The organism is Vibrio sp. Vb1026 (genome assembly GCF_033338745.1).
In the GTDB taxonomy this organism is placed as follows: domain Bacteria; phylum Pseudomonadota; class Gammaproteobacteria; order Enterobacterales; family Vibrionaceae; genus Vibrio; species Vibrio alginolyticus.
Map to the genome: position 1 here is coordinate 1 of NZ_JAWOTH010000006.1, position 115343 is coordinate 115343.

The window sequence follows — 115343 nt, forward strand, 5'->3', positions numbered from 1 at the left end:
TGGTGATTTCTCCAATTGATTTTCCGGTGTAGCGGTTTCCGACGTCTCGGAAAACCAAGTAGTTCTCTCAAAGTTACTTTTATTAACGGCGCATGCCCTGTTTTCTTTAGAGAAAATTTTGGATTTTTTTGAAAATAATTCGTTTGGAGGGGTAATCGTGACAAAGCGGATAAAAAAGCAAAAAAACTTTCATTTTTCGCTAAAGCTTCTTTTCGAATTGTCGATACAGGCAGGTTTTACGTTAAATTCGGGCAAGGCCGTTCATCAGCCAAGTAAAGTTAATGCTAGGTTGGGCGCTTGTTTTGCTTGTGCAAGAATAGAAGTACTGACCTGCTGCAAAATCTGCTGCTTCACCATTTGCGTGGTTTCTTTCGCGTAGTCAGTGTCTTGGATACGACTGTTGGAAGCAGCTAAGTTTTCGTGGATGTTATCGAGATTATTGATCGCGTGATTAAAGCGGTTTTGATACGCGCCTAACTCCGCACGACTGCCATCTACCGTTTTCAAAGCATCATCTAAAATGCCGACCGCCATCTGAGCGCCACCGACCGTGCTAATATCAATACTATCTACCGTTCTATTTACGGTGACATACTTGCCAAGTTCTAACTCATCAGCCAGGCCACCACTGAAGGTTGGTCCAGGGTATTTTATGGCGTCCTTGTGGGACATGAGTAACTGCAGTTGCCCCTCTTCATTAACAGACGCTTTCACTTTATCGGTCTGCCCGTTAATGTAAGTCGCGAGTTCTTCTATATCGTCGCCAGCTTTAGCTTCAATACGGATCTCCTGCTCTTCAAAATTGTTATCACGGTAGCTGATAACAATTTCATTATTTCCGTTTTGAACCGTCCAATCTGAACTGACTCTTTGATATGAGCTCATTGAAAAGCTACCTAAAGATTCCGGCTGCATGGTCCGCAGGCCAATTTGTACCGCTTCACCAGCCGTTGCACCGATTTGAAAAGACGATGTACCGAATGTGCCGTTCAGCAATTTACGTCCACCAAAAGATGTGGTTTCTGCAATACGACTTAACTCATCATTTAAAGCAGAGACTTCTTCTTGCAGTGCAGTGCGCTCCGCTTTGCTGTTTGAACCATTGGCTGACTGTAGCGACAAATCACGCATACGTTGCATGATATTGGTCACCTCATTCATCGCGCCTTCCGCAGTTTGCATGATGGAAATGCCGTCATTCGCGTTGCGAACCGCAACATCTAAACCACGCATTTGTGATTGCAAGCGGTTGGAAATTTGCAGACCCGCAGCGTCATCCTTTGCGCTATTAATACGCTTCCCTGAAGACAAACGCTCCATGGATTGATTCAGCATATCCGTTGCACTGGTCAAGTGACGCTGTGCGACAAGTGCTGCAACATTGGTATTAACGGTGATCGCCACGAATAAAGAGTCCTAAAATTAAGGCTTTGAGTACTTATCGACCAAGTAACAGAAAAGTTTAGTGTTTTTTGAAAAGAGATTGGAATAGAAATCGAAAACAAAAGCCCTCCATTGGAGGGCTTAAGAAATAAAGTCTGACAACTTACTTGATGGCTAGCTCTGCGAGCATTTCTTGCGAAGGCGCGAAGAAGTACGCACCAGTTACCGCTGTTGTGAAACGAAGCATTTGGTCTGTTTTACCATCTGTCACGCCGTACATACTTTCTAGCATCACTTTAATGTTATGAAGTGTATTGCAGTAAGAAATAAACAGCAGGCCATGAGGCCCTGTCACCGTCCCGTATGGTAAGCTGTGGCGAACAATCTTCAAACCTTTACCTTCTTCTTTGATATCAACTCGACCAACGTGTGATGCAGCAGGAACGTCTTCTAGCTCGATAGAGTCTAGCTTGGTACGACCAATCACTTTTTCTTGCGCTTTGACATTCAATCGATTCCAAGCGGCAAGGTTATGTTCAAAGCGCTGAGCCATAACATAACTGCCTCCAGCAAATGGGCCCTCTTTTACTAGAGCCACATCAGCGCGAGCCTCCCCTTTCGGGTTTTCTGTGCCATCAATGAAGTCTGTCATATCACGAGCATCAAGGTAACGGTACCCATATGTTTCGTCCACAATGGTGACATCTTGTGCCGTCTCTTCTAGGAACTTACGCAACACGTAAAAATGCAAGTCGTGACGAGTCGAGTGACAGTGAATCAGTACATCTACGTCTGTTGCTGGAGCAACGATGTCACCTTCGCCAAGTTGAGTAAAATCAATAAGCTCTTCTGGCGCGTCTACATTAAGGTGTTCCCAAAACGATTTTGTGAATGCGATAGAAAGCGTCAGCGCTGCACCCGGCTGGGTAATGTTTAACTCTTCCACCAACTTTGGTAGTGCTTTCAGTTTTTCTAATACGTTTTCACGGTTTTGGTTCACTTTGAGTTGAGTGTACAGTGCAAATGGCCCGGCTTCTGGCACGATCGCCGTTTGAGCTTGTGACATTGAGGTTTCCTCTATTACTTTGCCCCAGAGTGGGAAGTTATTGTTTTTAATTCTTTGAATGCTGCTGTTCATCGTGCGCCAATTGTGGCACTTGAAAACAGTCTTTTACCCATCTTCCATTTAGAAGATAGATCATAAACCAAGCTAATAAGGTAATGGTAAGGGCGTTTGCCCAATTAAACACTCCATGTTCTAGGTACACATGATACATGGTCTGAGCAAGTTGAATACCGCACAAGATCAAAGTGATCTCGCGACCATAGCGAGTAATTCTGTTTACCCATCCTCTGTCGGGATGACGAAGCCCCATTAACCACATAAGAAGCAAACTTGGAATGCCCATCGCCAAACCTAAATACAACGTACTTGAATATGGGTAAACAATAGCGAGTAGCTTACTGCCACTATCACGACTTACACCAGCCATGGCAAACACCACCCATGAACGCACAAGAAACATCCATCCCACCCATAAAATGATCGGCGCCTTTAAAAATCCATGGGCGTCATATTGGTCAAACGAATAGCGCACAACATCTTCTTCTTTATGTGATAAAAACGTCACTTTAACCTATCGTTTCAGAGTTGCAAGCCAACAAAGATGAGAACTGAAGTTCATTTCAGCACCTTACACAGGTAAACTAAACAAAGATTTACAGCGACGTTGATGAGAAACATGAAAAAAAGAACTCCTGCCACCCCTGTGCCTTCTCAAGAAACTCAAGCCGAAGCGATGAGAATTGCCAAATCCACGCAGAAACCGGGGCAAACCAAAGAGCAAACCAAACTCATCGCTCAAGGTATCGAAAAAGGCATCGCGCAATATAAGAAACAACAAAAAGAGCGCAACCGCCAAGCCGATAAAGCGAAGAAAAAACAGCAACGTGAAAAACAACGTCAGCATGAAGAGATTATCGAACAAGACAATATCACCGACGATGCGCCAAACCATTCATCAAGCAAACTGCCTTGGACACTACTTGTTCTGAGCTGGATTGGCTTTGCTGCTTACATAGTATTGGGGAAATAGCTAATGAAACGCCTGTTACTTGGACTTTTTGTCGTGCTTCTAACGGGTTGCACGATGCCTTCTCACCTTACTCATGCTCAAAGTCAAGATGTTCATATTCGCATTGACGCGCAATTCGACCCTGAGCGATGCGAATACAAAGGCGAAGTCACCGGAAGTGAAGGCCATTGGTATAACTACATTTTCATGACTAATGACGCGATGATGCAAGGCGCGATGAACGATTTAAAAAACAATGCAGCGGCTATCGATGCGGACACCGTTTTTATGGTTTCCCCACAAGATTTTATCACTTCATTTAGCGTACTGGGTTCCGCCTACCGCTGCAATGGATGAGGCCTGAATATGAAAAAAGCCAGCAATTGCTGGCTTATGCACGAAATCCAAGACTGCTAGCGATATCGCTCTCCCGCTCTAGAACCCATTGGCTATCAAAAGGCCCCCAATCTGAAAGTTGATAATAGCCGTCATTATGACGTCGGCCATCTTGAACGAATATGAGTTCAATGCCGATCCCAGGTAACGCCTTGAGTACATCTTGAATAGTACGACGAGGCCACCCCGTTTTTTCGATCAACTTTGGCACATTCGGCCTTTCTAGGTTTTCCACCAACAAGGCCAAATATAGCCGCCTTGCAAAAACAGGACTCAATTCCATTGACACCTCCTAAAATTGTGCTGATTCATTATTTCGTTTTTGCTCAGCGAGGTGTTGCGTTTGATCAATAACTCGACTTTTCCATTTGATTTAGACGAATTTTTATTCGATTTATAGCGCATTCATCGTAAATAAGTTATGTGACATTAGTTATCTCAATCTATCTGAAAATATTTTCCACCGCATTTTGTCAGTTTGATTGCTTCTTGATAGGATGCTTTAACAGCCCAAATCACTTAAGTGCGTCTTAACCGCGCCAGTGAAAAATAGAACAAAGAAAAAGGAAACACTATGTCGATTACCATGTTTGGTATTCCCAACTGCGATACGATCAAAAAAGCCAAGAAATGGTTAGAAGCCGAGGATATTGCTTACGACTTCCATGACTACCGTAAGCAAGGCATTGATGCAGAAATGGTAAGTGAATTTTGTCGCGCTTTAGGTTGGGAACAGGTGCTCAATAAACGTGGCACAACCTACCGCCAATTAGCGCAAGAGCAGAAAGACACACTTAACGAGGAAAACGCCATCGCTCTTTTGGTAGAAAACCCTGCGATGATTAAACGCCCAATTTTAAAAGTGAATGATCAACTTCATATCGGTTTTAAAGCTGATCAATACGCTAGCATTTTCAACTCTTAAATAAAGGAATACTCAAGGATGACAGACAGTCCAGTATTGGCACTTGCTAAAGATCTGATCAGTAGACAGTCCGTAACGCCGGAAGACGCAGGTTGTCAGGATTTGATGATCGAGCGCTTAAAAGCACTCGGGTTTGAAATTGAAGTGATGGTATTTGAAGACACCACGAACTTCTGGGCTCGACGTGGTTCAGAAGCGCCGCTATTTGCGTTTGCTGGCCACACCGATGTGGTACCAGCTGGCAAATTGGAACACTGGAATACACATCCGTTTGAACCGACCATTATTGATGGTTACTTGCATGGCCGCGGCGCAGCTGACATGAAAGGGTCGCTAGCTGCTATGGTCGTTGCTGTCGAACGCTTCATTGAAGAAAACCCAGACCACAAAGGCTCAATTGGCTTTTTGATTACGTCAGATGAAGAAGGGCCATTTATCAATGGTACCGTTCGCGTTGTAGAAACGTTGATGGAACGTGGTGAGAACATCGATATGTGTATTGTTGGTGAACCATCCAGCACCGACGTGGTTGGCGATGTAGTGAAAAATGGACGCCGTGGATCCATCACTGGTGATTTAACGGTAAAAGGAACACAAGGTCACGTGGCCTACCCTCACCTAGCCAGCAATCCAGTGCACGAGTCTCTACTCGCGATTCATGAACTCGCGACGACAGAATGGGACAAAGGGAATGATTACTTCCCACCGACTAGTTTCCAGATCCCGAATGTATCGGCTGGCACTGGTGCGTCTAACGTTATTCCTGGCGAGTTCCATGTTCAGTTCAACCTACGTTTTAGTACTGAGCTTAACAATGACGCAATTGTTCAGCGTGTTACCGAAACATTGGACAAGCATGAGCTGGACTACGACCTAAAATGGACATTCAACGGAGACCCATTCCTGACCGATACGGGCGCACTGCTAGACGCGGTTGTAGCTGCTGTGGCCGAAGTCAATGATACGAAGCCAGCGCTACTTACAACTGGCGGTACGTCTGATGGTCGTTTTATTGCTCGAATGGGAGGTCAAGTCGTAGAGTTAGGCCCTGTTAACGCTACGATTCATAAAGTGAACGAGTGTGTGAAAGTCGACGATCTTGAAAAGTTGACGGACATGTACGAAAACACGTTGAAACACCTATTGGCGAAGTAATCAGCGAGAACACAATGACACCAGAGCAACTCACCGGAATCACTGATTCCCATCTTCAATCCACACTAGTGGGGCAAAAGGCATTTATGCTTCACCCTAAAGTAGTCAATGACTTATTGAAGATGATTAATGCCGCAACCGAAGCAGGTTTCAAAATGGAAATCGCCAGTGGTTTTCGTGACTTTAATCGCCAAAAAGCCATCTGGAACGGGAAGTTTTCTGGTGAGTTGCCAATTCTCGACATAAACTCCCGCCCTTTGAATAAAGCAGAGTTAAATGACGAAGAGAAATTGATGGCCATTTTGCGCTGGTCGGCATTGCCCGGAGGAAGTCGTCATCATTGGGGTTGTGATTTTGATGTCTATGCGCGCAATTTATTGCCTGCTGACACCAAACTCAAGTTGGAACCTTGGGAGTATCTTGAAGGCCACCAGCAAGCGTTCTACCAATGGTTAAAAGCCAACCTTGGTCGGTTCGGTTTCTTCTTCCCTTATCAGCATGATTTAGGTGGCGTTTCGATTGAGCCTTGGCACATTAGTCACCGCGCTGTCGGGCAGCAATGCCTCGAGCAGTTGACGCTTGATGTACTCAGAAGCCAGTTGATTAAACAAAATCAGACCGACAACATTGCAGGGATTGACGTCATACTGAATAATTTGGATAACGTCGTTGCCAAATTTATTCACAATATCACGCCGCCGGAGGCTCTATGATAGAAATACTAACCAATCCTTGGGTCATTATTATTGTAGTGTTGAGCGTGGTCATTGGTAATATTGCCGCACTCAAATATACCGCAAAAATGAAGTTTGGTCAGATGGATAAAAGCCGTAAGAACGATTTAGATAAGCTGAACACATTGGATAAACAGCGCTACGCTGAAGAAGATAAAAACAAAAACGAGCCTCGTTAGTTACTCACCAGCTTCATCTCGACACATTTAATCTAAACATCAAAAAAGGGACCACTAGGTCCCTTTTCTATCATTAAGTAAACACGCCGCGTTAAGCTCGCTTTGTTTACTGCTTCACTGTTGCAGCCAATACAGGCGCTAGTGATTTCAAAAACTCTTCTTCTACTGGCTTGCCAGAGGAGTCGGTGATATTGATAGACGTACGGTTGCCTAAATCACCAAGTAAGAATGTGTACTTACCAGCGGCTAACTCCACTGGTTTAACGCCGATATCGTTCCAGAATTCATCATCCGGAGATGCATATTTCGCAGTGATTGTGCCCTGAGACTGGCTACGCTCTTCAATCTTAAAGCCCATCTTAGGTAGAATATTAGGCAGACGTTGCCAAAGCATGTTGTATTGCGCACGCGCGATAATCACAGGAAGTCCGCTGCGGTCTTTACCCATTGTGATTGGGATCTGTTTAACCAACTCTTGCGCTTTACGCTGTGCTTCTTCACGCACTTCTTGATCGTAGCGAGCGGTGACCAAGTTCGTCATGAACACATTGTAGCGCTCACGGTTGGTCGCCGTTACTTCTTTCACTTGATTGCCTTCACGCCAGTCAATAAGGCTCACCTTAAAGCCGTGTCGACCATTTGCTTCAGCGCGTACGATTTCATATCGGCTGCCAATTTCTAGCTCTTCATCTGGCGAATCCCAAGTCACCCATCCTGTCTCGATGCGAGAGTCTGTTTGGCTTTCAACTGGAATCTCGTTAGCCGCGACCATGTTTTGCACCGTTTGCCAAACTTTATCTAGTTCATCTTTACGAAGTAGCCAAAGTGTCACTTCACCATCACTACTGCGGTCCAAACGTGCACCGGGAATAAGCTCTAGGACTTGTTGAGGTGGACGAATGTCGACATCTTTACCTACACCACCAGCGTAGTTACCCTGAGGGATCTCGTAGTTAGGGTAAAACTGAGGCTGTGCACCCTGTGGGACATTCCACTCACCCAAATTTGGGGAGTTCAAATACTCGAAGTCATCTTTTGCTTGACGACGTTGATTGGCACCACCTGAACAGGCAGTCAATACGAATACAGCTAATGAACTTAACACTAACTGGCTTGAAAGCTTCATCTATACTCCTAAAACACCGAGGGCGCTTTGGCCCCCAGTATGAACTTCAATCCTAGTAACTCAATCTTAATAGCTCAATCTTAATAAATATGGGCGTCTGTTAGCGCCTGCTCGACGATCGGCTGCGATTTTTCAGAAAGCGTAGTTAAAGGAAGACGCAAACCACCTTCTTCAATCAAACCAAGCTTTTGCGCTGCCCATTTTACTGGGATAGGGCTTGCTTCGATGAAAAGGTTTTTATGTAGAGTCATCAAGCGTTGGTTAATCGCTTCTGCTTCTTCGTACTTACCTTCACTTGCCAAATGGAACATGTCTGCCATGTCTTTAGCTGCAATATTGTTCGTTACCGAGATAACACCATTGCCGCCAAGTTTCACAAAATCCAGCCCTGTCGCATCATCGCCACTTAGTAAGATAAAATCTTCGCCACAAAGTTCACGATGAATTGCAATTCGTTCCAAATCGCCCGTTGCATCTTTTAGAGCTACGATATTATCAAGCTTTGACAAGCGTGCCACTGTTTCTGGCTGCATATCAACAGCAGTACGGCCTGGTACGTTGTACAAAATTAGAGGCACATCACTCGCTTCGGCAATTGCCTTGTAATGTAAAAACAAACCCTCTTGAGTTGGTTTGTTGTAATACGGTGTCACACTCAGGAAGCCAGCAATACCAGAATCAGCCAGTAATTTGCTAAATGTTACTGCCTCATGGGTTGCATTTGCACCCGTGCCAGCAATCACAGGGATGCGACCGTCGGCAAACTCAACAGTTTTATTAACGACCTTTACATGCTCTTCAATGGTCAGTGTCGCTGACTCACCTGTTGTGCCTACTGCCACAATACCGTCTGTACCCGCTTCAACGTGGTACTCTACTAGCTTTTGCAGACCATCAAAGTCTACTTCGCCATCTGCTTTGAATGGCGTAATCAGCGCTACGATACTTCCTGAAAACATGTTTATCTCCCTCATTTAACTCTTTCTGCATGGTACTGTAATGCGATTGAAAAACACAAGAGCGTAAACTCGCTTACAAAGTACAAATGAATGAATAATTACCAGTTGTTAGAGGTCTAGCAACTTAATTGCTCTATTTGGTTTGATTAACGGCAATATTGATAATCGTGTTGGGCTTTCGAGTGACTTTAGAATCTATCAGTGATTTGGAAAATACTGAAGAGCACAAGCAAGGAAAATATACTCTTTGGTCTTGTTAGCCAAGTCAGATCTAAGTGAATAAAACGGCCAGACAATAGGCAAGCACATCATGCAAACGTTTTGTTTATCCTGTAGCCTGCATTTACTGTTTATTTCCCACCGCTCCCCTCAACATCCTCCTGCTTTTTATAGACTAAAAAAGAACTGGCTCGATATTTCTTCGCAATATCTGTGCTAACATCTCTCTATTGAAGAAAGGACAAGAAGCTCATTTATGAAGCAACATCTGGTACTTACAGCAGTTGGAACGGACCGTCCAGGCATTTGTAACCAAGTCGTACAGCTCGTTACTCAAGCTGGTTGTAACATAGTCGATAGCCGTATCGCGATCTTTGGCAGCGAATTTACGCTGATCATGCTCCTGACTGGGAACGCCAGCAGCGTGACTCGAGTTGAAACGCAATTGCCCCTGCTTGGCCAAGAACATGACCTTATTACGATCATGAAACGCACAGCGGCGCACGAACTGCTCGATAACAGCTACACCATGGAAGTGTTTATTGAGTCTGAAGACCGCCCTGGGTTAACTGAAAAATTTACTAAGTTCTTCGCTGATCAGCAGATTGGTTTAGACTCTCTTAGCGCGCAAACCATCAGCAAGTCGAAAATTCAACTCGATTCTGACCAGTTTCACATTGCGATTACTGCATCTGTAAGCGCGGATTTTAATTTGATGCAGTTACAAGAAGACTTCGATGAACTTTGTAAGTCGCTCAACGTACAAGGTTCTCTGAATTTCATTAAAAACACACTATAAAGTAAAGGAAATCAAAATGAATACGCTGACAGCAGGCTCGCCAGCGCCAGCCTTCTCTTTGCTCGACCAAGACGGAAATACCGTTTCTCTTGAAGACTTTAAAGGCAAGAAAGTACTTTTCTACTTTTACCCTAAGGCGATGACGCCGGGTTGTACTACACAAGCAAAAGGCCTTCGTGACATCAAAGCTGAACTCGATGCACATAACGTGGTGGTACTCGGCGTAAGCATCGACCCTGTAAAGCGCCTAGGCAAGTTCATCGAGCGCGATGATTTAAACTTCACTCTGCTTTCTGATGAAGACCATGCCGTTGCTGACCAGTTCGGCGTTTGGGGCGAAAAGAAATTCATGGGCAAAGTATACGACGGTCTTCACCGCATTAGCTTTCTGATCAATGAAGAAGGCGTGATCGAACATGTGTTCAACAAGTTCAAAACCAAAGATCACCACGAAGTCGTATTAAACTACTTAAACGAAAACGCTTAAACGCTATTGTTTTTCTACAAACAAAAAGCCCAGCAAACTGCTGGGCTTTCTTTTAACCATCGTACCTTTGGTAACAACTACTCTTGTTCGACAGGTTCGTTTTCTTCCGTGCTTGGTAATGCATGCCATACGGCTTTGACTAATGTCGCTAAAGGAATGGCGAAGAACACCCCCCAAAAACCCCACAGCCCACCAAAGACTAATACAGCCACAATGATAGCAACTGGGTGTAAGTTTACTGCCTCGGAAAACAGAACAGGAACCAACACATTACCATCCAGCGCCTGGATAATACCGTAAGCAAGCAACAACCAATAAAACGGAGGCGTTAAACCCCATTGGAACAAACCAACGATAGCAACAGGTACAGTAACAGCCGCCGCACCGATATAAGGAATCAAAACCGACAGACCAACAGCTACGGCAAGCAACGCCGAGTAACGAAGATCTAAAAGGGCAAAAGTCACGTAGCTCACACCGCCCACGATTAAAATCTCTAACACTTTACCGCGAATGTAATTTGATATCTGCTCGTTCATTTCATGCCAAACTTTATTCGCCAATTTACGGTTTTTCGGCAGAATACCGCTTGCGATTCGCAGCATTTCTTCTTTGTCTTTAAGCAAAAAGAAGATAAGGAGTGGCACTAAGATCAAATATACCGCTAGCGTTGCAATGCTAACTAATGAAGCAAGCGACCCTTTGACGACACTTTCACCCAGCCCCAGTGCTTGGTTTTTGGCGTTCGTCACCACGGTTTCTACTATTTCTAAATTGGCTAGTTCAGGATGGCGCTCTGGCAATGTGACAATAAACTTTTGTAGCCCGTTGTACATGTTCGGAATATCGTTAATTAGATTACCGACCTGAGTCCAAATCGTCGGAACCAAGCCAAACAACGCAATTAACATTAACCCGACAAAGACCAAGATCACGATAATAACCGACAAAGTGCGCGGCACGCCCATACGACACATTTTGACAACTGGCCATTCAAGTAGATAAGCCAAAACGATCGCGACAAGTAATGGCGCAATCAAGTGTCCAAAGAAGTAAATGGTGATAAAGCCAAACAGCAAGATCGCGACGAGACTTACTGCGTGAGGGTCAGAGAAACGTCGTTTATACCAACGACTAACCATTTCAAACATCTTATGCGGATTCCTTATTGAAGACAGTCAATGTGTAGTGCTCTGATGTAGATTGGCAATCAACCGAGTACCCTTGGGCACTAAGATAGTTCACAATGTCTCGTTTAGAGCTGTTGTCCACCACTTGAATGACAAGTTGATGATACTGCTTTGCTTCTCCTTGAAAGACCTCAGCAGCATGACGCTTTGCAAGTAACAGTGCCATAGGACAACGTTGCTCACGCAAATCAAGTAACATGGATTCCATTGTATTGCTCTGCACTTATGATAGGGTTGTATTGTAACGGCTTTTTGAGCTGGTGCTAGCACTTCTGACATGATTTAACCACATGCTGAAATAGCTCGGATATAAAATAATTTACGAAACCAATTCATTTATTTCCGGTCTTACTGTTAGCTTATATCCTCACGGATAACCAAAACGTATGTGGCGCTGTTAATAGGCTCTCGACCTGTAACCACATGCTTATGTATTTTGGAGAACCTTGTAAACGTATGTTAAAACGCACTCGCTCGCTAGTTTGCTTATGTCTTGCTGCTGCCATCAGTTCGCCGACAACTTATGCCAATAGCATTGACTTGCCAGACATTGGCACAGCTGCTGGTGGCACGCTTTCAATAGACCAAGAGTTGATTTATGGCGACGCCTATATGCGTATGCTCAGAGCCAGTAAACCTATCGTTAATGACCCTGTCATCAATGAATATATTGACTCTCTTGGGCACAAATTAGTGGCCAATGCGAATGATGTAAAAACGCCGTTCCACTTCTTTATGATTCGCGACCGTAATATCAACGCATTCGCGTTTTTTGGTGGCTATGTAGCGCTGCATTCTGGGTTGTTTCTTCATGCTCGTTCAGAAAGTGAGCTGGCCTCTGTTGTCGCTCACGAGATAGCGCACGTCACACAACGTCACCTTGCTCGGAGTATGGAAGAACAAGCGCGTCGCTCTCCGGCCACATTAGCCGCACTTGCGGGGGCACTACTACTTTCAATTGCCTCACCCGAAGCGGGGATGGCTGCAATTACAGCAGCAACCGCGGGCAACATGCAAAGTCAAATCAACTACACTCGTGCAAACGAAAAAGAAGCGGATCGCTTTGGTATTTCGACACTAGCAAAAGCCGGCTTTGATGTTCAAGCAATGCCAAGGTTTTTTGGCCGTCTTGCTGATGAGTATCGTTATGCGAGTAAACCGCCACCAATGCTCCTGACTCACCCTTTGCCTGAAGATCGAATTACCGATAGCCGTGCGCGAGCAAGAACCTATCCTCCAATGCGTGTTGTGCCTTCAATAGACTATCATCTAGCTCGCGCGCGCATTGTGGCTCGTTACGCTGGCATTGATGGACAAGCCGCCCTGAGCTGGTTTGAGAGAACCCAAAAGAAAGCCTCTGCGGACATTACACCTGCTTTTGATTATGGTCGAGCTCTCGTGCATTTAGACAATAAACGCTTATCTCAAGCGGAACCAATTTTGAAAAAGTTACTGGAACAAGACCCAAGTAACCCGTTTTACTTGGACGCTATGACGGATTTATACATCGAGAAGAAGCAGCCAGAAAAAGCAACCGAGATGCTCCGCAAAGCGTTATCTCGTAACCCTCAAAATAAAGTATTGACCATTAACTACGCCAATGCGCTACTTGAGGACAATAAAAACGATCAAGCCACGCGAGTTCTTCAAAGATACACTCATGACTATCCTGAAGATACAAATGGCTGGCACCTAATATCGAAGAGCTACCACGCGCTGGGGCGTAGCGATGAAGAGTTGGCTGCTCGAGCAGAAATTTTGGCATTGCGAGCAAATTGGAATAAAGCGATTCAATATTATAGTGAAGCAAGTAAAATGGCCAAGTTGGGCAGCTTAGAGCAAGCACGATACGATGCCCGTATCGACCAACTCATGATCCAAAGAGATCGATTCATGGCATTACAATAACGAAATGGAGAAAACCATGTCAGTCGTGATTTATCACAACCCTCGTTGCTCAAAGAGCCGTCAAACACTTGAACTGCTTGAGCAAAATGGTGTTACACCGGAAGTCGTCAAATACCTAGACACACCACTTAACGTGGATGAACTAAAAGCGCTGTACGCCCAGCTTGGCTTTTCATCTGTACGTGAAATGATGCGCACTAAAGAAAGTGAATATAAAGAGCTTGGCTTAGGCGAAGACTCCGTCAGCGATGAGCAATTATTCGAAGCTATGGCGAAAAATCCAAAGTTGTTTGAGCGTCCGGTTGTCGTTGCTAACGGCAAAGCAAAAATTGGTCGCCCACCAGAGCAAGTGTTGGATATTTTATAAATGGATTGCCAGATCCTTATTTTGTATTTCAGCCGTCATGGCTCGACAAAACAACTGGCAAGACAAATAGCAAGAGGAGTCGAATCGACTCCTCAATGCCAAGCAATTTTGCGTACAGTTGAAGAATTGTCACCTCACTCACACTCCCCTTCTGATCCAATTGTTACTCTAGAGGAACTAAAAACGTGCGACGGTCTAGCGTTTGGCAGTCCCGTCTGGTTTGGCAACATGGCTGCGCCTTTAAAGCACTTCTGGGATCAGACTACATCTTTATGGGTCAGTGGTGACTTAATCGATAAGCCTGCTTGTGTCTTTACCTCTTCGTCCTCGATGCATGGTGGTCAAGAAACAACGTTACAAAGCATGATGACCCCTTTATTGCATCACGGGATGATGGTTTTGGGCATTCCTTATTCCGAGCCAGAGTTACACACTACGCAGTCCGGAGGCACTCCGTATGGCGCCAGCAGTGTAGGCCATGAGGCAACCCTAAGCAGTGAAGAGATTCGCCTGGCACAACAATTAGGCAAAAGGCTGGCAACTGCAGCGTTAAAACTAAAAGTCTGTTAGTAAAATCAAGGATAGTTAATCGATGTCTGACTCTTTAGACCAAACACCACTCGGTACACAGGCTAAAACCTATCGTTACCTGGCTTTATTTGGCAACTTAGCCTTATTAGTCTGGGTCGCTATTTGGCAGCTTGCGTTATCCCCTCATCCCCACCTCAGCAGCACAACACTTGCTATTGCTTGGTGTATTCCGCTACTACTTCCGTTGCCTGGTATTTTAGCTGGTAAGCCTTACACTCATGCTTGGGCTAACTTTGTTCTTATGCTGTATTTCTTGCATGCGCTGACCATCCTTTATGTGGATGGGGGTGAACGCTGGCTTGCGGCAGTGGAACTGATACTGACTTCACTCGGTTTCGCTGGCAATATTTTGTTTGCTAGAGCGAGAGGCAAAGAGCTAGGTCTTAAGTTGAAACGCCTCTCTCAAGTAGAAAAAGAAGAAAAAGCGAAATTCAATAAATAACGCCAATTGCAGTCAATCACTGATCATTGGTTCGAATACGAATTTAGAAAACAAAAAGAGTCGCTATTGCGACTCTTTTTTATGCTTACCACATTGGTGTTTGATCCTTGCGTTTCACGCCTGGAACGCTACCAAGGCGATTACGATGCCGAGCGCCACTCGTAGATCAAGTCATACTGTTCTCGGACAGGCTCCACAATCATCGGCTGAGTTGGTTGTGTTTCGTCACTTGCTTCTGCCACAATATCTACTGGTACTTCAGGCTGCGCTTCTTTTGGCGTCGCGGCGTCTTTTGCTTCATTACTCTGAACCAATGGCTCTTCTTCTTGAGTTGAAGCTGGGGCATCAACTTCACCTAAAGGATCTTCAAAAACCATTAATTGAGAAATAGAAGAAGCTTCTTTCTCAAAAGCTTGTTGTGATGCCAAAAGGTGGATGTTGAGCGTTAACTCGTCCCCTTGAACACGCTTAATCTCTGTACCCGCAACCGAATTAAGTTGTTTTAACGCATTCTCTAAACGGAAGAAGTCCGTGGCAGAGGTTACATTAAGGACTTTCACTGCTAGCGCTTTTGAAGACTTTCCTGAAACCACAACTGCACTCTTACTTGCATAGTAGTCTGCGATGCCATCCACCATTTCTGCAATAGCATTAGCACCTGATGCAGACCCGCTACGCGGAGAACGTTGCGCTTCTACAATTCTCGTTGGCGACTGGTCGTAGAGTGTCCAACGAATTTGTTCACCTTGAGCTCGTACAACCAAAACGGCGTCAGCTGGGTAGCGCTGGCTAGCTTGACCAATTGGCTCAATAAAGCCGCCCCAAAGATCAGAGACATTAACACCGGTTACATCATCAAAATCCCCAACCGGGATAGTGATTGGTAGGCCCCTTAGTTTCGCTGCGCTACGAAGTGCTGCAACATTTGAAGATTCAGAATGCTCCCACGCAATGTTACGATCGTAACCCTGTTCTTCAACCATCCAAACTAAAATATTGGCACGATTTGGCGACCAAGATGGCAATTGTGCTTGTGTTAAAAGAGAGCTGATTTGGTCGTTGTTAAACAACATTTTTAAGCTCGCTTTTCCATCAACCTGCCCATAGCTCAGTTGAGAAATGTAACGCGCACTTGAGCTAAGTGCCTTTTCAATCACTGGATTGCTTAAAGAGGATTGAGAACCGGTCGCTCGAACAATCACATCCTGCATACCTTGTTGACGAGCCAAAGACTCACCGTCGTTCTGCTCACTGTCGATAACCACTTCGGCACGATAGATATCCACCTGAGTTAATGCATATACTGGTAGGGACAACCAACCTATCAGTAAGAGAGCTAAATAGCGCATAGTTTTTATAATCCTCTGAACAAGAACCCGAATAATAAGCAACTATCAAATCTTGAGCAAGGTAAGTACTGAGTAAATTGTCTGTATTATGACCAGCTTTGTTAACTCGGGCCTCAACCAGCGCTTCAGTGCTATTTTTTATAATAAACTCATTGCTTATTAAGCTATCTCAACAAGTTAGGCTGTCCATTTTTCATCTTCACGTAAGACACGTAAAAGAGGACAATTTGCAAGCAAGCAACTCTCAAAAGTGCTATTTATGGGAAAAATTCAATCGAAAGTTTGATCTATGCAACATTGCAAACGATTGCAGGATGATAGTATTCGCCGGATTTGTCTGCGTATCTTGAAAATAGGGAATTATTATGAAAAACGCGTTACAAGGCGCTCAAATGCTCTTTGTCGCTTTTGGTGCTTTGGTGCTTGTGCCGCTCCTAACTGGCCTTGATCCAAACGTAGCCCTCTTTGGTGCCGGTGTCGGTACTCTCCTCTTCCAGTTAATGACTAAACGTTCTGTTCCCATCTTCCTTGCCTCTTCTTTTGCGTTTATTGCTCCTATTATGTTCGGTATCCAAACTTGGGGTATCGGTGCAACGATGGGCGGCTTGATGGCAGCGGGCTTAGTTTATGTGGCTCTAGGGGCGATGATCAAAGTGCGTGGTGTTGGATTTATCCATAAAATTCTCCCGCCCGTTGTCGTTGGCCCTGTGATCATGGTTATCGGCCTTGGCCTTGCCCCAACGGCAGTGAACATGGCGGTAGGTAAAACTGGTGATGGAGCTGCACAGCTAGTTAATGGTGATGCTGCGATCATTATCTCGGCGGTCTCACTGCTCACAACCATTGTACTCAGCGTTTTTGCAAAAGGCTTTTTGAAGCTCGTTCCTATTGTTGGTGGTATTCTTGCTGGTTACTCTGTTTCTCTATTCTACGGTGTGGTTGATTTCACTCCCGTAGAACAAGCGGCTTGGCTAGCCATGCCAAACTTCACCGCGCCAGAGTTCAATATCAACGCAATTTTGTTCATGATTCCTGTCGCTATCGCACCTGCGGTTGAGCACGTAGGTGACATGCTTGCTATCTCAAACGTTACAGGTAAAAACTACCTGAAAAAACCAGGCCTTCACCGCACAATCGCAGGTGACGGGGTGGCAACTATCGCAGCTTCGATGGTGGGTGCTCCACCAAACACCACTTACAGTGAAGTAACAGGAGCGGTAATGCTAACCAAAGCATTTAACCCTGTGATCATGACTTGGGCAGCAATCACCGCAATCGTACTTGCATTGGTAGGTAAGCTAGGTGCGGTTCTTCAAACGATTCCAGTTCCTGTTATGGGCGGCATCATGATTCTGCTGTTCGGCTCCATCGCAACGGTAGGCCTCAACACACTGATCAAGAATAACGTTGATTTACATAAGTCTCGTAACCTAGTGATTGTTGCCGTAACACTTGTGTTTGGCATTGGTGGTATGGCTTTCGGTATTGGTGAGTTCAGTCTACAAGGTGTGAGCCTATGCGGTATCGTGGCAATTATTCTTAACCTTGTGCTACCAAACGATTTAGGTGAAAACCACGTTGTGGATAACGCACAAATGGAAGAAGAAAGCGCGAAATAGTTCGTTTGCGCCGCTTTATTAGTTGGCGTGTCTTACTCTTCTCCTCTTGTAGATACAAAAAAGGCTTGGTTTTCACCAAGCCTTTTTCTGTTCAGTCATAGTAATACATCAAAGAATTACTTAGTACCGAAGATCTTATCACCTGCATCGCCTAGACCCGGAACGATGTAGCCTTTGTCATTAAGCTTCTCATCGATTGCCGCAGTGTATAGCTCAACATCTGGGTGTGCTTTTTCTAGCGCTTCAATACCTTCTGGTGCAGCAACAAGTACCAGCACTTTGATTTGGTTACAACCTTTCTCTTTTAGGAGATCGATCGTAGCAATCATAGAACCACCTGTTGCAAGCATTGGGTCAACAACAAGCGCAATACGCTCCTCGATGTTTGAAGCAAGCTTGTTGAAGTAAGGAACTGGCTCAAGCGTTTCTTCATCACGGTAAATACCCACAACACTGATACGTGCGCTTGGCATGTGCTCAAGAACTCCATCCATCATGCCTAGACCTGCACGTAGGATTGGCACTACGGTTACTTTTTTACCTTTAATCTGGTCTACTTCTACCGGACCGTTCCAACCATCAATGGTCACTTTTTCTGTTTCAAAGTCTGACGTTGCTTCGTAAGTAAGTAGGCTACCGACCTCAGTCGCTAACTCACGAAAACGTTTTGTGCTGATGTCACCTTCTCTCATTAGACCAATTTTATGTTTTACTAGAGGGTGCTTTACTTCAACAACTTTCATGTCCATCTCCGGCTATAGTTGGCAATATTTAAACAAACCTTCAGATTATACATGATTTTCACAGGGATATCAGGATAAATCACTAAAGAAAAAAACAGACGCAAACGTTTGCTATCTATGTTTAAGCACTGTTAGAATAGCGCCGTTTTCATATCCAACTTAATACCGAGGACTTCCCTGTGAGTGGTAACAACTCTTCTCTTAGCTATAAAGACGCTGGTGTAGATATTGATGCAGGCAACGCGCTTGTGGATCGTATTAAGGGTGCGGTAAAACGTACTCGTCGCCCTGAAGTTATGGGTGGTATCGGTGGTTTTGGCGCGCTATGCGAATTGCCAACTAAATACAAACAACCTGTACTGGTTTCTGGTACTGATGGCGTTGGCACAAAACTTCGCCTAGCACTGGATATGAACAAGCACGACACGATTGGCATCGACCTAGTGGCAATGTGTGTAAATGATCTTATCGTGCAAGGCGCAGAGCCACTGTTTTTCCTAGATTACTACGCAACAGGCAAACTAGACGTTGATACCGCAGCGGATGTTGTTTCAGGTATCGCAGAAGGGTGTGTTCAAGCAGGTTGTGCCCTAATTGGTGGCGAAACTGCGGAGATGCCGGGCATGTATGAAGGCGAAGACTACGACGTAGCTGGTTTCTGTGTTGGCGTAGTAGAAAAAGAAGACGTGATTGACGGCACGAAAGTCGCTGCTGGTGATGCACTTATCGCTGTTGGCTCAAGCGGCCCACACTCAAACGGTTACTCCCTTATCCGTAAGATCCTAGAAGTATCTGGTGCAGATAAGAGCGAAGAGCTAGCAGGCCGCACTATTGGTGAGCACCTACTAGAACCAACAAAAATTTACATCAAGTCAGCACTTAAGATGATTGAGAAACACGACATCCATGCGATTTCTCATATCACTGGTGGTGGTTTCTGGGAAAACATCCCACGCGTACTGCCTGAAGGCACGAAAGCAGTTATCGATGGTAACAGTTGGGAATGGCCAGTTATCTTCAAGTGGCTACAAGAGAAAGGCAACGTCGACACACACGAAATGTACCGCACATTCAACTGTGGTGTAGGTCTAATCGTCGCACTACCGAAAGACCAGGCAGACGCAGCAGTTGCTCTTCTTAAAGAAGAAGGCGAAAACGCGTGGGTGATTGGTCAAATCGCACAAGCAGACGCGAACGAAGAGCAAGTTGAAATCCAATAATTTGCAAATCGAGCTCAAAAGATAAGAAGAATGAGGACACTAGATGACTAGGTCCTCATTTTGCTATCTAGAACACTAAAAACCATTCTATTAGTAGGTAGTTTAGAAGCTACATAACTCCAACCTACAATACCAAGGCGCTCTCGACATCATGAAAAACCATACCCTAAAAAACTTTGTGGTCCTCATCTCGGGTAACGGAAGTAACCTGCAAGCTATCTTGGAAGCTTGCGAAGACAGCATGCCAAACGCACGAGTGGCAGCCGTGTTCTCTAACAAAGCAGATGCTTTTGGTTTAGAACGTGCAAAAAAGTTTGATGTAGACGGTCACTTTGTCGACCCTAAAGCATTCAGCTCGCGTGAAAGCTTTGATGCAGAGCTAATGAGTCAAATAGATGAATACCAACCAGACGTGATTATTCTTGCTGGTTACATGCGCATTCTGAGCAGCGCATTTGTTTCTCATTACATGGGTAAGATGATCAATATCCACCCTTCTCTTCTACCAAAATATCCTGGGCTACACACACACCAGAGAGCAATTGATGCTGGCGATAAAGAACATGGTACGAGTGTGCACTTTGTAACGGAAGAGCTTGATGGTGGCCCTGTCATACTGCAAGCAAAAGTTCCTGTGTTCGAAGACGATGATGCTAGTGTACTTGCGGCACGTGTTCAGGCGCAGGAGCACCGAATCTACCCTATGGTGGCTAAGTGGCTGGTAGACGAGCGGTTGATCATGAAGGATGGTAAAGCCTATTTAGATGGCGCAGAGCTTGGCGTACATGGGTACGCCTCAGATGAGTAGCCCTGAATAATAAACTCCAGGCACAAAAGAGCAGCCTGAGGGCTGCTCTTGGTTGTTTTAATACTTATAAACTTGATTCAAGAAAACCATGGTGAGACTAGAAACCTAAAACCCAACATTCTAAAAAATCCCATAACCACTTGAGTAACATAACACTCGGAAAGTAGATTCTGAATCTGGTTCGTTCTTCACCGTTCAGACTGACGAGGTGTTTTATGAGAAATTTCTATCAGTTACGTCTTTACAGCAAGCCTTAGCGAGACTAGGACTCTACTACCAGCACTCTAGAAAGTAAGAATGCTCATCCGTATCCGCCCTCGGTTTAAAACGCATAAAAATAAAGCTCGCGATTAAGCGAGCTTTATTTTTATATTCAGAGTAAGAGACCATCACTCTAACGGTTCGGTTGGCGCTTGATTGCCCGGCTTAGCCGCCGAAAACGGCACATTTACCAGTTCAGAGGCATTATTTTTGACTAGTTCACCTAGGTGAAACAAGCCGTATTCGCCAGGTTTCATACGCTGCCAAGCTTCGTTGCCCGTCAAAGGTTGAGTTGCGATCACAGAAACGATGTCATGTGGCGTGGTTTCTTCTTGGAAGTTAATTTCCACATCTTCATCAAGCAAAGCAGCCTTTCCAAACGGTGCGCGTCTTGTGATCCAATACAAATGATTGGTGCAATACGTCATTACATACTCACCATCACTCAGAAGCATGTTAAATACACCCTTCTCTCTTAGCTCATCACAACATTTAGCAACATATAAAAATACCGACTCCATATCCTTTGGTGGCTCAGGATATCGATCTTCCATTTGCTTCAATAACCAGCAAAATGCCAGTTCACTATCTGTTTCACCGACAGGTCGATGTCGACCTGTATGCAAGTCTTGATAGCCAGAGAGCTGACCGTTATGCGCAAACGTCCAATACCTACCCCACAGCTCACGTGTAAAGGGATGAGTATTTTCTAAATTAACACCACCACGATTCGCCTGTCGGATATGACTAACGACCGCACGACTTTTGATGGGATAATTTTGTACCAACTCTGCTATTTTAGACTCACAACTTGGCTTGGGATCTTTGAAGGTTCGAAAGCCCTTCCCTTCGTAGAAGGTGATCCCCCATCCGTCACGGTGTGGGCCGGTTCGACCTCCACGCTGCATGAGCCCAGTAAAACTGAAACAAATATCCGTTGGAACATTAGCGCTCATACCGAGCAATTCACACATGGTTTAAAAAAACTCCCTAACAACACAGCTCGAAACGGTGGCCGTAAACGATTATTCCATCTCTTTTTCGATCAACTGAATGATGATATGAATAATCTTAATATGAATTTCCTGAATGCGGTCTGCATAACCAAAGTGTGGCACGCGGATTTCAATATCTGCAAGGCCTGCCATTTTGCCGCCATCTTTACCTGTTAGCGCAATCGTCTTCATGCCTTTCGCTTGTGCTGCTTCAATCGCTTTCAGGATGTTACCTGAGTTACCTGAAGTCGACAGACCAAACAGTACGTCACCTTTTCGACCAACCGCTTCTACATAACGTGAAAACACGAAGTCATAACCAAAGTCATTACTCACACAAGAAAGGTGGCTTGGATCTGAAATAGCAATACCAGCATAGCCAGGACGATTTTCTCGGTAACGGCCTGTTAGCTCTTCGGCAAAGTGCATTGAATCACAGTGAGAACCACCGTTACCACATGACAATACTTTACCATCTTGCTTGAATGAGTCAGCAATCATTTTCGCCGCTGCTTCGATTTGCGCAATGTTATGGTCATCGCTTAAAAATTTGTTGAGCACTTCAGCAGCTTCGTTTAATTCACTTCTAATCAGATCATGGTACATAAGACGTTCTCTTTATTATTTCGGCTTCAGTCAGCTCTAGACTCACTGAGCAAATTGTTCTGATACCAATTTGGTATCGGACATTTCATAAACCTGAACTCGGGTTTGATTACTCTGAGTTTACCCACAAACGAGAATTAGTGTCGATAGTGAACCAACAGATTTAGATTAGTGATGGTAATAAACTTGTCAACTTGCTCATGAAACCATCACTCAAATCTCAACTTTAGAATTTTAACTCTACTTAGATCACTTTTTATCCAATCTTATGTTTTACATTTCCTTAATATTTTGATTACACTTAAACCAACTGGTTAGACCTCTTACCTAACATACAGACGTACAAAACTTATAAAGTCTGAAAAGGAAAATACATATGGACATCTTGCTCTCAATCATCACGATGGCGATCGTGCTAGGCATTACGCTCTACCACCGCATGTCTCTCGTGAAATCTATTAGCTTACTCACCGCAGCCATGCTGGCTCTTACAGTAGCTGGTACTGTCGGCGTTATTGGTTGGGCTATTTACGTTCTCGCCGCAGCTGTGCTCGCGGTTCCTGGCGTACGTCAGTCTTTAATTAGCCGCAAAGCGTTAGTGCTTTTCAAGAAAGTGCTGCCAGCTATGTCTCAAACCGAAAAAGAAGCGTTAGACGCAGGTACCGTCTGGTGGGAAGCCGAACTATTTAAAGGCAAACCAGAGTGGCAAAAGCTACACGCGATTCAAGCACCTAAGTTAAGTGCGGAAGAACAAGCCTTTTTAGACGGCCCTGTGAATGAAGTGTGCGCCATGGTGAGTGATTTCCAAGTGACCCATGAACTCGCGGACTTACCGCCAGAAGTTTGGCAATACCTGAAAGATCATAAGTTCTTCGCCATGATCATTAAGAAAAAGTACGGTGGTCTAGAATTCTCAGCATACGCGCAATCTTTGGTACTACAAAAATTAACGGGTGTTTCTGGCGTTCTATCGTCTACCGTTGGTGTTCCTAACTCTTTAGGCCCTGGTGAGTTACTGCAACACTACGGTACTGAAGATCAGAAAAATCATTACTTACCGCGCCTAGCTGAAGGTAAGGAAATCCCTTGTTTCGCCCTAACAAGTCCAGAAGCGGGTTCTGACGCTGGATCTATTCCAGATTACGGTGTGGTCTGTAAAGGCGAATGGGAAGGAAAAGAAGTACTGGGTATGCGCCTAACTTGGAACAAGCGCTACATCACCCTAGCGCCAGTCGCAACGGTACTAGGCTTAGCATTTAAACTTCGCGACCCTGAAGGTTTGCTAGGCGACAAAGAAGATCTTGGCATCACTTGTGCGCTTATCCCAACTGATGTCAAAGGTGTTGAGATTGGTAACCGACACTTCCCACTCAATGTGCCATTCCAAAATGGTCCAACGCGCGGTAAAGACATCTTTGTTCCTATCGATTTCATTATCGGTGGCGAAAAAATGGCGGGCCAAGGTTGGCGTATGCTGGTTGAGTGTCTGTCGGTTGGACGTGGTATCACGCTACCTTCAAACTCAACAGGTGGCATCAAAACTGCGGCAATGGCAACCGGTGCTTACTCACGTATTCGCCGTCAGTTCAAACAGCCGATCGGCCATATGGAAGGAGTTGAAGAACCATTAGCACGCTTGGGTGGTAATGCTTACGTGATGGATGCAGCAAGCAACTTAACCGTTGCGGGTATCGACTTAGGTGAAAAGCCATCAGTAATCTCAGCTATCGTGAAGTATCACTGTACGCACCGCGGCCAGCAAAGCATCATCGATGCAATGGACATCGTAGGCGGTAAAGGTATCTGTATGGGACCTTCTAACTTCCTAGCTCGTGGTTACCAAGGTGCGCCAATCGCGGTAACGGTTGAGGGTGCTAACATTCTAACACGCTCAATGATCATCTTTGGCCAAGGCGCAATCCGTTGCCATCCGTACGTTCTTGAAGAAATGAACGCGGCGTATTCTGAAGCAAGTAATGCTGTCGAGAAATTTGATAAAGCGCTTGCTGGTCACGTGAGCTTTACAATGAGTAACCTAGTGCGCAGTATCTGGTTTGGTTTGAGCGACGGTCTGGGCTCTTCATCACCAACCAAAGATGCAACCAAGCGTTACTACCAACAATTGAACCGTTACAGTGCAAACCTTGCTCTGCTATCGGATATCTCAATGGCAGTGCTAGGTGGCTCTTTGAAGCGTAAAGAGCGTCTATCAGCACGTCTTGGTGACATTCTAAGCCAGCTATATTTGAGCTCTGCGACGTTGAAACGTTTTGAGCAAGATGGCCGTCCAGTCGAAGATTTACCATTAGTACACTGGGGTCTACAAGACAGTTTGAAACAAGCGGAAGTGGCAGTAGATGAATTCTTAGCAAACTTCCCGAACAAAGTAATTGGCCGTGCGCTACGCGTATTAATCATGCCATTTGGTCGCGTACGCAAAGCACCAAGCGATAAACTAGACAGTAAAGTGGCGCGCATTCTACAAACGCCAAGTGCAACGCGCTCACGCATTGGTCGCGGTCAATACCTTGAACCAACCGAGCACAACGCAGCAGGTAAGATTGAACTTGCACTATCAGTCATTCTTCAAGCTGAGCCTGTGTTTGACAAAGTATGTAAAGCGCAGGGTAAGCGTCGCCCATTCTTACGTTTGGATATGATTGCTCAGGAAGGGCTAGAGCAAGGCTTTATCACGCAAGAAGAAGCCGATCTACTCAGAGAAGCGGAACAGCATCGTCTAGATACAATCAACGTTGACGATTTTGAGCCGGAACTGCTTGCCGCAAAGCCGCTATACCCTCAGATGGATAGTGTCGCGTAACTCTAGTATCTGAGACCACAAACGGGAGTATCAGCTCCCGTTTTTATTGCTTCCAGAATCGCATTCATAACACCTCACACCACGAAGCCCCTGCGCAATCGCAATAAAAGCCACGCACTCCAATCTTTCCCCCGATTTCCAGTGATAACTAACTCACAGACGTTCCAACTAAGCGGTGTATACTTTAAGTAACTCACTCACATATATGGTAAATCCGTTGGCTAAAATATTACTCGCACAGTGGTTCCCAGGGCTTGTTCAGCTTAAGCATTATCAAAAAGAATGGTTTGTTAACGACTTTAGAGCCGCCTTTTCTGTTGTCGCGGTTGCACTGCCAGTTGCCATAGCTTATGCACAGTTAACTGGTGTATCCGCAATTGTCGGTCTGTATTCGTGTGTACTGCCAATGTTGGTTTACGCCATGATGGGCACATCTCGACAACTCATTGTCGGACCCGATGCAGCAACCTGTGCAGTGATCGCTGCTGTTGTGACACCACTTGCCGCAGGTGACCCCACAAAACATTGGCAGTTGGTTATGACCATGACAGCGATGACGGGGATTTGGTGTGTACTGGCAAGTCGTTTCAAGCTAGGAGTGTTTGCAGATTTCCTTTCTCGTCCGATTCTTTTGGGTCTACTCAACGGTGTTGCTCTCACAATTATCGTTGGTCAGTTTGCGAAAGTAGTCGGTTTGAAATACGAGCAACGTTATTTACTGGAACGTTTATGGGAAGCTCCACAACGATTAACCGATCTTCATTGGCCTACTGTAACTCTGAGTATCGTGACGGTTGTCGTTTATTTGCTCACCAAACGCTACCGACCAACTTGGCCTGCTGCCATGCTGGCGATCCTCGTAACTACTGCGTCAGTTTGGTTTTTCCATTTACAAGAGATGGGCGTATCGGTTGTCGGACTCACTCAAGGTGGCTTCCCTCAGTTTCAAACACCAGAATTTGAGCTAGGTGAAGTTCGTGAACTAGTAGTCCCAGCGCTCAACCTTGCGATTGTCAGTTTTGTTAGCATGATGCTCACCGCCCGCAGTTTCGCGGCTAAAAACGGTTATGATATTGATGCAAATAAAGAGTTTCAGGCGTTGGGTTTTGCCAACATTGCCTCAGCGTTTTCACAAGGTTTCGCGATAAGCGGCGCTGACTCACGCACAGCCGTCAATGATGCAAATGGCGGTAAATCTCAATTAGTTTCGATTGTCGCCGCAATCACCATCGCCATTATTGCGGTATTTATTTACGAGCCTTTGCAGTTCATCCCTATCGCTTCACTTGGTGTTGTATTGATCATTGCGTCCCTATCGCTGCTCGATCTTAAAGCAATTTGGAAATTAAAATCTCGTGACAAAGATGCATTTTATCTGGCCATCATTACTTTTATTTCTGTGTTGATCGTGGGTGTAATACCGGGGATCACTTTGGCGGTATTGCTAGGGCTGTTTCAATTTTTACGGATCGTCATGCGACCGAGTGATCAGCTACTTGGCTTGGATGAAAAAGGTACCATTCGGACCATCGACGACTCAGGAAAAGCTTCGCCTATTCCTGGAATGGTGATTTACCGCTTTAACTCACCGCTAACTTACTTCAATGCTCCTTACTTTAAACGTAGAGTGTTAGAGCAGGCAGAGCATCACAAAGACGCAAGTTGCGTTGTCATCGACGCCGTATCGAGCTTTACTCACTTGGATCTCAGTGTGATGGCAACACTGGCAGATATTCACAATACTTTGAAAAAGAGAGGTGTACGCTTAATCCTCGCAGGAAGGAAACGACGTCTTCGTCAATGGTGTGAGCTTACTGGTATCAGCACCAGTGAAGGAGGCATTTTACTGCGAGCTGATATGTACCTTGCCATTAAACTTAGTGGCTGTTACATCAGTGCTGTGGGTGAGGGACAAATTCCTACTGTTCAAAAAGAGCCTGATTTAGAGCAGCCACCCAAACCAATTCCAGAAGTGGCTTAAATACAAATTTAATGTAGAAAACAGGAAATTAAACTCCTGTTTTCTAGTGCTTATCTTCACAGCTGAATACGTGTTACGCCTTTGGCTTAAACTTTTTTGTCATCCCTTGGCTTTTAGGAGCCACCAGCCTATAACCAAGCTTTTCGTAAAAGACCGGTTCATCAGCAATCATAGAAACGTAAGAGCCTTCAAGTGCAACAGATGAAAGATAACCGTCGATGTATTCCATGACTTTTCTACCTAAACCATTGCCTTGATAATCAGTATCAACGGCAACGTCGACAATTTCGAAGTTACACGCCCCGTCACCAACAACCCGACCCATTGCAATGAGCTTTCCTTCATCCCGAACAGATACGCCATATAACGAATTGGGTAGACCAATTTCAGCAGCTTTCAACGATTTGGGTGATAGCCCGGCTTTGACACGCATATCACAGTATTCTTTCGGGCTTGGCACATGCTCTTCATATCTTATTGTCATTATGTACTACTCCTTTGTATCACCTTGGAGCTTACATAACTAAACTGTATAAATAAACAGTTAGACGTTGGAAAGATGTTCCCATTAAGCACACAAAGTATCAGGTCTAGAAAAGAAGCCACCGACAACTCTGACGCCATAATAGATATAAGTTGCTCTGAAGCTAGACATTCCTTTTTCTAAACATGTTTCTCTCAACAACGTATCCGCATGCTTTCGAGCACTTTGTGGCAACACCTCTTCCCTCATGAGTTGGTAAAGAGCATCATGCACTAAAGAAGCTTTCATAATGTTTTTTGTGTCTAACGCTGGCCCACTCGCTCCATCCCATGCATAGCCCTTTTTAATCGTTAACACGCCTTGTTTGGACAAACTAAGAAAAGGGCTGTCATACGCGTTACTCACTGAAATGTGAGTCTCAATCTTTTCTTCAGAATGGAGAGTGTATTTATACTTCTGACGCTTTTTGTATTTCATAACCTAACCGCCTAGCTAACTTCAGTGGGAGGAACGGAGATGACTCTCAAATTAGAGTTTCTCAGAGAGTTTTTTCAAATAGGACTTAGCAAGCTCATGGTTATCTCTGCTCAACCACTTAATACAATCAAAGAGTTCCCAGATCAGTCCTTGATCACCACTGGTATAAACTGGGAAATCTTCATGCTTTGGCGCAGGTTCATCAGTAACCATGCCCCCAATCACATCAGCTTTATCAAATAAAGTCTTAAATGGCTTAGAAAGTTTGAAGGGCTCACAGAGATCTAAACAATGAATCTCTGCACTGGTTAGGTCATTAAAAATGTATTTTTTGAAACACGCATTTTCGTTGTGCTCTCCCTCAAGGCGATAAAAAATGTCTTTATTAGCTTCAAACTGGGTAAAGCAAGGCTCTGAGGCTTTATGGAAGTTGTTTTGAGTAAATACAACAACATCAGCGTCCGAAATACGGTCACCTTGTCCTGATGACAATGAACCAAGCAATACCGCGGCAACAACGTCTTTTTCAGAACAAAAGGCATCATAAGCTGACTCAACCAAGGCCTTTTGTCGTGGTAAATGTTCTAGTCCTAACTCTCCAATTGTCATAATTCACTCCGTCGATACGCACTAAAATCAAGTCGAAACGTAAACAGTATCATGCGAGCTTTATTATGATTAATCAACGTTAAATCATGGTGTTACTTTAAAATAAAATGATTAATGACCATGAGAAACATCAAATTCTGTCTCAAACTTAAACTGAAAAAACGGAGCCGATTGGCTCCGTTTCTCGCTTTATGTGTTACTACTATTTCTTTGGCACTTCTAACTGCATCTCTGGCATGGCATCGCGCTTCGCTTTAATTTTGCGCCAGACTATCCATGCAATGATCACAATCAGCAGCATTATCACGTTACCCACCGCGATAATAATCATGCTGCGCTTACGCTCAGCCTCCCGCTCAGCGATAATTTGCTTTTCCATTTCAATACGGCGCTGCTCGGCTAATTCAGCTTCTTTTGCAATTCGAGCAGCTTCTAGATCAACTTCATCAACAACACTGAAGGTTTGCTCTGGAATAGGAAACACCAACGGACGCTGGGTTGCAAAATCAGTGGTAAAGATCTCGCCGCGCCATGCGTACTTACCAAGCTCAGCATCGTTATTGAGGTTCAACGTAACTCTCATTCCATCTTTAGAGACCTGTCCTTGGCTGTAACTAATGAAACCATCGGGAGCGTCCTTTTTCACTGTGACTGCAATAGAGCCTGGTGCAATCATACCTTGCTCACCACTCACCACTAATTGATGTGGCTTATCGGGATTACGAGCCTGAATAAAAGTACGAGAGATTGGGTTCGGATAAACCAAGATGACTTGTTCTTGCGCTCGTAAGAATACGCCATTGCCAGACGTGATGCGCGCGCGGTACTTACCAGGCTCAACGTCTATTGGGAGCTGAACCGTGAACACTCCATCCCCTGCTTTTTCATCCAAGCCGCGGCCGTCATCAGCAAACTCACCCACAACCATCGGCACTGGACGAGCTTCTTTGATCAGCTCATCTTCATTTTCGACAAACTTGGTAAATGTCACGCGCAGATTCACGCGATCAAGGAAGTCGCGCAATACAAGAGGTTTGCCGTCGGAGGTCAGGCGAGCTGTAAACTTAAGCGCTTCCCCATTATATAATCGGTTTGGGAACAGGTCCGTACTGAGCTTTAGGTGAGAAATTAAGCGGATGTTATTTTTAGGCGTAACTTTCCCCACAGCCTGCCATGGACCTGGCATCGGGTTATCAACGGAAATAATATCGAGTGAGGCTTCTTGATACCAACGTACATTGTCGTAAGAGCCCCAAGCATAGTATTTTTTACCGTCAGGACGGACTAAAACAACTGGCTGAGAACTTTGCTCACGATAAACCAAAAACGTGATCTGCTCGATGGTTGGATCAACTCGAAAGCGATTGTCTAACAAAGACATTGTAGATTCACTCGCAGCACTCGAGAGACTACTCCATATCGCTAAAAACGCGACCAACAAAGCCCTCAACATAGCTTCTCCTATTGATGCCAAATACAGTCGTTCACCAACTCTAATCTTTTTTGGTGAGCTTCTAGTTCATCGGCACTTGCGCGCAAAACCTTTAGCGCTTTTCTTCCTTCAATACGACGAATGGTTTCTACCCCACCCTCTTGTTTATTCGCGTTAAATTCTAGACTCGTTTGACCACCCGTCATAAAGAGGTAAACGTCGGCTAGAATCTCCGCATCGAGCAAAGCTCCGTGGAGTGTACGGTGCGAGTTATCAATACCGTAACGTTCACATAAGATATCAAGGTTGTTTCGCTTACCAGGGAAGATTTTCTTCGCCATAGCAAGGGTATCGGTCACCTTGCAGTAGTCGTCCGTTTTGCCGATGTTAGGATCGAGCATGCCAAACTCGTAATCCATAAAGCCGGTATCGAAGGGCGCGTTGTGGGCAACAAGTTCTGCGCCTTTAATAAACTCAAGAAACTCTTGGTGCACGCTCGCGTATTCCGGTTTATCAACCAAGAATTCATCCGTAATACCGTGAACTTCAACCGCTTCTGGTTGGATTTCACGATCGGGTTTTAAATAAACGTGGAAGTGACGACCAGTCAGCTTACGGTTGATGATCTCCACGGCACCGATTTCAATAATGCGGTGTCCCATGTAGTGAGGACCACCCTCGCGGTTCATACCTGTGGTTTCGGTATCGAGAACGACAATGCGGTTATATTCAGAATTGCTGCTGGTATTCATAAGGTTATGTATGTCAGACTATGCTTTATTAAATGTTTCGGCTAATAGTACCAAAAAATATGACCAAACACGTTGAGATTTTCACTGACGGTTCTTGTTTAGGTAACCCAGGACCAGGTGGTTACGGCATAGTATTGCGTTACAAAGACGTAGAAAAGACACTTTCCAAAGGCTATACGTTAACTACCAACAACCGCATGGAAATGTTGGCGGCTGTCGTCGCGCTACAGACGTTAAAACAACCTTGTAAAGTCACTTTAACGACTGACAGCCAATATGTGCGCCAAGGTATTACTCAGTGGATCCATAACTGGAAGAAGCGTGGTTGGAAAACAGCGGATAAAAAACCCGTGAAGAATGCCGATTTATGGCAAGCTCTAGACAAAGAAACCGCACGCCATCAAGTTGAATGGCATTGGGTAAAAGGCCACGCGGGCCATCGTGAGAACGAAATGTGTGATGAGCTAGCCCGGACTGCTGCAGAAAACCCAACTGAGGAAGATACAGGTTACCAACCCTCTTAGCGAGATTCTTTCCTCATAGTGTTACCCTCTCGATTCATCACCCCAAGTGGTGTGAGCTTTTTCTTCAAGCGCCAATGCGGTTTGATAGGCTTGAGAGGGTATGTCCGTTTCCGCGCGACTATGTAATACAAACTCCCAGCGGGTGATGCCCAATCACCAAGACTATTTTCCAACCATGTCCACATCGTACGGTAACGTTTCATCGGAAACAGCGCATAACGATCACAATGAATCACTTGATAATTAAGTAACCCTAACCAATCTTTGATGCGGTTCGACGTAAACATTCGTCCACTCCAAGGCAAATTATGTTTACGCCATGGAAGCAAACTCGCTAATCCAGTCAAGCTTAATGGGTTGAATCCAGTAATAATTACATAGCCATCATCCATCATCACTCTATCGACTTCACGCAACAAACGGTGTGGATCGCTTGCATAGTCGAGCTGATGAGCGAGTATCACAACATCAAAGCTTTTTTCCAAAAAGGGTAATTCGTAACCATCTGCAATCACATTATGCAACGGGTTCTGGATATCTACGTTGACTTGGTGTTGAATGTTACAATTACAGCTGGTTAGCTCACAGCTCAACCCGCCCAGTTTGAGCATATGGTAGCCGAAGAGTTTCGGGCACCATTCATCAAGTCGGGTCTGGATTGACTCAAGCACCCACGGACCGTTGTTCATTGCTGACCAAGTCGACGGGTGTGGTATAGTTTTGTTGCTGAGTGCTGGTTTCATTAACCACCTGACTAAAATGGGTGACGGAGAACGAATCGTGTTAGAGATCAAAAGCATACCCGCATTTAATGATAATTACATCTGGCTGATACAAAATAGCGATAAGCGCTGCGCAGTCGTTGATCCGGGCGATGCGAAGCCAGTATTAGAATTTCTGCAGGCTAACGAATTAACTTTAGAAGCGATTTTAATTACGCACCACCACAACGATCACATTGGTGGCGTTCCAGACTTAGTGCGTGCATTTCCTGACGTCGCCGTTGTGGGCCCAAAATCAGAGCCAATTCCAACCCTAACGACACCAATGGAAGAAGGCGACAAGCTGGAGTTGTTTGGTGAGATTTTCTTAGTACTTGGGTTACCCGGCCATACTTTGGGCCATATCGGTTACGTTGGGGACGGAAAACTGTTTTGCGGTGATGTGCTCTTTTCTGCTGGCTGCGGTCGTATTTTTGAAGGTACGCCTGAGCAAATGTTTGAATCACTGAGCAAACTAACGTCTCTACCAGAAGAAACTCAAGTCTTCTGCGCGCATGAATACACCGCGAGTAACGTGGCGTTTGCTCTAGCGGTTGAACCTGACAATGAGCAACTTCGCCAATATCGCGACGATGTAAACCGACTGCGAGCACTCAACATTCCGACACTTCCAACAACAATACGCAAAGAAAAGTGGATTAATCCGTTCTTGCGAACCTCTAACCCTGACGTGGTTCAATCTGTTGCTAGTCGCATTAAAAATAGCGATCCATGCTCGGTTTTTACTGCTTTACGCGAGTGGAAGAACGAATTTTAACCATTTTCTGCTTGTAAGTTTGCAAGACCCCAGTATTATCAGGGACTGATTTTTCGAGAAGCGCCACTGGCGCTTCTCTTACGTTTGGGGTTGATATAAATCTATTTGAATTTCTCCCCATTGCATAATTAGAAGCTCTTTGCCTCTATAAATTAGTTAGTGTTTAAAAGATGTCTATTATCTTGCGACTGCCACGCACATTACGTTGCGCGACAGGCAGGTGAAGATAAACAGGCCCTAAATAGGCTGAATCCATGCGTTTGAAGTATACTTGGGCGTTGGCGTTGTTATTATCTGGCTGTCAATTGACTCAGTCAGATTCAACGTCTTCTACACCAGAAACCAATAAATCTGAGCAGACTGCAAAGCAAAATGCAGTAAAAGCTCAACCGGGCAATAAATCGTCACTAGCAAAAAAATCCGCTAACGACACGCCTAAAGTTCTCTCCCCCCAAGAACAAGAAGATGTGTGGCAACGTATCGCCATGCAGCTGGACATGGATATCCCAAACCACAAGAAAGTGGACTACTACCGTACGTGGTATTTAAAGCACCCAAATCACCTTTACACGGTATCTAAGCGTGCGACTCCTTTTCTATACATGATCACAAAACGTATCGAAGAGCGCGGACTCCCAATGGAGCTTGCATTACTTCCTGTAGTGGAAAGTTCATTCGATGCCTTTGCCTACTCACATGGTAGCGCGGCTGGGTTGTGGCAATTTGTCCCAGGCACCGGAAAAATGATGGGATTAGAGCAAAACTACTGGTATGACGGTCGCAGAGATGTGGCAGCAGCAACGGATGCAGCGCTGGACTACCTAGTACAACTAAACGAGCGTTTTGATGGTAACTGGGAACATGCAATCGCCGCTTATAACAGCGGTGGAGGCCGAGTTTCTAGCGCAATTCGTAAGAATAAAAAGCTCGGTAAACCTATCGATTTCTTCTCATTAGACTTACCAAAAGAGACCAGCAGTTACGTTCCTAAGCTATTGGCCTTGGCTGACGTTATCGCAAACCAAGACAAGTACGGACTTAATATTCCTGCAATTCCAAACAAGCCTGTTCTAACGCTTGTTGATCCAGAAGAGCAGTTAGATCTGGCTATTGCCGCAGATTATGCCGGCATTAGCGTAAAAGAGTTGCAGAGTTACAACCCAGCATACAACCAGTGGTCGACAGCGCCTGAGGGGCCGCACCAACTTTTGATTCCCGTAGAGAAAAAAGAGACTTTTCTCACCAAGGTGGAGAAAAATCGCGGTAAAGGGATGAAGGTCGCTCGCTACAAGGTGAAATCTGGCGACTCTTTAAGCGTGCTAGCTAATAAATACGGCACAACCACGAAAGTCATTCGACGTGCCAACGGCCTATCGAATAACAATATTCGTATTGGTCAATACCTGTTGATTCCGACATCAACAAAAGACGATGCAAAATACGCATTAACGGCACAAAACCGATTAAACAAGACTCAATCTCGTGCTCGTGGTCAACTCAAGCTCACCCATGTCGTTCAGTCTGGAGAAAGTTTGTGGTCAATCGCACGTAACAATAAAGTGTCGTATAAATCGTTAGCTAAATGGAATGGTATGAGCCCTAAAGATCCATTGCGTGTGGGTCAAAAGCTAGTGATATGGAAGGACTCAGACAAAGGTTCTGTGATCCGTACCGTTTTCTACAACGTTCGCTCTGGCGACACCATTAGCGGCATTGCAAGCAAGTTCAAAGTAAAAACAAACGACATCGTGAAATGGAACTCGCTACACAAGAAAAAATACTTACAACCAGGTCAAAAGCTTAAGTTGTACGTTGACGTAACGAAGGTAAGTGTATGAACCCATCAAGCAATCCACTTGTGATGCTGTTGGACATTTTTCGTTCTCCAACATCTTGTTTTCTCGCGCTTTATCAACGCGGTGGATGGGGATGGCAACCGTTCATCTTCCTGATGCTTAGTCCGTTTTTATTCTGGGGTGCTTACTTTTCGAATGTCGATTTCACGTGGCTCAGTGACCAACTTGCTGCGCAATTTCAGCAAATCGACCCGAAGCAGATTGAGCTATTAGAACCAAACACGCTAATGGCAAGCGCGATCATCAATGATGTATTCAACCGCTTTGCCACCTTAATATTGCTCGCGCTTTGGTTCTTTCTTGCAACAAAGGCAAGCAAACAACAATACGGTTACTGGAAATGGTTTGCCGCATCGTGTGCTATCTTATTCCCAGCAGTATTGGGCGATGTAGCAAGCTACGCGAGCTTGCTACTCAAGCATGGTCAGGTAATGACTTACGCTGCCGATTTAAATAGCCTCAATGGTCTATTAAAGCTGCCTCTTACTAACGAATGGTCTCATTTCGCTAGCTCGTTACCTTTGCTTCTGCCTTGGTACATTGTGCTCGGCTACGGCGTTGTACTGACGTGGACGGAGTTTGAACGTGGCCAAGCTTTGGTGATTGCAAGCCTGCCATGGGTATTCTTCTACGTTATTTGGGCACTTTATATTGTGGTAACCTAAGCTAGTCATTTAACGTAAATGACAATAACAATGGGTTATGATCGGAAGCGTCGCTCTGCGGCGCTTTTGCGTACTTAAGCGTCAGACCTCGGTAAAACACATGGTCCAGTGGTAACCCTGTTATAAATTGGACTCGATGATCCGGCAAGAACGTCACCTCTTGTAAGTCCGCAGCCTTTAAGGCCTGCCTCATCGCATTAACGCGAGATTCACTCCAGCTATTGAAGTCTCCAGCAAATAGAATTGGCCCCACATGATGCTTTAAAAGCATTTCAAGCGCCGTTAACTGAGATACATACTCTTTTGTACCCACGGTGAAGTTAATCGCATGTACATTCACCACTGCGAGTTTCTCGCCATTACTCAAGTGATACTGGCTATATAATGCAGACTTAGGTAAGCGCAGCCACGGCTCTTTAGAGGTGTAAGCGCAGGCTTTTTCTGGTTGCCCTTGAGCAATACTAATCACACCGGCACCGCTGCCCAATGCCTTAAAGGCACTCACTTGATTGCTGACCCAGTTGCCATCCACCAACCATTGCTTAAAAGATGGTGTCATGCTGGCTTCTTGCAATAACAGCAGCTGCTTATCAGCAGAGAATTCATTGAGTGCACTTTGCCAATTCGTTCGGTTCTGTTTGTAGATATTCCAGACAAGTACATTGATTTCACCGCCCTGATCCAGAGCTTTTGAGCCGCTAAATTCGATACACCTAATATCCTGCGTCAACTCTGAGCCTGTTTGAGTAATGATTTGCGGCTGATCTGGTACGGTGAAAATAACCTGGAAGCCGACCAATACCGCCATAATAAGAAAAGCTAACGCCAGAAAAAAACGCTTAAACATACGACAAACCTGAATGTAGGCACCCGAAATCTAGAACAACCAATCTCGGGTTAAATGATTTCACTAATAAGCAAACAACAAAAAAGGAGCCACTTGGCTCCCTTTTAGCATAATAAATACGAAACAGGTGACAAGAAACCTTAGATCGCGTCTTCGTCTTCTTCACCAGTACGAATACGAACCACACGCTCAATATCAGTGACGAATATTTTACCATCACCAATCTTACCAGTTTGCGCGGTTTCAATGATTGTCTCTACGCATTTATCAGCCACATCTTCCGTTACAACGATTTCGAGCTTCACTTTAGGTAGAAAGTCCACCATATACTCTGCACCACGGTAAAGCTCTGTGTGACCTTTTTGGCGACCAAAACCTTTCACTTCAGAGACGGTCATCCCTGTAATGCCAACTTCAGCTAGCGCTTCTCGAACATCATCCAGTTTAAATGGCTTGATAATCGCTTCAATTTTTTTCATGTTCATCCCTTAAGCTTCAATCGATTGCGCTTATTATCGTTTAGCGTTTCGCAACATTCAATGTTTGTCTCTGCTCCACCAGCGAAAATCCAGGCTGAGCAAATTAACATAGCGAATATCGTGAGTTGATAAAACCCAATGAGGACTGCTCAATGCCCAATCGTCCAAGCTTTACTTCAGGCTCACGTTTACTTCAAACTTGCGTAGTAAGCCGCTAGGTTAGCGATGTCTTCATCAGACAACAATGAAGCTTGAGCTTGCATCACAGCAGCAAGTCCACCTGTTCGCTCTTTATTTTTATAAGCTTTAATTGAACTGATAATATATTGCTCATTTTGCCCTTTCAGATTTGGGTAACCCGGAATGACAGCAATACCATCAGCGCCATGACACGCCGCGCATACTCCCGACTTTGCTTGACCTGCTGCAGTATCTCCCGCAGCTAGAGCTTGCCCACTGAACATGGTTAGCGCCACCATTGCGCCCATGATTGTTTTCTTCATTGCTTCACCTAATCAATTATTATTTAAGGATTTTTATATTTTATAATCGACATTGTGGCATGAATTTTCATTACCTGCGCCAAATAAGTTCACAATCTTGACCATTAAACGCCTGATCAACGAACAGATCTGCCACAGCAACGACTCGGTCTTGATACATCAAAATCGGAATTTGACGACGCAGCCAGCTGGGCACATTGTATTCTTGGAACAACTTCTTCAGTTTTCGACTGTGATTACGCGTGGTTGGATGCGCTGATAAGCCTTCCGGATTAAAGGTCACGCGAAGCAATTCTGGCTGACTCGGAAGCGCAATCGTTGCGTTGCTAGAACTCGTCGTTAAGGTCAGCTCCCCTAGCCGCTCTGGAAGCGATAAAACGGTATCGACTTGAATCGTACTTTGCCACTCAGTGATGTCAGCGATTTCCGTTACCCAATAGAGACGATTTCGAAAACGGCGCACTTCACCTTGTTTAAGTTGTAGTTTGGGGTTGGCATCTTGCTGAGCTAATGCGACTTCATTCCAGATAAGATTGAGTTGTACCTGAGTCGGCATACTAGTATTAAGCTTAGCCAGCCACATACGAATCAAGCGCGCACGCGCTAATCCACTGTGCTTAGCCAGTTCTTCAATACTCAAACTTAGATCCGTTTGTAAAGCGCGTTCAAACACCGCGCTCAATAGTTCATCCAATAGCGCTTCTTGTTGAGCACATAAACTTGCACTGCGCTGAACCGCTTGATGGATACTCGGCCAGCGACCAGACAATTCAGGAATAACACAATGACGAAGAAAGTTACGATCATAACGGGTATCTTGATTGCTTTCGTCTTCCACCCACTCCAAGCCTAATTTAGTAGCGGCTTCTTCGATGGTCTTCCGCTTGATAGTAAGCAATGGTCGAACTAGAGATCCGCAAGAAAACGGCATACTCTCCGCCATCGAAGATAACCCTTTAGGCCCGCTGCCGCGCTTAAGCGCAAGGAGAAAAGTCTCTATTTGATCGTCGGCATGTTGACCAGTCAACAGTATATCGCCTTCTTGAATGTACTTAGTTAAGGCTTGGTAGCGAGCTTCACGAGCAAGAAGTTCAATACTTTCACCATTGCTGATGTCTAAGCTCACTCGCTCGATCGAGCACGATATCCCCACTTGTTGTGCCCAAAGTAAGCATTTATCGGCCCAATTATCGGCATTCGAGCTTAAACCATGGTGCACATACACAGCGTGACACTCTACAGAGTGCGCCTGTTGGTAGCGACTGAGTAATTCGAGTAAAAGACGTGAATCCACTCCTCCGCTAAACGCCAAGACAACCTTAGTGCCTAATTGATAGTAGCGGCCGAGAACTTGAGCAAAATGCGGGTAAAGCGATTCCATAAGCGATCCGATAGGTACAAAAAAAGGGCTGGACTCTCATCCAACCCTTTCTATTTTAACTGTTATCACTTGAGATATCAGCTAACGCTTAATAGCAATCACCGAAATTAACAGTAACCGTAGCTCATTAGACGCTGGTAACGACGCTCACGTAGCGTCTCTTCATCCAATTGTTCTAGATCTTCTAGCTGACGAAGTAGTGTCGCTTTCATATTCGCTGCCATTTGAACATGATCGCGATGAGCGCCGCCTAGTGGCTCTTCAATGATTTCGTCGATCAGTTCAAGCTCTTTAAGACGCGGAGCAGTTAGACCCATTGCCTCTGCCGCTTGTGGCGCTTTGTCTGAATCACGCCATAAGATTGAAGCACAACCCTCAGGAGAAATTACTGAGTACGTAGAGTACTGAAGCATGTTCACGTAGTCGCCTACACCGATTGCTAGTGCACCACCAGAACCGCCTTCACCGACAACGTTACAGATTACTGGTACTTTAAGACCAGACATCACTTTTAGGTTTTTCGCGATAGCTTCAGATTGACCACGTTCTTCTGCGCCCACACCTGGGTATGCACCAGCCGTGTCAATAAATGTGATGATCGGCATGCTGAAACGCTCTGCCATTTCCATCAAACGTAGCGCTTTACGGTAACCTTCTGGTTTCGGCATACCAAAGTTACGTTTCACCTTTTCTTTGGTCTCACGACCTTTTTGATGACCGATGATCATCACTGGACGGCCTTCAAGTCGAGCCATGCCACCCACAATCGCTTTGTCGTCTGCAAACGCGCGGTCACCCGCTAATTCATCAAACTCCTCAAAAGCGTGTTGGATGTAATCCAGCGTGTAAGGACGTAGTGGGTGACGAGCCAGTTGAGCTGTTTCCCATGCGCCTAGGTCGCTGAAGGTTTTTTTCTTCAGCTCTAAGCTTTTCTTCTCAAGCTGTTCGATTTCTTTATCCAGGTCAATCGCAGAATCACCACCGTGACGAGAGACATCACGTAGTGCTTCAATTTTCGCTTCTAGTTCTGCAATTGGCTTTTCAAATTCAAGAAAGTTTAGGCTCATCTATGAATCCTTGTTTACTCAGCGTCTAACATATTGCGCTGAATTTTTAGTTAAATTCGAGTTCTACCTGGCTTTTGCCAAGTAACTGTTTTAAATCGTCGAGTAATGTATCACTTGGCGTTACTCGCCACTCGGTGCCCAATGTTAACCGCGCTCTGGCGTCGGCACGCTGGTAGTATACATTGACGGGTACGGTTCCGGCTTTGTGCGGTTCTAAAATACGGCTGAACTGCTCAAAAAACTGATCGTTGATCTGAGTTGCATCTATCGATACCGACAAACCACGAGCGTATTTCTCGCGCGCACTGCCGAGATCCATAACTTCACGCGCCGACATTTTAAGGCCACCGTTGAAGTCATCAAAGCTGACCTGTCCAGAAACGACCAAAATTCTGTCTTTTTCGAGAAGTTCAGCGTATCGATCCAGTGCATCTGAGAACAACATCACTTCCATGCGACCACTTCGGTCATCCAGTGTCATAATACCAATTCGTGTACCACGTTTGGTCGTCATTACACGAGCGGCAATAACCAGGCCGGCTACCGTGACAGATTGATCGCGGCGAGTGGGCGTTGCGTCTTTTAGTCGACAACTGGTGTATTTGTTTAGTTCCTTTACGTAGGCGTTAATTGGGTGCCCTGTCAAATATAGACCTAGGGTATCACGCTCGCCCTCTAACCACACTTTTTCTGGCCAAGGCGGAACCTGCGTATACTTATGCTCTACTTCTTCAGGTGCATCCGTTAGCACACCAAACATATCCGTTTGACCAAACGCCTCAGCTTGGTGATGTTGACTTGCTGCTTTTACCGCATCATTGAGTGACGCCATCATCGCCGCGCGGTGTGGGCCTAGTCGATCCAACGCACCCGCGTAAATCAGCTTCTCTATCACTCGTTTATTGACGCGTTTTAGATCAACTCGAGCACAGAAATCAAATAGGTCTTTAAAGTGACCACCTTTATTTCTCGCCTCAAGAATCGCATCGATAGGGCCCTCACCAACCCCTTTTATCGCACCAATACCGTAAACAATTGCGCCATTTTCATCAACATTAAAGCGATATAGGCCAGAGTTGATGTCTGGTGGCAGCACGGTAAGCTTCATACGGAAACACTCATCGACCAAGCCAACGACTTTTTCCGTGTTATCCATATCGGCTGTCATTACCGCAGCCATAAATTCAGCAGGATAATGTGTTTTCAGCCAAAGAGTTTGATAAGAAACCAATGCATAAGCAGCAGAGTGCGATTTGTTAAAACCATAACCGGCGAACTTCTCTACCAAGTCGAAGATTTTCATCGCCAACTCGCCATCGATACCGTTCTTTATCGCACCTTCTTCAAAGATAGCACGTTGTTTTGCCATCTCTTCTGGCTTTTTCTTACCCATTGCACGACGGAGCATGTCCGCACCACCTAGCGTGTAACCCGCTAAGATCTGCGCAATCTGCATTACCTGCTCTTGGTACAGGATGATGCCGTAGGTTGGATCAAGCGTCTCTTTTAGAGACTCGTGTTGCCACTTTTCATCTGGATAAGAGATCGCTTCTCGACCATGTTTACGGTCGATAAAGTTATCTACCATGCCCGATTGCAAAGGACCCGGACGGAAGAGTGCTACCAATGCGATGATGTCTTCGAAACAGTCTGGCTGAAGTCGTTTGATCAGCTCTTTCATGCCTCGAGATTCAAGCTGGAATACTGCTGTCGTTTCAGAGTTTTGCAACAAACGGAAAGAGGCAGGGTCTTCTAACGGTATGGATTCAATTTGAACCGGTTCTTTACCTTCTCGCTCTAGACGTGGGTTAATCAGCCCTAACGCCCAGTCAATAATGGTTAAGGTACGTAAACCCAAGAAGTCAAACTTAACTAGGCCAGCGGTCTCAACATCGTTTTTATCAAATTGAGTAACCGGGAAGTGACCTTCAGCGTCTGCATAAATTGGCGCAAAATCGGTAATTGTTGTAGGTGAAATTACAACACCACCAGCGTGTTTACCGGCGTTTCGCGTACAGCCTTCCAAAATATGACACATGTCGATGAGTTCTTTAACTTCCTCATCGGCCTCATACAATTCAGGTAGTGCAGGTTCAGCTTTAAACGCTTTATCTAGTGTCATGCCTGGATCGGGCGGGATCAGCTTTGAAATACGATCAACAAAACCAAATGGGTGGCCCAATACGCGGCCAACGTCACGGATTACCGCTTTTGCCGCCATGGTACCAAACGTGATGATCTGAGACACCGCGTCACGACCGTACATTTCCGCAACGTGGTCAATAACCTGGTCACGTTTATCCATACAGAAATCGACGTCGAAATCGGGCATCGAAACACGTTCTGGGTTCAAGAAACGTTCGAACAGCAAGTCGTATTCTAGTGGATCCAGATCGGTGATTTTTAGTGCGTAAGCCACCAAAGAACCAGCACCGGAACCACGTCCAGGACCGACAGGAATTCCATTATCTTTTGACCACTGGATGAACTCCATTACGATCAAGAAGTAACCAGGAAATCCCATTTGGTTGATAACATCTAGCTCTATCTGAAGACGTTCATCATATTCAGGGCGGCGACGTTTTCTCTCTTCCTCATCTGGAAATAGGAACTCTAAACGCTCTTCCAACCCCTCTCGGGATTTCATGACTAGGAACTCAGTCTCTTTCATCCCTTCGGTTGGGAAAGCTGGTAGGAAGTACTCCCCTAAGCGCACAGTCACGTTACAACGCTTCGCTATCTCGACACTGTTTTCTAACGCTTCAGGAATATCAGCAAACAGCTCGCACATTTCTTCTTCTGTACGAAGATATTGCTGCGGACTGTAGTTTTTTGGCCTACGCGGATCTTCTAATGTGTAACCATCGTGAATCGCTACGCGTATTTCATGAGCATCAAATAGGTCTGGACTCAGGAATACAACTTCATTGGTCGCCACTACTGGCAAGTCTTGCTGCTCTGCCAATTCAACCGCAAAGTGAAGATAAGTTTCTTCATCTGGACGACCGGTACGAAGTAGCTCAAGATAAAAGCGATCTGGAAAATGCTGTTTATAGAAATCAACACACCCTTGCACTATTTGACGGTTGCCTTTCAAAAGGCCGCGACCAATTTCTCCGCTTTTACCGCCGGATAATACAATCAGGCCTTCAGACATTTCAGCCAACCAGGCTTTGTCAATCACTGGGTGGTGTTGAACATGTCCACGTAAGTACGCTTTTGATATCAATAACGTCAGGTTCTTATAACCTACATTATCCGCCGCAAGCAAAGTCACTTGTGTCAGCTCTTCACCAAACTCGTCCGACTGCATTTTAAAGTCAGCACCAATGATCGGTTTAACACCACTGCCATGCGCCGTACCGTAAAACTTCACCAAACCACATAGGTTGGTAAAGTCGGTCAACGCCATTGCGGGCATACCGAGCTCAGCAACTTTCTTTACGATTGGCGGAACTTTGTTGAGGCCATCCACCATCGAGAAGTCACTATGAACACGCAGGTGGATGAATTTGGGATCTGACATTAACAGGTACCGTGTAACTCTATTTTGTTGGGGATTCTAACCTAAAGAGGTTGGGTTTATAACACCAATTAGATCGTTTGATTATTCTATGCTTAACGCTTTTTTTACTGGCTTGAAACTCTTGCGGTGTTCACTGATCACTCCGTGTTGCTCAATCGCTTCAAAGTGCGCTTTAGTTGGGTAACCTTTGTGCTTCGCGAAGCCAAATTGTGGATGAAGTTTATCCAACTCTTCCATCTCTTGGTCACGCACGACTTTGGCAATAATGGAAGCCGCACTGATTTCGGCAACATGTAGATCGCCTTTTACTACAGCTTGAGCATCCATTGGCAGCTCCGGACAACGGTTACCATCAATCAACACCAAATCAGGTTGAACCTGTAACCCCGCCACTGCACGCTGCATCGCAACCATAGTCGCCTGTAAAATATTCAGTTGATCAATTTCTTCAGGAGAACAACGCCCGACCGCCCACGCCAATGCTTTTTCTTTGATTTCAGGAAGCAACGCCATGCGTTTCTTTTCGGTCAATTTTTTCGAATCGTTCAACCCTTCAATAGGATTGTGAGGATCAAGGATAACCGCAGCGGTGACGACGTCTCCCACCAAAGGGCCACGTCCTACCTCGTCGACTCCGGCCACAAGCTGGTAACCTTGCGGATATTCAAACGGAGGGAGTTCAACTTTGGTTTTGGTCGCTTTTGGTTTAACAGCCATGATAAATCTCTATTTTTCAATCAGTTTTAGAACCGCGTTTGCGGCTTGTTGATCCGCATCTTTACGGATCCAATGATGCATTTCCGTAAACTTATCTAACATCGGTTTATTGTCGCTTTCCAATAAGCGAGAAACCTCAGTAAACAAATTGTCTGGTGTGCACTCATCTTGTAGATATTCTTTGACGAGCTCATCATCCGCCAAGATATTCGGCAATGACACATACTTCGTTTTCAATAGACGTTTAGCTAAGAAAGCAGTAAATGCATTCACACGATAACCCACCACCATTGGACGCTTGAGAAGCATACACTCCAACGCTACGGTACCGGAGGCCAACATCACGGAATCGGATGCGGTGATGACGTTGCGTGCGGTGTCATCAACTAACTTGAAGTCCAACTCTGGCGCTAGCTCTTTCCATGCTTGTTCAAACTGCTCACGGCGTTTTTGATTAACAAGCGCGACAACAAACCCCAGTTCTGGAAATTTTTTATGGAGTAACTTGCAGGTTTCAATAAATGGCTCTGAGAGCATTTTTAACTCGCTACCACGACTGCCTGGCAGGACAGCAAGCCACTTTTTATCTTGTTCTAAACCAAGCAACTCACGTGCAGGCGCTTGTTCTGATTCTAGTGGGATGGCATCAGCCAAGGTATGACCAATGAACTCGCAAGGTACATTAAATTTGTCGTAGAACGCTTTCTCAAACGGAAGAAATGCTAGCACCAAGTTCGTTGCCGCTTCTATTTTAAAGATGCGCTTCTGACGCCAAGCCCAAACAGACGGACTCACGTAATGAACGGTTTTAATGCCCGCTTGCTTGAGGTCAAGCTCCAGGCGTAAGTTGAAGTCAGGAGCATCGATCCCGATGAAAACATCAGGCGGATTCTGAGTAAAATACTGAACGAGCTCAGCTTTCACTTTAAGAAGTCTCGGTAAGCGGCCTAAAACCTCGACTAATCCCATCACCGCAAGCTCTTCCATATCAAACAGAGACTCGCAACCTTGGGCTATCATTTTCGGACCACCAATGCCTACGAACTCTGCGTCTGGATATTGTTGCTTTACTGCTTTGATAAAGCCTTCACCTAGCGTATCGCCAGACAATTCTCCGGCAATGATGCCAATACGTAATGGTCTTTCCATATCTACTTCGCTATTTTTCCTGTGCGCTATGGATAACGGTTTGCCTTATCCATAAAACACAAAAAGATCGTAACCTCAAATTTGGTCACGATCTTTTTATTTATTGGTTCATTCGCCAATTAACGAATAATGCCACGTTCCGTCGTTTCCAGAATATCTGAGAAACGCTTCACAGCCGGCCACTCTTGAGCCATTTCAGCCAGAATAGGCTTCACTTCTTCTAGCGTCTTACCTGAACGGTAGATTTCTTTATACGCTTTTTGTAGCGCACGAATCTCTGGTTTCTCAAAGCCATTACGCTTCAAGCCAACAAGGTTCAAGCCGAATGGAGTAGCGTGGTTACCTTGCGCGAGTACATAAGCTGGGACATCTTGCACCACAGCTGAACAGCCGCCAATGTATGCGTAAGCGCCCACTGTACAAAACGGATGAATCGCAGACAGTGCCATCACACCGGCATAGTCATCAACAGTAACGTGACCACCAAGAATCGAGTTATTACCGATATGAGTGTGGTTACCAATAACAACATCATGCGCAACGTGTGCATTCACACACAATAAGTTGTCATCACCAATGATCGTGGTTGCTTTGTCTTGCACTGTGCCGCGGTGAACTTGGACCGCTTCACGAATGACGTTACGGTCACCGATAACCACAGTTGTGTCTTCACCACCGTATTTTTTGTCTTGGTTTTCTTCACCAATGACAGCATGTGGGAAAATACGGTTATCTTTGCCAATAGTTGTGTGACCTTTGATCACAACGTGAGACATCACTTCTGTGCCTTCACCAATTTCAACCGTAGAGGTGATGTACGTAAAAGGACCTACTGTTACGTTAGCACCAATTTTGGCGCCCTCTTCTACCACCGCTGCCGGGTGGATTTTAGCGGTTTCATGAATCATATTAAAACTCTCGACGAGCACACTTCAGTTCTGCAGAACATACCACTTCGCCGTCAACTTTTGCTACACCGCTAAATGCAGCAATGCCGCGACGTTCTTTCAGAAATTCTACCTCAATAACCAATTGGTCGCCCGGAACCACTGGTTTACGGAATTTCGCGCCGTCTACGCTTGCAAAGTAGTACAGTTCATTTTCTGTTGGTGCACCAAATGATTTAAATGCAAGTAAGCCTGTTGCCTGAGCCATTGCTTCTAAAATCAAAACACCTGGGAATACTGGTAGTTGAGGAAAGTGACCTGTGAACTGAGGTTCGTTAACCGACACGTTTTTAATCGCGTGAAGGTACTTCTCTTCTTGGAAGTCTATCACTCGGTCGATCAATAAGAATGGGTAGCGATGAGGTAGTAGCTCTTGAATTTCAGAGATGTTCATCGTTTTCTTTTCAGTAGTCAAAGTCGTCTTCCTATATCAATTTTTTGCCGCCAAGATGGCAAACGTGGCAACAGGTCGTAAAGCCGAATCGCTTTGCAATATACTAGCAAAATACGCACCATCTTGGAGTTAAATCTACTTAGAGCGCGTCATTATAGAAGAAAAAGACCCGCATTTCGCGAGTCTTCGTACAGAATATGGAACTAGAGCCTGTTAGCTTTCACGTTAAATACAGAGCGAAAGATAACTTGTTCTAAATTTCTTCTTTCTGTTCCAGCTGTTTTTCAACCGCTTTCAGGCGCTTATTCATCTCATCAATACGGTGAACTCGAGTTGCAGTTTTACGCCACTCTCTGTTCGTTTGTAGTGGAATACCTGATGAGTAAAGGCCTTTTTCTTCGATACTGCGCATTACCATGCCCATACCTGTAATCGCCACACCATCTGCGATAGTGATATGGCCATTCAGAACAGACGCGCCGCCAATCTGGCAGTACTTACCAATTTTTGTACTGCCCGCGACAATAGTACCACCAGGCATCACGGTACCATATCCGATCTGCACGTTGTGCGCGATTTGAAGTTGGTTATCCAGAATGACATTGTCTTCAATGATAGTATCTTCGAGTGCACCGCGGTCAATCGTAGTACAAGCACCAATCTCAACGCGGTTACCGATACGCACTGAACCAAGCTGAGGGATTTTGATCCACTCGCCTTTGTCATTCGCATAACCGAAGCCATCAGAGCCAATGACGGTACCCGATTGAACAAGACAGTCATCACCTAATGACACTTCATGGTAGATAGTGACATTAGCCCAAAGCTTGGTGTTATTCCCTAGCTTGGCGTTCTTACCGATAAAACAACCAGCGCCAACGCTTACGTTATCGCCGAGTTCTACGCCCGTTTCAATCACAGCGTTAGCGCCGATTGTAACGTTCTCACCCATCTTAACGTCAGCGGCAATCACAGCACTTGGTGCAATATCGTCTGCCGGTTTTGGTGTGGTATCCATCGCTTGAACCACACGAGCAAATGCGACATAAGGGTCTGAAACCACTAGCGCATTTCCAACGCATTGATCTTTATGCTCAGCCTTTACCATAACAACGGTAGCTTGGCACTCAGAAAGGTGTTTTGCGTATTTTGGGTTAGACAAGAAGGTTACGTCACCTTCTTGTGCTTTATCCATTGGGGCAACACGGCTTACAACGAGAGACTCGTCACCAAACAGCTCACCCCCGGTAATTGTCGCCAATTCGGCTAATGTCAATGTCTTCATAACTTCTTATTTTAGAGCTTTAATTACGTCTTCAGAGATATTGTATTCTGGCTTGCCGTACTGCAAAGCAGAGATATCAATCACAAGATCGTAACCATTTTTGTCTGCGACTTTCTTAACTGCATCTTGAATCGTTTTGAAAAGCTTCGCTTTTTCTTCAGCTTCACGACGCGCACTTGCTTTTTCAAGTGCTTGTGCTTTCACTTTGTACTCGCTGTCTAGCTTCGCGATATCGATACGTAGCTTTTCAACTTCGTCTTGACCCAAAAGCTCGCCGTCACGTTGTAGCTTCTCAATCTTTGTTTTAGCTTGTGCTTGGATTGACTTCAGTTCATCAGCTTTGCTTTTGAAGTCTTTCTGCATTTTTTGTAGTACAACTTCACGTTGAGGAAGAGCTTGAAAGACTTGAGCTGTATTTACGTAAGCAATTTTCTGTGCAGCTTCTGCCGCATTTGCAAACATTGAAGAGCTCAGTACAAGAAGGCCAATCCCAGCCGCTTTGATCATTTTATTCAAAATATTTTCCTCTTTAGAAAGTTCTACCGATAGTGAATGTGAAGAACTCTTCATCATCGCCATCAAATTTCTTAATTGGTTTCGCTAGTGAGAAGACTAGTGGCCCCATTGGAGACATCCACTGCAACGCCGCACCGTAAGAAGAGCGGTAGTTGGTTGGATCTGAGTAATCGTAGTAGTAACGGTCACCATATTCCGCACCTGAATCGCGGTAGTCAAACTCCGTATCCCAAACACTTGCCATATCAAAGAAGATACTGGTACGAATTTGGTTTTGTACTTCTTCTGATGCAAATGGTGTTGGGACAATCAACTCAACACTTGCTAGCGCTACGGCGTTACCACCAACAGAGTCATCTGTTGCTGTATCTGCGCCATTGTTTGAACCAGATGTATCACGGTAAACCGCTTTAGGACCAACAGAGTTTGAGCCAAAGCCACGAAGCGATGTAAAGCCACCTGCGTAGTAGTTTTCGTAGAATGGGAACAAGTTATCGTTGCCATCCGTTTGACCGTAACCATTACCGTAACCTAAGCGGCCACGGAACAAGAGGGTAAACTCGTGCTTTTTAGTCAATGGCACATACTGACGAACATCGTACTGCATTTTGAAGTATTGAACGTCAGAGCCAGGTACGGTCATTTTATAGAATGCACGCTGATGGTTACCTGCCGTAGGGAAGTAGCCACGGTTTAAGTTATTACGTGTCCAAGAGATATTGAAGTCGAAATCGTTTGTGTTCAACGCTCCACTAGAATCAATGTTGTCTGCTTGTGCTCGTAAGAACTGCTCTACCTGTAAGTAAGGCGATAAGTTACCGATCTTGTTGTGCGTATAACCGACACCGAATTCAAAACGGTTCAACTCATCGAATGGGAAACCCCACGTTAAGCTCGCGCCATAGCTTTCGTTGGTATAGTCAACGATATTGGCTTCTTTCGCTTCAAATTCGTTATAGAAAACCTTACCACCTAAGCTTACACCGTCTAAGTTCCAGTACGGATCACGGTAATCTAGACTGATGTTTTTCTGGTAGTCATTCATCATCGCGTTGATACCAACACGGTTACCACTACCAATGAAGTTATCTTGTTGCAGGCCAACCTGGAAGCTCACACCCGATTCTGTGCCGTAGCCAACACCGAAGTTAACGCTACCAGAGTTCGCTTCTTTGACAGAGTAAACTAGGTCAACTTGATCATCACTACCAGGAACTCGAACCGTCTGTACTTCAACATTTTCAAAGTAGCCCAAACGATTTAGACGAGTTTTACCCGTTTCAATCGATTTCGAGTTCAACCAACTGCCTTCCATCTGACGCATTTCACGACGAAGGACTTCATCTTTGGTTGAGTTATTACCCGTGAAGCGAATGTCACGAACATAAATTCGGTTACCCGGATCTACGTTAACGACCAAAGAAACTTCTTGATTCTCGTCGTCAAACTCAGGAATGGTATTCACTTGAGGATAAGCATAACCGGACTCACCAAGCACACGCTTAATCCCTTCTTCCATTGAAGTAACCAACGAGCCGTTGTATGTCTCATTGTCTTCAAATGGCACAAGTCTTTCGAACGTCGCTTCCTCGCCAATCAAATCACCACGGAACTTCACGTCCTTAACGGTGTAAACCTCGCCCTCTTCTAGACCAAGAGTAATGTATACCCCTTTCTTGTCAGGAGAGATTGCAACTTGTGTCGAATCAACGTTAAATTTTAAGTAACCACGATCCAGGTAGAATGATTTGAGTGCTTCAATATCACCTGCAAGAACTTGCTTTTGATACTTTTCATCAGAAAGGAAATTCCACCACGGCACATCAACATTTAAGTTAAAGCGCGAAAGCAGTTCTTCATCACTGAACACTTCATTACCGATAAAGTTGATTTGCTGAATTTTTGCCGACACACCTTCAGTAAAGACAAACTTAAGATCAGAACGATTACGTGGTAGTGGAGTCACCACCGCTTTTACTGTTGCGTTGTATTTACCTACGCTGTAGTAAAAGTCTTCTAAGCCTTTTTCAATGTTGCTTAGCGTGGTGCGGTCAAGCGCTTCACCTTCACGAACGCCAGACGCGTTCAGGTTTTCTTGTAGCTGCTCGTCCTTGATTGCTTTGTTACCTGAAAAAGAGATGCTTGCAATGGTAGGACGTTCTTTGACTTGAACCATCAGAACACCACCGTCACGCAACACTTTCACATCTTCAAAGTTACCAGATGCATACAGGGCGCGGATAATTTCTGCAACATCGCCTTGGCCAATGGTATCACCGACACGTACAGGCATTTTCAACAATGCAGCACCCAGTGCTACACGCTGCAATCCATCGATTTCAATATCTTGAACTACGAAGTTCTCTGCTCCATTTGCAGATACACTGGTCGCCAGTAAACTTGCAAATAGAATTCGCTTAATCGCCATACTTGTTCTAATTATTCCTTGCTACTGCTTTTGTCTCTGAACTATCACAGACGAGTAAAATCATTAAATAGCGCTAACGCCATGAGCGAGAAGATGATCGCACCACCAATTCTAAAGCCCATTTCCTGCACTTTCTCAGGAACAGGACGTCGAATGACTGCTTCAATTGCAAAAAACAACAAATGACCGCCATCCAACATTGGTAAAGGAACGAGATTAATAATACCTAGGTTAACACTAATTAGAGCGAGAAAACCTAAAAAGTAGACCAAACCATAATCTGCTGTCGCGCCTGCGCCTTTGGCTATTGATATTGGTCCACTCAGATTATTCAGACCAACGTCTCCAACAATCAGCTTCTTAAGCATGCTGATTGTCAAACCAATGACTTGGCCAGTTTTGTCTACTGCTTTACCTATTGACTCGAATACACCAAACTGAAGATCGAAGCGATAACTTTCTGGCCATTCTGCGACTTTAGGTGCAATACCTGCAAAACCAACGACTTCTTTGTTAGCTAGCTCACGGCTACCGGGCGTCAGCGTCAATGTTTGCTCATAACCCTGACGTAACACCGTCAATTCAAGCGGTGTATCAGGATTAGAACGAACCGCTTCAACCACTTGCTTCCATTCGGTTACGCGTTGTTGACCAATTGCGACAACCTCATCACCTGGAAGCACACCAGCTTTTTCCGCCGCTCCACCTTGCGAGACCTGCTCGATAACTCGATACACCTCCGGTGTATACGGAGTAAAACCTAACGACTGCATCGCTGACTGAGTTTCTGGGTCGAACTTCCACTCACGTAAATCGAGCGTTTTCGTTACTTCTGAACCAACTTCATTCGCTGACGTTAGTGTTACCGTCATCAAATCATCGCCAATATGAGAAATCAATCCCATATTTACTGATTCCCAATCCGGAGTTTTGATACCAGATATCGATTTAAGTTCCATTCCAGATTCAATTCCAGCTTCCGCAACAATCGAATTGGGCGTAACTTCACCAATTACAGGCTTAACAGCCGGGATACCAATTAGAAATACCAGCCAATAGGCAAAAATTGCGAAAAGAAAATTAAAGATGGGGCCAGCCGCAACAATAGAGGTTCGCTTCCATAACGGCTTCTTATCAAACGCTAGGTGCTTCTCATGTTCTGGCACCTCATCGACACGGCTATCAACCATTTTCACATAGCCGCCGAGAGGGATCATTGAGATGCTGTACTCCGTTCCGTCTTTGCCTACTTTACTCCAAATAGACTTGCCGAAACCGATTGAAAACTTTTCAACTTTAACGCCGCAACGGCGAGCAACCCAAAAATGCCCAAATTCGTGCACGGCAACAAGAATGCCCAGTGCGACGATAAAAGAAATGAGATTCCACAATATACCAGTCATCAGCTACGCTCGCGTATGGTTTCTAGGGCAATAGTTCGTGCCATTCTATCTAGCTCGAGCAAGCTTTCCAAGCTATTCGCATTCTCAGCTTTGCAGCTTGCGTTGATTTTATTCAACACAGACTCATTGATGCGAGCAATATCGGTAAAACCTAGTCTGTTATTTAAAAATGCATCAACAGCGACTTCATTAGCTGCGTTCAATGCTGTTGTTGCGTGTTGACCTTCATAACAGGCATCAATTGCGAGTTTTAAACATGGGTAACGAGCAAAATCAGGCTGCAAAAACGTCAGCTCACCAACTTTCGTGAAGTCTAGCGGCTTAACCCCAGCTTCCACTCTTGACGGGTATGACATGGTGAGCGCAATTGGCGTCGCCATATCCGCTTCTCCCATTTGTGCCAAGACCGAACCATCACGATACTGAACCATAGAATGAATTACCGATTGAGGGTGAATAACCACCTTCAGTTGTTCGCGAGCAGCATTAAATAGCCACTTAGCTTCGATATACTCAAGGCCTTTATTCATCATCGTGGCAGAGTCAACAGAAATTTTTGGCCCCATCGACCAGTTTGGATGAGCAATCGCCTGAGCGGGTGTCACCTGCTCCAGTTCTGCGATGTCAGTGTAACGGAAAGGACCACCAGATCCAGTCAACAAAATATGAGAAATGCCATGTTCTTGTAAATTGCAACGACCTAGATTGGTTTGTACCTGCTGTGGTAAACATTGGAAAATGGCGTTGTGTTCACTGTCGACGGGAAGTAGCTCTGCGCCAAATTCTTCTACAGCATCAATAAATAGCTGGCCTGACATTACAAGTGCTTCTTTATTTGCCAACAAGACTCGCTTACCTGCTTTCACGGCAGCCATGGTTGGCAATAAGCCAGCGGCTCCTACAATAGCAGCCATTACACTGTCGACCTCGTCCAGCGAAGCTATATGACATAGCGCATCAGTACCACCTAGCACTTCGGTACCTGGCGAAACCAAGTGTAGCTCAGCTTGAAGTTGAGACGCCGCAGCCTTATCTGCCATGACCGCATATTTAGGTTGCCACTGACAACATAGACCGATCATCTTTTCAACGTTAGTGCTTGCCGCTAAGGCAACGACAGAAAACAGATCTGGGTTTTGTTCGACCACTTTAAGCGTGCTTGCACCAATTGATCCAGTAGCACCAAGAATCGTTAACTTTTGCATGTTGTAAGACCGTTAGAAAGCTCAGGAGCGACGACGCCGCTCCTGATAAATTAGAATACGTAGTAAAGAAGAGCAAAAACTGGGAATGCTGCGGTTAGGCTGTCGATACGATCTAGCACACCACCGTGCCCTGGGATAATGTTACTGCTGTCTTTAATGCCTGAGACACGTTTGAACATACTTTCAACCAGATCACCAAGCACTGAAATAACGACAGTAACCAGCGTAATCAGCACCATATGAACAGGGCTAGTGAACTGGATGTCGAACCAATCAGCAAATGCCCACGCTACGATTAATGCCGTGATAATGCCACCAATTAGCCCTTCAATAGTTTTATTGGGGCTTACATGAGGAGCCATCTTACGTTTGCCTAAGCTTTTGCCTGCAAAGTAGGCGCCGCTATCTGCAGCCCATACCAAGAAACAAACGTACAACACAAGCTTTGCGCCGTGGTATGGATCTACAGTGATGTCATACGCTCTGAGAATAATCACACTCCAAAGGAATGGGATTAATGTCAGAAAACCAAATACATGACGTAAAACAAAATTACTTTGCCAAGATTTCGTCGTTTTGGGGTAAGTAATCGCCATTAAGCTAGCAATAATCCACCAAACAAAACCAATACCCAAGACGACATAATGAGGTGTCGTTAAGTGATTGAGGCTATATGCATCAGGCGAGATGTATAGAAAACTAAGTCCGGTAATAATGATTGCCGGCACAAGGGCAGCAATGCGAGAGTTGCTTCCTGTAAACTGAGTCCACTCCCAAAAACCTAATAGCGTTATTGCAGTTAAAGCGGCAATAAAGCCCATTAGCGGTAATTTAAAAATGCCTAAAATAACCAGGGGAGCTAAAATTAGTGCTGTTATTATTCTCTGTTTCAAACTAACTAGTCCTTATTGAGCTGCCATCAATGCCTTTATTTGTTCACCTGTACAGCCAAAACGACGTTCTCGGTTGATAAACCAAGTCACAGCTTCTACCAAACTGTCTTCATCGAATTCTGGCCAGTACTCTGGTGTAAAGTACATTTCTGCATAAGCCATTTGCCACAACATAAAGTTGCTGATGCGGCACTCTCCACTGGTGCGAATTAAAAGATCCACTTCCGGTAGGTCTGCCATGGTCAAATGCTCAGTGATTAGCTGCTCATTGATATCCTCTACACGAATTTCACCGTTACGTGCTTTTAGCGCTAACGTTTTAGCAGCTTCTGTGATGTCCCATTTACCGCCATAGTTGGCTGCAATGTTGATCACCATACCCGTGTTATCTGCCGTTAGGTTTTCTGCTTCTACAATTTTCTTTTGTAGACGCTCACTAAATCGACTGGTATCACCGATCACGCGCAACCGTAAGTTATTTTTGTGTAGTTTTTTTACTTCACTAGACAGGACCGTGATAAACAGTTCCATCAAAAGACCCACTTCTTCCTCCGGACGACGCCAGTTTTCACTACTAAAAGCAAACAGCGTCATGGCTCTAATGCCTAGTTTTGAAGCAGCAGCCACGGTCTTACGAACGGCACTAACGCCTTTTTTATGACCAAATACGCGAGGTTTTCCTTTGGACTTAGCCCAACGGCCATTACCGTCCATAATGATGGCAATATGCTTAGGAAGGGAATCAGAGAAGGCTTGAGAATTTTGCATAGGGAGTTAATTGAGTTCCATCAGTTGGATAGACTAACATAAAAAAACGCTGAGCTGTGAGCACAGCGTTTTCCAACAGTGATGTGTGTGGGAGTATTAAACTTCCATCAACTCTTTTTCTTTTGCAGCAAGAACTTCATCGATCTTCTTAACTGCAACGTCAGTTAGCTTTTGAATTTCGTCTTGTGCTTTACGATCTTCATCTTCAGAGATTTCTTTATCTTTTAGAAGCGCTTTAAGATCGTTGTTTGCGTCACGACGGATGTTACGAACAGCAACACGACCACCTTCAGCTTCACCACGAACGATCTTAACTAGGTCTTTACGACGTTCTTCCGTTAACGGTGGAAGTGGAACGCGGATGATAGTGCCAGCTGACATAGGGTTTAGACCAAGGTCAGACGTCATGATCGCTTTTTCTACTTTCGGCGTCAGCTCTTTATCAAAAACCGTGATTGCAAGTGTACGTGCATCTTCAGCAATAACGTTTGCTACTTGGTTTAGAGGTGTTGCTGCACCGTAGTATTCTACAGAAATACCAGATAGTAGGCTTGGGTGTGCACGACCTGTACGAATTTTAGAAAGGTTGTTCTTAAGCGCTTCAACGCTTTTATCCATGCGCTCTTGCGCGTCTTTTTTGATTTCGTTAATCACAGTTTCACCTTAAAAATGTCATCTTTCCTGAAGAAAGCCTAAAACGGTTGAGCAAAGCAAGCACCACCCTAACGCTTTGGAGTGGCACCTTAAGCCAAGCTTATTCGTTGATGAGCGTGCCTTCTGCTTCGCCCATTACCACGCGACGTAGTGCGCCTGGCTTGTTCATATTAAATACGCGGATTGGCATTTTGTGGTCACGAGCTAGCGTAAACGCCGCCAAGTCCATAACTTTCAGCTCTTTATCCAGAACTTCTGCATAAGATAGCTTATCATACAGCTCTGCGTCTGGGTTTGCTACAGGGTCAGCAGTAAATACACCATCAACTTTCGTCGCTTTTAGTACAACATCCGCTTCAATTTCGATACCACGTAAACAAGCAGCAGAATCCGTTGTAAAGAACGGGTTACCAGTACCAGCAGAGAAGATGACAACTCGGCCTTGGCGAAGCTCACGGATCGCATCAGCCCAATTATAGTCGTCACATACGCCTTTTAGAGGGATTGCAGACATAACGCGCGCATTTACGTATGCACGGTGAAGAGCATCACGCATCGCTAGGCCATTCATTACTGTAGCAAGCATACCCATGTGGTCACCAACTACGCGGTTCATACCAGCTTCAGCTAGGCCTGCACCACGGAACAAGTTACCGCCACCGATAACTACACCAACCTGAACACCCAGTTCAACCAGTTCTTTAACTTCTTGTGCCATACGATCAAGGACCGCAGGATCAATACCAAAACCGTCTTCACCTTGAAGAGCTTCACCACTCAGTTTTAATAGAATACGTTGATACGCTGGTTTAGGGTTCGTAGTCATGGAGTTTACCTTCCAAAGAGAGTTGTTGATTAACAGTCATGAATAGACACAACTTCAGTTATGGCTATTCATCACGGCTAATCGTTCACTGCTCATAAAAAGACCGCAGCCTTGGCTACGGTCTAATCTTTATACAGTCTCTAAGGATTAACCTTTTTGAGCTGCTGCAACTTCTTCAGCGAAGCTCATTTCTTCTTTCTTCTCGATACCTTCACCTACTTCTAGGCGAACGAACGTAGAAACTGAAGCGCCTTTTTCTTTCAGCATTTCGCCTACAGTTTTCTTAGGCTCCATGATGAAAGCTTGACCTGTTAGAGAGATCTCGCCAGTGAATTTCTTCATGCGGCCAACAACCATCTTCTCAGCGATTTCAGCAGGCTTGCCTTCGTTCATTGCGATTTCAACTTGAACAGCTTTCTCTTTTTCTACTACGTCAGCTGGTACGTCTTCTGGGTTAACGAACTCAGGCTTAGAAGCAGCAACGTGCATTGCAACGTGCTTAAGAGTTTCTGCGTCGCCTTCACCAGCAACAACAACACCGATTTTCTCACCGTGACGGTAAGAAGCGATTGCAGTGCCTTGAACGTATTCTACGCGACGGATAGTGATGTTTTCACCGATTTTAGCTACTAGAGCTACACGTGCGTCTTCGAATTGTGCTTGTAGTTCTTCAACAGAAGCTTTTGAAGCTAGAGCTGCAGCTGCAACTTCTTCTGCGAATGCAGTGAAGTTACCGTCTTTAGCAACGAAGTCAGTTTGGCAGTTAACTTCAAGAAGAACAGCAACGCCGTTTTCTTCTTTGATGATGATTGCGCCTTCAGCTGCAACGTTACCAGCTTTCTTAGCTGCTTTCGCTGCGCCAGATTTACGCATGTTTTCAATTGCTAGTTCGATGTCAGCGTTTGCTTCTACAAGCGCTTTCTTACATTCCATCATGCCAGCGCCAGTACGCTCGCGAAGTTCTTTAACTAGAGCAGCAGTTACAGTTGCCATTCTGTCTTCCTCGTTTGATTCGAAATAAGGTAAAAAACAGGGGCCTAACATTGTCGGCCCCCATTGCTAACTATAACTTAGTTTATGCTACACAAAGGTTTCACATAGACCAAGTGTGACACAGAGCCGCTATTATTCAGCTTCTACGAAACCGTCTTTTTCAGCAACTGCAGCTACGTCTTTGTTACGACCTTCAGATACTGCTGAAGCAGCAGCGTTCAGGTATAGCTGTACAGCGCGGATCGCGTCGTCGTTACCTGGGATTACGTAGTCAACGCCGTCTGGGTTAGAGTTAGTATCTACCACAGCGTATACTGGAATACCTAGGTTGTTAGCTTCTTTAATTGCAATGTGTTCGTGATCAGCGTCGATTACGAATAGAGCGTCTGGTAGGCCGCCCATGTCTTTGATACCACCAAGAGATTTCTCTAGCTTCTCCATTTCGCGAGTACGCATTAGAGCTTCTTTCTTAGTTAGTTTGTCAAAAGTACCGTCTTGAGATTGAGTCTCTAGTTCTTTTAGACGCTTGATAGACTGACGAACTGTTTTGTAGTTTGTAAGCATACCGCCTAACCAGCGGTTGTTTACGTAAAACTGGTTGCTTGCGATTGCAGCTTCTTTAACAGCTTCAGATGCAGCGCGCTTAGTACCTACGAATAGAACCTTACCTTTCTTCTCGCCAACTTTAGCTAGTTCAGCTAGAGCGTCGTTGAACATTGGTACAGTTTTTTCTAGGTTGATGATATGAACTTTGTTACGAGCGCCAAAGATGAATGGCTTCATTTTTGGGTTCCAGTAACGAGTCTGGTGACCGAAGTGAACACCAGCTTTTAGCATATCGCGCATTGATACAGTTGCCATTTTAAAATCCTCTATGGGGTTAGGCCTCCACATTCCCCATAACTCCGACCAAGCTTCTGCTCAGCACCCCGGAATATGTGACGGAATGTGTGTGATTTAAAGATAAAAGGTTATTCGGATGAAGCTTGCTTCGCCGCTTAACTTTGCTAAACGAAGAGAACAGTCCTCTATTCCGGCGCGCTTTATACCATATTTTAGCTCACTGTGGCTAGTAAAAATTATTTCTTCACCGAGCCACTTTCTCCTATTTATAAGCAAAACTTTAAACATATGATCGAATTAAGAATGATGCATATTCCTATCTAACTTGGGTTAACGCCCCGATGTCTGATAGAATGCGGCCATTCGCACGTTTACGTGCTTAGGAATAAGTAGAGAAAGCCAATGTCAATCAAGATTAAAACTGCTGAAGAAATAGAACGCATGCGCATTGCGGGCAAGCTAGCCGCAGAGATTCTAGAAATGATCGAACCACACATCAAAGTTGGTGTGACGACAGAAGAGTTAAACAAAATCTGTCATGAGTACGCTCTAGAAAAAGGTGCATACTCTGCTCCGCTTGATTACCATGGTTTCCCTAAGTCGATCTGTACTTCAATCAACCATATCGTATGCCACGGTATTCCAGCGGAAAAAGACGAAATCGGTAGCAACGGCCAAATGAAGCCGGCGGTACTAAAAGATGGTGACATCTTAAACGTTGATATTACCGTAATCGTTCCAAATGATGAGAATGCCGATCTGAGCGTGCGTCCTCAGGGTTACCATGGTGACACTTCTAAGATGTTCCTAGTCGGTGATGTTTCGCCTGCAAACAAACGTCTGTGCATGGTAGCTCAAGAAGCACTGTACGTTGGTATGCGTACCGTTAAGCCAGGTTCAACGGTTGGTGACATCGGTACAGCTATCGAGAAGTACATCAAAGAGAATAACAAGAACAATCCTCGCAACAAGTTTTCTATTGTGAAAGACTTCTGTGGCCACGGTATCGGCGATGAGTTCCATGAAGAACCACAAGTGGTTCATTACAAGAACAAAGACCGCCGCGTATTAAAAGAAGGCATGTGCTTTACTATTGAGCCGATGATTAACGCAGGTAAATTTGGTTGCTCTGTTGATGCACAAGATGACTGGACTGTTTACACGGGCGACGGCAAGAACTCTGCGCAATGGGAACATACCATTGTTGTAACAAAAGAAGGTTGTGAAGTACTGACGCTTCGTAGCGACGATACGATTCCTCGCCTAATGAAAAACGTGTAAAGCTGACGACCACTCGTTGTTTACTATATCCCTGCTTCGGCGGGGATATTTTTTATCTGCCGCAAATTTGTTAGATTGTTATTAGATTAGCTTGCACGGATGGCAAATATGACACTTCAGTCCCCTCTTACCTTTTCCGATGAACAAATCAATATCGGTGAACTCAAACAAGAATTAGAGAAGTTTAGCTCTAATCAAAACCAAGAGTTTCTCAATCATCATCCGGTAACAAGCTTGGTTTTAGCCAGAGCTGAATATATGGATCTGCTTCTCAATCGTTTGTGGCAACATTTTGGTTTCAAGGATATTTACAACATTTCCCTAGTTGCCGTTGGTGGCTACGGACGAGGCGAGCTGCATCCGCTCTCCGATATCGATATTTTGATTCTGTCGAACAATAAACTGCCAACCGCGTTAGAAGCAAAAATCAGCGAATTCATTACGCTGTTGTGGGATTTAAAACTCGAGGTCGGACACGCTGTTCGCACCGTTACTGAATGTGCTGAAATTGGTAAAGCCGATCTAACGGTCGCGACAAACCTGCAAGAAGCGCGACTGCTGTGTGGAAGCGAGGACACCTTTCAGGCACTGAAGAAAGTCGTGTTATCAGACTCCTTCTGGCCAAGTGAGACGTTTTACCGCGCTAAAATTCAAGAGCAGCGCGAACGCCATGCACGTTACCACGACACGACCTACAACTTAGAACCGGACATTAAATCAACCCCTGGCGGGCTGCGCGATATTCATACATTAAGCTGGGTCGCTCGACGTCACTTTGGTGCGACTTCATTGTTAGAAATGAGCCGATACGGATTTTTAACTGACGCAGAATACCGAGAATTGGTTGAATGTCAGGACTTCCTTTGGCGAGTACGTTTCGCTCTGCACATGGAGCTTCGCCGCTATGACAACCGCTTGACCTTTGCCCATCAAGCTCAAGTTGCGGAAAATCTAGGCTACGTCGGAGAAGGCAATCGAGGCGTAGAAATGATGATGAAAGAGTTCTACCGCACGCTTCGTCGTGTGGCAGAGCTCAATAAAATGCTACTCAAACTCTTTGACCAAGCGATCATTAATGGTGGGGCAACAGAAAGTGCCGAGATTCTCGATACGGACTTTCAACGTCGCGGTTCTTTAATTGAAGCGCGGAAACCCGCATTGTTCCAAGCTCGCCCAGAAACTATTCTGGATATGTTCTTACATATTGCTAACGACTCAACTATTGAAGGGGTGAGCCCACCAACGCTGCGTCAACTGCGCACCGCTCGCCGTCGGCTCAACAAGTTTTTGCACACCATTCCTGCTGCACGTGAAAAGTTCATGGCGTTATGTCGTCACCCTAATGCTCTGCACAAAGCATTCAGCCTCATGCACCGATTAGGGGTTATGGCGGCCTATTTACCGCAATGGAGTCAGATTGTTGGTCAAATGCAGTTTGACTTATTCCACGCCTACACGGTTGATGAGCACAGTATTCGCTTACTTAAACACATCAACACTTTTAGTGACCCAGAAAATCATGCGAAGCACCCTATTTGCTGTGACGTCTACCCTCGGATGCAAAAGAAAGAACTGCTGATTATTGCCGCTATTTTCCATGACATCGGGAAAGGTCGTGGCGGCGATCACTCGATTATCGGTGAAGGAGAAGCGTACGACTTCTGCATTGAGCATGGCTTATCGAAGCCCGAGGCCAAACTTGTCGCTTGGTTGGTAAGACATCATCTATTAATGTCTGTCACCGCACAGCGCCGAGACATTTATGATCCCGATGTCATTACCGAATTCGCCAAAAAAGTCAGAGACGAAGAATCTCTCGATTATCTTGTATGCCTGACAGTTGCAGATATTTGTGCAACGAACCCAGAACTTTGGAATGCTTGGAAACGAACTTTACTTGCGGAGCTGTATTACTCCACACAACGTGCTTTACGTAGAGGCCTAGAGAACCCTGTCGATGTGCGTGAGCGAATTCGCCACAATCAACAAATGGCCTCCGCAATGCTGCGCAAAGAGGGGTTTGCCGCGCGCGAAATTGAAGTATTGTGGCAACGCTTCAAAGCTGACTACTTCCTTCGTCATACCCATACGCAAATCGCGTGGCACTGCGAACACTTACTTCGCATGGAAGATCCGACTAAGCCTTTGGTGTTGATCAGTAAAAAAGCCACTCGTGGCGGCACTGAGGTGTTTGTATATACGAAAGACCAGCCTGCTTTATTTGCGACAGTCGTGGCGGAGTTAGATAGGCGTAATTTTAATGTACACGACGCGCAAATCATGACCAGCAAAGATGGGCACGTGATTGATACCTTTATGGTACTCGATCAACATGGCGAAGCGATCGATGAGTCTCGTCACGCCGCGGTGATTAAACACCTCACTCATGTACTGGAGGCAGGCCGACCAACCAAGATTAAAACGCGCCGTACTCCGAACAAACTTCAGCACTTTAACGTGAAAACCAAAGTCGACTTCTTACCAACCAAAGGTAAAAAACACACTTTAATGGAGTTTGTCGCGCTAGACACACCAGGGCTGTTGGCCAAAGTAGGCCGTACGTTTGCTGATTTAAATATCAACCTTCATGGTGCAAAAATCACCACCATTGGTGAGCGAGCAGAAGACTTGTTTATTTTAACCAGTGATGCAGGGGGAAGATTAAGTGAAGAACAACAGGATGAGCTAAGAGAGAGATTGATCGAAAAGTTATCTGATGAGGTCGCAGCTTAGATCAAACCTGCCAATCTTTTCGGTTCAGGGCGAGAGCGATCTTGCCCACAAGTTAAGCATTTTGGCTAAATATCAGCTATCTAGCTCATACATAGGCTGCTACAGTTATATCAATATCAATTCGATGTAATAGAGGTAGCCTATGTATCCCCACCTCACTGGTTTGGGTATTCACGACCCTAAGCAGATTGAACGTTATTCCCTACGCCAAGAAGCACACAAAGACGTACTCAAGATCTATTTCCACAAGCAAAAAGGCGAACTGTTCGCTAAAAGCGTTAAATTCAAATACCCGCGCCAAATCAAAAATGTTCTTGTGGACAGTGGCAGTCACAAATATAAAGAAGTAACGGAAATCAACCGTAACCTCACATTAGTCATTGATGAACTGAATAAAATCACTAAGCCAACGAAACAACCTGAGGTTGATGTAAAAGAGAAAATTCTTTCAGACCTTCGTCATTTAGAAAAAGTCGTTTCGAGCAAGATCGCAGAGATCGAAGCGGATCTTGAAAAACTAAAGTAAAACGTTAAGTCTTAAATATTAAAAAGGGTTAGCATTGATGCTAACCCTTTTTATTTGTACTCAATCATTATCTAGATCTAACTGCGCCGATTATCGGTTCATCCCACTCAAATCGAGTAAACAATTGCTGCCAAGTTTCATCAAGATTGGCCGTCATGACAATCTCTTGATCGGTAAATGGATGGACAAACCGTAACTCTGAAGCATGCAGTAGCAAACGATGAGAATCAAACTCTGTGCGATACAGCTTGTTGTGCTTTCCATCCCCGTGCGTTGTATCACCCACGATCGGATGGCGTAGATGTGCCATATGACGACGAAGTTGGTGCTTACGCCCCGTTTTAGGTTTCATCTCAACTAAGCAATAACGCGTTGTAGGAAATTTACCCGTCGAATAGGGAACCTCCACTTTAGCCAACGGCTTATATTCCGTCACCGCTTCTTGCGCTTCTTTTTCTTGTGAAGCGAACTTATCCGCAATCTTGTCTAACTCCACTTTGAGTGCGTAATCCAAGATGCCCTCTTCCTCAATCCAACCGCGTACTACTGCGTGGTATGTCTTTTCCATTTTATGTTCAGCAAACATCGGCATGACTTGTGATGCGACTTCACTCGACAACGCAAACACGAGCACACCAGATGTTGGACGATCCAGACGATGCAATGGGAACACATGCTGACCAATTTGGTCGCGCAAAGTTTGCATGACAAACTGAGTTTCGTGTTTATCTAACCAACTGCGATGCACTAACATGCCTGCAGGCTTGTTGACCGCTACAAAATATTCATCCTGATAAACGATCTCCAGCTCAACTGGTTCTGAAGATCGCGCTATTTCTTGTTCTAGCATTCGTTTACTTACACAGTTCGTCAATGGTTCGGATTGTAACAAGCAGCTCTGCGAACTGCGGTTCCTGCTTCCACGCTTCTGAAAAATAGGGCTCGAGAGAAAACCCTCTTGGCAATGGTTGGTTGTTTTCCACTAGCACGTGCATTCTGTCTATAAAGATCCACTGCAACCACTCATGAGGATGCAATGTATCAATCGCAAATGGCTCCACGCTTTGTAAGGCTTGCTCTGAAGGCCTAGTGTGTTGCCACAACTTATGTTCTTTAAGCTGCGTTTCAAGTTGGTGAAGTAAGTCGACCAATTGAGTATTTGTTACCATTAATTCTATCTCGAACCTTGAATTAGCCGAGAATGATACCATTTCTTGTGAAAAGAACGTTAGGACGTCGTATTTAATGGAAAACATTCAAACCCTCACTCAACTGTTGAACAACAGCCGCTGTGATTATCAAATCTTCGATCTTGGTCGTCGTATCAAAACCATCGCTAAGAAAGAGTTTGCCGATGTAGAAAAAGGTCAAGCACCGTACCCATTCCCAATGCAGCGTAAAGCACACCTTGCCATCGCTTATTGGAATGAACAAAAGCAACCTTGGATTTGGTTTCTAAAGTTTGAATTGGACGAGCGCGGTTTGTTAAAGCAATCAGATATCGGCAATTTCATTAAATACGTAGTGGAAGCCATGGGAACACGCCTCAATGGTGATATCTCTGAAGAGCAACAGCAAAAGCTGTCTAATAACCCATATACGTTCAAACCTTCCGAAGACAAAATGGCCGTGTTTCATAGCCAGGTCCGCGCGAACCTCGATCTTCCTACCAGCCAATATTATGAGCACACTCAGCATTACTTTTCAGGTGGTTTAGGCTGGGATAATTGGCAAACCGTAGGTCTGCAAGGGATCACCGACATGGCCGCTCGTTTGGACAAAGAGCAAAACGGGGTAATGATACGCAAAGCGTTGAACCACCTACCAAATGAGCCACTTTATGCCCTATTAGGTGCGCTTGAGCATGTAGAGCTTCAAGAGCGTTTAGCAGAACGTATCGCGGAAAAGGCACAGCAAGAAATCGCAAGTAGCGAACCTGATCTCTTCCTACTTTCAGCACTTATCCGAGCCCTTGCTGGTGCGCCAACAGAAGTCGCCTCTCCAGTATTAGATGCGATATTGCATAGCCCTCGTTTAAGCCATCAGGAGGTATTGATTGGTGTGGCGGGTCGCGCTTGGCACTTACTCGCCAATGAAAAGGTAGCAGAACAGTTTTTGCTGCGTTTAGCTCAAACCGGTAATCAAGCCCTATTTAATCAGTTATTTGCCGATTTAGTGATGCTGCCAGAGTTAAGAATGGTGTTATTGCCTTTGCTGCATTCAAACCCATCAGAGGAACTAGCAAATGCGCTAGTAAGCTTACAACAAGCAACAAAAAGCTAAGAAAGGTTCAGGAATGATTGGTGATCTTTTAGCAATTTTAGGGCTCTGCTTTTTCTGTTACCTGTTTTGGCAACAGCGTCGCCAAGCCGAACTCGCAAAAGCGGCCATCACGCGTAAATGTGAGCAATTGGATCTCCAATTAATCAGCATCGCCTTTGGTGCCCATAAACTAAAAACGCCAGACGGAGTCTGGCGTTGGCATACGGTGTATCAATTTGAGTTTTCATCTCTTGGTGACGATTGCTACCAAGGAGAGTTAACCATGGTCGGTTTCAGGCCGCAGAACTTTCACCTACCACCGCATCGCTTGTAAATTCCATTTCAAAGTAAGGACCATATACATCCTTACTTTCTTTTGTTTTAACAAATCCCAGCTTTTTCAGTACCGCCATAGAAGCCTGATGATTGCTATTCACGTTAGCTTTCACCTTATTCAAGCCCAACTCACGGCACGCTTTGGGGAAAAATGCTTTTAGTGCTTCTGTTGCTAACCCTTTACCCCAATATGATTTATCAAAAATAAACCCTAATTCAGGTTCGGAATCGAGATTAGCAATAAACACGTGCCCCATATAGTCACGACTGGTGCTCTCTAGCACTGCCATACTATAAATGTTCTCATCATCCAGTATTTTCTCAAACATCTGTTTGGCAGACGCAACTGTATACGGACCATTCAATTCAGCACGGTTTTTCGCACAGCAATTCAGCATGACGAATTCTAGTTGCAACGACTCATTGTAGGGTAGAAGAAGCATTCTTCTGGTTACTATGGCCACATCTGTTCCTTGATTACAACAAACTTAATCTATCCGCAGATCACAAACTCGATGAGCTGAACATGCTCAATGATTGCGGGCATAACACCTTGTAGAGAAGCCGAAAGTTAAACCAACTGGTTGGAAAGGATATTGATCTGAGTTGTTTTTTATTAAGTGTTATTAGGAATTTATATATTTTGTGATATTGATATCCCCAAGTAACATCGAGATGCTTAATTCAATGAGAACGCTGGATATCGTTTTTATATAAGAAAGACCCCGACACATAAGTATCGGGGTCATGGTCTTACTCGCAGCAGTCCGGCTACTAAAAGTGCTCCATGCATCATCCATAATAGTGGCTGATTCCGTCAGCTTATTCCTTACGTCGCCGTCCTAGCGGTGTCCTTATCATCCTGACTGCTAACATTCCTCGTTAGCACACGTCACTTGTTCCTTGAGCGGTGTCCCTTGCATCTTCCTGATGCTGTCCATAACCTCAATCCTAGAGGGGTCCATTGTCTATCCTTAGTCATCAACATCCTATTGATGATCGTATCCTTACAATGTCCTACGCTCCATGCTTGATTAATCATCCTGACCAACCAAATCGTCTTCCTGACGATAACCAAATCCTTGGTGCTTTCCTGTTCCATGTCTGCTTCCTGCTGACAACTCTCAATTTACGCCTTTTCCAAAAATAGACAATCTATCCAAGATAAATATTTGGTCCTCACATTGGTTAACAAGTTGTTAAATCATTATTTATCATAAACTTAAGCTCTTTATCTTCTCTTTTTCCGCTTACGAAATCGTTTTCTCTCACAACCTATGTAAGAGATCTCTCACACTACACTCTCCAAAATGCCATTCGCCAAATCAGCGCACTCAACGTATGATGATAGATATATCGTTGTTAAGGATTAAAAATGTTAACTCAAGACGTTACTAAAGAATTAGAAGCGGCAATGGAACAGTTGCAACAACAAGGAAAAGAGCCAACCGTAGCGTTAGTGAAAGCACGATTGAAAACGCCAGTTCCAATGCCAGCGTTAATCACCGCAATAAAAAGTTGGAAGAGTGCTCAACGCGTACCCAAGGTTGAAATCGCAGCACAGCACCACACCGATAATGATCGTCTTGAAGCCCTAGAACGCACCGTAAAAATGCTAGCCATTCGTATTGAAGAGTTAGAAGCGAAACTCAGTGAGAAATCATCATGAAGTTATGGGTAGATGCAGACGCGTGTCCGAAAGTTATTCGCGAAACCATTGTGCGTGCCGCCGAGCGTACGGGGATTGAATGTACGTTTGTCGCTAACCACGTTGTCCCTGTGCCGAAAAGAGACAACATCCACTCGCTGCAAGTCCCTGCGGGATTTGACATCGCAGACAACGAAATCGTCAAGCGTGTAGAAGCCAACGATTTGGTGATCACGTCAGATATTCCGCTTGCAGATGAGGTCATCTCTAAAGGCGCTCAAGCCCTCAGTTCTCGTGGCGAGCTCTATACAAAAGACACCATCAAAGCTCGCCTAAATATCCGCGACTTTATGGAAACCATGCGTTCAAGCGGAATTCAGACAGGTGGGCCCGCCGCGCTTTCTCAAACCGATCGACGCGAATTTGCAAACCATTTGGATCGTATTTTGGCGAAATTCAAGAAGTAACCCTCACTCTATTCATATTGAGCCAGCAAATCAAAGCCTGGCTCATTCCTGAAAATTCATTCTCAGCATTGCACCCAAAGCGTGCTCTTACTCCCATTTGTTTTGTTCTGTTTATTTTTCATCTCGCTCGCCATAGCTTCAATATGCAACGTGGTTTATTTTGAACGACGTTTTTAATAAGTGTATAGAGAATAATGGGCTTTAACATCGTTTCCAGTGGAAGCTACCTGCCAACGAATCAATGGTCTGATCGAGAGATGGATCGCTTCCTAAAATTAGCGCCAGGGACCTGCCGAAATAAATTCGACGTTGAATATCGTCATGTAGCCAATACAAAAGAGACCGCTATTTACATGGCGGTGCAGGCAATAGAGCAGTGTTTAGGAAACACACATACCTTAAGCTCCGTTGATCTTCTTATCTACGCTAGCGGCACACACCACCAGTCTCTACCCTACGACGCCTCAGCGGTTCTCGCCGCGTTAGACGCTCCAACATGGCTAGAAAGCTTTGATTTGAACAGCACCTGTTTATCCTTTCTCTCTGCGCTTGATCTTGCCCAAAGTCTATTATTAGCAAAACGATACCGTCGGATTCTTATTGTCACCAGCGAACTCGCCACTGGCATCACACTGAATCGAAATTTTACGCTCAAACCAGAAGTTGCAACGCTATTCGCAGACGGTGCCGCCGCATTTTTGCTCGAAGAACGCAACGATGATGGATTGCTCACCAGTCACTTTGAAACGCATCATACGGGGTATTCATTTTGTCAAATTAAGGGCGGAGGTAGTCATATCAATCCGCATACCTCCGAGCATCAAGCCTATTTAAAAAGTTGCCAGTTTGAGATGGAGGGCAAAGCACTCTTTAAACATGTGCGTAACGCCTTACCAGCGTTTCTAAAAAAAGGGTTTGACGCCTCTCCGGTAACACTCGGCGATATTGATTATTTTCTTCCTCATCAAGCCAGCGCGCATGGATTAAAAAAACTGCCTTCACTCACCGGGCTACCAACAGAGAAAACCGTTAATCACTTTTCGACTTTGGGAAACCAAGTCGCCGCCTCACTCCCAATTAACTTACACTGGCTGCGTAATCAGCCAGAAACCGCAGGAAAACATGTGTTATTAGCTGGCACCGCCGCAGGGTTGTCACTAGGGATGGGAGTGCTAAAACTATGAAGATATTGGTCACTGGTGGCAGCGGGATGTTGGGTAGCGCAATTCTGAGAATGTTTCACCAGCAGCATGAACTGCATTTTACAGCACGAAATACAGTCATCGCTAAACAACTCGCCGAGCAATTCGATGTTATCCCACATACAGTCGATTTAAGAGACCACTCAGCAGTTCATGCGGTATGCCAAGGTATGGATGCAATCATCCATTGTGCCGCTCTCTCAAGCCCATGGGGAAAATGGCAGGCGTTTTATCAAGCCAATGTAGATGCCACCAAAAACCTCGTCAATGCGGCTAATACCCATCAAATCTCGCGTTTTATCCATATTTCCTCCACCAGCGTCTACTTTGACCATCAAGACCGTTGGAATATTCGAGAAACCGACGCCATAGCTTCATACTGGTGTAATGATTATGCACACACAAAATACCTATCGGAAATTGAAGCCGTAAAAGGCCAAAGCAAAGCGATCATTTTAAGACCGCGTGGCATTTTTGGACCCAATGATCGCGCGATTGTCCCAAGAGTGCTTAAGGCGATAAAAAACAACACTCTGCTTCTGCCATCGGGTAGAAATCCTGTGGTTGATCTGACTTATGTCGATAACGTTGCCCATGCAGCGATGCTCGCTTGCACTCAGGCAGACCGACTTCAGCATGGTGATGTGTTCAACATTTCCAACAACGAACCAATGCCAATTGAGACTGTTCTGCAAGCTTTATGTGAGGGGTTAAACCTAAAAGTAACGTTACAATCATTACCATATGGCGTTGTATCACCATTATTAAAGCTCAGTGAGCAAATACGAAGGCACCTACCACATCAGCCAGAACCAAGGCTCACCTCATACAGCGCAGGATTATTTAACTATCATCAAACTCTGGATATCAGCAAGGCTAAACAAACACTGAATTATCAACCGCTTTTTTCAATTCAAGAAGGAATACAGCAGTATGCAAACTGGTCTAAAAATAAAAATCTTTGAGGCTGGACACTGCGTACACCCAGGCTTTGTTGTCAAACCAGGTTCTGGTATCAAGCCTAGAGCATTTCCGGCAGCCGTTGCGTTAATTCAGCACCCAACACAAGGCAACATCCTGTTTGACACGGGATATCACGAGCATTTTTTTAGCGCGACTCGTCCCTTCCCTGAACGTTTTTATGCTTGGACAACACCTTGTCGCTATAAAAAAGAACACGGAATTGTTGCGCAGTTAGCAAAAGAAAGTCTCAAACCTCATGATATTGAACACTTAGTGCTCTCCCACTTCCATGCTGATCACATTGCGGCCGTGTCTGAGTTTTCTCACTCTCAATTGCATTGCCAACAAAAAGGGGTAGATGCGATTACTAAAAGTGGTCGAATTGGAGGCGTAAGAAAAGGGTACCTAAAAGCTCTGCTTCCTCCACAAATAGAATCTAACTTCATCATTCATGGTGATTTTTCTGTGCCAATCAGCCAAATTCTTCCTCAGTGCCAAGGGGTTAACTTGCTCTGTAAAGACATGTTCGACGATGGACTTATTTATATGGTTAGCTTGCCAGGCCATGCCGCTGGCCAAGTGGGCTTGCTGGTTAAAAGAGACCAAAGCTGGCTGTTCTTACTCGCCGATGCATGCTGGTTAATCGAGAGCTTGAGTGAAAATATCGATCAGCATTGGCTGGCGAACATGCTTTGCGATGATACAAAAGCCTATAAAAACACCCTCTCCGAGTTGAGAAGTTGCTACCAACAAACCCACCACGTTGTTCGCTTCGTACCTTCACATTGTCAGGAAACTATCCAGCAGCTAATCAAAGAAGGATGGATGAAGTGAGAACGCTTATCTCAGAATTCTGGCGAACCCGCTACCGCCCCTTCGGCTCAAGGGAACAAGTCGAAGCGTGGCAGCAACAACATTTAACACAACACCTGGAATGGGTATGCTGTCATTCACCGTATTACCGCTCACTTCAAGGTGCAGCACTCGGTGATTTCCCTATCACGAATAAGCAAACCATGATGGAGAACCTCTCGGAGTTGAATACGAAAGGCTTAGATGCTGAACAGCTAATGCAACAAGCACTCGAAGCAGAACAGTCACGCAACTTCGCCGCTTCGAAAGTTGGCGATGTTACTGTTGGGCTTTCTTCGGGCACATCAGGCATGCGCGGGTTGTTTCTTGCTGACAAGCAGGAAACACAACTGTGGGCCGGCAATATATTGGCTCGCCTTTTGCCCAACCTATGGCAAAAGCACCGAATTGCACTAGCCTTGCGGGCCAACAGCCCACTGTATAAATCCGTCGCGAAAGGGCCTGTTACATTCTTTTATGCCGATTTAACCAAACCTTACCAAGAATGGATAAAAGAGCTAGATGAGTTCCAACCCACGCTTTTGGTTGGTAGTGCGCAAGCTCTTCAGCTCTGCGCCCAGTTCAGCGGTCAATTTGGTCAACCCGAAATTCAACCACAGCGGATCATTTCTGGTGCAGAAGTCCTAACTGAGAGTGACCGTCACTTTATTTCTCAACGGTTCGACAGCGAACTCCACGAAGTCTATCAATGTACCGAAGGTTTTCTTGCATGTACTGATCAGCATGGACAAATGCGCTGGAATCAAGATGTTATTTACATCGAAAAACATTGGCTGAATACCGAACGTACTCATTACAGCCCAATCATTACGGATTTTCGTCGTAAAACTCAGCCCATTATTCGTTATCAGCTCGACGATATTATTGAGAATAAACAGGATAATGGCGTATTTGAACCTCTTGGCGCAATTGCCGGACGATGTGGTGATCGCCTCACGCTAAACGCAAACCACGTCCCAGTGACGGTGTTACCAGATCTCATCTACCGCGCTATAACACTATCCGCCCAAAGTCGCGTGGATTACCGAATCACCCAAACAGGGTCACAAGCCATTCAAATTGAAGCGGATGTTCACCACCATCGGGTTATACATCAAGCCTTGATAAAGTTGTTTGACCAATTGCGGCTTGATCCTGTCAGATTTAGTTACCGCCCTGCGCCTATTTGGACGCCAATGAATAAACAACGACGTGTGGTGAACATATGCGGGTCTTAATCACCGGAGCCCGATCACCAGTTGCACTAGAGTGGGCAACCATGTGTATGCATCATGGACATGACGTAACTCTCACCGATTCGCTAAAAAAACCTCTAGGATCGTTTTTGCGAGGCATTGAGTCTTATATCCCCACCGCTTCGCCTCGATTTGCGTTTTCCACCTATCAACAGCAGATCCTAAAAATCATTACTCAGATGCGTATTGATATAGTGATACCCACTTGTGAAGAAGTGTATTACTTGGCTCATGTTGCCAAACAATGCCCAGAAGTAGATTTTTTTCTGCCCAATGTGGGACTACTCAATGCCCTGCACAACAAGTTGACCGTCTTTGAACAGCTTCAAAGTTTGCCAGAAATCACACTTCCAAAAACTCGTTTGGTCGCTGATAAAAGTGAGATTGAAATTAATAAGAGAACCGTTCTAAAGCCCGTTTACTCTCGGTTTGGCGGGCAAGTCATAAGAGATGTGACAACTCAGTCTATTTCTGCCGCCACGATATCGCCCCTTTACCCTTGGGTTCAGCAACAAAAAATCCATGGGACTCCGGTGTGTAACTATGCCATTTTTGAACATGGTGAACTTAAAGCACACCAAGCTTATGTACCGAAATACTGTGTAAACAGCTCGGCCGCCAGTGCTTTTCAGCCGATCTCGTGCGAACGACTAGATACATTTATCGCAGCTTTTGGTAAACGTCATACTTATCATGGGCAAGTGTCGTTTGACTTCATCAAATCACAAGATGAACTCTACGTGATTGAATGTAACCCAAGAGCCACCAGTGGTTTGCACCTACTCTCGTCTCGATGCAACCAACTGCTTCCTAATATGGAGTTTACCAGTCCTTCCAAGCAGCGATTGCATCATTTAGGTCCAATAACACTCATCGCGGCAGGTGGATTATCCCTGTTCAAGGCTCGAACTTGGCAAGATTGGTGGTCTGGAGTGAATGTGATGCAACAGCATAACTTACCGGCCGGGAGCCAAATCCGGAGTATGTTTGAATTACTCCGGTTAGCTAGGCAGAACAAGACGAAGTGGAGCGACGCTTCTACCGTTGATATTGAGTGGAATGGAGAGGCATTGAACTCATGACACTTTCCTCTCAAGAATGGCATAAAACTTTTTTCACTCTTATGCAGTCGAATCCCATTGATGAATGCACAGCAAGCTTTGGTTGCTACTATATCGATGATGTTGCCATTCCCTACTCCGTAACACAAAAAATACCAAACAACTGTTATGCCGTGTCCCCTATGACACTGCTTAGTGGCTACGCCGAAGAAGAGCTTCACAAAGTCAAAAATGTGGCTGTTCGATGGGTATGTAAGTTACTTATTAATATGACTAAACCAATCTTATCACTGGCTGGATTGGATCAAGTCCAAACGCTCAACAATCAGTGCTTGTCCACCAATATGTATAGCGAACAATGGGCAGCCTTAAATCTCGATGAACTGCGTCGCGTCGCACTCGATCAATACCCCACCTTTCCCTTGGTGCTTCGCTCCCTCAACCAGCGTCAGCATTTACACTTAATTCAGCGATTGAAGCAGCCAAAATGGCAAAGCTTGGTAACACGACAAGTGTATTTACTTGATGATTGGCAAGCGTTCAGCTTCAACCGAGATTTAACGAAAGACTTCAAACTGCTTAATGATAAAGATTGGCAGTTTAGGCCACTGACCACTGATGAAGAGTTTCAGCGTGCCAAAGAGTTATATGACATGCTTTACCTTGATAAATACAGCCTCAATAACATACAGTTTTCAACCCAATATTTAAAACAGGCGAGCCAGAACAAATTAGTACAGTTAGTGGGACTGTTTTATCAAGAAGAGATGCTGGCTACGTTAGGCATTGTAGAAATTGATAATGATATGACTTGCCCAATTTTTGGCTACGATACCAATAAGCCACAACGCCTCGCATTGTATCGTCGAATATCGGCCTATACCATCCGCCACGCAATGATATTCCAGCGTCGCTTTAATATGAGCTCAGGTGCTCCGGCTTTTAAACGCAACAGAAAAGCCCGGCCAGAAATTGAATTTAGCTATGTTTATATTGCGCACTTACCTTGGTACAAACGCATAATTTGGAAAAGCTTATGCTGGCTCACTCAGCACTTTTATCGCCCTTTGTTGATGCGTTTTCAGCTATAAACCGACATCTATAATCAGGTAAGCCTGCGTACACAGTCTCAATCGATAAAAAAGCCTGCGACGTTCGCAGGCTTTTTATAATGGAGCTGTGTGAGGTAACCGTTTTCTACGGTGTGTAGTATGTTGCTGCGCCAGGGCCTACTGGTAAACCAAATACGAATACCCATAGGTAGAACAGCACACTCCAACCTACAATGAAGCAGATTGAGTAAGGTAGCATGGTCGCGATCAGCGTACCGATACCTAAGTTCTTCATGTAACGAGTCGCTACGGCAAGAATCAAACCAAAGTAGCTCATCATTGGAGTAATGATGTTTGTCGTCGAGTCACCAATTCGGTAAGCAGCCTGAATCGTTTCCGGTGCATAACCAACAAGCATCAACATAGGAACAAAAATCGGAGCCGTTACTGCCCACTGTGCCGATGCCGAACCAATCATTAGGTTGATAAATCCACACATCAGGATGAAGGCAAAGAACAACATTGGGCCAGTTAAGCCAATTTCTTGCAGGAAGCTAGCGCCAGCAACCGCGAATACCTGACCGAAGTTAGTCCATTTAAAGAAAGCAACGAACTGAGCCGCAAAGAAAACTAATACAATGTACATGCCCATAGAAGACATAGATTTCGCCATTGCATCAATTACATCGCGATCCGTCTTCATCGTGCCAACAACTTTACCAAACACAAAGCCTGGAATAGCAAAGAACACAAAGATGAATGCCACGATACTTTTCAGGAATGGTGAACCTGCAATTGTACCTGCATCAGAACGTAGAATGCCGTCTTCTGGAACAACCGTCCAAGCAAGCAGCGCTGAAACAACCAGTACAGCAACACCTGCTAGTTTTAGGCCTTTCTTCTCAATGTCTGTTAAGCCACCCATTTTGTCGTTCGACAAATCTTCTGAGGCTTCTTCTTCACTGTATTTGCCAAGCTTTGGCTCAACAATTTTTTCAGTAACAAACGCACCTGTGATTGCAATGAAGAATGTCGACACAAACATGAAGTACCAGTTAACTTCTGGACCAACAGTGTAAGTTGGGTCAATCATTTGCGCCGCCGTTTCAGTAATGCCTGACAACAGCGGGTCAACCGTACCAATAAGTAGGTTTGCTGAGTAACCACCAGATACACCAGCGAACGCCGCAGCAAGACCGGCAAGTGGATGACGACCTAAAGAATGGAACAGCATTGCAGCCAGTGGAATAAGTACCACATAGCCAAGCTCTGATGCCGTATTTGAAATGATACCCGCGAAAACGACCGTCACTGTTACCATGCGTTGAGATGCACCCATTACTAAGCCACGCATTGCTGCAGATAGCAAGCCTGAGTATTCAGCAATAGCAACACCCAACATCGCAACCAATACCGTACCCAAAGGTGCAAAGCCGACAAAGTTTTTCACTAGATTGGTAACGATTAGTTCAAGGCCATCAGCGTTAAGCAAGCTAACGACATGAATCATGCCATCCGCGGCACGACCTTTTGCACCCTCAGGACGAGGATCAACTACGGAAACTTCGAAGTATCCTGCAATACCCGACATCACCAGAATGGCTAAACAGAAAATGGCAAATAGTGTGATCGGGTGGGGTAATAAGTTCCCCAAATATTCGACAGTATCCAAAAAGCGCGTAAACAGCGGCTTCTTAGGCGAGTTTTGTTTAATTGAATCAGATGAACTCATCTGTTCCCTCCTTGTTTTTATTCCTATGCAAATGTGACAAAAATGTCAAAAAGCGTGCGAAGGGTACTTGAGTAGAAGGTCAAATAAAAGCCCTAAATGTTACAAACCGTGACAAACAGAGGCATTTATAACCAACATTGAATAAAAATGTAGATATTTCATCCATGTAGGATAATTAAATCAACATTATCAATTAAACAAAACCATAAGTTAGATATATGCAGGTTGATTACTTTTGCACAGCTTTGAATCTCGGGTTCGTTTTACAAATGACATAAAGACGCCCTCTCCGTTTTACAATCTGGCAATCCGGATGACGACTTTTTGCACTTTTTAATGATTTTACTACCTTCATGATTTATTCCTTTTCGCTCTTAAATTGACCAAAACGACGGTTGAAGTTCGCAATGCGACCTTCGGTTTGTACAACGCGCTGTTTACCGGTGTAGTACGGGTGAGAAGCTGACGACACATCTAACGTAAAGTAAGGGTAAGTTTTGCCATCTTTCCATTCTATGGTTCTCTCCGTTTTCAACGTAGAACCAACGACAAAGTACTTATCTACACTGGTGTCGTGGAACACCACAGGACGATATTCAGGGTGGATTCCTGGTTTCATAATACTTTTCCTTTTAATTGAATTGTTATGTTATAACATTTTAATTAATAATCATTATCAACAAGAAAAGCAAGAGAAATTTGTGATACTTTTCATCTCAATGAATTCTTAAAGATGTCCACCATGTATTCCATCGAACCCATCGGCGTCATTGAGACACCGTACAAAGAAAAGTTTGCAGTTCCGCGCCAACCACGCTTAGTACCAGAGGCTAAAGCACGCGTAAAACTGTTAGGTGCAGCAAATAGCCCTGAAGCAGTGCGTGGGCTAGAACAGTTCTCTCACGTTTGGTTGTTGTTTCTATTTGATCAGAATCTGGAAGCTGGTTGGAAACCAACTGTACGTCCGCCACGATTAGGCGGCAATGAACGAATTGGTGTCTTTGCCTCGCGCTCGACTTTCCGTCCAAACGGAATCGGAATGTCAGCCGTTGAAGTGAAAGGAGTCACTAAGCAAGGCGATCAAATCTATCTTGATTTAGGCAGTGTAGATCTCGTGGATGGGACACCGATTGTGGATATTAAGCCTTATATCCCCTATTCGGATTCTATTTCGGAAGCACAAGGCGGATACGCAGACCAAGAGCCAGAAAAGTCACAAGTCACCTTTTCTGCTCAAGCATTAGCAACGATAGAAAATCGATCCGATACTGACTATGTAAGATCAGTCATTGAACAAGTTCTGGCACAAGATCCTCGCCCTGCATATAAGAAAAACAAGCCGGACGACAAAGAATATGCGGTAAATTTGTTCGACTTGAACGTAAAGTTCACAGCAACAAGCAACTTAATAACGGTTACCGCTATTGAAAGCTTTTGACAAACGCAATTGGCTGATATTATAGACAGCTAACAAATTTCCCTTTAGGGAACTCCCATACTCCTGCTTATTCAAGCTTGAGTATCTAACTTAAATAAACGGATAAATTTAATGCGTACCAGTAATTATCTTCTTTCTACTCTGAAGGAGACTCCAAACGACGCAGAAGTAGTGAGCCACCAGCTCATGCTACGTGCAGGTATGATCCGTAAGCTGGCTTCAGGTTTATACACCTGGCTACCTACTGGTCTACGTGTACTGCGTAAAGTCGAAAACATCGTTCGTCAAGAAATCGACAATGCAGGCGCAGTCGAAACTTTGATGCCCGTTGTTCAGCCGTTTGAACTATGGGAAGAGACAGGCCGCAGCGAAAAGATGGGCCCTGAGCTACTTCGCTTTACTGACCGTCATGTTCGTCCGTTTGTACTTAGCCCAACCGCTGAAGAAGTGATCACTAGCCTTGTTCGCAATGAAGTGAGCTCTTACAAACAGCTTCCGCTAAACCTGTACCAAATCCAAACTAAATTTCGTGACGAACGTCGTCCACGCTTCGGTGTAATGCGTTCACGTGAATTCTCAATGATGGATGCGTACAGCTTTGACATTGATAAAGACGGCCTACAAAAGTCATACGACGCAATGCACGATGCTTACTGTAAAGCATTCGATCGCATGGGTCTGGATTACCGTCCTGTACTTGCAGATAGCGGTGCTATCGGTGGTAGCGGCTCTCAAGAGTTCCACGTACTGGCTGAAAGCGGCGAAGATATCATCGCATTTTCTAGCGAGTCAGATTACGCGGCAAACATTGAAAAAGCAGAAGCACTAGCTCCAGCCTCTGAGGCTGCGGCACCAACACAAGAAATGACTTTGGTTGATACGCCAAACGCGAAAACAATCGCTGAATTGGTTGAGCAGTTCGAACTACCAATTGAAAAAACAGTGAAAACACTGTTTGTGAAAGCATCTGACGAAGTTGATGCGCCAATCATCGCGCTTATTATTCGTGGTGATCATGAACTGAACGAAGTGAAAGCAGAAAACCTTCCTCAGGTTGCAGCTCCACTGGAAATGGCATCTGAAGAAGAAATTCGTGAGCTTATCGGTGCAGGCCCTGGTTCACTTGGCCCTGTTGGCCTTAAACTGCCGTTCATTGTTGACCGCAGCGTTGCGGTAATGAGCGACTTCGGTGCGGGCGCGAACATCGATGGCAAACACTACTTCGGTATTAACTGGGGTCGTGATGTAGAGCTTGGCCAAGTTGAAGACCTACGTAACGTTGTGGAAGGTGACCCAAGCCCATGTGGCAAGGGCATTATCCAGCTTAAGCGTGGTATCGAAGTTGGCCATATCTTCCAACTAGGTAACGCTTACTCCGCAGCGATGAACTGTGGTGTACTGGGTCCTGATGGTAAGAACGTCATCCTAGAAATGGGTTGTTACGGTATCGGTATCACTCGCGTAGTAGCGGCTGCTATTGAACAAAACCACGACAAATACGGCATCATCTGGCCAGATGCAATCGCACCATTCCAGGTAGCGATCGTTCCAATGAACATGCACAAGTCAGAAGAAGTGAAAGAAGCCGCTGAGAAATTGTACGCTGAGCTAACGGCAATGGGCATCGAAGTGCTATTTGACGACCGTAAAGAACGCCCAGGCGTAATGTTCTCTGACATGGAGCTTATTGGTGTACCGCATACCATTATTATCGGTGACCGCTCAATGAAAGAAGGCAACTTCGAATACAAGAACCGTGCTACTGGTGAGAAAACAGCAGTCGCAATGACTGACATTGTTGAGCACGTAAAAGCTCAACTAAAGTAAGCACTAGACGAGTTCGCATTTGAAGTAGTTTCAAATAGTTAAAAAGGGTTGGCTTCGGTCAGCCCTTTTTATTACAGCTCAACATCCTCCCTCCACCTTTTTCGAACTATTCACTTTGTTAATCTTTGGTTCAGCTTCTTGCTATTAAACTGATTTCATCATCTAAAGGAGGTCAGTTATGGATTTAAAAAGTCTTCTAAACCAAGCACTCAAATCAGACTTACTTAAGCAAGGTGCAGATGCATTGGGCAAACAAACCAACAACATCAAATCCTCATCAAATTCAAGTAGTCTAAAAACGCTAGGAGCAGGTGCTGTAGGCGGAGGCCTCATCGGTATGCTGATGGGCTCAAAGAAAAGTAAAAAAATGACTAAAAAAATAGGGTCAAACGCATTAAAAGTCGGTGGCGCAGCTGCGCTTGGAGCCTTGGCCTACAAAGTGTATAACGACTGGCAAGCCAAGCAATCCGGTCAAGGTGTTCAAGAAACCTTTGACCCCGATGACAGTAAACACAGTGTCTTAATTTTAAAAGCAATGATTGGAGCTGCAAAAGCTGATGGTCACGTTGATGAAGAGGAAATGGCGCGCATTGAACAAGCTCTCGCGGATATGGGCGCAGATGAGCACGTTCGTCACCTCGTTCAGCAAGAGTTAAACAAACCGCTTGATCCTGCTGAAATTGCTAATCAGGCGACCTCTCCTCAACAAGCGTCAGAAATTTACCTGGCGTCTTTGATCGTCGCTGATGAACAAAACTTTATGGAAAAAGCGTATCTGCAAGAACTAGCAAAACAACTTCAACTTTCACCAGAAGTCACCCAGCAGTTAGAAGCACAAATGCAGTGATTAAATCTCGCTCAAGCAAACCTTCAACTTGAGCCAAAACAACTCTGTACTTTGAGTTTCAAATCCGCTGTGTGTATATTGAGATAAGTTATCATTTAGTGGAAAGAAAACATGCAAGTATACGGCTGTTGTGAACTGGTTCGTGAGCTTTATGCTCAGATTGGTAGTGGCGATCAAGCTTATATTCCCCAAGCAATTTCATGTGCAGTTAAAGCACTGAACGATGTTGCAGCGGATGAGTCCCTGCCTAAAGAAGTGCGTGAAAAAGCGGCATTTGCTGCGGCAAACCTACTGATTTCAGATTTTGAGGATAAGTAATGAATCTAGCGAACTTTGAATCCATGGACCCTGTCATGCTGATGAGCATTGTGAATATGAAGCTACGCGATGACTTCGGTGGTGACTTAGATAAACTGGTGGCTTTCTTCGATATCGAACGCACAGCACTTGAGACAAAACTGGCTTCTGCTGGTTTTGACTTTCTTCCAGAAGCAGGACAATTCCGTTAATCAACACCATTCTTGGCGGATAACCGAAACGAGAATAACCAATATGAAAAAGGGCTTGATGAGTTACCATCAAGCCCTTTTCTTTTATTCGATAGGCGTCTCGGTTAGCCAAATGAAGCCCAGATGACTGTCGCCACAAGAATTGGACATACAAACTTCACATACGCAGGCCATAACTTACCAAACCAACCTTGCGTAAACTCCGGGCAACCTTGCTCAAGCTCTTTGATTTTTGAGTTGCGATTCCATACCCAACCACCAAATAAGCAGAATAAGAGCGCAGCGGTTGGTTGTAGATACTGAGTAGCAACCGTCGCGACCATACCAAACAGAGCGCCAAAGTTATAAACAATCACCACACTGAACAAGGCAATGAGACCACCTAAAACCCAGCTCGTTGCGCTGCGCTTAGTATTGAAGCGCTCACTCACTAAAGCCACTGGACACTCTAACATTGAAATGGAAGACGTTAGCGCCGCAATCGTCAGCAATAAGAAGAACACAATAGAGAATAATTGACCAAGCAAACCTAAACTATCAAACATTAGTGGCAATACCGTAAACACTAACGTATCTGAGCTTAAGAGAGAGCCATCTTCTGCATAGATTTGAACGCCCTTTTGCATTGCTACAAACATCGCTGGCATCACCACTAACCCTGCAATGAAAGCAACGGCAGTATCTACCATGGTCACGTTCATCGCCATCTTTGGTAGGTTTTCTTTCTTACTCAAGTAAGATCCGTAAATCAACATTGAGCAGCCACCGATCGTAAGCGAGAAGAAGCCCTGTCCCATTGCAGCAAGAATCAACTTGCGGTCCCATACCTTTTCAAAATCCGGCACTAGGTAATGTTTCAGACCTTCCATCGCACCGTTTTGCGTCATGATGTAAGCAAATAGCAGAGCAAACAGAACAAACAATGCTGGCATCAAACGTGTGGACCACTTCTCAATACCTTGTTTTACGCCACCTTGTACGATGAGAATCGTCAGTACATAAAAAGTAATGGTTCCGAACAAGTTACGTTCAACACTAAAGCCCTTTAGCCATTGAGTTGCAGCTTCTAACCCCATTAGATCTGTGATTGCACCCAGTAAAAAGCAGATCAACCAACCACCAACAATTGAATAAAACGCTAAGACAGCGCTTGGTACGCTTAAACCAATCCAACCCACAATGCCGCCGAGTTTTTTACCGGTAGGGTTATCTGTGATTGCACGCATACTGTCTACAGGGTTGGCTTGACCATGGCGACCAATCGCCATTTCAACCACCAGCATCGGAAATGCGACGATAAGAATCATCACCAAATAAACTAATAGGAAAGCACCGCCACCATTACTGGCTGCTTGAGTTGGGAAGCCCCAAATATTGCCAAGGCCAACTGCGGCACCTGCGGCAGCTAAGATGAACCCGAGACGAGAGCCAAAATGCTCGCGAGGCTGAGAAGAGGTTTGCTGTGTCATACTACTCACACAAAAATATCATTGAACTAGCTAACTAGTACACTATAGCAATATTCACTATTCAACAAGAGCACCTCGGTTAAATCCTCGACAGTTGAAACAATTTGTAGTCATTCAGCTTGTAAATTTTAACGTACATCTCATATTCATCGCTCAAAAGCCTCGCGACTGTTGTTCGTTTTACGTGGCTGAATTTTACCAATCCTTCTGCCGTGAAGTGAGCCGAAAAATAATGAGCTCTGGTGTAAGGGACGAACTGTTCCTCGTGATACTGTGTCGAAAAGCAGAATATTGTGCTTCGCTTTTTCCCCCTAATGTCTATTTATCAGCTAGTTATTACTCTGTTCTCATTTATACCCATGATTCAAGGAGAGGAAAATGAAGGTCACCCTACTTCACGGAGCGATGGTTGTAGCACTCAGCGCCAGCTACCAAGCTCAAGCCTATAACTGTCAAAGTCTACCCGACTGGGACAGCACTGCGACTTATACATCGGGCGCTTTAGTAAAAACGCAAGGAGCCGCTTATGAGGCTGCATATTGGACGCAAGGCAATGATCCCGTGACCAACTCAGGATCTTGGGAAGCATGGAAAGCGTTAGGGCAATGTGATGGTGGAAGCAACAATTTATCACCAACGGTGTCGTTCTCCTCTCCAATAAACAACGCACAAATTCCCGAAGGCAGTGCGATCACTTTGTTAGCCAACGCAGCTGACGAAGATGGCCAAATCACACAAATTGAGTTTGTTGCAGGCAACCAAACCGTTGCTGTGGTAACTCAAGCACCATTCGAAGCTTCTTGGACAGCTATTGAAGGGATCTCGCAATTGACCGCAATTGCGACAGATAATGAGGGAGCTGTTAGCACCACGACGATTTCTATCCAAGTTCAACCACAAGTCGAATTACCGCCACCAAGCATTTCATTGACCAGCCCAGTAGGCACAGAAGTGCTTAATGTAGGCGATAACCTAACCGTAGCCGCTCAAGCTGACGATATTGATGGTGTGGTCACACAAGTTGAGTTCTTCGTAAACAATCAATCTGTCGCCATTGATACTAGCGCACCTTACGAATATCAATGGACCGCTAGTCCAGGTACATACTCATTCAAAGCACAAGCGACTGATGATACAAACCTCGCAACGATGAGCCAAGAAGTAGCGCTGGTTATTAGTAATGCAGAAACCGGAACAGGCGGATGTGCAGATGCAGTACCTTATGTGGCAGGCACAAGTTATCAAGCTGGCGACCTGGTTTCTCACTTCAACCAAAAATATCGTTGTGATGTTGCTGGTTGGTGCTCCTCGGATGCGAAATGGGCTTACGAGCCTGGTGAAGGGCTATACTGGCAAGATGCTTGGAGTGGCCTAGGTGCTTGTTCGACACCACCGCAAGTTACCATTACGGCACCAACGGATGGACAAGTCGTGCTCGCTGGCAGCAATAACGAAATCACGGCAAACGCAAGCGATGCTGATGGCACAGTCACGCAAGTTGAGTTTTTTGCGAACAACACCAGCTTAGGGGTCACCACTCAAGCGCCATATTCCGTTACTTGGAACGCCACACTTATTGGCGCTAACCAGCTTAAAGCCGTCGCAACCGATAATGATAACAACACGTCAGAGTCCCTGGTTGGTGTGGAAGTCAGCGATAAAGATTTGGTCGTCTCTCTGACTTCACCAAGCAGCGGTCAGACCACCGGATTAGGCAAAAGCCTCGCATTAAGCGCCGATGCAACGTCTTTAACTTCAAGCATTAAACACGTTGATTTCATGATCAACGGCTCTATTGTTGCAACCGATACCACGGCACCTTACACAGCCAACTGGACACCAACTGCACTTGGTAACTTTACAGTTAGCGCCCAAGCTGTGGATTTGTCAGGAAGCAATGCATTGTCTGACGCCGCAGCAATAACGGTGGTTGAGCAAGTAGATAAACGCCATAAACTCATCGGTTACTGGCACAATTTTGTAAATGGAGCGGGCTGTCCAATTCGTCTAGCAGATATGGCAGATGCTTGGGATGTGATTGATATTGCCTTTGCTGAAAATGATCGCAACAGTGATGGCACCGTGCACTTTAATCTATATTCAGGCGATATTTACAGCGATTGTCCAGCACTCGATCCAACACAATTCAAGCAGGACATGGCAGCGCTTCAAGCTAAAGGTAAGAAGTTTGTTCTCTCTCTTGGCGGCGCAGAAGGCACGATTACGCTGAATACCGACCAAGATGAAGCCAACTTTGTCTCTAGCCTAACAGGTCTTATCGCTGAGTGGGGCTTTGATGGTCTAGATGTGGATTTAGAGAGTGGTTCTAACTTAGTTCATGGCTCGCAAATTCAAGCTCGCCTTGGTCGTGCTTTGCTTCAAATAGAGCAAAACATGGGTGGCGATATGTACCTAACCATGGCGCCTGAGCACCCTTATGTTCAAGGCGGCTATGTGGCTTACAGCGGTATTTGGGGAGCTTACATTCCTGTGATAAACGAGACACGCAGCACGCTCGACTTGCTTCACGTCCAGTTATATAACAACGGCGGTTTGCCAAACCCATACCTGCCAGGCAGTGCACCAGAAGGCTCTGTGGATATGATGGTAGCGCAATCTAAAATGCTTATCGAAGGTTTTGAGTTGGCCGACGGCACTCAATTTGCACCATTGCGCGATGATCAAGTCGCAATCGGTTTACCTTCAGGTCCTAGCTCGGCAAATTCAGGGCAGGCTCCAACACAGAATATTATCAACGCACTAGATTGTTTAACCAAAGGCACTTCATGTGGCACCGTTAAACCAGCGTACCATTACCCGAATTATGCAGGGGTAATGACATGGTCTATCAACTGGGATCAGCATGATGGCTTTAACTTCTCAAAACCTGTCGGCGATAAACTCACCGAGATGAATACGCAATAAGCTATCAAAGAACAAGCGAGTAAAACGCAAATATCGTCTTGTTTCCATTACTTATTCAAGTATGTAAAAACGAAAAGAGAGCACAATCGTGCTCTCTTTCTTTATCTCATTGAGTTTTTTACTTTTTAATGAGTAATTAAATCGTAAATACTCGGTAATCTTTTAGCTCAGGGATTTTCTTCAACAGATCGTCTTCTTGTCCTGCCATGTCATCCAGCGAATCGCACAAGTCTTCTGCTTGTTGTTCTACCTCTTTCGAATGCTCAGCTAAACGCTCTTCTACTTTCGCGCTGAGTTCAGCCATACTCTCCGATAATGCAGTGAGGTTTATTCCCCCCTCTTCCTTCATTTTTTTCGATAAAGCATCCAACGAACTGGCTAAAAACTCTTTATTGAAGATCTCTTGTGCTTTTGCAAAGTCTTCAGTCCACCCTTGTGTCATGGACTCAAAACTTTCCGCTGGTAGAATGAAATCGCCATCTTTGTAGTAACGTGATTCAACATCAGCGAAAAAGTCCTGTACTGCGACTTTGACGTTATCAAACGCGCCAGGTGCGTCTAGGCTTTCCGCGACATCATCGATGATGTCATTTGCAAGCGCTAAACCATCACTCGCCAACTGCTTTGCTTGTGGAATATACGCGTTCATTTTTTCGCGATAGTCTTCAATTGCCGCTTTTTGGTCGGCATTGAGTTCAATTAACTCACCTTTGATGAATAGATTGTTATCTTCATCCACGACAGCTTTATCACCTGTCGTTTGGCGAATTTCCAAGCTTTGCCCATCCATACGGACTTCATTATTGATGTCCACACGACACTGCGCTGCATAACCAGTAGCACTGACCATCAGCAATGAGAGTGTAAAAAGCTTTTTCATGTCATTCTCTTTTATTTAACATTACTCGTGTTAAACATAACACTGAGTGATACATGAGATGTCAGCAAACCGTCACGACTTCGTAACAAGTTGTTTTATCTCCTATTTTCACGTCAACCTCATCACCTTCTTCTTTTCCGAACAACGCTCGACCCAGAGGAGATTTAGCTGTTAAGACAAAGACTTCCTGAGCCTGATATTGAACAGTCAAACCACCAGAGCAAGGGCCTACAAAGAAGTGCTTTTCAAGCAAATTCTCATCTGCGAGAACAACGTAAGCGCCAACACCAACAGGCGCATTCTTAAAGTCGCGAGTCACTAAAGAACGATATTGACGCAATTCCTCTTCACTATCTTGGATTCGCATGGCTTGTCCATGAGCAAGATACGCGGCTTCAAGTGCCAATGTATCGTACTTGTGCTCGGGAACAGTTTCTTCATCTGTCGCGGCATCGATCGCTCGCTGAGCCGATGCATGGGCAACTTGAAGTTTTTCTTCCAGATGTTGGATGATAATTTGGACTAAGTCAGCTTTGTTCATACTTTTAGGACGCGCGTTTAGTATTCGGGGTGTGTTAATGTAGCCAAGTTTACCATCAAAGAAAGGTTTCCCTATTATGCAAAGTGACTCGCTGCATCAAACACTTCAATCTGTATTTGGTTTTGACTCATTACGCCAAGGTCAGCAACCCGTTATTGAAGCCGTTATGAATGGTTACTCTGCTGCGGCAATCTTTCCTACAGGCTCGGGGAAGTCACTCTGTTATCAACTACCTGCAACCATATTACCCAACCTTACGTTGGTGATCTCTCCGTTGTTGGCGTTAATGAAGGATCAACTGAGCTTTTTACAAAGTAAAGGAATCGCGGCCGCTTCTATCGATAGCAGTCAAAGTAGAGAAGAAGCACAACAGGTCATGGCTGGCGTGAAGAATGGACAAATCAAAATCTTGATGATTTCTGTTGAGCGACTAAAAAATGAGCGTTTTCGTGAATTCATTCGCCAAGTACCGATTTCTTTGATGGTCATTGATGAAGCGCACTGTATTTCCGAATGGGGGCATAACTTTCGTCCAGATTATCTCAAACTACCGCAATATCAACGTGAACTGAACATCCCACAGTCTTTACTTCTCACCGCAACGGCAACGCCTGCAGTTATTGAAGACATACAAAAAAAGTTCGATATTGCCAGTGAACATATTACCGTTACAGGCTTCTACCGCTCTAATCTGGATATCTTGGTGATCCCGTGTGAGGAAACAAAGAAACAAGAACAGCTCAGTGAGATCATCGCCTCTTCACCTAAGCTTCCGACCATCGTATACGTGACGCAGCAGCAAACAGCAGAACGAGTAGCAAAGTCATTAATCCATATTGGCATTAACGCTCACGCATACCACGCTGGCATGAAAAGCGACGTTCGTGAACAAGTCCAACAGCAGTTCATGGATGGCCAAATTGACTGTATTGTTGCAACGATTGCATTTGGTATGGGGGTCGATAAATCTGATATTCGACGCGTCATTCACTTCGACTTACCCAAATCAATCGAGAACTACGCACAAGAGATTGGACGTGCAGGCAGGGACGGGCAACGCTCTGAGTGCATTCTGCTAGGCAATACGTCCGGCTTAACGGTGTTGGAGAATTTTGTCTATGGTGACACACCAGAATTTACGTCAATTAACTATGTAGTCGAGCAAGCGAAAGAACATGCTCCACAATGGGAGGTAGTGCCACTGCGTTTGTCGCGTGAAAGTAATATCCGCCAATTGCCACTCAAAACCTTATTGGTTTATTTGGAGCTACATAACGTCATTGAAGCAAAGTACAGTTACTTTGCAGAATATCGGTTTAAGTTTTTGCACGATCAGCAATTTATTGTGAATCAATTTCAAGGCGAGCGACGTCAATTTGTGGAGGCTATTTTCTCTTGCTCACAAAAAGCCAAAGTGTGGTGCCAAGTTGATCTAGAAGCGCTATGGATGAACTATCAATCGGAACGCAACCGAGTTGTCGCAGCGCTCGACTATTTTCACCAGAACGGCTGGATAGAACTAGAGAGCAAACAACTGACGGACGTGTACTCAGTTATGCCAACCAAACAGAGCTCGGATGTTTTAATCCAACAACTGTCTGAACTGTTCCAATCCAAAGAAAGCAAAGATATCGAAAGAATCCACACCATGCTGCACTTGTTCCAGTCCGAGCACTGTTTGAGCTCACAATTGGCGAACTACTTTGCGGATCACGATGCACCAAAGCAATGTGGTCACTGCTCCGTGTGTCGTGGTCACGTCGCCACATTCACAGCACCAGAACCTGAAGATATTGAACAATCTCAAGTATCGATATGGGCGCAGGAGTTTATTCAGCTTTCCCCATCGGCCATCAGTAATGATGCCGTTGCTCGCTTCTTGTGCGGAATCAGCACTCCTTTGATTAGCCAGCTAAAAGCCTCAAAGCTAGCAGGTTATGGTGCAATGGCAAACGTAAGTTTTGAGCAGGTATTAACGCAGGTAGAAACGGTAAGGGCCTAAAAAAAGCTCAATTGACGCGCTTGGTCTTCGGGCTTGAGCATCACGTTCAAGCCTAAAAGGCGAATTTCCCGTCCATTTTGGCGTTTAAGAATATCTCTTAGCAAGATCTTGAAGTCCTCAAGCTCTAATTGCGGATGGATGTGCTCAATTGTGGTCAGTTGAAAGTCGGCAAATTTGACTTTAATACCTTGTTTAATAATCGACTTATCTGGGCTTGCACGCTCTAAACGTTTCTCGAGTTCAGGATAAAGTTTCTCCTCAATCACTTGCCAACATTCACCATAGGTTGCGATGTTCTGGCTGAATGTCCTTTCCACACCGACGGACTTTCTCTCGCGCTCAACAACGACTTCTCGATTATCAATTCCATGGCTTCGCTGCCATAAGGAGGCACCCTGACGACCAAACTGCCTCAACAACTCTCGATAGTCACTGTTTTTAATGTCCTCACATCGATAAAAACCGGCTTGGTGGAGCTTCTCAAGACTCACTTTTCCCACGCCAGGAATATTCTCTAACGGAAGACTATCGATAACCTCTTGGACTTTCTCTGGCGGAATCACAAACTGACCGTTGGGCTTGTTCATGTCTGACGCGACCTTGGCAAGAAACTTAATCGGAGCAATGCCCGCCGATGCCGTCAACCCAAGTTCACTCCAGATATCACGGCGAATTGACTCTGCGATCAACGTTGCGGAGCCACGGCAAGCTGTCGAGTCCGTGACATCGAGGTATGCTTCATCCAATGAGAGAGGTTCAATGATAGGCGTATAACGCTCAAAAATAGCACGAATCTGCTGAGAGACTTGCTTATATACATGCATTCTACCGGGCACAACCAACAAATGAGGACAGAGTTGCAGCGCGCGCGCCGTTGACATTGCACTGCGAACACCATATTTACGCGCATCATAATTACAGGTGCTAATCACTCCACGCTGCTTTTCATGTCCGCCAACAGCGAGTGCAATGCAACGGTAACTGGGGTTATCTCTCATCTCTACGGCAGCATAAAAACAATCCATATCGACATGAATAATTTTTCTAATTCGATCTGACATAGCCATCAAAGCACTGTTCAAAAAAACAGTATAAATCAAATCTACCTGAAGAGAAATGGGCGTGTTTAAACGAACGTCAATCTCGAAGCATTACGTCCAATTGATCGACCAATTCGGCCCAATCTGCATCTTCTTCGATGGCTTGTTTTAGAAAGTTCGCCTGTGACATCGTCCAAAAGCTAGCTTCATGTAAAGGCGCAGAATCTCTTTTGTGTCGATGTTGATTAATAAAATCTTTCATTTCTTGAGGAGAGCTACCGAGGCCCAGTTGTTGAAATAGCTCAGCCATACCATGTTGATGCATTTCCATACTACTTTCTCCCTACGTTAGCTAAACATAATTATATAACTAAGACAGGAATAATGATGTGATGTTAACGGATGCGTGTCAAACATTTGAGTAGTTGTTCTACTTTTGGTTGACATGTGTTTTTTGATGGCGATAAGTTTAATTTTAGTTATCATTGATTTTAAACAATTAATTTTGGGGACTGCGCTTGAGTAATAAGATTCTGGTTGTTGAAGATAGTCGTGCATTTAAAAACTTTCTTTGCCAAACAATAAGCCAAGCTGGTTATGAGGTCATCGCAGCGGAAAGCTACGCGGAGGCAAAGAACTTGTTATCTTCAGCACAGGACCTCTTCTGTGCGGTTTTAGACTATTGTTTACCGGATGCTCAAGATGGCGAGATTATTGACCTCGTTTTGGAACATGGTCATCGTGTCATTGTTTTAACGGCTCGATTTCAAGAAGACACTCGCGAAAAGATGCTTGCAAAAGGTGTCCTCGACTATATTTTGAAAGACAGCATGGCGTCCGTTTCCTATCTATTACCACTCCTCAAGCGACTAACCAACAATCAACAACACAAATGTTTAGTCGTTGATGATTCACACACCGTAAGAAGACACATTGCCCAACTTTTGGAGCATCAATATATTCAGACGTTGGAAGCTGACAATGGGCAAAAAGCCCTAGAGCTTGTCGAGCAAAATCCAGATATCACTCTCGTTTTAACCGACCATGATATGCCCGTTAAAGATGGCATTACTATGGTGCGTGAATTACGTCGGAAGTGGGATAAAAATCAATTAGCCATTCTCGGCTTGTCGGGTAGTAACTCTAAGACCATGACGGCTAGGTTTCTAAAAGCAGGGGCCAATGACTTTTTATACAAGCCATTTAATCAAGAAGAATTTTTTTGCCGTATTCACCAACTGTTAGATATCAAAGACGCAACATCTGAACTGTTTAAAATGGCAAATCAAGATGCGCTAACGGGCTTATGGAACCGCCGCTTTCTGTTTGAGCAACCCCATGTAGAAAACGCTCAAAGAAACATCGCGATGCTTGATATCGATTTCTTTAAGCAAGTAAATGATACACACGGACATGAGGGCGGCGATGCAGTGTTAGTCATGATAGCGAATATTCTAAAAATCTATTTTCCAAATGATATTGTCGCTAGGCTTGGTGGCGAGGAGTTTTGTATTCAAGCCAGTGGCGACTATGACGGCTTTCTAACACGCTTAGAACAAATGAGACAGCGCATAGAAAAAACGCCAATAACTTATTTGGACAAAAACATTCTTGTGACCGCGAGTATTGGTGTAAGCAACATCGAGGGGGAGCTGGAACAACAAATAAAAGTGGCGGATGAGCGACTTTACATGGCCAAAGAGAACGGACGTAACCAAATCATTTCTTCGTCCTAATGACTATCAGTGTGGTCTTGCTCTGTAACATGAGAGAAAGAAACAACAAAACACGGTATTGGGCTCTTTCTCGGACATCTGAGCTTTGGTTAGCTGCCTAAAAATAAAGCTCAGCAGAACGCTGAGCTTTATCACTTTCTTAGTACGATTAACCAATACTAAGCAATTCTATCTTTTTCCCACGCCGCCAATTTCTCAGCACGCGCAGCCTCGCGCGCTTCACGTTTTTTACGCGCATCGCAGGGTTCTGGACAATTACACACTTTTTCGATGCCAACTGCCCCTAAGCCACCACAGCTACCTTTCACGACTTTCTTTTGGAAAATGTATCCGACAGCCATTGCAGTGATTACCGCGACAAACACAGCAAAGGTAATTAGAAATGTATTCATAAAAACATGCTCACTTCTGTTGTTATTTCTTCATGAATGGCTTGTATGCTTCCGAAGCCAACTCTTTAAAACCATCTTCCGTTTTCACAATCATGAAAACAGGAATATTATTTTCGTTCGCAATTGCCATGCCTTTGTCTTCACCTAGCACCATAAGACCAGTTGCAAGACCATCAGCAGTCATCGACGATTTATCTAATACCGTTACAGACACCACTTTATGATGAATTGGTTTGCCTGTTCGTGGATTAATAATATGAGAGTATCTCACACCATTACTCTCAAAGTAATTACGATAGTCACCACTTGTTGCAATTGCCATGTCGCCTGGTTCAATAATTTCTTGAATTGAACGTTCATCAACGGTCGGTTTTTCAATTGCGATACGCCAAGGCACACCTTCACGATTGACACCTTTGAGACGCATTTCACCGCCAACTTCGACCATAAAGTTCTGTACCCCTTCAGATTGAAGGTAGTCAGCAACCACGTCAACCCCCCAACCTTTCGCAATCGTCGATAGGTCGACGTACAAGTTAGGAAGGTCTTTGGACAGTGTATTACCATCAACAGATAGGTGGTGAATACCGGTATTTGCTTTGCGAGCAGCGAGTTCTTCATCGGTTGGAACTACATCTGGACGAGCTTCTGGACCAAACCCCCACAGGTTAACTAGAGGGCCGACCGTCACATCCAATGCACCTAAAGTAAGACCGTTAAGGCGAATTGCTTCTTTCACTACCGTTGCAGTTTGTGTCGAAACTGTAAATGGCTCGCTCGTTTGATGCTGATTAAAACGACTTAACTCTGAGTCGTCACGATAGGTCGACATTTGGTCATTAACCTCTTCCAATAAGCGATCAATTTCTGTCTGCATCGCTTTTGGCGTTGGAATACCATCTTGCTCGATATACTTGATGTTGTAAGAAGTCCCCATGGTAGGGCCACTTAAATGAATTTGATCGGCAGGCTGCTCACAGCCAGCCAAAATCAATAGAGAAGCAAATGCAACAAGCCACTTTTTCACTTGTTAACTCCCAATGTTGTTGAATTGATATGGGAAATAGGATCAATCCTTTCAATCCGATTACCTATATCAACTGTTGAGTATCAGTTTTATGTCTATAAAAAATAATGGCTAGCTCTCTTGGAGAGCTAGCCATAGATTCAATCACTTGGAGGAATTAACCACCGAAGTCATCTAGTAGGATGTTTTCATCCTCTACACCTAGATCTTTTAGCATGCCGATTACAGCAGCGTTCATCATAGGTGGACCACACATGTAGTATTCACAGTCTTCTGGCGCTTCGTGATCACGTAGGTAGTTCTCGTAAAGAACGTTGTGAATAAAGCCAGTGTAACCATCCCAGTTATCTTCTGGAAGTGGATCAGACAGTGCACAGTGCCATACGAAGTTGTCATTCTCAGCTTGTAGCATATCGAAATCTTCTACGTAGAACATTTCACGCTTAGAACGTGCGCCGTACCAGAAAGACATCTTACGCTTAGAGTGCAGACGCTTAAGTTGGTCGAAGATGTGTGAGCGCATTGGAGCCATACCAGCACCACCACCAACGAATACCATTTCTGCATCTGTATCTTTCGCAAAGAACTCACCAAATGGACCAGAAATAGTACACTTGTCGCCTTCTTTTAGAGACCAGATGTACGAAGACATGATGCCTGGGGGTACGTCTGGGTTGTTCGGCGGCGGAGTTGCGATACGAACGTTAAGCATGATGATACCGTGCTCTTCTGGGTAGTTAGCCATAGAGTATGCACGAATGGTCTCTTCATTAACTTTAGACTCGTAACGGAAAAGGTTGAACTTCTCCCAGTCTTCACGGTATTCCTCAGGAATATCGTAGTCTGCGTATTTCACGTGGTGAGCAGGAGCTTCAATCTGGATGTAACCACCAGCACGGAAAGGTACTGATTCGCCATCTGGAATTTGTAGCTTAAGCTCTTTGATGAATGTCGCTTTGTTATCGTTAGAGATAACAGTACATTCCCACTTCTTAACGCCGAAGATTTCTTCAGGAAGCTCGATATCCATGTCAGTTTTCATTGCAACCTGACACGCTAGACGCTCACCTTCACGCGCTTCACCTTTAGTAATATGGTCAAGCTCGGTTGGTAGGATGTCGCCACCACCTGATTTAACTTTTACGCGACACTGACCACATGAGCCACCGCCACCACAAGCAGAAGATACGAATACGCCAGCACCTGCTAGAGCACTCAGTAGCTTACCACCTGGTTGTGTAACGATCGCCAGAGAAGGGTCATCGTTCACAGAAATTGTAATGTCACCTGTTGGTACAAGCTTAGACTTAGCGAAAAGAATCACTAGTACTAGTGCTAGTACGATCAGAGTAAACATCACTACACCAAGAATAATGTCCATTGACTATTCCTTAATTGTTGCGGTTTACCCGACTTACAGTTGAACACCAGAGAAAGACATAAAGCCTAACGCCATAAGACCTACAGTGATAAATGTGATACCAAGACCACGTAGACCTGGAGGTACGTCAGAGTACTTCATCTTCTCACGGATACCTGCAAGAGCAACGATTGCTAGCATCCAGCCCACACCAGAGCCGAAACCGTAAACGATCGATTCAGCAAAGTTGTAGTCACGTTGTACCATGAAAGATACACCACCGAAGATTGCACAGTTTACTGTGATCAGCGGTAGGAAGATGCCTAGCGCGTTGTACAAAGGTGGGAAGAAACGGTCTAGGACCATCTCTAGAATCTGTACAAGTGCTGCAATTACACCGATAAAGGTGATGAAGTTTAGGAAGCTAAGGTCCACGCCCTCAACTAACGCGTTCTCTCTCAGAACTAGGTTGTATACCAGGTTGTTCACAGGAACAGCGATAGTCAGAACTACCACAACTGCAACACCTAGGCCGAAAGAGGTCTTAACCTTCTTAGATACGGCAAGGAAAGTACACATACCTAGGAAGAAAGACAGAGCCATGTTTTCGATGAAAATCGATTTAACTAACAGACTAATGTAATGTTCCATGACGTCCTTACTCCTTCGCTTCTACTTGTTCTGGTTTCAGAATACGGATTACCCAGATAAGGAAGCCGATTAGGAAGAATGCTGATGGTGCTAGTAGCATTAGGCCGTTAGGCTGGTACCAACCACCGTTGCTCACTAGAGGTAGAACTTCTAGACCAAATAGTTTGCCTGAGCCAAATAGCTCACGGAAGAAACCTACAGTGATAAGAACGAAGCCGTAACCTAGACCGTTACCAATACCGTCAATAAGAGATGGTACTGGCGCAGACTTCATTGCGAATGCTTCAGCACGACCCATTACGATACAGTTAGTGATAATCAGACCAACGAATACAGATAGCTGTTTAGAGATATCGTATAGGTAAGCTTTTAGCACTTGGTCTACCACGATTACTAACGATGCGATGATTGCCATCTGAACGATGATACGCACACTGTTAGGAATGTGGTTACGGATCAATGAAACAGAGAAGTTAGACAACGCAGTTACAAATGTTACCGCTAGTGTCATTACAAAAGCTGTTTCTAGTTTAGTTGTTACTGCAAGAGCAGAACATACACCAAGAACTTGTAGCGCGATTGGGTTGTTATCCAACACTGGCGCTAGGATGCTCTTTTTAACGTTTTGTGCACTAGACATTAGTTAAGTTCTCCGTCACGAACTTTTGCTAGGAAAGGACCAAAGCCCATATCACCTAACCAGAAGTCAAATGTGTGTTGAACACCATTACTAGTGAGCGTCGCTCCTGATAGGCCATCAACACCGTGCTCAGAACCTTGCGGTGCGCCGCCTTTCACGACCTTAATCGCTGGCTGGTGATCTTCATTGTACAATTTCTTGCCAATGAATTGATCGCGCCATGAAGGGTTCTCTACTTCACCACCAAGTCCAGGAGTTTCACCTTGCTCGTAGTAAGTAATAGCAGACACAGTGTTACCATCAGTTTCAACGGCTACAAAGGCATACATCATCGACCATAGTCCTTTACCGTGCATAGGCAGGATAACTTTTTGGACTTCATCTTGATCTTTTACAAGGTACACCACTGCTGTATTCGCGCGACGACGGATATCAGCTACGTCTTCTTCTGGTGTCAATGCGATTGAACGTTCTGCATCTTTTGATGCTTCACGTTGATCGTACGTAGATGCATTACCCTCAGTAAAGTTACCTGTTTCAAGGTCTACTAGACGAGGTTCGATGTACTCAGCAAATAGCTCTGGTACTTTCTTACCGTTTGCGTCAATGCCTGCAACTTCAACGATCTTTGATTGCTTATCTAGGACAGCGTTAGCTTTTTGCTTATCACGCAGACCTACTGCTGCTGTTGATACGATGATTGAACAAACAAGGCTCAACCCGATAACAACACCCAGCGTCTTTTTAATGCTGTCGTTATTACTTGCCATAGCGTGCTAGTCTCCGCTTGATGTTCTTCTCAATCACTACATGGTCGAACAGAGGTGCGAATAGGTTCGCGAATAGAATCGCCAGCATCATACCTTCTGGGTACGCTGGGTTAACTACACGGATCATCACACACATTGCACCAATCAGGATGCCGTACCACCATTTACCTTTGCTAGTAAATGACGCTGATACTGGGTCCGTTGCCATGAAGAACATACCGAATGCAAAACCACCTAGAACTAGGTGCCAGTGCCATGGCATATTAAACATTGGATTAGTGTCAGAACCGATCACGTTAAACAGAGTCGATACTGCGATCATACCGATCATCACACCCGCAATGATGCGCCATGAAGCGATTCGCATGTAAACGATCATCGCTGCACCGATCATTAGAGCTAGAGTCGATACTTCACCAATAGAGCCAGGGATGTTACCGATGAACGCGTCCATCCAAGTGATAGGAGCGCCAGTTACTGTGTTAACTAGAGCACCGTTACCACCTTGAGCCCATTGGCTAAGAGCAGTTGCACCAGAGAAGCCGTCAGCTGCAGTCCATACTACGTCACCCGAAATTTGTGCTGGGTAAGCGAAGAATAGAAATGCACGACCTGCAAGTGCAGGGTTAAGGAAGTTACGACCTGTACCACCGAAGATCTCTTTTGCTACAACAACACCAAATGTGATACCTAGTGCCGCTTGCCATAGAGGTAGCGTTGGTGGAACGATAAGTGCGAATAAGATAGAAGTTACAAAGAAACCTTCGTTAACTTCGTGTTTACGCACCATACAGAACAACACTTCCCAGAAGCCACCAACAATAAATACTGTTGCGTAGATTGGCAGGAAGTAAGTCGCACCTAGTAGCATCTTACTGCCAACACCCGCTTCCGCACCGATAGTGCCGCCAAGCATTTCTGTTAGCCAGTAGTGCCAGTTACCTGCGATAACTGTCGCTAGTTGGTCACCAGCGTACATGTGGTTAAGTGCTGCAATAGCTTGGCCACCTGCGTTGTACATACCCCAGAACATTGCTGGGAATACCGCAAACCAAACCATGATCATGATACGTTTTAGGTCAACGCTATCACGAACGTGCGAGCTTTTATTTGTTACGATACCTGGCGTGTAAAAAACTGTTGCTACAGCTTCGTACAGGGCAAACCATTTTTCGTGTTTGCCACCAGGCTCAAAATGATGCTCGATGTCTTCAAGAAACTTTTTAAGAGCCATGAAAATTACCCTTCCTTCTCGATAGTATCTAGGCATTCACGAAGTAACGTACCGTACTCGTACTTACCTGGACATACAAAGGTACACAATGCTAGATCTTCTTCATCCAGTTCAAGCGCACCCAGTGCTTGAGCACTGTCTGTGTCGCCGGCACATAGATCACGAAGCAGCAAAGTAGGCTCCATATCTAGAGGCATTACGCGTTCGTAGTTGCCAATTGGAACCATTGAACGATCACTACCATTGGTCGTCGTTGTCATATTGAACAACTGACCTTTGAATACGTGACCAAGGAAAGAGCGAGTTACCGAGAACTTATTCTTACCAGGCATTGCCCAGCCAAATAGTTCTTTTTCACGGCCTTCACGTAATACAGAAACCTGTTGATGGTAACGGCCAAGGTATGCGTGTGGACCAGTTGCATGTGTACCTGTTAGTACTGAACCAGAGATCACACGAACTTCGCCAGGCATCAGCTCGTTATCTGTTAGGTCATCTAAGCTTGCACCCATTACGGTACGAACTAGACGAGGGTTATTCACAACTGGGCCAGCTAGAGACACAACACGATCTGTGCATAGCTCACCAGTTAGGAACAGCTTACCGAACGCGATAACGTCTTGGTAGTTGATGCTCCATGCCACATTCTCTGCATTTACTGGGTATAGGAAATGCATGTGGGTGCCAGCAAGACCTGCTGGGTGAGGGCCATCGAAGACGTGTTCTTCTACGTTAGACTGTGAAGAGCGTGGCAAGCTAGTGCCAGATTTACATACGTAAACCTTGCCTTCTGTCAGGGCTGAAAGAATGTCTAGACCAGCAATGAATGCTTCTTGTTGCTCATTAATGATCAACTCAGGCTTAGCTGCTAGTGGATTAGTATCCATTGCAGTTACGAAAATAGCCTTAGTAGAAGACTCGATTGCAGGAACCTTGCTGAACGGACGAGTACGTAAAGCGGTCCATAAGCCAGAGTCAACCAACTGAGTCTTGATCACTTCACGATCTAGACCTGAAAGTTGAGCGGCTTCGAACTTATCAAATGTCACCTGCTCTTCACCTGCCACTTCAATCACTACAGATTGAAGGACACGTTTAGCGCCACGGTTAACTTCGATCACTTTACCGGCTGCTGGTGCAGTAAATTTCACGCCTGGGTTCTTTTTATCTTCAAAAAGAACTTGCGCTTTTTTCACTTCATCACCAACGCGGACATGCATGGTAGGTCGCATGCCAACGTACTCTTCGCCAAGCAAGGCGACTTTTTTGATGGTCTTACCATCATTAATCACCTGGGATGGAGTTCCTGCGATAGGAAGATCCAAGCCCTTCTTTATTGTAATCATACGCACTTGCACTACTTTTATCGGGAAAAAGATTCTTTTGATTGCGTAACTTTTAGACACGACATCAGTGTCCGGTTTTGATGTTGTTTTAAACATCAAAATCGCAACATCCTATTAAAAATCTCGTCACAAGGAATACGCGAGATTTATCAGGTGCCGTAGTCTAGCATTTTTTAGGAACTTGATGCCATGATCAATCATTAGAATAGAGGGGTTATTTCGGTAGAATCAGGTCTAAAAGGTCAAAGAATAGTCATAACTTTGACCCATCGCACAAATGCCATATTCCATACATATCTTATGGAAAAGTGATATTCATCGCCTGAAATATTCTGCAATTTCCATTCATTTGTTGAAACACTGTTAACACATTTTTTAACCAGAATTTGTTCCACGTTAACGTCCCTTAAGAATGTAAAACGAAAAAAGATGGCCTTAAGCCACCTTTTCTCTGCACCTTTATATCTTGCGTTTTTAGTGACCACCACCCATACACATCGGGCTATCAGGGGCGCCATCTTGTTCACGCTTCCACTCTTCATCAGTGTATGTATGAATAGCTAATGCATGAATGTGGTTGTCCAGTTCATCTGCCAAAATTTGATGAACTTGACGATGGCGCCCAATCAAACGCTGTCCCGCGAACGAATCACTCACAACAATCACTTTGAAATGACTCTCTGAGCCTGGTGGCACATTATGCATGTAGCTCTCATTAATGACTTTGAGATAGCTGGGTTGCAGCTCACTGTGTAGTTTCTTCTCTATGATTTCTTGGATCATATTCGTTCCTCATTGATGCGAATTCCATAAGTATATACCTAAGTAAAGCAGACATGCATCACTCAAACGTCACTCTCATTATTGACGCACTTTGTAGACATATTGTCTCAAGGCGCTTGACTCCACGAACATGTCTAAAGAGCAGCCATCACTGAACTCGTAAAATTTGACAGCTTTTTGTATCTCGACACGTCATCATTTGCGACAATAACACTTAACTTCTAAATCAACTTACATTTAGCTATGAAAACCGAACTGAACCTTCACGAGCGAAGCTTAACACTTCATCGTTTCCCAAAACGTAGTAACGAAACGCTACAAGCGTGGGATGCCGGTGATGAGTATCTTATTAATCATGTTGAAGAGCTTGCTTTGCCAGACAATCAAAACATCCTCGTGATTAATGACAGCTTTGGTGCCCTCTCCTGCTGGTTTTCGGAAAAGCACCATGTAACGCTAATGAGTGATTCATTCATCTCACATAAAGGTGCACAGCAAAATCTCGAGCAAAACCAGTGCAATAAAGTAGCGTTTGCCACCACGATGGACCTCGTTCCTGCCAATATTGATCTCGTCTTGCTGCAACTGCCCAAAAGTAACCGCCATCTAGTGTGGATACTAAGCCAATTAAGAAAGGCGCTACCGGCTTCCTGCCCCGTCATTGCAGTCAATAAAGCGAAAGACATTCATACTTCGACGCTAAAACTGTTTGAAAAATACTTAGGCGAAACAAAAACATCTTTGGCCTGGAAAAAGCACAGATTGGTGTTTTCTCAAGCAACAGTTGAGCCTACGATTGAAGTAATGCCTTTCACGACTTGGCGCGTTGATGGCGAAGATATCGAACTCAAGAACATGCCAAATGTCTATTCAGGAGAAAGTTTAGATTTAGGTGCACGCTTTATGCTGCAGCACCTGCCTCAAGACCCTTCAATAGACAATGTCATCGACCTCGGCTGCGGCAATGGTGTTCTGTCTGTTAAATTTGGTCAGTTGAATCCAAATGCTCGGCTAACATGTGTTGATGAAAGCTTTATGGCGCTTGAGTCGGCAAAACAGAACCTACGCGACAACCTTGGTGAAAATAGAGACATACAGTGCATAGCGAACAATTGCTTGGACGGTTTTAAACACAGCAGCAGCTCTATGGTTATGTGTAATCCACCGTTTCATCAACAACAGGCAATCACCGATCATATTGCTTGGCAAATGTTCTGCGATGCTAAACAAGTATTAAGTGAAAATGGCCGTTTACTGGTTATCGGAAATCGTCACCTCGGGTACGACGCAAAACTCAAACGTCTGTTTGGCGATAAAAATGTGAAACTTATCGCTTCCAACAATAAGTTTGTGATTTTACAGGCTACAAAAAATCCTGCTAAATTAAGCGCAAAATAAGCTTTAGCAAAATAGTTAAAAGGAATAATAAAATGAGAAAATTGGTACTTGCGGCTTCGGTTGCGTTGCTTGCTGCGTGTTCAGCCCCTCAACAACCTCAGCTGAACCTGATGCCAGAAAGCACATTGAGCACCAATCCAATTGTTCAAGGCAAGACTTACAGTTTGACCAGCAAAGATGTACGTGCAGCGCAGTACGTGGCGTTGGTGGATAACGGCCGTTCGAACATTCTTCCTCTTCATGCTAAACAGAATTTACGTATTGCGTTAGAAGAAGCATTAGAGAAGCAATTCTCATCTCAAGGTTTCCATGCGGATCTAAACAGCAACAACGCGATTGAATTGAGCGTTCAAGAAGCGTTGGTCAACGTGAAGCATTCGGTGATGGAAAATGAGATGGATGCTAAAGTTGTGCTGGAAATCACAGCAGAGACACCTGAGGGCAAGCTAGTCAAAACTTATACAGGTACAGCAAAGCGATCTGGCACATTGAGTGCTTCTGATGCCGATATTGAAGAGACATTGAATGATGTGGTGACATTGACGCTTAAAGAGATTGCCAATGACCCTGAGCTTCGTCAATACATGCAGGAGCGTTTCTAATGTTACGCAAAGCGATTCTGTCCTTAGCACTACTCAGCTGCAGCGTTTGGGCTGGACCAAAAGTAGCGTTTGAAACGACACTTGGTTCATTTACGGTTGAGTTAAACGAAGAGAAAGCACCTATCACTGTCGCTAATTTTCTAAAATATGTAGAAGATGGGAGCTACGAGGGTACTATTTTTCATCGTATTATCCCAGGCTTCATGGCACAAGGTGGCGGCTTTAACCAAGATATGCAGATGGTGAAAACATACGCGCCAATCAAAAACGAAGGAAATAATGGTCTAAACAATGACCGTGCTACCATCGCCATGGCACGAACCAATGCACCAAACTCTGCAACTCGTCAGTTTTTCGTCAACTTAGTCGACAATGACTTTCTCAACTATGGCGCTCGACCACCAGGTTATGCTGTATTTGGTGAGGTTACTGAGGGGTTCGACGTTATCCAGAAAATGGCTCAGCAGCCGACCACGACGGTAGGCCGAATGCGTGATGTACCAGAGACGCAAATCGTCATCACCAAAGCTACACTACTTAAATAGCCAAAACGATAAGCCCTTTGAATAATCGAAGGGCTTTCTCTTTCAACGGCTTCATTTTATTGGATTGATTTATGTCTTCATTACCTTCCATCACTTGGTTGGAAACGGTAAAAAGTTACCTCGATAAACGACTCATGTGGGTTTTCATGCTGGGCTGCTCTAGCGGCTTTCCGTGGGTTCTTATCGGTTCAAACATGTCAGGTTGGCTAAAAGATGCCGGCTTGACCCTCTCCGCAATTGGCTATTTTGGTAGCGTTTTTGCGGTCTATGCGATCAACTTTCTGTGGGCACCTCTGGTTGACCGCGTGAAGCTGCCAGTCCTCTTTAGACTGCTGGGGCAAAGACGTAGCTGGATTTTCTTTTGTCAAAGTATCGTACTCGTCGCTACCCTATTTATTGCCGGTGTTAATCCAGCGGAAAACTTGGTGTTTGCGTCACTACTCGCCTTGTGTATTGCAACGGCTTCAGCGACACAAGACATCGCAATTGATGCTTTTCGTATTGATACTTTCCCAAAGTCAGAAGAGTCTAAACTGCCTCAAGCTTCTGCAATGGCGGTCATTGGCTGGTGGACAGGTTATTCACTACCGGGTTATTTAGCGTTTGTTAATGCTGACAGTGTCGGTTGGAATGGTGTGTATTACGGGATGGCGGTGATAGTCGGCATTCTAATGGTCTTTACGATTTTAGTCGGTGAACCTAAGACTCAACGCGAACAACTTCAGTCTGCCGCTGAACAACGCCACAAAGAAGTGGTTGGTTCGAAAGTCGTAGCTTGGTTTACCGTGACTGTTGTGGAACCTTTCCTTGATTTCTTTAATCGCAATGGTGTCCGTGTCGCGATTACTCTGTTGCTGTTCGTTTTCCTATTTAAAATTGGCGAAGCGTTTTTGGGCAGGATGTCGATCGCGTTCTACAAAGATATTGGTTTTAGCAATGAACAAATTGGCTATTACTCCAAACTGATTGGTTGGGGAGCCACCATCTTCTTTACTTTTGTCGGAAGCATGTTCAACGTTAGGTTTGGTATTGTACGTGGATTAATGATCGGTGGTATTGCTATGTCTGCCAGTAACTTGATGTTTGCTTGGATTGCTTCGGTAGGCCCAAACGAGCACTTGTACTTAGCCACGATTATTGTCGATAACTTTACGACTGCTTTCTCAACTGTCGCTTTTGTTTCATTTTTGACGATTCTAACCGGACAAGCATTTTCGGCAACTCAGTATGCGTTGCTTGCTTCTCTAGGAAACTTCGGACGGACGACTCTTGCTTCTTTCAGTGGCGAGCTAGTGGATTATCTTAATGATTGGAGCACATTCTTCGTGCTTACCGCTGTCATGGTCGTGCCAAGCTTGATTATGTTGTACTCGCTACGACATTACTTTGATGCTCTATTGGAAAAAGCACGTCACAAGCATTAACGAAACATATAAAAAACCACCGAATTCGGTGGTTTTTGTTTTGCGAGATATAAGATAAGAGGTCTATGGGTATAACCCTTTACCAAACATATTAAATATACGTGCCACGCCTTGAGTAAAGATCATCGGCTCAGTCAATACGGTTAAACACAAGCAGTCTTCTCCGGCCTTAGTGTAAGGGCTGTGCTTCACTGATGCGTCTCTAATCATCAAATCGCCCTCTTCATATTGGCCATCCTCGTCACTAAATCCGCCATGCAGGATCAATGTAGACTCCAGGCCTTTGTGCGTATGTTGAGGAATTTGCACATCTTCCCCGATGTACATTAAGCTGACACGAGCGTCTTCCCCTAGGTCAATCTGAGCACTAAAAACCTTGCCTCCGTAACTTCTCCATGACCCTACGAGGTCAGAGAAACGCGCTAGAGTTTTAGGAAGAGCGAAACTTTTTCCTGCGACATTAACAGCAGCAGAGTCGCGGATCACGATATTATCAGTCGCTGGCTCCGCATTGATGATGTCATTAAACATGTCGTCAAATTCAGAAACATACTCAGAAGGTATGTCACTTACGATGTTCGCTTGACTTGCTTCGACTTGGTTCACATAAGCTCGGCACTTGGTGCATGTTTCTAAATGGGTTGCGACCACAAGACCAGAAACCGCATCAATGCTTCCCGAAGCGTATGCTTCTAACAAGCTGTTATCTGGGTGTTTGTTCATAGTTGCTCCGTATGCATTGAATGCCTTAGCTTTTCTACTGCAAGCCTCAGCCTGGATTTTACAGTACCGAGGGGTATATCAAATAATTCCGCGACCTGTTGATGAGGTAGCTCTTCAAGATATACCGCTTGTAAAACATCTCTCTGGTTTTTCGGTAATATATCTAAAAACTTAACCACCTGTTCTTTCAACATATCTTGTTCTGGTGAATAGTGATCAACAAGATCAGGTGGATAATACTCTGACGGCCAAATGTCATCAGAATGAATGTGTAATTCCTTACCTTTCTGTTTTCTCAGCAAATCAAAACAAAGGTTTCGGATTATGGTATATATCCAAGTCGATAACGCGCTCTTTTCACCATCATAGAGGTGCGCTTTCTGCCAAACTGTCGCCATGGTCTCTTGCACCATCTCCATAGCAACTTGCTCATTACCAACATGTTTGTAAGCGAATTGCTTCAGCTTGGGTGCGTAAAAACGGAATACAAAAGCGAACGCATCTTTGTCTCGAGCCTTCACTTTATCCATGTAATCGTTCCAATCACTGCGCCCCAGTTTTTTCGGGCTATCACTCATCATAATCGGCCTTAATTTGTGGGAGGAGTCTCCTCCTCCCATTCGTCCTAATCGGTCACGTCATCGACCAACAAGTTGAAACCACCGTTGTTCCCATCATCAATGGCAACGACTTGGTACACAACACCGTTCATTACATTGACTGGTGCTGAGTCAACCGCAACAATACTTGGGTTACCAGCCACTGTTACCGTTACATAATATGTACCTTCAGCGACATATAATCCTTGTGCGCTATTTTTATACGCAAAATTAGCAATAGTTGGATCACTTCCATCTATTCCTGCACTCGTAGTGAGGTAAATATCCACCATTTCCGCTATAGGATTAGCCGCAGCGTGTGTCACATTCAATGTCGCGCTAGTCGCCACAGCGCGTCTCATATCTTCAACAACCAGAGCTTCGATATCAATCGCTGGGCTAACAACACCGACTGCATAAACACTGTAATCCATTCCACCTGCAACCATTAACCCGTCAACATCTATGATCGGATTGGTTGTTGTGCCATCCACGTAAACGTCAATATCGTAAGCGCCAGCAGCAAGATCCAAATAACCACGAATCTCTTTGAACGCTAAGTCGGCAAGAGGAGCGAAGGCCGCCCCGTTAACGTTAACATCGACGACTGGCGCTCCATCGACAAGGTGTCCGACTCTTACTTCAGCTTGGCTGCCCATATCTTCAATTATAGAAGAGCCCGAACCGTCCAACACCAAGAGTTTGACAGGTGACGTGCTATTCGAATCTCCTGTGCCGATAGCGGCAATCGTCAAGTTGGAATTAGCCGCAAGAGGTACTGTGCCGGAGTCAAAAGCAACGCTGTCTCCTACGGCAAGTCGAACTTGATACTCACCAGCTGGGATGTTCAATACGTCGGTAGAAGCTTTGTAAGCAAGGTTAGTTATTGGAGTCGCGCTAGCAAGAGCAACACCTGGCTCAGTGACATAAAGATCAACAGCAGGAACGCCTGAAGCTGCATGAACAACTTGAACATCTAGACTATTGGCATCAGCCATTGAATCGGCGCTGCGAGTCACAACTAAAGGCTCAACTGGGTTTGGCGAACCATCGGCATCGCCAACAACGAACACGTTATAATTGAGGTCGGAATCAAGATCTAGTTCTGTTTTAGGTATTACGGTCGCGGTTTCATTACCTGGGAGCTGAACATCGACCTGAATCGAATTCATCCCCTCTCGCAATTTAACGTAGCCAGATCCCACACCATAATCAACATTCGTTAATGATGGTTTATCGTTGATCCACACATTTGCAAGCGGCGCGTCAGAAGACGCGTGCACTGCTTGTAAATTGGAATACTCGATAGTGTCACTGTCGGAGCCACACGCCGCCAGTCCTAATGCCGCCACCATAGTTAGCGCAGCTCTGCCAAATCCTTTCATATCCTTGCCTCTTTGTTAGTCGGGGCTTCTATGGCTTCTGTCAGAAATTGCAACGCAGGAATGCAGTTCTCTGCGCCAACGAGCTGTTCGAACAGATTGCAGTCTAAAGGAAGTAATTCAAGCCAGCGCTGGGTCACCCAAGCTGAGTCATCGTAAAAACGATGCTGGTAGAGGTTTCCAAGTTGAGGAAACTCTTCATAAACATGGGATAACTGCTGGCTTAAATAGAAGAAATCTGGTGAGTTGTCTGGATGTTGCCAATTGTCTAACCATTCGACCTCTGCATGGCGTAAGCCGTCCGCATCTGCACGAACTCGTTTGACAACAAAGCGTTTCTCACCAGCGACTGTAATACCAAGAAGACCATCACTGAGTGTTTCAAAATCAACAATCCTGACCAAAGTTCCGATAGATGAAACGTTACCCACGTCTTTAGGGTCACCTTCACTTCCTACTAGGCAAACTCCAAAACCCACATTTTGTAGGCTGCATTCCTTTACCATTCGCTTATATCGTGGCTCAAAAATGCGCAGATTCATTTTACCTTCAGGGAGTACAACTGAAGTGAGTGGGAATAACATGACTTCTTTCATTCAAACGTCCTCTTTGATTCACGGATACATACGAATCCCTTATCACTCCGATCACTAACGATTTATGTTGGTTAATCGACTGGCTTAAAAAGTCATAAAATCGCTCACGCAAACGATCCAAATCACACATTTATTGCAATAAAATGCAACAAACAAAAAGTACCGTAAATAAAGATAATTTCGTGATGCAACTCACCAAAAACGTTTCATTTTGCACCCTTTATCACTTTCATTTGGGATTTTTATCGCTATTATTCCCGCCAATTGGAAAGCGCAGCACAGATTGCGTGTTCTGAATCATTACAAACATAGAGAGTCCCCTTATGCGTAAATCACTTTTAGCTCTTAGCCTTCTAGCGGCTACTTCAGCTCCAGTTATGGCGGCAGATTACTCTGACGGCGATATTCACAAAAACGATTACAAGTGGATGCAATTTAACCTAATGGGTGCATTTGACGAACTTCCAGGTGAGTCTTCACACGACTACCTAGAAATGGAATTCGGCGGCCGCTCTGGTATCTTCGACCTTTACGGCTACGTTGATGTATTCAACCTAACTTCTGATCCAGGTAGCGACAAAGCTGGCGCAGAGAAGATCTTTATGAAATTCGCTCCACGTATGTCTCTAGATGCGGTAACTGGTAAAGACCTATCTTTCGGTCCAGTTCAAGAGCTATACGTTGCAACTCTAATCGAGTGGGGTGGTAACTCTGGTGTTAACTCTCAAAAAATCGGTCTAGGTTCTGACGTAATGGTTCCTTGGTTTGGTAAAGTTGGTGTTAACCTATACGGCACTTACGACGGCAACAAAAAGGATTGGAACGGTTTCCAAATCTCGACTAACTGGTTCAAACCATTCTACTTCTTCGAGAACGGTTCATTCATTTCTTACCAAGGCTACATCGATTACCAATTCGGTATGGATGATGATGCTGGTAACAAGTTTGGTTCAACCGCGTCAAACGGTGGTGCAATGTTCAACGGTATCTACTGGCACTCAGACCGCTTCGCAGTGGGTTACGGTCTAAAAGGTTACAAAGACGTGTACGGTATCAAAGATACTGATGGGTTCAAGTCAACTGGCTTTGGCCACTACCTTGCTGTAACTTACAAGTTCTAATTGAACCACTAAGTTTGCTCAAAAATGGCGCCTTTCGGCGCCATTTTTATTTGCTTTCCTTTTTTCCCTCATTATCCTTGCAGCAAACCTTTTTAATGAGAGCGTTTGGTGAATATCCTTATCCTCGGTCCAGGTGCGGTGGGCTCACTCTGGGCAACAAAATTTAAGCTTGCCGGGCACAATGTTTCATTGTGGGGAAGAAGTTCTGAAAGCCAACAATCACTTCAGTTGGATGACACACCCGCAATCGTATTCAGTAATCAAGATATTTCCTCCGTAAATAAAGCAGATCTCATTTTGATCACGGTAAAAGCTTGGCAAATGGAAGACGCCATTCAGCCTTTACTGCCTCATATCAACGCAGACACGATTATCATGCTGATGCACAATGGTATGGGTACCGCCTCTGGCGTGGAGAAGGCTCTGCCAAACAATCCTATCGTGCTCGCCACAACGACGCACGGCGCATACAAACCAGATAACCAACACGTACTGCATACCGGTCACGGAACAACGCAAGTGGGTGGTTATAATGACAAAGGAATGCAGTGCGCTTTTCTGCAAGATGTTATGCATCATGCCCTTCCAGAGGCCATTTGGAATCCACACATCCAATCTGCGTTATGGACTAAGTTAGCGATCAACTGCGCGATTAACCCACTGACTGCGATTCACCAGTGTAAGAATGGTGAGCTTGCGCAGCCCGAGTTTAAGATACAACTCGAAAGCATCACTCAAGAACTGGTTGAAGTAATGAGTAAAGAAGGTATTGCTATCGAGTTTCGCTCTCTTTTCGATACGGTAATGCAAGTGGTGAACGCCACAGCTGAGAACTATTCTTCAATGAGACAAGACGTATTCCATCAGCGTCGAACGGAAATTGATTTTATAACCGGACACTTGTTAAAGGCTGCCGAGAAACATCGCATCAATACGCCTGAGAATTTAAAACTTTACCAACGCATCAAACAAATAGAACAAAGCTGGACAGAACAATGAGTAAGAAAATCTTAGTGCCAATCGCTCCGGGCACCGAAGAAATGGAAGCCGTCACCGTTATCGACATGATGGTTCGCGCGGGTTATGACGTTACGGTAGCGAGTGCTGCTTTTGATGGCTCATTGACAATGAAAGCTTCTCGCGGAGTCACATTAACGGCAGATTGTAAGCTGGTCGATATCGCTGATGATGAGTTTGATGCCATAGCACTTTCTGGTGGTGTTGGTGGTGCAGAAATTTTTCGTGATAGCACGGTGATGATAGAAATCCTTAAGCAGCACATCTACGAGGGAAAATTGGTCGCAGCTATCTGCGCAGCACCAGCGTTGGTATTGCAACACCATGATCTTTTCCCACAATCACTGATGACCTGTCACCCGAGCTTTCAGTCACATATCCCGGAAGAGAAGTGGCGCAGCAAACGCGTGACCTTTGATATCAACCACAACCTGATCACTAGTCAAGGTCCGGGTACAGCTTTAGAGTTCGCAATGGAAGTAATCATTCAACTCTCAGGTAAAAAACACGCATGGTCAGTTGCTGAACCAATGATCCCTCTGCCTACTCTGCACTACCACAAGCTTGGTGAAGAATAATGTTTGACGTAAATGCTGTACGCGAGCAATTTCCCGCTCTAAACCAATCCGTCAACGATACGCCCTTAGTGTATCTAGATAGCGCAGCGACAACGCAAAAACCGCAATGTGTGATTGATGTCATCAGTCATTACTACAGTGCGCAAAATGCCAATGTTCACCGTGGCAGCCATAGTTTAACGGCTAATGCCACCAGCCAATTTGAAGCGGCACGAGAACGAGTGGCAAGCTTTATTGGTGCAAACAGCTCTAAGGAAATCATTTGGACACGGGGCGCAACCGAAGCACTGAACTTAATTGCTCAAACCTACGCCCGTAGCACGTTACAACCAGGTGATGAGATCTTGATTAGCGAGATGGAGCACCACGCCAACATCGTGCCCTGGCAAATCGTGGCAGAGCAAACGGGTGCTAAAGTCATTAAAGTTCCGATGACATCAGATTGCCAGTTCGACATCAGTGCATTTGAGGCGCTTCTGTCTGACCGCTGTAAAATTGTTGCTTGCGCACAAATAACCAACGTAACAGGCACACGCCAACCTATCGAAAAAATCACTGAACTGGCGCACAACGTTGGCGCGGTTGTTGTAGTTGATGGCGCGCAAGGCATCGTACATGAGCAACTTGATTTATCGACATCAGATATCGATTTCTACGTTTTCTCAGGTCACAAACTTTATGCACCAGCAGGCATTGGGGTTTTATACGGCAAGCTTAAACTTTTGGAAGCCATGCCACCATGGCACGGCGGCGGTAAAATGGTTGAACGTGTTTCTTTCGAGAAAACGACGTTTTCTGCACTTCCTGGTAAATTTGAAGCGGGCACACCAAACGTTGCGGGCGCGATTGCTCTAGCGAAAGCCATTGAGTGGTACCAAGGTTTTAACCATCACGAAGTAGAGGATCATCTCCATGTGCTTCAGGATAAGGCCTACCAAGTACTAAGCGCTTTGGATGACATCCATATTCTAGGCTATCAACCGAATGCCTCTGTACTGACGTTCGTCATGGACGGCGTTCATCACCAAGATATTGCGACGCTGCTCGATCAACAAGGCATTGCGGTACGAGCAGGACACCACTGCGCTCACCCATTGATGGATGCGCTAAATGTGAAAGGCACGGTACGCGTCTCTTTTGGTATTTATAACACGACGAACGATGTGGAAAGACTCATCGCCGCCGTAGAAAAAGCCGTCGACATGCTATAACGCCAACGGTTTGATTTGGAGTAACCAACAAGGTTACTCCATCTGCCTATCCAGAGTCGCCACGCAATTTCTGCCATTTCTTTTCGCAGCATAAAGCGCTTTATCTGCATGCGCATACAAACGTTTGGTGGTTTCATTTCTGCCTATTTCCACCACGCCTACACTCACCGTGACCGGAATTTCAATCTTTTCAAATTCGAACTGACAATTTTGAATGTGGGAACGTACTTCCTCTCCTACCTCTTTCGCCGCCGACAGAGAAGTTTCTGGCAAAATAATCGCAAACTCCTCCCCTCCGACTCTTGCAAAAATTTCGTCTTTGACGAGTAAGTGAGAAACCAAATCAGCTAAGGTCTCTAAGACATAATCCCCCGCATCATGACCACGTTTATCATTGATGACTTTAAAAAAGTCCAAATCAAACAATAACAACGCGGAGTGATAGTTCGGCTCTTGAGCTTTAATGACCTCTTCTGTGAGCTTTTCGAAAAAGACACGTCGATTGTAGATGTTGGTAAGAGCATCAATTTGGCTTTGATGGCGAAGAAGGGTTTCAACTCGGTGGCGATTGGAGATGTTGCGTGTAAGAATAAGGACAACGCGACGACCTCGGTATTTTATAGCGAGTGGGCAGATCTTGCCTTCGTAGTATAGGTCGCCTCTTGGCCCACTGTTAGCATCTATTCCCTGAATGCTGTCGGCGCACATCTTGTACTCGATCGTCACAATACTGTCTTGTTTCAGTGATCGACTGATCTGCTCGATAAACCAGTCGGCTTTATCTTTTTCAAGTACGCTGTGAAGTGTCTTACCTATCAAATTGCTTCCATCGTGATAGGCTTTTTTATCTGTTCCTCCAAAAACATCAATATAGATACCATCTTCACTCAGAATAAAAGTGGGGTCTGGCATTCCGGATAACACGTCTTGCGCATGTTCCAAGGTGAATTGCATATAGGGAGGTTCCTAGCGTTTGTACCTAAATATCCCAATCGCCTCCAAATGCGTGTCAGCATTGGGGAACAGGAGCGAATGAGGCATATGTCTACTATCTAATATAGACAAATTTTAAATACAATTGAGTTTATAAAAACCAAGTGGGCAATATAATGAACCAGGATCAATAGAAAGGTTAATTAACACTAAAATAGTCGACTATTTGCATACTTTTTATCCATATGCAAAAAATGTCTCAACTCAGAAACAAAAAACGCCAAACAGCTAGGTTATTCGGCGTTTTTTAAGAATTGGGAAAATGACTCGTTACACGGCGGTTTGCTTAATCTGCTCTACAATAGCTTTCAAGCCATTACCACGTGACGGGCTTAAATGGGAGACAAGCCCCAGTTGATCAAAATAAGCATCAATATCAAACGCTTGAATTTGATCGGCCGTTTTACCGTCATAAGCTGCCATTACCAAGGCAATCAATCCACGGACGATACGCGCATCGGAGTCCGCACAAAAATGCCAAACGCCATCTTGCTCTTTGCTCACTAACCACACCAAGCTTTCACAACCCGAAACGGTAACTTGTTCTGATTTCAGCTCTTCTGGCATTTGTGGCAGCTTTTTACCCCACTGAATAACCTGACGGTAACGATCTTCCCAGCCTTTAAATTGCTGCATAGTCGCTACAATGTCTTCGCTGGTGATATCTGTACCAAATGGAGAAACGGGAAAATCTGTCATGATGCGCTCTTCTTCTAGTTTACTTCTTATATTTTGAAATCAACTTCTCAACGATTCGCGATACCGCGACAAAGCCAAACGTTGCAGTTACAACAGTCGCCGCACCAAAACCGCTAGCACAATCCATACGTTTTGGGCCTTCCGCTGTCGACTTCACACCACACACTGAACCGTCTGCTTGAGGATACTTCAGCTGCTCGGTTGAAAACACGCAATCAATACCAAACTTACGAGCCGGATTCTTAGGGAAGTTATGATGACGACGCAAAGTGTCTTTGATTTTCTTCGCTAGAGGATCTTGGATCGTTTTCGTTAAATCAGCGACCATGATCTGCGTTGGGTCAACCTGACCACCAGCGCCCCCCGTGGTGATCACTTTGATCTTGTTGCTGCGGCAATACGCCAACAAAGACGCCTTCGCTTTTACGCTGTCAATCGCATCTAGCACGTAATCAAACTCTTTGCTTAAGTACTCATGTTGATTGTCTGGCGTGATGAAATCATCAATCAGATTGACTTTACACTCTGGGTTGATCAATTTGACACGCTCGGCCATCACTTCAATTTTGCTTTGGCCAACGGTGCCCGTCATCGCATGAATTTGGCGGTTAATATTCGTGACACAAACATCATCCATATCAATCAGAGTCAACTCACCGATCCCAGTACGGGCCAGCGCTTCGACCGCCCATGAACCCACGCCACCAATACCAATAACACAAACGTGTGCAGCGCGAAGAATGTCCACTTCACTGTTGCCATAAAGACGACGAGTGCCGCCAAAGCGTTGATTGTAGCTGTCAGATGCTGGGGTATCGAGTTCACGCATATTGAAGTCCAGATGATCGATAGAAAAACAAAGAGTGCGATTTATACGCACTCTTTGATGAAATGTCTAGATAAGAGGCGGTTCCTCTTTCTTGGGTCGCTATTGTAGCTTTTCTGGCGGCAAAGCCCAAGGCGCTTGAGTTGGTGAGTTTTCCAGCCCAAGTTTCCAAACTCGACCAAAATGCTTGTAGTGCCCTGCTTCCGTTCCTGCTCTCGCACCAATGCCATGATACAGATCCAAATGGTTCTGTTTTACCGCACCACCAGTGTCTAAAACGATCAGCATTCGCAGTTGATGAGCACCGCTCCACGTACCATCCGCATTCAGCAATGGTACTTCCGCCAAGATTGGTGTGCCCATTGGTAAGATAGAACGGTCACCCGCGACCGCGGCCATTGGTAACAAAGGAATACCAGCCGATCCCGTTACTGGCGCTTCCGCTTTTGGCGCAAAGAAGACGTAAGAAGGGTTTTGCTCCAACAACTCGCGTACTGTTGCGTCGTCGTTGTCCATTACCCACTCTTTAATCGCTTTGAGAGACATTTTTTCACGCGGCACTTCACCACGTTCAATCAAAATGCGGCCAATGCTGACGTAAGCTTTGTTGTTTTTACCCGCGTACGCAAAGTACTCCAACGTATCATCATCTTCAAAATGCACATAGCCACTGCCCTGCACTTCCATCATAAATGGGTCGATACGATTAGGCGCGTAACCTAGCACCAAACCTTGGCCATCTAATGCCCCGTTGTAGATCTCCGCGCGAGTCGGACAATCTGATGAGCAGTTTGGCTTGCCATAAACTGGGTACTTAAAAATGTCGTTTGGTGTATGACGCAGTTCCATCACGGGAGAAAAGTATCCGGTAAACAGCACATTACCTTTTTTATCACCACCACCCAATTGCGCGGCTTGAATGCCAAACGCACTCAACGCACTGGTATCTCCGCTCTGTTGCGCCCACTCACTTAATCGTTGATATAGCGGTTGGTATATCTTCGCCATGGATGGTGACTTTATCACCACTTGCTCAGCTTGCTTGTTAAATTCAGTAAAATCGCGTGGTTTGTTAGACTCAACCACATCCACTTGATTGAGGATCTGAGGAAACTCACCATCAAGATATTGCTGAGCACGATCATTTTGTTGAGCACAGCCAAAGAGTAGGCTCAAAGAGATAATAGGAAGGAGTTTTTTTAACACGTGTCTTTTCCGTAAAATAGAATAGCAAAAGGATGGCAAACAAATGCATACGGTGCAATTGAAAAGCAACGACAAAATGTTTCAACGCTAAGCCAATCCGTTTACTCGTTGTGAATTCATTCAGTTAATACAACATGATAGCAGCGGAAGAATTACGGAATTGTCCGGATTATGTTTGAAAGTAAGATTTACTGATTGAGAGATGAAATTGTGATCATCCATGTGACTCACAGACGCAAGAGATCTCTGCTTAACAGACAAAGATAAAAACGACTATCTTACCGCAATCCTTGCACGCCCCTCTAAACGGAATACAGGTAGATAATGCGCATTGGCATCCAGCTTCATTTCTGCATGCTGCTTACCCACAAAATTGAAGTGCCGCTCATTTGAACCCACTCGATACGAAAACGAATCCCCATCGAATTCAAAACTGGTCGCCACTGTAGAACCATTTACGGTAACACCGCGCTCACTCAACACAAATTCTTCACGAGCATAAGGCGCAACATCTTGCTCAACCCAGCGACCATAAATTATCGATTTGGGAATGGGCGGATTAATGGTTCGAGTAATCAAATCACTATACAGCATGCACACGACAACGGTTCCAACTATCGCTATAAGCATGAGAGAACGCTCTAGCCACTTACGAAGCATTGATTTAGATGACGTTTTTGACAGATTTGAAGCAGTGATCGCAGCATTCTTATTAACAGCAGAAGACATGAGGTTCACGTATTGAGAAAAGACGCATCCATTGTAACCTTCCCTTTTAACGGGACCAAGAACCTACCTCAATATGTTTGTGCTTTATTCCAAAATTTCACCTTGCCACAAAGTGAATAAAAAGGCATTATTTTAACATAATTAAACAAAGGAATGGCTGTAGTGAAAATTCGTAATACTGCTCTCGTAAAAGGATTCCGTCAATCAACACCTTATGTCAATGCTCACCGCGGAAAAACCATGGTGATCATGCTGGGCGGAGAAGCCGTCGCACACAAAAATTTTGGCAATATTATTAATGATATCGCACTCATGCACAGCCTCGGAATCAAAGTCGTGGTGGTGTATGGTGCACGTCCTCAAATTAATCAGCTGCTAGAAAAACAAGACCTCACTACGCCTTACC

119 protein-coding genes (1 of these 119 running past the window's edge) are annotated in these 115343 nt (G+C 44.9%); 51 read left to right on the forward strand and 68 right to left on the reverse strand.

What is annotated here, in order from left to right:
* Positions 1-264: 264 nt before the first annotated feature.
* The 3 genes from R7E47_RS11250 to R7E47_RS11260 all read right to left on the reverse strand — a co-directional run bounded on the left by R7E47_RS11250 (position 265) and on the right by R7E47_RS11260 (position 2981).
* Complete coding sequence (locus R7E47_RS11250; protein WP_005380443.1) at positions 265-1404, reverse strand: flagellin; 1140 nt, start codon at positions 1402-1404, stop codon at positions 265-267.
* A gap of 142 nt (positions 1405-1546) precedes the next feature.
* On the reverse strand, positions 1547-2449 hold the full coding sequence (locus R7E47_RS11255) for a Dyp-type peroxidase (RefSeq protein ID WP_005380441.1): 903 nt from the start codon (positions 2447-2449) through the stop codon (positions 1547-1549).
* 46 nt (positions 2450-2495) lie between these two features.
* A complete protein-coding gene (locus R7E47_RS11260) occupies positions 2496-2981 on the reverse strand; it encodes a DUF2919 domain-containing protein (RefSeq protein ID WP_054702723.1) in 486 nt (161 codons plus the stop codon).
* A gap of 144 nt (positions 2982-3125) precedes the next feature.
* Between R7E47_RS11260 and R7E47_RS11265 the strand changes: the two genes are divergently transcribed.
* Positions 3126-3479 carry a DUF2956 domain-containing protein gene (locus tag R7E47_RS11265; protein ID WP_005380437.1) on the forward strand — a complete coding sequence of 118 codons (354 nt, stop codon included), beginning with the start codon at positions 3126-3128 and terminating at the stop codon, positions 3477-3479.
* A 3-nt stretch (positions 3480-3482) separates the two neighbouring features.
* Positions 3483-3815 carry a DUF4156 domain-containing protein gene (locus R7E47_RS11270; RefSeq protein WP_005380435.1) on the forward strand — a complete coding sequence of 111 codons (333 nt, stop codon included), beginning with the start codon at positions 3483-3485 and terminating at the stop codon, positions 3813-3815.
* Between the two features lie 34 nt (positions 3816-3849).
* On the opposite strand, the gene R7E47_RS11275 is transcribed toward R7E47_RS11270, so the two are convergent.
* Positions 3850-4137: a helix-turn-helix domain-containing protein gene (locus R7E47_RS11275; RefSeq protein WP_033907100.1), complete on the reverse strand. Its 288-nt coding sequence runs from the start codon at positions 4135-4137 to the stop codon at positions 3850-3852.
* Between the two features lie 291 nt (positions 4138-4428).
* On the opposite strand from R7E47_RS11275, the gene R7E47_RS11280 reads away from it, so the two are divergent.
* Genes R7E47_RS11280 through R7E47_RS11295 form a run of 4 tightly spaced genes read left to right on the forward strand, consistent with a single transcriptional unit; the run spans position 4429 to position 6847 of the window.
* A complete protein-coding gene (locus R7E47_RS11280) occupies positions 4429-4779 on the forward strand; it encodes an ArsC family reductase (RefSeq protein WP_005380431.1) in 351 nt (116 codons plus the stop codon).
* An 18-nt stretch (positions 4780-4797) separates the two neighbouring features.
* A complete protein-coding gene (gene dapE, locus R7E47_RS11285; RefSeq protein ID WP_005380429.1) occupies positions 4798-5934 on the forward strand; it encodes a succinyl-diaminopimelate desuccinylase in 1137 nt (378 codons plus the stop codon).
* A gap of 14 nt (positions 5935-5948) precedes the next feature.
* Entirely contained in the window at positions 5949-6647 is a 699-nt protein-coding gene (locus R7E47_RS11290) for a M15 family metallopeptidase (protein WP_025768261.1), read from the forward strand.
* On the forward strand, positions 6644-6847 hold the full coding sequence (locus R7E47_RS11295; protein ID WP_005380425.1) for a DUF2897 family protein: 204 nt from the start codon (positions 6644-6646) through the stop codon (positions 6845-6847). Before R7E47_RS11290 ends, R7E47_RS11295 begins: the two co-directional genes overlap by 4 nt.
* Before the next feature lie 106 nt (positions 6848-6953).
* Here R7E47_RS11295 and bamC read toward each other — a convergent pair whose 3' ends face one another.
* Positions 6954-7973, reverse strand: a complete 1020-nt coding sequence (gene bamC, locus R7E47_RS11300) for an outer membrane protein assembly factor BamC (RefSeq protein WP_005380424.1) — start codon at positions 7971-7973, stop codon at positions 6954-6956.
* A gap of 80 nt (positions 7974-8053) precedes the next feature.
* On the reverse strand, positions 8054-8932 hold the full coding sequence (gene dapA / locus R7E47_RS11305; protein ID WP_005380422.1) for a 4-hydroxy-tetrahydrodipicolinate synthase: 879 nt from the start codon (positions 8930-8932) through the stop codon (positions 8054-8056).
* Between the two features lie 475 nt (positions 8933-9407).
* On the opposite strand from dapA, the gene R7E47_RS11310 reads away from it, so the two are divergent.
* Both R7E47_RS11310 and bcp read left to right on the forward strand, forming a co-directional pair.
* Positions 9408-9950, forward strand: a complete 543-nt coding sequence (locus R7E47_RS11310; protein ID WP_005380420.1) for a glycine cleavage system protein R — start codon at positions 9408-9410, stop codon at positions 9948-9950.
* A gap of 16 nt (positions 9951-9966) precedes the next feature.
* The gene (gene bcp / locus R7E47_RS11315; RefSeq protein ID WP_005380418.1) at positions 9967-10437 is read left to right on the forward strand and encodes a thioredoxin-dependent thiol peroxidase; all 471 of its coding nucleotides are present in this window, start codon (positions 9967-9969) and stop codon (positions 10435-10437) included.
* A gap of 77 nt (positions 10438-10514) precedes the next feature.
* Here bcp and R7E47_RS11320 read toward each other — a convergent pair whose 3' ends face one another.
* Positions 10515-11588, reverse strand: a complete 1074-nt coding sequence (locus tag R7E47_RS11320; protein ID WP_005389843.1) for an AI-2E family transporter — start codon at positions 11586-11588, stop codon at positions 10515-10517.
* Between the two features lies 1 nt (position 11589).
* Positions 11590-11826 (reverse strand): sulfurtransferase TusA family protein, encoded by a 237-nt coding sequence (locus tag R7E47_RS11325; protein ID WP_005380414.1) that lies wholly within the window; start codon positions 11824-11826, stop codon positions 11590-11592.
* Positions 11827-12083: 257 nt separating this feature from the next.
* Here R7E47_RS11325 and R7E47_RS11330 point away from each other — a divergent pair, with 257 nt between their 5' ends.
* Genes R7E47_RS11330 through R7E47_RS11345 form a run of 4 tightly spaced genes read left to right on the forward strand, consistent with a single transcriptional unit; the run spans position 12084 to position 14935 of the window.
* On the forward strand, positions 12084-13535 hold the full coding sequence (locus R7E47_RS11330) for a tetratricopeptide repeat protein (RefSeq protein WP_005394337.1): 1452 nt from the start codon (positions 12084-12086) through the stop codon (positions 13533-13535).
* 16 nt (positions 13536-13551) lie between these two features.
* The gene (gene arsC / locus R7E47_RS11335; RefSeq protein ID WP_005380410.1) at positions 13552-13902 is read left to right on the forward strand and encodes an arsenate reductase (glutaredoxin); all 351 of its coding nucleotides are present in this window, start codon (positions 13552-13554) and stop codon (positions 13900-13902) included.
* Positions 13903-14472, forward strand: a complete 570-nt coding sequence (wrbA, locus tag R7E47_RS11340) for an NAD(P)H:quinone oxidoreductase (RefSeq protein WP_005380409.1) — start codon at positions 13903-13905, stop codon at positions 14470-14472.
* Positions 14473-14494: 22 nt separating this feature from the next.
* Entirely contained in the window at positions 14495-14935 is a 441-nt protein-coding gene (locus tag R7E47_RS11345) for a DUF2069 domain-containing protein (protein WP_318084297.1), read from the forward strand.
* Positions 14936-15075: 140 nt separating this feature from the next.
* On the opposite strand, the gene R7E47_RS11350 is transcribed toward R7E47_RS11345, so the two are convergent.
* Positions 15076-16284, reverse strand: a complete 1209-nt coding sequence (locus R7E47_RS11350) for a DUF2066 domain-containing protein (RefSeq protein WP_318084298.1) — start codon at positions 16282-16284, stop codon at positions 15076-15078.
* Positions 16285-16649: 365 nt separating this feature from the next.
* On the opposite strand from R7E47_RS11350, the gene R7E47_RS11355 reads away from it, so the two are divergent.
* The gene (locus R7E47_RS11355) at positions 16650-17903 is read left to right on the forward strand and encodes a uracil-xanthine permease family protein (protein WP_005389855.1); all 1254 of its coding nucleotides are present in this window, start codon (positions 16650-16652) and stop codon (positions 17901-17903) included.
* Positions 17904-18019: 116 nt separating this feature from the next.
* On the opposite strand, the gene upp is transcribed toward R7E47_RS11355, so the two are convergent.
* The gene (gene upp, locus R7E47_RS11360) at positions 18020-18646 is read right to left on the reverse strand and encodes a uracil phosphoribosyltransferase (protein ID WP_005380401.1); all 627 of its coding nucleotides are present in this window, start codon (positions 18644-18646) and stop codon (positions 18020-18022) included.
* Positions 18647-18825: 179 nt separating this feature from the next.
* On the opposite strand from upp, the gene purM reads away from it, so the two are divergent.
* Both purM and purN read left to right on the forward strand, forming a co-directional pair.
* Positions 18826-19866 (forward strand): phosphoribosylformylglycinamidine cyclo-ligase, encoded by a 1041-nt coding sequence (purM, locus tag R7E47_RS11365; RefSeq protein ID WP_005389861.1) that lies wholly within the window; start codon positions 18826-18828, stop codon positions 19864-19866.
* Between the two features lie 151 nt (positions 19867-20017).
* Positions 20018-20674 (forward strand): phosphoribosylglycinamide formyltransferase, encoded by a 657-nt coding sequence (gene purN / locus R7E47_RS11370; protein ID WP_025768256.1) that lies wholly within the window; start codon positions 20018-20020, stop codon positions 20672-20674.
* A 389-nt stretch (positions 20675-21063) separates the two neighbouring features.
* On the opposite strand, the gene R7E47_RS11375 is transcribed toward purN, so the two are convergent.
* Both R7E47_RS11375 and lpcA read right to left on the reverse strand, forming a co-directional pair.
* The gene (locus R7E47_RS11375; RefSeq protein WP_053304068.1) at positions 21064-21909 is read right to left on the reverse strand and encodes a class II glutamine amidotransferase; all 846 of its coding nucleotides are present in this window, start codon (positions 21907-21909) and stop codon (positions 21064-21066) included.
* A 51-nt stretch (positions 21910-21960) separates the two neighbouring features.
* A complete protein-coding gene (gene lpcA, locus R7E47_RS11380) occupies positions 21961-22536 on the reverse strand; it encodes a D-sedoheptulose 7-phosphate isomerase (RefSeq protein ID WP_005380392.1) in 576 nt (191 codons plus the stop codon).
* 376 nt (positions 22537-22912) lie between these two features.
* Between lpcA and fadE the strand changes: the two genes are divergently transcribed.
* Together fadE and R7E47_RS11390 are read left to right on the forward strand one after the other, a co-directional pair.
* The gene (fadE, locus tag R7E47_RS11385) at positions 22913-25357 is read left to right on the forward strand and encodes an acyl-CoA dehydrogenase FadE (RefSeq protein WP_005385392.1); all 2445 of its coding nucleotides are present in this window, start codon (positions 22913-22915) and stop codon (positions 25355-25357) included.
* A 205-nt stretch (positions 25358-25562) separates the two neighbouring features.
* Entirely contained in the window at positions 25563-27338 is a 1776-nt protein-coding gene (locus R7E47_RS11390) for a SulP family inorganic anion transporter (RefSeq protein ID WP_005380390.1), read from the forward strand.
* 73 nt (positions 27339-27411) lie between these two features.
* On the opposite strand, the gene R7E47_RS11395 is transcribed toward R7E47_RS11390, so the two are convergent.
* The 5 genes from R7E47_RS11395 to dnaQ all read right to left on the reverse strand — a co-directional run bounded on the left by R7E47_RS11395 (position 27412) and on the right by dnaQ (position 31092).
* Complete coding sequence (locus R7E47_RS11395; RefSeq protein WP_206953327.1) at positions 27412-27822, reverse strand: GNAT family N-acetyltransferase; 411 nt, start codon at positions 27820-27822, stop codon at positions 27412-27414.
* Positions 27823-27906: 84 nt separating this feature from the next.
* Positions 27907-28299: a DUF1353 domain-containing protein gene (locus R7E47_RS11400; RefSeq protein ID WP_017633769.1), complete on the reverse strand. Its 393-nt coding sequence runs from the start codon at positions 28297-28299 to the stop codon at positions 27907-27909.
* Between the two features lie 51 nt (positions 28300-28350).
* A complete protein-coding gene (locus tag R7E47_RS11405) occupies positions 28351-28908 on the reverse strand; it encodes a nucleotidyltransferase domain-containing protein (protein ID WP_053304069.1) in 558 nt (185 codons plus the stop codon).
* A gap of 202 nt (positions 28909-29110) precedes the next feature.
* Positions 29111-30361 carry a TIGR03503 family protein gene (locus R7E47_RS11410; RefSeq protein WP_017820744.1) on the reverse strand — a complete coding sequence of 417 codons (1251 nt, stop codon included), beginning with the start codon at positions 30359-30361 and terminating at the stop codon, positions 29111-29113.
* A gap of 8 nt (positions 30362-30369) precedes the next feature.
* Complete coding sequence (dnaQ, locus tag R7E47_RS11415; RefSeq protein WP_005380385.1) at positions 30370-31092, reverse strand: DNA polymerase III subunit epsilon; 723 nt, start codon at positions 31090-31092, stop codon at positions 30370-30372.
* 59 nt (positions 31093-31151) lie between these two features.
* Between dnaQ and rnhA the strand changes: the two genes are divergently transcribed.
* The gene (gene rnhA / locus R7E47_RS11420; RefSeq protein ID WP_005380384.1) at positions 31152-31616 is read left to right on the forward strand and encodes a ribonuclease HI; all 465 of its coding nucleotides are present in this window, start codon (positions 31152-31154) and stop codon (positions 31614-31616) included.
* Here the strand turns inward: rnhA and R7E47_RS11425 are convergent.
* Complete coding sequence (locus R7E47_RS11425; RefSeq protein WP_017636046.1) at positions 31613-32359, reverse strand: class I SAM-dependent methyltransferase; 747 nt, start codon at positions 32357-32359, stop codon at positions 31613-31615. The two genes, rnhA and R7E47_RS11425, sit on opposite strands and share 4 nt — an antisense overlap.
* Before the next feature lie 37 nt (positions 32360-32396).
* Here R7E47_RS11425 and gloB point away from each other — a divergent pair, with 37 nt between their 5' ends.
* The 3 genes from gloB (at position 32397) to R7E47_RS11440 (ending at position 35676) form a co-directional block, all read left to right on the forward strand.
* Entirely contained in the window at positions 32397-33155 is a 759-nt protein-coding gene (gloB, locus tag R7E47_RS11430) for a hydroxyacylglutathione hydrolase (protein ID WP_017636045.1), read from the forward strand.
* Between the two features lie 254 nt (positions 33156-33409).
* Positions 33410-34993 (forward strand): LysM peptidoglycan-binding domain-containing protein, encoded by a 1584-nt coding sequence (locus tag R7E47_RS11435; RefSeq protein WP_213967821.1) that lies wholly within the window; start codon positions 33410-33412, stop codon positions 34991-34993.
* Positions 34990-35676: a YIP1 family protein gene (locus R7E47_RS11440; RefSeq protein ID WP_033905504.1), complete on the forward strand. Its 687-nt coding sequence runs from the start codon at positions 34990-34992 to the stop codon at positions 35674-35676. Before R7E47_RS11435 ends, R7E47_RS11440 begins: the two co-directional genes overlap by 4 nt.
* Position 35677: 1 nt before the next feature.
* Here the strand turns inward: R7E47_RS11440 and R7E47_RS11445 are convergent, their stop codons facing one another.
* From R7E47_RS11445 to rpsB, 21 genes are all read right to left on the reverse strand, one after another.
* The gene (locus R7E47_RS11445) at positions 35678-36523 is read right to left on the reverse strand and encodes an endonuclease/exonuclease/phosphatase family protein (RefSeq protein WP_285334686.1); all 846 of its coding nucleotides are present in this window, start codon (positions 36521-36523) and stop codon (positions 35678-35680) included.
* A gap of 140 nt (positions 36524-36663) precedes the next feature.
* Positions 36664-37002, reverse strand: a complete 339-nt coding sequence (gene glnB / locus R7E47_RS11450; RefSeq protein WP_005380372.1) for a nitrogen regulatory protein P-II — start codon at positions 37000-37002, stop codon at positions 36664-36666.
* A gap of 188 nt (positions 37003-37190) precedes the next feature.
* On the reverse strand, positions 37191-37505 hold the full coding sequence (locus R7E47_RS11455; protein ID WP_318084299.1) for a cytochrome c: 315 nt from the start codon (positions 37503-37505) through the stop codon (positions 37191-37193).
* A gap of 70 nt (positions 37506-37575) precedes the next feature.
* Entirely contained in the window at positions 37576-38886 is a 1311-nt protein-coding gene (gene tilS / locus R7E47_RS11460) for a tRNA lysidine(34) synthetase TilS (protein ID WP_318084300.1), read from the reverse strand.
* A gap of 107 nt (positions 38887-38993) precedes the next feature.
* The gene (gene accA, locus R7E47_RS11465) at positions 38994-39953 is read right to left on the reverse strand and encodes an acetyl-CoA carboxylase carboxyl transferase subunit alpha (protein WP_318084301.1); all 960 of its coding nucleotides are present in this window, start codon (positions 39951-39953) and stop codon (positions 38994-38996) included.
* 46 nt (positions 39954-39999) lie between these two features.
* On the reverse strand, positions 40000-43479 hold the full coding sequence (gene dnaE / locus R7E47_RS11470; RefSeq protein ID WP_006741668.1) for a DNA polymerase III subunit alpha: 3480 nt from the start codon (positions 43477-43479) through the stop codon (positions 40000-40002).
* A gap of 81 nt (positions 43480-43560) precedes the next feature.
* Positions 43561-44196 carry a ribonuclease HII gene (gene rnhB, locus R7E47_RS11475; RefSeq protein ID WP_318084302.1) on the reverse strand — a complete coding sequence of 212 codons (636 nt, stop codon included), beginning with the start codon at positions 44194-44196 and terminating at the stop codon, positions 43561-43563.
* 9 nt (positions 44197-44205) lie between these two features.
* Entirely contained in the window at positions 44206-45345 is a 1140-nt protein-coding gene (gene lpxB / locus R7E47_RS11480; RefSeq protein WP_318084303.1) for a lipid-A-disaccharide synthase, read from the reverse strand.
* A 119-nt stretch (positions 45346-45464) separates the two neighbouring features.
* Complete coding sequence (gene lpxA / locus R7E47_RS11485) at positions 45465-46253, reverse strand: acyl-ACP--UDP-N-acetylglucosamine O-acyltransferase (protein ID WP_005380357.1); 789 nt, start codon at positions 46251-46253, stop codon at positions 45465-45467.
* Position 46254: 1 nt separating this feature from the next.
* Positions 46255-46707 (reverse strand): 3-hydroxyacyl-ACP dehydratase FabZ, encoded by a 453-nt coding sequence (gene fabZ, locus R7E47_RS11490; RefSeq protein WP_005380349.1) that lies wholly within the window; start codon positions 46705-46707, stop codon positions 46255-46257.
* A gap of 232 nt (positions 46708-46939) precedes the next feature.
* Positions 46940-47971: a UDP-3-O-(3-hydroxymyristoyl)glucosamine N-acyltransferase gene (lpxD, locus tag R7E47_RS11495; protein ID WP_005380347.1), complete on the reverse strand. Its 1032-nt coding sequence runs from the start codon at positions 47969-47971 to the stop codon at positions 46940-46942.
* A gap of 6 nt (positions 47972-47977) precedes the next feature.
* Positions 47978-48487 (reverse strand): OmpH family outer membrane protein, encoded by a 510-nt coding sequence (locus R7E47_RS11500; protein ID WP_005391804.1) that lies wholly within the window; start codon positions 48485-48487, stop codon positions 47978-47980.
* A gap of 13 nt (positions 48488-48500) precedes the next feature.
* A complete protein-coding gene (gene bamA, locus R7E47_RS11505) occupies positions 48501-50915 on the reverse strand; it encodes an outer membrane protein assembly factor BamA (RefSeq protein ID WP_005391802.1) in 2415 nt (804 codons plus the stop codon).
* A 44-nt stretch (positions 50916-50959) separates the two neighbouring features.
* The gene (rseP, locus tag R7E47_RS11510) at positions 50960-52318 is read right to left on the reverse strand and encodes a sigma E protease regulator RseP (protein WP_017820751.1); all 1359 of its coding nucleotides are present in this window, start codon (positions 52316-52318) and stop codon (positions 50960-50962) included.
* The gene (gene ispC / locus R7E47_RS11515; protein WP_017636039.1) at positions 52318-53523 is read right to left on the reverse strand and encodes a 1-deoxy-D-xylulose-5-phosphate reductoisomerase; all 1206 of its coding nucleotides are present in this window, start codon (positions 53521-53523) and stop codon (positions 52318-52320) included. The genes rseP and ispC overlap by 1 nt, the downstream gene beginning before the upstream one ends.
* Positions 53524-53573: 50 nt before the next feature.
* Positions 53574-54416, reverse strand: coding sequence for a phosphatidate cytidylyltransferase (locus tag R7E47_RS11520; RefSeq protein WP_005385351.1), 843 nt, complete (start codon positions 54414-54416; stop codon positions 53574-53576).
* Between the two features lie 12 nt (positions 54417-54428).
* Positions 54429-55184, reverse strand: coding sequence for an isoprenyl transferase (locus R7E47_RS11525; protein WP_005380331.1), 756 nt, complete (start codon positions 55182-55184; stop codon positions 54429-54431).
* A 96-nt stretch (positions 55185-55280) separates the two neighbouring features.
* Positions 55281-55838: a ribosome recycling factor gene (gene frr, locus R7E47_RS11530; RefSeq protein ID WP_005380330.1), complete on the reverse strand. Its 558-nt coding sequence runs from the start codon at positions 55836-55838 to the stop codon at positions 55281-55283.
* Positions 55839-55938: 100 nt separating this feature from the next.
* A complete protein-coding gene (gene pyrH, locus R7E47_RS11535) occupies positions 55939-56664 on the reverse strand; it encodes a UMP kinase (RefSeq protein WP_005380329.1) in 726 nt (241 codons plus the stop codon).
* Between the two features lie 147 nt (positions 56665-56811).
* Complete coding sequence (gene tsf / locus R7E47_RS11540) at positions 56812-57657, reverse strand: translation elongation factor Ts (protein WP_005380328.1); 846 nt, start codon at positions 57655-57657, stop codon at positions 56812-56814.
* A gap of 132 nt (positions 57658-57789) precedes the next feature.
* Positions 57790-58518 (reverse strand): 30S ribosomal protein S2, encoded by a 729-nt coding sequence (rpsB, locus tag R7E47_RS11545; RefSeq protein WP_005380327.1) that lies wholly within the window; start codon positions 58516-58518, stop codon positions 57790-57792.
* A 384-nt stretch (positions 58519-58902) separates the two neighbouring features.
* Between rpsB and map the strand changes: the two genes are divergently transcribed.
* The 3 genes from map (at position 58903) to R7E47_RS11560 (ending at position 63040) form a co-directional block, all read left to right on the forward strand.
* On the forward strand, positions 58903-59781 hold the full coding sequence (map, locus tag R7E47_RS11550; protein WP_104975539.1) for a type I methionyl aminopeptidase: 879 nt from the start codon (positions 58903-58905) through the stop codon (positions 59779-59781).
* A gap of 108 nt (positions 59782-59889) precedes the next feature.
* Complete coding sequence (glnD, locus tag R7E47_RS11555) at positions 59890-62514, forward strand: bifunctional uridylyltransferase/uridylyl-removing protein GlnD (RefSeq protein ID WP_017636037.1); 2625 nt, start codon at positions 59890-59892, stop codon at positions 62512-62514.
* A 142-nt stretch (positions 62515-62656) separates the two neighbouring features.
* Positions 62657-63040 (forward strand): DUF3461 family protein, encoded by a 384-nt coding sequence (locus R7E47_RS11560; RefSeq protein WP_005380322.1) that lies wholly within the window; start codon positions 62657-62659, stop codon positions 63038-63040.
* A gap of 67 nt (positions 63041-63107) precedes the next feature.
* On the opposite strand, the gene truC is transcribed toward R7E47_RS11560, so the two are convergent.
* A complete protein-coding gene (gene truC / locus R7E47_RS11565) occupies positions 63108-63890 on the reverse strand; it encodes a tRNA pseudouridine(65) synthase TruC (RefSeq protein ID WP_258456788.1) in 783 nt (260 codons plus the stop codon).
* 4 nt (positions 63891-63894) lie between these two features.
* Positions 63895-64209, reverse strand: coding sequence for a YqcC family protein (locus R7E47_RS11570; RefSeq protein WP_005391784.1), 315 nt, complete (start codon positions 64207-64209; stop codon positions 63895-63897).
* A 76-nt stretch (positions 64210-64285) separates the two neighbouring features.
* Between R7E47_RS11570 and R7E47_RS11575 the strand changes: the two genes are divergently transcribed.
* Together R7E47_RS11575 and R7E47_RS11580 are read left to right on the forward strand one after the other, a co-directional pair.
* Complete coding sequence (locus R7E47_RS11575; protein WP_017636035.1) at positions 64286-65323, forward strand: DUF3549 family protein; 1038 nt, start codon at positions 64286-64288, stop codon at positions 65321-65323.
* 13 nt (positions 65324-65336) lie between these two features.
* Positions 65337-65636 (forward strand): DUF3301 domain-containing protein, encoded by a 300-nt coding sequence (locus R7E47_RS11580; protein WP_005380315.1) that lies wholly within the window; start codon positions 65337-65339, stop codon positions 65634-65636.
* Here R7E47_RS11580 and R7E47_RS11585 read toward each other — a convergent pair.
* Positions 65596-66081 carry a GNAT family N-acetyltransferase gene (locus R7E47_RS11585; protein ID WP_025768243.1) on the reverse strand — a complete coding sequence of 162 codons (486 nt, stop codon included), beginning with the start codon at positions 66079-66081 and terminating at the stop codon, positions 65596-65598. The genes R7E47_RS11580 and R7E47_RS11585 overlap by 41 nt on opposite strands.
* A 932-nt stretch (positions 66082-67013) precedes the next feature.
* On the opposite strand from R7E47_RS11585, the gene R7E47_RS11590 reads away from it, so the two are divergent.
* From R7E47_RS11590 to R7E47_RS11625, 8 genes are all read left to right on the forward strand, one after another.
* Complete coding sequence (locus tag R7E47_RS11590; RefSeq protein ID WP_005391777.1) at positions 67014-67307, forward strand: hypothetical protein; 294 nt, start codon at positions 67014-67016, stop codon at positions 67305-67307.
* Positions 67304-67753, forward strand: a complete 450-nt coding sequence (locus R7E47_RS11595; protein WP_005380310.1) for a YaiI/YqxD family protein — start codon at positions 67304-67306, stop codon at positions 67751-67753. Before R7E47_RS11590 ends, R7E47_RS11595 begins: the two co-directional genes overlap by 4 nt.
* 194 nt (positions 67754-67947) lie before the next feature.
* A complete protein-coding gene (locus R7E47_RS11600) occupies positions 67948-68937 on the forward strand; it encodes a ketoacyl-ACP synthase III (RefSeq protein ID WP_318084304.1) in 990 nt (329 codons plus the stop codon).
* Positions 68934-69920 carry an NAD(P)-dependent oxidoreductase gene (locus R7E47_RS11605; protein ID WP_318084305.1) on the forward strand — a complete coding sequence of 329 codons (987 nt, stop codon included), beginning with the start codon at positions 68934-68936 and terminating at the stop codon, positions 69918-69920. The genes R7E47_RS11600 and R7E47_RS11605 overlap by 4 nt, the downstream gene beginning before the upstream one ends.
* On the forward strand, positions 69889-70752 hold the full coding sequence (locus R7E47_RS11610) for an MBL fold metallo-hydrolase (protein ID WP_318084306.1): 864 nt from the start codon (positions 69889-69891) through the stop codon (positions 70750-70752). The genes R7E47_RS11605 and R7E47_RS11610 overlap by 32 nt, the downstream gene beginning before the upstream one ends.
* Positions 70740-72008 (forward strand): F390 synthetase-related protein, encoded by a 1269-nt coding sequence (locus R7E47_RS11615; protein WP_318084307.1) that lies wholly within the window; start codon positions 70740-70742, stop codon positions 72006-72008. Before R7E47_RS11610 ends, R7E47_RS11615 begins: the two co-directional genes overlap by 13 nt.
* Complete coding sequence (locus R7E47_RS11620) at positions 71996-73108, forward strand: ATP-grasp domain-containing protein (RefSeq protein ID WP_318084308.1); 1113 nt, start codon at positions 71996-71998, stop codon at positions 73106-73108. Before R7E47_RS11615 ends, R7E47_RS11620 begins: the two co-directional genes overlap by 13 nt.
* Positions 73105-74178: a hypothetical protein gene (locus R7E47_RS11625; RefSeq protein ID WP_318084309.1), complete on the forward strand. Its 1074-nt coding sequence runs from the start codon at positions 73105-73107 to the stop codon at positions 74176-74178. Before R7E47_RS11620 ends, R7E47_RS11625 begins: the two co-directional genes overlap by 4 nt.
* Before the next feature lie 106 nt (positions 74179-74284).
* Here the strand turns inward: R7E47_RS11625 and R7E47_RS11630 are convergent, their stop codons facing one another.
* The 3 genes from R7E47_RS11630 to R7E47_RS11640 all read right to left on the reverse strand — a co-directional run bounded on the left by R7E47_RS11630 (position 74285) and on the right by R7E47_RS11640 (position 76490).
* Entirely contained in the window at positions 74285-75871 is a 1587-nt protein-coding gene (locus tag R7E47_RS11630; RefSeq protein ID WP_005380301.1) for an AbgT family transporter, read from the reverse strand.
* A gap of 229 nt (positions 75872-76100) precedes the next feature.
* Complete coding sequence (gene ykgO, locus R7E47_RS11635) at positions 76101-76226, reverse strand: type B 50S ribosomal protein L36 (RefSeq protein ID WP_005380299.1); 126 nt, start codon at positions 76224-76226, stop codon at positions 76101-76103.
* A 3-nt stretch (positions 76227-76229) separates the two neighbouring features.
* The gene (locus R7E47_RS11640; RefSeq protein WP_005380295.1) at positions 76230-76490 is read right to left on the reverse strand and encodes a type B 50S ribosomal protein L31; all 261 of its coding nucleotides are present in this window, start codon (positions 76488-76490) and stop codon (positions 76230-76232) included.
* Positions 76491-76613: 123 nt separating this feature from the next.
* Between R7E47_RS11640 and tsaA the strand changes: the two genes are divergently transcribed.
* From tsaA to R7E47_RS11665, 5 genes are all read left to right on the forward strand, one after another.
* Positions 76614-77309: a tRNA (N6-threonylcarbamoyladenosine(37)-N6)-methyltransferase TrmO gene (tsaA, locus tag R7E47_RS11645; protein WP_005380294.1), complete on the forward strand. Its 696-nt coding sequence runs from the start codon at positions 76614-76616 to the stop codon at positions 77307-77309.
* Positions 77310-77420: 111 nt separating this feature from the next.
* Positions 77421-79136: a proline--tRNA ligase gene (locus tag R7E47_RS11650; RefSeq protein WP_054577581.1), complete on the forward strand. Its 1716-nt coding sequence runs from the start codon at positions 77421-77423 to the stop codon at positions 79134-79136.
* Between the two features lie 178 nt (positions 79137-79314).
* Positions 79315-79983, forward strand: coding sequence for a tellurite resistance TerB family protein (locus tag R7E47_RS11655; RefSeq protein ID WP_053306724.1), 669 nt, complete (start codon positions 79315-79317; stop codon positions 79981-79983).
* A gap of 111 nt (positions 79984-80094) precedes the next feature.
* Positions 80095-80301 carry a YaeP family protein gene (locus tag R7E47_RS11660; RefSeq protein WP_005391765.1) on the forward strand — a complete coding sequence of 69 codons (207 nt, stop codon included), beginning with the start codon at positions 80095-80097 and terminating at the stop codon, positions 80299-80301.
* Entirely contained in the window at positions 80301-80492 is a 192-nt protein-coding gene (locus R7E47_RS11665) for a DUF4250 domain-containing protein (RefSeq protein ID WP_005380289.1), read from the forward strand. The genes R7E47_RS11660 and R7E47_RS11665 overlap by 1 nt, the downstream gene beginning before the upstream one ends.
* A 104-nt stretch (positions 80493-80596) precedes the next feature.
* Here R7E47_RS11665 and R7E47_RS11670 read toward each other — a convergent pair whose 3' ends face one another.
* A complete protein-coding gene (locus tag R7E47_RS11670; protein WP_033905531.1) occupies positions 80597-81961 on the reverse strand; it encodes a sodium-dependent transporter in 1365 nt (454 codons plus the stop codon).
* Positions 81962-82339: 378 nt separating this feature from the next.
* Here R7E47_RS11670 and R7E47_RS11675 point away from each other — a divergent pair, with 378 nt between their 5' ends.
* Positions 82340-84886, forward strand: a complete 2547-nt coding sequence (locus tag R7E47_RS11675) for an Ig-like domain-containing protein (RefSeq protein ID WP_318084310.1) — start codon at positions 82340-82342, stop codon at positions 84884-84886.
* Between the two features lie 136 nt (positions 84887-85022).
* Here the strand turns inward: R7E47_RS11675 and R7E47_RS11680 are convergent, their stop codons facing one another.
* Together R7E47_RS11680 and R7E47_RS11685 are read right to left on the reverse strand one after the other, a co-directional pair.
* Positions 85023-85766 carry a YggN family protein gene (locus R7E47_RS11680; protein WP_005385316.1) on the reverse strand — a complete coding sequence of 248 codons (744 nt, stop codon included), beginning with the start codon at positions 85764-85766 and terminating at the stop codon, positions 85023-85025.
* A 61-nt stretch (positions 85767-85827) separates the two neighbouring features.
* Positions 85828-86307 (reverse strand): GreA/GreB family elongation factor, encoded by a 480-nt coding sequence (locus tag R7E47_RS11685; protein WP_053349827.1) that lies wholly within the window; start codon positions 86305-86307, stop codon positions 85828-85830.
* Positions 86308-86383: 76 nt separating this feature from the next.
* Here R7E47_RS11685 and R7E47_RS11690 point away from each other — a divergent pair, with 76 nt between their 5' ends.
* Positions 86384-88309 carry an ATP-dependent DNA helicase RecQ gene (locus R7E47_RS11690; protein WP_318084311.1) on the forward strand — a complete coding sequence of 642 codons (1926 nt, stop codon included), beginning with the start codon at positions 86384-86386 and terminating at the stop codon, positions 88307-88309.
* On the opposite strand, the gene dinB is transcribed toward R7E47_RS11690, so the two are convergent.
* Both dinB and R7E47_RS11700 read right to left on the reverse strand, forming a co-directional pair.
* Positions 88306-89370, reverse strand: a complete 1065-nt coding sequence (gene dinB, locus R7E47_RS11695) for a DNA polymerase IV (RefSeq protein WP_411913450.1) — start codon at positions 89368-89370, stop codon at positions 88306-88308. The genes R7E47_RS11690 and dinB overlap by 4 nt on opposite strands.
* Positions 89371-89446: 76 nt before the next feature.
* Positions 89447-89680 carry a DUF2789 domain-containing protein gene (locus R7E47_RS11700; RefSeq protein ID WP_005380277.1) on the reverse strand — a complete coding sequence of 78 codons (234 nt, stop codon included), beginning with the start codon at positions 89678-89680 and terminating at the stop codon, positions 89447-89449.
* Positions 89681-89867: 187 nt separating this feature from the next.
* Here R7E47_RS11700 and R7E47_RS11705 point away from each other — a divergent pair, with 187 nt between their 5' ends.
* Positions 89868-91085 carry a response regulator gene (locus R7E47_RS11705; RefSeq protein ID WP_005380276.1) on the forward strand — a complete coding sequence of 406 codons (1218 nt, stop codon included), beginning with the start codon at positions 89868-89870 and terminating at the stop codon, positions 91083-91085.
* A gap of 158 nt (positions 91086-91243) precedes the next feature.
* Here R7E47_RS11705 and nqrM read toward each other — a convergent pair whose 3' ends face one another.
* The 9 genes from nqrM to bolA all read right to left on the reverse strand — a co-directional run bounded on the left by nqrM (position 91244) and on the right by bolA (position 99288).
* Positions 91244-91477 carry a (Na+)-NQR maturation NqrM gene (gene nqrM / locus R7E47_RS11710; protein ID WP_005380273.1) on the reverse strand — a complete coding sequence of 78 codons (234 nt, stop codon included), beginning with the start codon at positions 91475-91477 and terminating at the stop codon, positions 91244-91246.
* Positions 91478-91499: 22 nt separating this feature from the next.
* Complete coding sequence (locus R7E47_RS11715) at positions 91500-92504, reverse strand: FAD:protein FMN transferase (protein WP_005380272.1); 1005 nt, start codon at positions 92502-92504, stop codon at positions 91500-91502.
* Positions 92505-92661: 157 nt separating this feature from the next.
* Positions 92662-93885 (reverse strand): NADH:ubiquinone reductase (Na(+)-transporting) subunit F, encoded by a 1224-nt coding sequence (gene nqrF / locus R7E47_RS11720; protein ID WP_005380271.1) that lies wholly within the window; start codon positions 93883-93885, stop codon positions 92662-92664.
* Positions 93886-93918: 33 nt separating this feature from the next.
* Positions 93919-94515 (reverse strand): NADH:ubiquinone reductase (Na(+)-transporting) subunit E, encoded by a 597-nt coding sequence (nqrE, locus tag R7E47_RS11725; protein ID WP_005380270.1) that lies wholly within the window; start codon positions 94513-94515, stop codon positions 93919-93921.
* Between the two features lie 7 nt (positions 94516-94522).
* Positions 94523-95155, reverse strand: coding sequence for an NADH:ubiquinone reductase (Na(+)-transporting) subunit D (locus R7E47_RS11730; RefSeq protein ID WP_005380269.1), 633 nt, complete (start codon positions 95153-95155; stop codon positions 94523-94525).
* Complete coding sequence (locus tag R7E47_RS11735) at positions 95155-95925, reverse strand: Na(+)-translocating NADH-quinone reductase subunit C (protein WP_005380267.1); 771 nt, start codon at positions 95923-95925, stop codon at positions 95155-95157. The genes R7E47_RS11730 and R7E47_RS11735 overlap by 1 nt, the downstream gene beginning before the upstream one ends.
* Entirely contained in the window at positions 95915-97159 is a 1245-nt protein-coding gene (locus R7E47_RS11740) for an NADH:ubiquinone reductase (Na(+)-transporting) subunit B (RefSeq protein WP_005380265.1), read from the reverse strand. Before R7E47_RS11740 ends, R7E47_RS11735 begins: the two co-directional genes overlap by 11 nt.
* A gap of 5 nt (positions 97160-97164) precedes the next feature.
* A complete protein-coding gene (locus tag R7E47_RS11745) occupies positions 97165-98505 on the reverse strand; it encodes a Na(+)-translocating NADH-quinone reductase subunit A (protein ID WP_005380264.1) in 1341 nt (446 codons plus the stop codon).
* 474 nt (positions 98506-98979) lie between these two features.
* Positions 98980-99288, reverse strand: a complete 309-nt coding sequence (bolA, locus tag R7E47_RS11750; protein ID WP_005380262.1) for a transcriptional regulator BolA — start codon at positions 99286-99288, stop codon at positions 98980-98982.
* A gap of 243 nt (positions 99289-99531) precedes the next feature.
* Between bolA and R7E47_RS11755 the strand changes: the two genes are divergently transcribed.
* The 4 genes from R7E47_RS11755 to R7E47_RS11770 all read left to right on the forward strand — a co-directional run bounded on the left by R7E47_RS11755 (position 99532) and on the right by R7E47_RS11770 (position 103257).
* Positions 99532-100686: a methyltransferase gene (locus R7E47_RS11755; RefSeq protein WP_005380260.1), complete on the forward strand. Its 1155-nt coding sequence runs from the start codon at positions 99532-99534 to the stop codon at positions 100684-100686.
* A gap of 32 nt (positions 100687-100718) precedes the next feature.
* Positions 100719-101288 carry a YajG family lipoprotein gene (locus R7E47_RS11760; protein ID WP_005380259.1) on the forward strand — a complete coding sequence of 190 codons (570 nt, stop codon included), beginning with the start codon at positions 100719-100721 and terminating at the stop codon, positions 101286-101288.
* On the forward strand, positions 101288-101833 hold the full coding sequence (locus R7E47_RS11765; protein WP_005380258.1) for a peptidylprolyl isomerase: 546 nt from the start codon (positions 101288-101290) through the stop codon (positions 101831-101833). Before R7E47_RS11760 ends, R7E47_RS11765 begins: the two co-directional genes overlap by 1 nt.
* A gap of 71 nt (positions 101834-101904) precedes the next feature.
* Positions 101905-103257 carry an AmpG family muropeptide MFS transporter gene (locus R7E47_RS11770; RefSeq protein WP_005380257.1) on the forward strand — a complete coding sequence of 451 codons (1353 nt, stop codon included), beginning with the start codon at positions 101905-101907 and terminating at the stop codon, positions 103255-103257.
* Positions 103258-103320: 63 nt separating this feature from the next.
* Here the strand turns inward: R7E47_RS11770 and R7E47_RS11775 are convergent, their stop codons facing one another.
* Genes R7E47_RS11775 through R7E47_RS11790 form a run of 4 tightly spaced genes read right to left on the reverse strand, consistent with a single transcriptional unit; the run spans position 103321 to position 106557 of the window.
* On the reverse strand, positions 103321-103980 hold the full coding sequence (locus R7E47_RS11775) for a ChrR family anti-sigma-E factor (protein ID WP_005380256.1): 660 nt from the start codon (positions 103978-103980) through the stop codon (positions 103321-103323).
* Positions 103977-104561, reverse strand: a complete 585-nt coding sequence (locus R7E47_RS11780; protein WP_005380255.1) for an RNA polymerase sigma factor — start codon at positions 104559-104561, stop codon at positions 103977-103979. Before R7E47_RS11780 ends, R7E47_RS11775 begins: the two co-directional genes overlap by 4 nt.
* 44 nt (positions 104562-104605) lie before the next feature.
* On the reverse strand, positions 104606-105964 hold the full coding sequence (locus tag R7E47_RS11785) for a DUF4397 domain-containing protein (RefSeq protein WP_213885659.1): 1359 nt from the start codon (positions 105962-105964) through the stop codon (positions 104606-104608).
* Positions 105961-106557, reverse strand: a complete 597-nt coding sequence (locus R7E47_RS11790) for an LON peptidase substrate-binding domain-containing protein (protein WP_005380253.1) — start codon at positions 106555-106557, stop codon at positions 105961-105963. Before R7E47_RS11790 ends, R7E47_RS11785 begins: the two co-directional genes overlap by 4 nt.
* A gap of 323 nt (positions 106558-106880) precedes the next feature.
* On the opposite strand from R7E47_RS11790, the gene R7E47_RS11795 reads away from it, so the two are divergent.
* The 4 genes from R7E47_RS11795 to csdA all read left to right on the forward strand — a co-directional run bounded on the left by R7E47_RS11795 (position 106881) and on the right by csdA (position 110484).
* Positions 106881-107678, forward strand: coding sequence for an outer membrane protein OmpK (locus tag R7E47_RS11795; RefSeq protein WP_005385292.1), 798 nt, complete (start codon positions 106881-106883; stop codon positions 107676-107678).
* A 108-nt stretch (positions 107679-107786) separates the two neighbouring features.
* Positions 107787-108677, forward strand: a complete 891-nt coding sequence (gene panE / locus R7E47_RS11800; protein WP_053349833.1) for a 2-dehydropantoate 2-reductase — start codon at positions 107787-107789, stop codon at positions 108675-108677.
* Positions 108674-109273: a DJ-1 family glyoxalase III gene (locus R7E47_RS11805; protein WP_006742560.1), complete on the forward strand. Its 600-nt coding sequence runs from the start codon at positions 108674-108676 to the stop codon at positions 109271-109273. The genes panE and R7E47_RS11805 overlap by 4 nt, the downstream gene beginning before the upstream one ends.
* Positions 109273-110484 (forward strand): cysteine desulfurase CsdA, encoded by a 1212-nt coding sequence (gene csdA, locus R7E47_RS11810; protein WP_318084312.1) that lies wholly within the window; start codon positions 109273-109275, stop codon positions 110482-110484. The genes R7E47_RS11805 and csdA overlap by 1 nt, the downstream gene beginning before the upstream one ends.
* Before the next feature lie 33 nt (positions 110485-110517).
* On the opposite strand, the gene R7E47_RS11815 is transcribed toward csdA, so the two are convergent.
* The 5 genes from R7E47_RS11815 to R7E47_RS11835 form a co-directional block, all read right to left on the reverse strand.
* Complete coding sequence (locus R7E47_RS11815) at positions 110518-111438, reverse strand: sensor domain-containing diguanylate cyclase (protein WP_104975544.1); 921 nt, start codon at positions 111436-111438, stop codon at positions 110518-110520.
* Positions 111439-111747: 309 nt separating this feature from the next.
* Positions 111748-112176, reverse strand: a complete 429-nt coding sequence (gene csdE, locus R7E47_RS11820; protein ID WP_262651769.1) for a cysteine desulfurase sulfur acceptor subunit CsdE — start codon at positions 112174-112176, stop codon at positions 111748-111750.
* Positions 112177-112195: 19 nt separating this feature from the next.
* Positions 112196-113005 carry a tRNA cyclic N6-threonylcarbamoyladenosine(37) synthase TcdA gene (tcdA, locus tag R7E47_RS11825; RefSeq protein WP_005380241.1) on the reverse strand — a complete coding sequence of 270 codons (810 nt, stop codon included), beginning with the start codon at positions 113003-113005 and terminating at the stop codon, positions 112196-112198.
* A 99-nt stretch (positions 113006-113104) separates the two neighbouring features.
* Positions 113105-114208: a murein transglycosylase A gene (mltA, locus tag R7E47_RS11830; protein WP_005391723.1), complete on the reverse strand. Its 1104-nt coding sequence runs from the start codon at positions 114206-114208 to the stop codon at positions 113105-113107.
* 273 nt (positions 114209-114481) lie between these two features.
* Positions 114482-114937, reverse strand: a complete 456-nt coding sequence (locus tag R7E47_RS11835) for a DUF2850 domain-containing protein (protein WP_054576300.1) — start codon at positions 114935-114937, stop codon at positions 114482-114484.
* 162 nt (positions 114938-115099) lie between these two features.
* Between R7E47_RS11835 and argA the strand changes: the two genes are divergently transcribed.
* Positions 115100-115343, forward strand: partial view of an amino-acid N-acetyltransferase gene (argA, locus tag R7E47_RS11840; protein WP_318084313.1) — the beginning only. The gene runs 1094 nt beyond the window's last position; 244 of the gene's 1338 nt are visible here — the first part of the coding sequence; the start codon lies at positions 115100-115102; its stop codon lies off the right edge, out of view.

Bases quoted from the DNA above. Each gene is read 5' to 3' on its own strand.
- R7E47_RS11255 (WP_005380441.1), bottom strand. From the start codon at position 2,449: ATGTCACAAGCTCAAACGGCGATCGTGCCAGAAGCCGGGCCATTTGCA.
- R7E47_RS11265 (WP_005380437.1), top strand. From the start codon at position 3,126: ATGAAAAAAAGAACTCCTGCCACCCCTGTGCCTTCTCAAGAAACTCAA.
- R7E47_RS11270 (WP_005380435.1), top strand. From the start codon at position 3,483: ATGAAACGCCTGTTACTTGGACTTTTTGTCGTGCTTCTAACGGGTTGC.
- R7E47_RS11275 (WP_033907100.1), bottom strand. From the start codon at position 4,137: ATGGAATTGAGTCCTGTTTTTGCAAGGCGGCTATATTTGGCCTTGTTG.
- R7E47_RS11280 (WP_005380431.1), top strand. From the start codon at position 4,429: ATGTCGATTACCATGTTTGGTATTCCCAACTGCGATACGATCAAAAAA.
- dapE (WP_005380429.1), top strand. From the start codon at position 4,798: ATGACAGACAGTCCAGTATTGGCACTTGCTAAAGATCTGATCAGTAGA.
- R7E47_RS11290 (WP_025768261.1), top strand. From the start codon at position 5,949: ATGACACCAGAGCAACTCACCGGAATCACTGATTCCCATCTTCAATCC.
- R7E47_RS11295 (WP_005380425.1), top strand. From the start codon at position 6,644: ATGATAGAAATACTAACCAATCCTTGGGTCATTATTATTGTAGTGTTG.
- bamC (WP_005380424.1), bottom strand. From the start codon at position 7,973: ATGAAGCTTTCAAGCCAGTTAGTGTTAAGTTCATTAGCTGTATTCGTA.
- dapA (WP_005380422.1), bottom strand. From the start codon at position 8,932: ATGTTTTCAGGAAGTATCGTAGCGCTGATTACGCCATTCAAAGCAGAT.
- R7E47_RS11310 (WP_005380420.1), top strand. From the start codon at position 9,408: ATGAAGCAACATCTGGTACTTACAGCAGTTGGAACGGACCGTCCAGGC.
- bcp (WP_005380418.1), top strand. From the start codon at position 9,967: ATGAATACGCTGACAGCAGGCTCGCCAGCGCCAGCCTTCTCTTTGCTC.
- R7E47_RS11320 (WP_005389843.1), bottom strand. From the start codon at position 11,588: ATGTTTGAAATGGTTAGTCGTTGGTATAAACGACGTTTCTCTGACCCT.
- R7E47_RS11325 (WP_005380414.1), bottom strand. From the start codon at position 11,826: ATGTTACTTGATTTGCGTGAGCAACGTTGTCCTATGGCACTGTTACTT.
- R7E47_RS11330 (WP_005394337.1), top strand. From the start codon at position 12,084: ATGTTAAAACGCACTCGCTCGCTAGTTTGCTTATGTCTTGCTGCTGCC.
- arsC (WP_005380410.1), top strand. From the start codon at position 13,552: ATGTCAGTCGTGATTTATCACAACCCTCGTTGCTCAAAGAGCCGTCAA.
- wrbA (WP_005380409.1), top strand. From the start codon at position 13,903: ATGGATTGCCAGATCCTTATTTTGTATTTCAGCCGTCATGGCTCGACA.
- R7E47_RS11345 (WP_318084297.1), top strand. From the start codon at position 14,495: ATGTCTGACTCTTTAGACCAAACACCACTCGGTACACAGGCTAAAACC.
- R7E47_RS11350 (WP_318084298.1), bottom strand. From the start codon at position 16,284: ATGCGCTATTTAGCTCTCTTACTGATAGGTTGGTTGTCCCTACCAGTA.
- R7E47_RS11355 (WP_005389855.1), top strand. From the start codon at position 16,650: ATGAAAAACGCGTTACAAGGCGCTCAAATGCTCTTTGTCGCTTTTGGT.
- upp (WP_005380401.1), bottom strand. From the start codon at position 18,646: ATGAAAGTTGTTGAAGTAAAGCACCCTCTAGTAAAACATAAAATTGGT.
- purN (WP_025768256.1), top strand. From the start codon at position 20,018: ATGAAAAACCATACCCTAAAAAACTTTGTGGTCCTCATCTCGGGTAAC.
- R7E47_RS11375 (WP_053304068.1), bottom strand. From the start codon at position 21,909: ATGTGTGAATTGCTCGGTATGAGCGCTAATGTTCCAACGGATATTTGT.
- lpcA (WP_005380392.1), bottom strand. From the start codon at position 22,536: ATGTACCATGATCTGATTAGAAGTGAATTAAACGAAGCTGCTGAAGTG.
- fadE (WP_005385392.1), top strand. From the start codon at position 22,913: ATGGACATCTTGCTCTCAATCATCACGATGGCGATCGTGCTAGGCATT.
- R7E47_RS11390 (WP_005380390.1), top strand. From the start codon at position 25,563: ATGGTAAATCCGTTGGCTAAAATATTACTCGCACAGTGGTTCCCAGGG.
- R7E47_RS11395 (WP_206953327.1), bottom strand. From the start codon at position 27,822: ATGACAATAAGATATGAAGAGCATGTGCCAAGCCCGAAAGAATACTGT.
- R7E47_RS11400 (WP_017633769.1), bottom strand. From the start codon at position 28,299: ATGAAATACAAAAAGCGTCAGAAGTATAAATACACTCTCCATTCTGAA.
- R7E47_RS11405 (WP_053304069.1), bottom strand. From the start codon at position 28,908: ATGACAATTGGAGAGTTAGGACTAGAACATTTACCACGACAAAAGGCC.
- R7E47_RS11410 (WP_017820744.1), bottom strand. From the start codon at position 30,361: ATGTTGAGGGCTTTGTTGGTCGCGTTTTTAGCGATATGGAGTAGTCTC.
- dnaQ (WP_005380385.1), bottom strand. From the start codon at position 31,092: ATGAATACCAGCAGCAATTCTGAATATAACCGCATTGTCGTTCTCGAT.
- rnhA (WP_005380384.1), top strand. From the start codon at position 31,152: ATGACCAAACACGTTGAGATTTTCACTGACGGTTCTTGTTTAGGTAAC.
- R7E47_RS11425 (WP_017636046.1), bottom strand. From the start codon at position 32,359: ATGAAACCAGCACTCAGCAACAAAACTATACCACACCCGTCGACTTGG.
- R7E47_RS11435 (WP_213967821.1), top strand. From the start codon at position 33,410: ATGCGTTTGAAGTATACTTGGGCGTTGGCGTTGTTATTATCTGGCTGT.
- R7E47_RS11440 (WP_033905504.1), top strand. From the start codon at position 34,990: ATGAACCCATCAAGCAATCCACTTGTGATGCTGTTGGACATTTTTCGT.
- R7E47_RS11445 (WP_285334686.1), bottom strand. From the start codon at position 36,523: ATGTTTAAGCGTTTTTTTCTGGCGTTAGCTTTTCTTATTATGGCGGTA.
- glnB (WP_005380372.1), bottom strand. From the start codon at position 37,002: ATGAAAAAAATTGAAGCGATTATCAAGCCATTTAAACTGGATGATGTT.
- R7E47_RS11455 (WP_318084299.1), bottom strand. From the start codon at position 37,505: ATGAAGAAAACAATCATGGGCGCAATGGTGGCGCTAACCATGTTCAGT.
- tilS (WP_318084300.1), bottom strand. From the start codon at position 38,886: ATGGAATCGCTTTACCCGCATTTTGCTCAAGTTCTCGGCCGCTACTAT.
- accA (WP_318084301.1), bottom strand. From the start codon at position 39,953: ATGAGCCTAAACTTTCTTGAATTTGAAAAGCCAATTGCAGAACTAGAA.
- dnaE (WP_006741668.1), bottom strand. From the start codon at position 43,479: ATGTCAGATCCCAAATTCATCCACCTGCGTGTTCATAGTGACTTCTCG.
- rnhB (WP_318084302.1), bottom strand. From the start codon at position 44,196: ATGGCTGTTAAACCAAAAGCGACCAAAACCAAAGTTGAACTCCCTCCG.
- lpxB (WP_318084303.1), bottom strand. From the start codon at position 45,345: ATGGAAAGACCATTACGTATTGGCATCATTGCCGGAGAATTGTCTGGC.
- lpxA (WP_005380357.1), bottom strand. From the start codon at position 46,253: ATGATTCATGAAACCGCTAAAATCCACCCGGCAGCGGTGGTAGAAGAG.
- lpxD (WP_005380347.1), bottom strand. From the start codon at position 47,971: ATGAAGACATTGACATTAGCCGAATTGGCGACAATTACCGGGGGTGAG.
- bamA (WP_005391802.1), bottom strand. From the start codon at position 50,915: ATGGCGATTAAGCGAATTCTATTTGCAAGTTTACTGGCGACCAGTGTA.
- rseP (WP_017820751.1), bottom strand. From the start codon at position 52,318: ATGACTGGTATATTGTGGAATCTCATTTCTTTTATCGTCGCACTGGGC.
- ispC (WP_017636039.1), bottom strand. From the start codon at position 53,523: ATGCAAAAGTTAACGATTCTTGGTGCTACTGGATCAATTGGTGCAAGC.
- R7E47_RS11525 (WP_005380331.1), bottom strand. From the start codon at position 55,184: ATGCAAAATTCTCAAGCCTTCTCTGATTCCCTTCCTAAGCATATTGCC.
- pyrH (WP_005380329.1), bottom strand. From the start codon at position 56,664: ATGACTACGAACCCTAAACCAGCGTATCAACGTATTCTATTAAAACTG.
- tsf (WP_005380328.1), bottom strand. From the start codon at position 57,657: ATGGCAACTGTAACTGCTGCTCTAGTTAAAGAACTTCGCGAGCGTACT.
- rpsB (WP_005380327.1), bottom strand. From the start codon at position 58,518: ATGGCAACTGTATCAATGCGCGATATGCTAAAAGCTGGTGTTCACTTC.
- map (WP_104975539.1), top strand. From the start codon at position 58,903: ATGTCAATCAAGATTAAAACTGCTGAAGAAATAGAACGCATGCGCATT.
- glnD (WP_017636037.1), top strand. From the start codon at position 59,890: ATGACACTTCAGTCCCCTCTTACCTTTTCCGATGAACAAATCAATATC.
- R7E47_RS11560 (WP_005380322.1), top strand. From the start codon at position 62,657: ATGTATCCCCACCTCACTGGTTTGGGTATTCACGACCCTAAGCAGATT.
- truC (WP_258456788.1), bottom strand. From the start codon at position 63,890: ATGCTAGAACAAGAAATAGCGCGATCTTCAGAACCAGTTGAGCTGGAG.
- R7E47_RS11570 (WP_005391784.1), bottom strand. From the start codon at position 64,209: ATGGTAACAAATACTCAATTGGTCGACTTACTTCACCAACTTGAAACG.
- R7E47_RS11575 (WP_017636035.1), top strand. From the start codon at position 64,286: ATGGAAAACATTCAAACCCTCACTCAACTGTTGAACAACAGCCGCTGT.
- R7E47_RS11580 (WP_005380315.1), top strand. From the start codon at position 65,337: ATGATTGGTGATCTTTTAGCAATTTTAGGGCTCTGCTTTTTCTGTTAC.
- R7E47_RS11585 (WP_025768243.1), bottom strand. From the start codon at position 66,081: ATGCTTCTTCTACCCTACAATGAGTCGTTGCAACTAGAATTCGTCATG.
- R7E47_RS11590 (WP_005391777.1), top strand. From the start codon at position 67,014: ATGTTAACTCAAGACGTTACTAAAGAATTAGAAGCGGCAATGGAACAG.
- R7E47_RS11595 (WP_005380310.1), top strand. From the start codon at position 67,304: ATGAAGTTATGGGTAGATGCAGACGCGTGTCCGAAAGTTATTCGCGAA.
- R7E47_RS11600 (WP_318084304.1), top strand. From the start codon at position 67,948: ATGGGCTTTAACATCGTTTCCAGTGGAAGCTACCTGCCAACGAATCAA.
- R7E47_RS11605 (WP_318084305.1), top strand. From the start codon at position 68,934: ATGAAGATATTGGTCACTGGTGGCAGCGGGATGTTGGGTAGCGCAATT.
- R7E47_RS11610 (WP_318084306.1), top strand. From the start codon at position 69,889: ATGCAAACTGGTCTAAAAATAAAAATCTTTGAGGCTGGACACTGCGTA.
- R7E47_RS11615 (WP_318084307.1), top strand. From the start codon at position 70,740: ATGGATGAAGTGAGAACGCTTATCTCAGAATTCTGGCGAACCCGCTAC.
- R7E47_RS11620 (WP_318084308.1), top strand. From the start codon at position 71,996: ATGCGGGTCTTAATCACCGGAGCCCGATCACCAGTTGCACTAGAGTGG.
- R7E47_RS11625 (WP_318084309.1), top strand. From the start codon at position 73,105: ATGACACTTTCCTCTCAAGAATGGCATAAAACTTTTTTCACTCTTATG.
- R7E47_RS11630 (WP_005380301.1), bottom strand. From the start codon at position 75,871: ATGAGTTCATCTGATTCAATTAAACAAAACTCGCCTAAGAAGCCGCTG.
- ykgO (WP_005380299.1), bottom strand. From the start codon at position 76,226: ATGAAGGTAGTAAAATCATTAAAAAGTGCAAAAAGTCGTCATCCGGAT.
- R7E47_RS11640 (WP_005380295.1), bottom strand. From the start codon at position 76,490: ATGAAACCAGGAATCCACCCTGAATATCGTCCTGTGGTGTTCCACGAC.
- tsaA (WP_005380294.1), top strand. From the start codon at position 76,614: ATGTATTCCATCGAACCCATCGGCGTCATTGAGACACCGTACAAAGAA.
- R7E47_RS11650 (WP_054577581.1), top strand. From the start codon at position 77,421: ATGCGTACCAGTAATTATCTTCTTTCTACTCTGAAGGAGACTCCAAAC.
- R7E47_RS11655 (WP_053306724.1), top strand. From the start codon at position 79,315: ATGGATTTAAAAAGTCTTCTAAACCAAGCACTCAAATCAGACTTACTT.
- R7E47_RS11660 (WP_005391765.1), top strand. From the start codon at position 80,095: ATGCAAGTATACGGCTGTTGTGAACTGGTTCGTGAGCTTTATGCTCAG.
- R7E47_RS11665 (WP_005380289.1), top strand. From the start codon at position 80,301: ATGAATCTAGCGAACTTTGAATCCATGGACCCTGTCATGCTGATGAGC.
- R7E47_RS11670 (WP_033905531.1), bottom strand. From the start codon at position 81,961: ATGACACAGCAAACCTCTTCTCAGCCTCGCGAGCATTTTGGCTCTCGT.
- R7E47_RS11675 (WP_318084310.1), top strand. From the start codon at position 82,340: ATGAAGGTCACCCTACTTCACGGAGCGATGGTTGTAGCACTCAGCGCC.
- R7E47_RS11680 (WP_005385316.1), bottom strand. From the start codon at position 85,766: ATGAAAAAGCTTTTTACACTCTCATTGCTGATGGTCAGTGCTACTGGT.
- R7E47_RS11685 (WP_053349827.1), bottom strand. From the start codon at position 86,307: ATGAACAAAGCTGACTTAGTCCAAATTATCATCCAACATCTGGAAGAA.
- R7E47_RS11690 (WP_318084311.1), top strand. From the start codon at position 86,384: ATGCAAAGTGACTCGCTGCATCAAACACTTCAATCTGTATTTGGTTTT.
- dinB (WP_411913450.1), bottom strand. From the start codon at position 89,370: ATGTCAGATCGAATTAGAAAAATTATTCATGTCGATATGGATTGTTTT.
- R7E47_RS11700 (WP_005380277.1), bottom strand. From the start codon at position 89,680: ATGGAAATGCATCAACATGGTATGGCTGAGCTATTTCAACAACTGGGC.
- nqrM (WP_005380273.1), bottom strand. From the start codon at position 91,477: ATGAATACATTTCTAATTACCTTTGCTGTGTTTGTCGCGGTAATCACT.
- nqrF (WP_005380271.1), bottom strand. From the start codon at position 93,885: ATGGACATTATTCTTGGTGTAGTGATGTTTACTCTGATCGTACTAGCA.
- nqrE (WP_005380270.1), bottom strand. From the start codon at position 94,515: ATGGAACATTACATTAGTCTGTTAGTTAAATCGATTTTCATCGAAAAC.
- R7E47_RS11730 (WP_005380269.1), bottom strand. From the start codon at position 95,155: ATGTCTAGTGCACAAAACGTTAAAAAGAGCATCCTAGCGCCAGTGTTG.
- R7E47_RS11735 (WP_005380267.1), bottom strand. From the start codon at position 95,925: ATGGCAAGTAATAACGACAGCATTAAAAAGACGCTGGGTGTTGTTATC.
- R7E47_RS11740 (WP_005380265.1), bottom strand. From the start codon at position 97,159: ATGGCTCTTAAAAAGTTTCTTGAAGACATCGAGCATCATTTTGAGCCT.
- R7E47_RS11745 (WP_005380264.1), bottom strand. From the start codon at position 98,505: ATGATTACAATAAAGAAGGGCTTGGATCTTCCTATCGCAGGAACTCCA.
- bolA (WP_005380262.1), bottom strand. From the start codon at position 99,288: ATGATCCAAGAAATCATAGAGAAGAAACTACACAGTGAGCTGCAACCC.
- R7E47_RS11755 (WP_005380260.1), top strand. From the start codon at position 99,532: ATGAAAACCGAACTGAACCTTCACGAGCGAAGCTTAACACTTCATCGT.
- R7E47_RS11760 (WP_005380259.1), top strand. From the start codon at position 100,719: ATGAGAAAATTGGTACTTGCGGCTTCGGTTGCGTTGCTTGCTGCGTGT.
- R7E47_RS11765 (WP_005380258.1), top strand. From the start codon at position 101,288: ATGTTACGCAAAGCGATTCTGTCCTTAGCACTACTCAGCTGCAGCGTT.
- R7E47_RS11770 (WP_005380257.1), top strand. From the start codon at position 101,905: ATGTCTTCATTACCTTCCATCACTTGGTTGGAAACGGTAAAAAGTTAC.
- R7E47_RS11775 (WP_005380256.1), bottom strand. From the start codon at position 103,980: ATGAACAAACACCCAGATAACAGCTTGTTAGAAGCATACGCTTCGGGA.
- R7E47_RS11780 (WP_005380255.1), bottom strand. From the start codon at position 104,561: ATGATGAGTGATAGCCCGAAAAAACTGGGGCGCAGTGATTGGAACGAT.
- R7E47_RS11785 (WP_213885659.1), bottom strand. From the start codon at position 105,964: ATGAAAGGATTTGGCAGAGCTGCGCTAACTATGGTGGCGGCATTAGGA.
- R7E47_RS11790 (WP_005380253.1), bottom strand. From the start codon at position 106,557: ATGAAAGAAGTCATGTTATTCCCACTCACTTCAGTTGTACTCCCTGAA.
- R7E47_RS11795 (WP_005385292.1), top strand. From the start codon at position 106,881: ATGCGTAAATCACTTTTAGCTCTTAGCCTTCTAGCGGCTACTTCAGCT.
- R7E47_RS11805 (WP_006742560.1), top strand. From the start codon at position 108,674: ATGAGTAAGAAAATCTTAGTGCCAATCGCTCCGGGCACCGAAGAAATG.
- csdA (WP_318084312.1), top strand. From the start codon at position 109,273: ATGTTTGACGTAAATGCTGTACGCGAGCAATTTCCCGCTCTAAACCAA.
- R7E47_RS11815 (WP_104975544.1), bottom strand. From the start codon at position 111,438: ATGCAATTCACCTTGGAACATGCGCAAGACGTGTTATCCGGAATGCCA.
- csdE (WP_262651769.1), bottom strand. From the start codon at position 112,176: ATGACAGATTTTCCCGTTTCTCCATTTGGTACAGATATCACCAGCGAA.
- tcdA (WP_005380241.1), bottom strand. From the start codon at position 113,005: ATGCGTGAACTCGATACCCCAGCATCTGACAGCTACAATCAACGCTTT.
- R7E47_RS11835 (WP_054576300.1), bottom strand. From the start codon at position 114,937: ATGTCTTCTGCTGTTAATAAGAATGCTGCGATCACTGCTTCAAATCTG.